General features: G+C 54.0%; 129 protein-coding genes, 1 tRNA gene and 2 pseudogenes (1 of these 132 only partly in view). 101 read left to right on the top strand and 31 right to left on the bottom strand.

All coding sequences use genetic code 11. The annotated features are described in order from the left end of the window. From L0666_RS12280 to L0666_RS12250, 7 genes are all read left to right on the top strand, one after another. Positions 1-380, top strand: the 3' end of a protein-coding gene (locus tag L0666_RS12280; protein WP_235261657.1) for a sirohydrochlorin chelatase. Its footprint begins 832 nt before the window's first position; the window shows 380 of its 1,212 coding nt (coding positions 833-1,212); its start codon lies off the left edge, out of view; its stop codon occupies positions 378-380. 17 nt (positions 381-397) lie between these two features. Then, positions 398-1,039: a precorrin-8X methylmutase gene (locus L0666_RS12275; protein ID WP_235261656.1), complete on the top strand. Its 642-nt coding sequence runs from the start codon at positions 398-400 to the stop codon at positions 1,037-1,039. After that, a complete protein-coding gene (gene cbiE, locus L0666_RS12270; protein WP_235261655.1) occupies positions 1,032-2,237 on the top strand; it encodes a precorrin-6y C5,15-methyltransferase (decarboxylating) subunit CbiE in 1,206 nt (401 codons plus the stop codon). The genes L0666_RS12275 and cbiE overlap by 8 nt, the downstream gene beginning before the upstream one ends. Continuing rightward, on the top strand, positions 2,234-2,935 hold the full coding sequence (cobI, locus tag L0666_RS12265) for a precorrin-2 C(20)-methyltransferase (RefSeq protein ID WP_235261654.1): 702 nt from the start codon (positions 2,234-2,236) through the stop codon (positions 2,933-2,935). The genes cbiE and cobI overlap by 4 nt, the downstream gene beginning before the upstream one ends. Then, positions 2,926-4,764 carry a precorrin-3B C(17)-methyltransferase gene (cobJ, locus tag L0666_RS12260; protein ID WP_235261653.1) on the top strand — a complete coding sequence of 613 codons (1,839 nt, stop codon included), beginning with the start codon at positions 2,926-2,928 and terminating at the stop codon, positions 4,762-4,764. The genes cobI and cobJ overlap by 10 nt, the downstream gene beginning before the upstream one ends. Then, the gene (gene cobM / locus L0666_RS12255) at positions 4,765-5,532 is read left to right on the top strand and encodes a precorrin-4 C(11)-methyltransferase (protein WP_235261652.1); all 768 of its coding nucleotides are present in this window, start codon (positions 4,765-4,767) and stop codon (positions 5,530-5,532) included. It begins immediately after the preceding gene. An 83-nt stretch (positions 5,533-5,615) separates the two neighbouring features. Next, positions 5,616-5,963 (top strand): hypothetical protein, encoded by a 348-nt coding sequence (locus L0666_RS12250; protein ID WP_235261651.1) that lies wholly within the window; start codon positions 5,616-5,618, stop codon positions 5,961-5,963. Here L0666_RS12250 and L0666_RS12245 read toward each other — a convergent pair whose 3' ends face one another. After that, entirely contained in the window at positions 5,964-7,130 is a 1,167-nt protein-coding gene (locus L0666_RS12245; RefSeq protein ID WP_235261650.1) for a MalY/PatB family protein, read from the bottom strand. A 118-nt stretch (positions 7,131-7,248) separates the two neighbouring features. Here L0666_RS12245 and def (L0666_RS12240) point away from each other — a divergent pair, with 118 nt between their 5' ends. From def (L0666_RS12240) to fmt, 4 genes are read left to right on the top strand one after another with little or no spacing between them, the layout of a single operon-like run. Continuing rightward, positions 7,249-7,776: a peptide deformylase gene (gene def / locus L0666_RS12240; RefSeq protein WP_235261649.1), complete on the top strand. Its 528-nt coding sequence runs from the start codon at positions 7,249-7,251 to the stop codon at positions 7,774-7,776. Continuing rightward, positions 7,763-8,257 (top strand): peptide deformylase, encoded by a 495-nt coding sequence (def, locus tag L0666_RS12235; RefSeq protein WP_235261648.1) that lies wholly within the window; start codon positions 7,763-7,765, stop codon positions 8,255-8,257. The genes def (L0666_RS12240) and def (L0666_RS12235) overlap by 14 nt, the downstream gene beginning before the upstream one ends. Next, positions 8,247-8,744 carry a peptide deformylase gene (gene def, locus L0666_RS12230; protein WP_235261647.1) on the top strand — a complete coding sequence of 166 codons (498 nt, stop codon included), beginning with the start codon at positions 8,247-8,249 and terminating at the stop codon, positions 8,742-8,744. The genes def (L0666_RS12235) and def (L0666_RS12230) overlap by 11 nt, the downstream gene beginning before the upstream one ends. A gap of 15 nt (positions 8,745-8,759) precedes the next feature. Continuing rightward, positions 8,760-9,668, top strand: coding sequence for a methionyl-tRNA formyltransferase (gene fmt, locus L0666_RS12225; RefSeq protein ID WP_235261646.1), 909 nt, complete (start codon positions 8,760-8,762; stop codon positions 9,666-9,668). Here the strand turns inward: fmt and rnhA are convergent. From rnhA to ispH, 3 genes are read right to left on the bottom strand one after another with little or no spacing between them, the layout of a single operon-like run. Further along, positions 9,665-10,114 carry a ribonuclease HI gene (gene rnhA, locus L0666_RS12220; protein WP_235261645.1) on the bottom strand — a complete coding sequence of 150 codons (450 nt, stop codon included), beginning with the start codon at positions 10,112-10,114 and terminating at the stop codon, positions 9,665-9,667. The two genes, fmt and rnhA, sit on opposite strands and share 4 nt — an antisense overlap. Next, positions 10,107-10,706 carry a class I SAM-dependent DNA methyltransferase gene (locus L0666_RS12215; RefSeq protein WP_235261644.1) on the bottom strand — a complete coding sequence of 200 codons (600 nt, stop codon included), beginning with the start codon at positions 10,704-10,706 and terminating at the stop codon, positions 10,107-10,109. The genes rnhA and L0666_RS12215 overlap by 8 nt, the downstream gene beginning before the upstream one ends. Beyond that, a complete protein-coding gene (gene ispH, locus L0666_RS12210) occupies positions 10,703-11,653 on the bottom strand; it encodes a 4-hydroxy-3-methylbut-2-enyl diphosphate reductase (protein ID WP_235261643.1) in 951 nt (316 codons plus the stop codon). The genes L0666_RS12215 and ispH overlap by 4 nt, the downstream gene beginning before the upstream one ends. A gap of 229 nt (positions 11,654-11,882) precedes the next feature. Between ispH and L0666_RS12205 the strand changes: the two genes are divergently transcribed. Beyond that, positions 11,883-12,299: a c-type cytochrome gene (locus L0666_RS12205; protein ID WP_418887995.1), complete on the top strand. Its 417-nt coding sequence runs from the start codon at positions 11,883-11,885 to the stop codon at positions 12,297-12,299. A gap of 68 nt (positions 12,300-12,367) precedes the next feature. Here the strand turns inward: L0666_RS12205 and L0666_RS12200 are convergent, their stop codons facing one another. Next, positions 12,368-12,943 (bottom strand): LabA-like NYN domain-containing protein, encoded by a 576-nt coding sequence (locus L0666_RS12200; RefSeq protein WP_235261641.1) that lies wholly within the window; start codon positions 12,941-12,943, stop codon positions 12,368-12,370. A 117-nt stretch (positions 12,944-13,060) separates the two neighbouring features. On the opposite strand from L0666_RS12200, the gene folK reads away from it, so the two are divergent. From folK to recO, 13 genes are all read left to right on the top strand, one after another. Beyond that, complete coding sequence (gene folK / locus L0666_RS12195; RefSeq protein WP_235261640.1) at positions 13,061-13,624, top strand: 2-amino-4-hydroxy-6-hydroxymethyldihydropteridine diphosphokinase; 564 nt, start codon at positions 13,061-13,063, stop codon at positions 13,622-13,624. Positions 13,625-13,706: 82 nt separating this feature from the next. Next, positions 13,707-14,069 carry a DNA-directed RNA polymerase subunit omega gene (gene rpoZ, locus L0666_RS12190; RefSeq protein WP_235261639.1) on the top strand — a complete coding sequence of 121 codons (363 nt, stop codon included), beginning with the start codon at positions 13,707-13,709 and terminating at the stop codon, positions 14,067-14,069. A gap of 15 nt (positions 14,070-14,084) precedes the next feature. After that, entirely contained in the window at positions 14,085-16,223 is a 2,139-nt protein-coding gene (locus L0666_RS12185; RefSeq protein WP_235261638.1) for a RelA/SpoT family protein, read from the top strand. Positions 16,224-16,247: 24 nt separating this feature from the next. After that, positions 16,248-16,904 (top strand): DUF2062 domain-containing protein, encoded by a 657-nt coding sequence (locus tag L0666_RS12180; protein WP_235261637.1) that lies wholly within the window; start codon positions 16,248-16,250, stop codon positions 16,902-16,904. Between the two features lie 39 nt (positions 16,905-16,943). Beyond that, the gene (locus L0666_RS12175; protein WP_235261636.1) at positions 16,944-17,684 is read left to right on the top strand and encodes a pyridoxine 5'-phosphate synthase; all 741 of its coding nucleotides are present in this window, start codon (positions 16,944-16,946) and stop codon (positions 17,682-17,684) included. Positions 17,685-17,757: 73 nt separating this feature from the next. Continuing rightward, on the top strand, positions 17,758-18,210 hold the full coding sequence (locus tag L0666_RS12170) for a hypothetical protein (RefSeq protein WP_235261635.1): 453 nt from the start codon (positions 17,758-17,760) through the stop codon (positions 18,208-18,210). After that, positions 18,207-18,830: a LysE family translocator gene (locus L0666_RS12165; protein ID WP_235261634.1), complete on the top strand. Its 624-nt coding sequence runs from the start codon at positions 18,207-18,209 to the stop codon at positions 18,828-18,830. The genes L0666_RS12170 and L0666_RS12165 overlap by 4 nt, the downstream gene beginning before the upstream one ends. Further along, positions 18,827-19,231 carry a holo-ACP synthase gene (gene acpS, locus L0666_RS12160; RefSeq protein WP_235261633.1) on the top strand — a complete coding sequence of 135 codons (405 nt, stop codon included), beginning with the start codon at positions 18,827-18,829 and terminating at the stop codon, positions 19,229-19,231. Before L0666_RS12165 ends, acpS begins: the two co-directional genes overlap by 4 nt. A gap of 78 nt (positions 19,232-19,309) precedes the next feature. Continuing rightward, on the top strand, positions 19,310-20,128 hold the full coding sequence (gene lepB / locus L0666_RS12155) for a signal peptidase I (protein ID WP_235261632.1): 819 nt from the start codon (positions 19,310-19,312) through the stop codon (positions 20,126-20,128). Further along, entirely contained in the window at positions 20,125-20,814 is a 690-nt protein-coding gene (gene rnc / locus L0666_RS12150; RefSeq protein WP_235261631.1) for a ribonuclease III, read from the top strand. Before lepB ends, rnc begins: the two co-directional genes overlap by 4 nt. Continuing rightward, positions 20,811-21,731, top strand: coding sequence for a GTPase Era (gene era / locus L0666_RS12145; RefSeq protein ID WP_235261630.1), 921 nt, complete (start codon positions 20,811-20,813; stop codon positions 21,729-21,731). The genes rnc and era overlap by 4 nt, the downstream gene beginning before the upstream one ends. Next, on the top strand, positions 21,728-22,060 hold the full coding sequence (locus L0666_RS12140; RefSeq protein WP_235261629.1) for a DUF1491 family protein: 333 nt from the start codon (positions 21,728-21,730) through the stop codon (positions 22,058-22,060). Before era ends, L0666_RS12140 begins: the two co-directional genes overlap by 4 nt. Positions 22,061-22,069: 9 nt before the next feature. Further along, entirely contained in the window at positions 22,070-22,798 is a 729-nt protein-coding gene (gene recO, locus L0666_RS12135; protein ID WP_235261628.1) for a DNA repair protein RecO, read from the top strand. A gap of 19 nt (positions 22,799-22,817) precedes the next feature. On the opposite strand, the pseudogene L0666_RS12130 reads toward recO, so the two are convergent. Beyond that, a pseudogene (locus tag L0666_RS12130) lies at positions 22,818-23,183 on the bottom strand (META domain-containing protein); the annotation flags it as partial. Positions 23,184-23,230: 47 nt separating this feature from the next. Beyond that, positions 23,231-24,901 carry an acyl-CoA dehydrogenase family protein gene (locus tag L0666_RS12125; RefSeq protein ID WP_235261627.1) on the bottom strand — a complete coding sequence of 557 codons (1,671 nt, stop codon included), beginning with the start codon at positions 24,899-24,901 and terminating at the stop codon, positions 23,231-23,233. Between the two features lie 146 nt (positions 24,902-25,047). Here L0666_RS12125 and L0666_RS12120 point away from each other — a divergent pair, with 146 nt between their 5' ends. Then, positions 25,048-25,815: a sulfite exporter TauE/SafE family protein gene (locus L0666_RS12120; protein ID WP_235261626.1), complete on the top strand. Its 768-nt coding sequence runs from the start codon at positions 25,048-25,050 to the stop codon at positions 25,813-25,815. Here L0666_RS12120 and L0666_RS12115 read toward each other — a convergent pair. Together L0666_RS12115 and L0666_RS12110 are read right to left on the bottom strand one after the other, a co-directional pair. Then, on the bottom strand, positions 25,812-26,222 hold the full coding sequence (locus tag L0666_RS12115) for a DUF3859 domain-containing protein (RefSeq protein ID WP_235261625.1): 411 nt from the start codon (positions 26,220-26,222) through the stop codon (positions 25,812-25,814). The two genes, L0666_RS12120 and L0666_RS12115, sit on opposite strands and share 4 nt — an antisense overlap. A gap of 150 nt (positions 26,223-26,372) precedes the next feature. Then, entirely contained in the window at positions 26,373-27,971 is a 1,599-nt protein-coding gene (locus L0666_RS12110; protein ID WP_235261624.1) for a phosphoenolpyruvate carboxykinase, read from the bottom strand. 319 nt (positions 27,972-28,290) lie between these two features. Between L0666_RS12110 and L0666_RS12105 the strand changes: the two genes are divergently transcribed. The 7 genes from L0666_RS12105 to L0666_RS12075 are packed head-to-tail and all read left to right on the top strand — an operon-like array spanning position 28,291 to position 33,728. After that, complete coding sequence (locus L0666_RS12105; RefSeq protein ID WP_235261623.1) at positions 28,291-28,992, top strand: response regulator transcription factor; 702 nt, start codon at positions 28,291-28,293, stop codon at positions 28,990-28,992. Between the two features lie 29 nt (positions 28,993-29,021). Beyond that, positions 29,022-30,758, top strand: coding sequence for a sensor histidine kinase (locus L0666_RS12100; protein WP_235261622.1), 1,737 nt, complete (start codon positions 29,022-29,024; stop codon positions 30,756-30,758). After that, positions 30,759-31,208 (top strand): HPr kinase/phosphorylase, encoded by a 450-nt coding sequence (locus L0666_RS12095; RefSeq protein WP_235261621.1) that lies wholly within the window; start codon positions 30,759-30,761, stop codon positions 31,206-31,208. Between the two features lie 22 nt (positions 31,209-31,230). After that, entirely contained in the window at positions 31,231-32,130 is a 900-nt protein-coding gene (gene rapZ, locus L0666_RS12090; protein WP_235261620.1) for an RNase adapter RapZ, read from the top strand. A gap of 10 nt (positions 32,131-32,140) precedes the next feature. After that, a complete protein-coding gene (locus L0666_RS12085) occupies positions 32,141-32,536 on the top strand; it encodes a PTS sugar transporter subunit IIA (RefSeq protein WP_235261619.1) in 396 nt (131 codons plus the stop codon). A 9-nt stretch (positions 32,537-32,545) separates the two neighbouring features. Next, positions 32,546-32,815, top strand: a complete 270-nt coding sequence (locus L0666_RS12080; RefSeq protein WP_216036191.1) for an HPr family phosphocarrier protein — start codon at positions 32,546-32,548, stop codon at positions 32,813-32,815. Between the two features lie 34 nt (positions 32,816-32,849). Then, complete coding sequence (locus tag L0666_RS12075; RefSeq protein WP_235261618.1) at positions 32,850-33,728, top strand: lysophospholipid acyltransferase family protein; 879 nt, start codon at positions 32,850-32,852, stop codon at positions 33,726-33,728. Here L0666_RS12075 and L0666_RS12070 read toward each other — a convergent pair. After that, positions 33,725-34,600, bottom strand: a complete 876-nt coding sequence (locus L0666_RS12070) for a 3-hydroxybutyryl-CoA dehydrogenase (protein ID WP_235261617.1) — start codon at positions 34,598-34,600, stop codon at positions 33,725-33,727. The genes L0666_RS12075 and L0666_RS12070 overlap by 4 nt on opposite strands. Positions 34,601-34,761: 161 nt before the next feature. Here L0666_RS12070 and L0666_RS12065 point away from each other — a divergent pair, with 161 nt between their 5' ends. Beyond that, positions 34,762-35,547, top strand: a complete 786-nt coding sequence (locus L0666_RS12065) for a DUF6473 family protein (protein ID WP_235261616.1) — start codon at positions 34,762-34,764, stop codon at positions 35,545-35,547. A gap of 66 nt (positions 35,548-35,613) precedes the next feature. Here the strand turns inward: L0666_RS12065 and L0666_RS12060 are convergent, their stop codons facing one another. The 6 genes from L0666_RS12060 to L0666_RS12035 all read right to left on the bottom strand — a co-directional run bounded on the left by L0666_RS12060 (position 35,614) and on the right by L0666_RS12035 (position 39,676). Beyond that, on the bottom strand, positions 35,614-36,540 hold the full coding sequence (locus L0666_RS12060; RefSeq protein WP_235261615.1) for an electron transfer flavoprotein subunit alpha/FixB family protein: 927 nt from the start codon (positions 36,538-36,540) through the stop codon (positions 35,614-35,616). After that, positions 36,540-37,298 carry an electron transfer flavoprotein subunit beta/FixA family protein gene (locus tag L0666_RS12055; protein ID WP_235261614.1) on the bottom strand — a complete coding sequence of 253 codons (759 nt, stop codon included), beginning with the start codon at positions 37,296-37,298 and terminating at the stop codon, positions 36,540-36,542. Before L0666_RS12055 ends, L0666_RS12060 begins: the two co-directional genes overlap by 1 nt. 179 nt (positions 37,299-37,477) lie before the next feature. Next, positions 37,478-38,050 carry a cob(I)yrinic acid a,c-diamide adenosyltransferase gene (locus L0666_RS12050; protein ID WP_235261613.1) on the bottom strand — a complete coding sequence of 191 codons (573 nt, stop codon included), beginning with the start codon at positions 38,048-38,050 and terminating at the stop codon, positions 37,478-37,480. 3 nt (positions 38,051-38,053) lie between these two features. Beyond that, on the bottom strand, positions 38,054-38,254 hold the full coding sequence (locus L0666_RS12045; protein ID WP_235261612.1) for a twin transmembrane helix small protein: 201 nt from the start codon (positions 38,252-38,254) through the stop codon (positions 38,054-38,056). A gap of 58 nt (positions 38,255-38,312) precedes the next feature. After that, positions 38,313-39,140, bottom strand: a complete 828-nt coding sequence (locus L0666_RS12040) for an SDR family NAD(P)-dependent oxidoreductase (protein ID WP_235261611.1) — start codon at positions 39,138-39,140, stop codon at positions 38,313-38,315. A gap of 35 nt (positions 39,141-39,175) precedes the next feature. Beyond that, complete coding sequence (locus L0666_RS12035; protein ID WP_235261610.1) at positions 39,176-39,676, bottom strand: SH3 domain-containing protein; 501 nt, start codon at positions 39,674-39,676, stop codon at positions 39,176-39,178. A gap of 164 nt (positions 39,677-39,840) precedes the next feature. Here L0666_RS12035 and L0666_RS12030 point away from each other — a divergent pair, with 164 nt between their 5' ends. The 9 genes from L0666_RS12030 (at position 39,841) to nusG (ending at position 48,233) form a co-directional block, all read left to right on the top strand. Beyond that, a complete protein-coding gene (locus tag L0666_RS12030; protein ID WP_235261609.1) occupies positions 39,841-42,249 on the top strand; it encodes a DNA topoisomerase IV subunit A in 2,409 nt (802 codons plus the stop codon). Positions 42,250-42,346: 97 nt separating this feature from the next. Further along, positions 42,347-42,994, top strand: a complete 648-nt coding sequence (locus L0666_RS12025; RefSeq protein ID WP_235261608.1) for a hypothetical protein — start codon at positions 42,347-42,349, stop codon at positions 42,992-42,994. Positions 42,995-43,100: 106 nt separating this feature from the next. Then, on the top strand, positions 43,101-44,276 hold the full coding sequence (tuf, locus tag L0666_RS12020; protein WP_235261587.1) for an elongation factor Tu: 1,176 nt from the start codon (positions 43,101-43,103) through the stop codon (positions 44,274-44,276). A gap of 261 nt (positions 44,277-44,537) precedes the next feature. Further along, the gene (locus L0666_RS12015) at positions 44,538-45,209 is read left to right on the top strand and encodes a CatB-related O-acetyltransferase (RefSeq protein WP_235261607.1); all 672 of its coding nucleotides are present in this window, start codon (positions 44,538-44,540) and stop codon (positions 45,207-45,209) included. Continuing rightward, positions 45,209-46,201 (top strand): hypothetical protein, encoded by a 993-nt coding sequence (locus L0666_RS12010; protein ID WP_235261606.1) that lies wholly within the window; start codon positions 45,209-45,211, stop codon positions 46,199-46,201. The genes L0666_RS12015 and L0666_RS12010 overlap by 1 nt, the downstream gene beginning before the upstream one ends. A 50-nt stretch (positions 46,202-46,251) precedes the next feature. Continuing rightward, a tRNA-Trp gene (locus L0666_RS12005) sits at positions 46,252-46,327 on the top strand. Between the two features lie 49 nt (positions 46,328-46,376). Then, the gene (locus L0666_RS12000; protein ID WP_235261605.1) at positions 46,377-47,285 is read left to right on the top strand and encodes a hypothetical protein; all 909 of its coding nucleotides are present in this window, start codon (positions 46,377-46,379) and stop codon (positions 47,283-47,285) included. Positions 47,286-47,356: 71 nt separating this feature from the next. Next, on the top strand, positions 47,357-47,551 hold the full coding sequence (gene secE / locus L0666_RS11995; RefSeq protein ID WP_235261604.1) for a preprotein translocase subunit SecE: 195 nt from the start codon (positions 47,357-47,359) through the stop codon (positions 47,549-47,551). A gap of 148 nt (positions 47,552-47,699) precedes the next feature. Beyond that, on the top strand, positions 47,700-48,233 hold the full coding sequence (nusG, locus tag L0666_RS11990) for a transcription termination/antitermination protein NusG (RefSeq protein ID WP_235261603.1): 534 nt from the start codon (positions 47,700-47,702) through the stop codon (positions 48,231-48,233). Between the two features lie 78 nt (positions 48,234-48,311). On the opposite strand, the gene L0666_RS11985 is transcribed toward nusG, so the two are convergent. Next, a complete protein-coding gene (locus L0666_RS11985) occupies positions 48,312-49,346 on the bottom strand; it encodes a fatty acid desaturase (protein WP_235261602.1) in 1,035 nt (344 codons plus the stop codon). A gap of 310 nt (positions 49,347-49,656) precedes the next feature. Between L0666_RS11985 and rplK the strand changes: the two genes are divergently transcribed. The 7 genes from rplK to L0666_RS11950 all read left to right on the top strand — a co-directional run bounded on the left by rplK (position 49,657) and on the right by L0666_RS11950 (position 54,430). After that, complete coding sequence (gene rplK / locus L0666_RS11980) at positions 49,657-50,082, top strand: 50S ribosomal protein L11 (RefSeq protein WP_235261601.1); 426 nt, start codon at positions 49,657-49,659, stop codon at positions 50,080-50,082. Position 50,083: 1 nt separating this feature from the next. Then, the gene (gene rplA, locus L0666_RS11975) at positions 50,084-50,782 is read left to right on the top strand and encodes a 50S ribosomal protein L1 (protein ID WP_235261600.1); all 699 of its coding nucleotides are present in this window, start codon (positions 50,084-50,086) and stop codon (positions 50,780-50,782) included. Between the two features lie 175 nt (positions 50,783-50,957). Further along, positions 50,958-51,647 (top strand): hypothetical protein, encoded by a 690-nt coding sequence (locus L0666_RS11970; RefSeq protein ID WP_235261599.1) that lies wholly within the window; start codon positions 50,958-50,960, stop codon positions 51,645-51,647. A gap of 284 nt (positions 51,648-51,931) precedes the next feature. After that, a complete protein-coding gene (rplJ, locus tag L0666_RS11965) occupies positions 51,932-52,444 on the top strand; it encodes a 50S ribosomal protein L10 (protein WP_235261598.1) in 513 nt (170 codons plus the stop codon). 70 nt (positions 52,445-52,514) lie between these two features. Beyond that, positions 52,515-52,889, top strand: coding sequence for a 50S ribosomal protein L7/L12 (rplL, locus tag L0666_RS11960; protein WP_235261597.1), 375 nt, complete (start codon positions 52,515-52,517; stop codon positions 52,887-52,889). Positions 52,890-53,364: 475 nt separating this feature from the next. Further along, positions 53,365-54,051 carry a hypothetical protein gene (locus L0666_RS11955; RefSeq protein WP_235261596.1) on the top strand — a complete coding sequence of 229 codons (687 nt, stop codon included), beginning with the start codon at positions 53,365-53,367 and terminating at the stop codon, positions 54,049-54,051. A gap of 7 nt (positions 54,052-54,058) precedes the next feature. Beyond that, positions 54,059-54,430 (top strand): PIN-like domain-containing protein, encoded by a 372-nt coding sequence (locus L0666_RS11950; protein WP_235261595.1) that lies wholly within the window; start codon positions 54,059-54,061, stop codon positions 54,428-54,430. A 16-nt stretch (positions 54,431-54,446) separates the two neighbouring features. Here the strand turns inward: L0666_RS11950 and L0666_RS11945 are convergent, their stop codons facing one another. After that, complete coding sequence (locus L0666_RS11945; RefSeq protein WP_235261594.1) at positions 54,447-54,854, bottom strand: BrnA antitoxin family protein; 408 nt, start codon at positions 54,852-54,854, stop codon at positions 54,447-54,449. Positions 54,855-55,384: 530 nt separating this feature from the next. Here L0666_RS11945 and rpoB point away from each other — a divergent pair. The 14 genes from rpoB (at position 55,385) to L0666_RS11875 (ending at position 73,623) form a co-directional block, all read left to right on the top strand. After that, on the top strand, positions 55,385-59,527 hold the full coding sequence (gene rpoB / locus L0666_RS11940) for a DNA-directed RNA polymerase subunit beta (protein ID WP_235261593.1): 4,143 nt from the start codon (positions 55,385-55,387) through the stop codon (positions 59,525-59,527). Positions 59,528-59,782: 255 nt separating this feature from the next. After that, positions 59,783-64,036, top strand: coding sequence for a DNA-directed RNA polymerase subunit beta' (gene rpoC, locus L0666_RS11935; RefSeq protein WP_235261592.1), 4,254 nt, complete (start codon positions 59,783-59,785; stop codon positions 64,034-64,036). Between the two features lie 168 nt (positions 64,037-64,204). Then, on the top strand, positions 64,205-64,537 hold the full coding sequence (locus L0666_RS11930; protein ID WP_235261591.1) for a hypothetical protein: 333 nt from the start codon (positions 64,205-64,207) through the stop codon (positions 64,535-64,537). Positions 64,538-64,681: 144 nt separating this feature from the next. Further along, positions 64,682-65,164 carry a cupin domain-containing protein gene (locus L0666_RS11925; RefSeq protein WP_235261590.1) on the top strand — a complete coding sequence of 161 codons (483 nt, stop codon included), beginning with the start codon at positions 64,682-64,684 and terminating at the stop codon, positions 65,162-65,164. A 57-nt stretch (positions 65,165-65,221) separates the two neighbouring features. Next, a complete protein-coding gene (locus tag L0666_RS11920) occupies positions 65,222-66,124 on the top strand; it encodes a DMT family transporter (protein WP_235261589.1) in 903 nt (300 codons plus the stop codon). A gap of 258 nt (positions 66,125-66,382) precedes the next feature. After that, positions 66,383-66,754, top strand: coding sequence for a 30S ribosomal protein S12 (gene rpsL, locus L0666_RS11915; RefSeq protein WP_093996487.1), 372 nt, complete (start codon positions 66,383-66,385; stop codon positions 66,752-66,754). Between the two features lie 12 nt (positions 66,755-66,766). Next, positions 66,767-67,237, top strand: coding sequence for a 30S ribosomal protein S7 (gene rpsG, locus L0666_RS11910; protein WP_216035653.1), 471 nt, complete (start codon positions 66,767-66,769; stop codon positions 67,235-67,237). 15 nt (positions 67,238-67,252) lie between these two features. Continuing rightward, positions 67,253-69,370: an elongation factor G gene (fusA, locus tag L0666_RS11905; RefSeq protein ID WP_235261588.1), complete on the top strand. Its 2,118-nt coding sequence runs from the start codon at positions 67,253-67,255 to the stop codon at positions 69,368-69,370. 75 nt (positions 69,371-69,445) lie between these two features. Further along, positions 69,446-70,621 (top strand): elongation factor Tu, encoded by a 1,176-nt coding sequence (gene tuf / locus L0666_RS11900; protein WP_235261587.1) that lies wholly within the window; start codon positions 69,446-69,448, stop codon positions 70,619-70,621. 294 nt (positions 70,622-70,915) lie between these two features. Continuing rightward, positions 70,916-71,368: a hypothetical protein gene (locus tag L0666_RS11895; protein ID WP_235261586.1), complete on the top strand. Its 453-nt coding sequence runs from the start codon at positions 70,916-70,918 to the stop codon at positions 71,366-71,368. Between the two features lie 293 nt (positions 71,369-71,661). Then, positions 71,662-71,973, top strand: a complete 312-nt coding sequence (rpsJ, locus tag L0666_RS11890; protein WP_049833284.1) for a 30S ribosomal protein S10 — start codon at positions 71,662-71,664, stop codon at positions 71,971-71,973. Between the two features lie 12 nt (positions 71,974-71,985). Further along, positions 71,986-72,723 carry a 50S ribosomal protein L3 gene (gene rplC, locus L0666_RS11885; protein ID WP_235261585.1) on the top strand — a complete coding sequence of 246 codons (738 nt, stop codon included), beginning with the start codon at positions 71,986-71,988 and terminating at the stop codon, positions 72,721-72,723. Next, positions 72,713-73,330 carry a 50S ribosomal protein L4 gene (gene rplD / locus L0666_RS11880; RefSeq protein WP_216035201.1) on the top strand — a complete coding sequence of 206 codons (618 nt, stop codon included), beginning with the start codon at positions 72,713-72,715 and terminating at the stop codon, positions 73,328-73,330. The genes rplC and rplD overlap by 11 nt, the downstream gene beginning before the upstream one ends. Then, positions 73,327-73,623 (top strand): 50S ribosomal protein L23, encoded by a 297-nt coding sequence (locus L0666_RS11875; protein WP_235261584.1) that lies wholly within the window; start codon positions 73,327-73,329, stop codon positions 73,621-73,623. The genes rplD and L0666_RS11875 overlap by 4 nt, the downstream gene beginning before the upstream one ends. A 175-nt stretch (positions 73,624-73,798) precedes the next feature. Here the strand turns inward: L0666_RS11875 and L0666_RS11870 are convergent, their stop codons facing one another. From L0666_RS11870 to L0666_RS11860, 3 genes are all read right to left on the bottom strand, one after another. Then, positions 73,799-74,044 carry a hypothetical protein gene (locus L0666_RS11870; RefSeq protein ID WP_235261583.1) on the bottom strand — a complete coding sequence of 82 codons (246 nt, stop codon included), beginning with the start codon at positions 74,042-74,044 and terminating at the stop codon, positions 73,799-73,801. A gap of 217 nt (positions 74,045-74,261) precedes the next feature. Then, on the bottom strand, positions 74,262-74,462 hold the full coding sequence (locus L0666_RS11865; protein ID WP_235261582.1) for a hypothetical protein: 201 nt from the start codon (positions 74,460-74,462) through the stop codon (positions 74,262-74,264). A gap of 194 nt (positions 74,463-74,656) precedes the next feature. Further along, on the bottom strand, positions 74,657-75,130 hold the full coding sequence (locus tag L0666_RS11860; RefSeq protein WP_235261581.1) for a phosphoribosyl-AMP cyclohydrolase: 474 nt from the start codon (positions 75,128-75,130) through the stop codon (positions 74,657-74,659). 416 nt (positions 75,131-75,546) lie between these two features. On the opposite strand from L0666_RS11860, the gene rplB reads away from it, so the two are divergent. The 6 genes from rplB to L0666_RS11830 all read left to right on the top strand — a co-directional run bounded on the left by rplB (position 75,547) and on the right by L0666_RS11830 (position 79,766). Continuing rightward, complete coding sequence (gene rplB, locus L0666_RS11855) at positions 75,547-76,389, top strand: 50S ribosomal protein L2 (RefSeq protein ID WP_235261580.1); 843 nt, start codon at positions 75,547-75,549, stop codon at positions 76,387-76,389. Positions 76,390-76,392: 3 nt separating this feature from the next. Next, on the top strand, positions 76,393-76,671 hold the full coding sequence (rpsS, locus tag L0666_RS11850) for a 30S ribosomal protein S19 (protein WP_216035207.1): 279 nt from the start codon (positions 76,393-76,395) through the stop codon (positions 76,669-76,671). Positions 76,672-76,674: 3 nt separating this feature from the next. Then, positions 76,675-77,061, top strand: coding sequence for a 50S ribosomal protein L22 (gene rplV, locus L0666_RS11845; protein ID WP_216035208.1), 387 nt, complete (start codon positions 76,675-76,677; stop codon positions 77,059-77,061). Beyond that, positions 77,061-77,777, top strand: a complete 717-nt coding sequence (gene rpsC / locus L0666_RS11840) for a 30S ribosomal protein S3 (RefSeq protein WP_216035209.1) — start codon at positions 77,061-77,063, stop codon at positions 77,775-77,777. Before rplV ends, rpsC begins: the two co-directional genes overlap by 1 nt. Before the next feature lie 12 nt (positions 77,778-77,789). Next, a complete protein-coding gene (gene rplP, locus L0666_RS11835; RefSeq protein WP_216035210.1) occupies positions 77,790-78,203 on the top strand; it encodes a 50S ribosomal protein L16 in 414 nt (137 codons plus the stop codon). Between the two features lie 405 nt (positions 78,204-78,608). Continuing rightward, positions 78,609-79,766 (top strand): VPLPA-CTERM sorting domain-containing protein, encoded by a 1,158-nt coding sequence (locus L0666_RS11830; protein ID WP_235261579.1) that lies wholly within the window; start codon positions 78,609-78,611, stop codon positions 79,764-79,766. A gap of 95 nt (positions 79,767-79,861) precedes the next feature. Here the strand turns inward: L0666_RS11830 and L0666_RS11825 are convergent, their stop codons facing one another. Together L0666_RS11825 and L0666_RS11820 are read right to left on the bottom strand one after the other, a co-directional pair. Beyond that, entirely contained in the window at positions 79,862-80,548 is a 687-nt protein-coding gene (locus L0666_RS11825; protein WP_235261578.1) for a hypothetical protein, read from the bottom strand. Positions 80,549-80,623: 75 nt separating this feature from the next. Continuing rightward, on the bottom strand, positions 80,624-81,232 hold the full coding sequence (locus L0666_RS11820; RefSeq protein ID WP_235261577.1) for a 2OG-Fe(II) oxygenase family protein: 609 nt from the start codon (positions 81,230-81,232) through the stop codon (positions 80,624-80,626). Positions 81,233-81,511: 279 nt separating this feature from the next. Here L0666_RS11820 and L0666_RS11815 point away from each other — a divergent pair, with 279 nt between their 5' ends. From L0666_RS11815 to rplQ, 23 genes are all read left to right on the top strand, one after another. Continuing rightward, positions 81,512-81,847 (top strand): hypothetical protein, encoded by a 336-nt coding sequence (locus tag L0666_RS11815; RefSeq protein WP_235261576.1) that lies wholly within the window; start codon positions 81,512-81,514, stop codon positions 81,845-81,847. A 241-nt stretch (positions 81,848-82,088) separates the two neighbouring features. After that, complete coding sequence (rpmC, locus tag L0666_RS11810) at positions 82,089-82,298, top strand: 50S ribosomal protein L29 (RefSeq protein ID WP_235261575.1); 210 nt, start codon at positions 82,089-82,091, stop codon at positions 82,296-82,298. A 3-nt stretch (positions 82,299-82,301) separates the two neighbouring features. Further along, entirely contained in the window at positions 82,302-82,532 is a 231-nt protein-coding gene (rpsQ, locus tag L0666_RS11805; protein ID WP_049833301.1) for a 30S ribosomal protein S17, read from the top strand. An 80-nt stretch (positions 82,533-82,612) separates the two neighbouring features. Further along, entirely contained in the window at positions 82,613-82,981 is a 369-nt protein-coding gene (gene rplN, locus L0666_RS11800; RefSeq protein ID WP_235261574.1) for a 50S ribosomal protein L14, read from the top strand. A 1-nt stretch (position 82,982) separates the two neighbouring features. Beyond that, on the top strand, positions 82,983-83,288 hold the full coding sequence (gene rplX, locus L0666_RS11795) for a 50S ribosomal protein L24 (protein ID WP_235261573.1): 306 nt from the start codon (positions 82,983-82,985) through the stop codon (positions 83,286-83,288). Further along, a complete protein-coding gene (rplE, locus tag L0666_RS11790) occupies positions 83,288-83,851 on the top strand; it encodes a 50S ribosomal protein L5 (protein WP_235261572.1) in 564 nt (187 codons plus the stop codon). Before rplX ends, rplE begins: the two co-directional genes overlap by 1 nt. Before the next feature lie 14 nt (positions 83,852-83,865). Then, positions 83,866-84,171 carry a 30S ribosomal protein S14 gene (rpsN, locus tag L0666_RS11785; RefSeq protein WP_216035219.1) on the top strand — a complete coding sequence of 102 codons (306 nt, stop codon included), beginning with the start codon at positions 83,866-83,868 and terminating at the stop codon, positions 84,169-84,171. A 12-nt stretch (positions 84,172-84,183) separates the two neighbouring features. Beyond that, positions 84,184-84,576 carry a 30S ribosomal protein S8 gene (gene rpsH, locus L0666_RS11780; RefSeq protein WP_235261571.1) on the top strand — a complete coding sequence of 131 codons (393 nt, stop codon included), beginning with the start codon at positions 84,184-84,186 and terminating at the stop codon, positions 84,574-84,576. 10 nt (positions 84,577-84,586) lie between these two features. Beyond that, positions 84,587-85,117 (top strand): 50S ribosomal protein L6, encoded by a 531-nt coding sequence (rplF, locus tag L0666_RS11775; RefSeq protein WP_235261570.1) that lies wholly within the window; start codon positions 84,587-84,589, stop codon positions 85,115-85,117. A 6-nt stretch (positions 85,118-85,123) separates the two neighbouring features. Further along, positions 85,124-85,483 carry a 50S ribosomal protein L18 gene (rplR, locus tag L0666_RS11770; RefSeq protein WP_235261569.1) on the top strand — a complete coding sequence of 120 codons (360 nt, stop codon included), beginning with the start codon at positions 85,124-85,126 and terminating at the stop codon, positions 85,481-85,483. 105 nt (positions 85,484-85,588) lie between these two features. Beyond that, the gene (rpsE, locus tag L0666_RS11765; protein WP_216035223.1) at positions 85,589-86,152 is read left to right on the top strand and encodes a 30S ribosomal protein S5; all 564 of its coding nucleotides are present in this window, start codon (positions 85,589-85,591) and stop codon (positions 86,150-86,152) included. A gap of 3 nt (positions 86,153-86,155) precedes the next feature. Then, positions 86,156-86,344 (top strand): 50S ribosomal protein L30, encoded by a 189-nt coding sequence (rpmD, locus tag L0666_RS11760; protein ID WP_093996463.1) that lies wholly within the window; start codon positions 86,156-86,158, stop codon positions 86,342-86,344. A 156-nt stretch (positions 86,345-86,500) separates the two neighbouring features. Further along, positions 86,501-87,361: a polyphosphate kinase 2 gene (gene ppk2 / locus L0666_RS11755; RefSeq protein ID WP_235262203.1), complete on the top strand. Its 861-nt coding sequence runs from the start codon at positions 86,501-86,503 to the stop codon at positions 87,359-87,361. A gap of 66 nt (positions 87,362-87,427) precedes the next feature. Then, a complete protein-coding gene (locus L0666_RS11750; protein WP_235261568.1) occupies positions 87,428-88,639 on the top strand; it encodes a threonine ammonia-lyase in 1,212 nt (403 codons plus the stop codon). 122 nt (positions 88,640-88,761) lie between these two features. Next, the gene (locus L0666_RS11745; RefSeq protein WP_237693289.1) at positions 88,762-89,031 is read left to right on the top strand and encodes a BrnT family toxin; all 270 of its coding nucleotides are present in this window, start codon (positions 88,762-88,764) and stop codon (positions 89,029-89,031) included. Continuing rightward, entirely contained in the window at positions 89,003-89,278 is a 276-nt protein-coding gene (locus L0666_RS11740; RefSeq protein ID WP_235261566.1) for a BrnA antitoxin family protein, read from the top strand. Before L0666_RS11745 ends, L0666_RS11740 begins: the two co-directional genes overlap by 29 nt. Before the next feature lie 132 nt (positions 89,279-89,410). Beyond that, positions 89,411-89,884 (top strand): 50S ribosomal protein L15, encoded by a 474-nt coding sequence (rplO, locus tag L0666_RS11735; protein ID WP_235261565.1) that lies wholly within the window; start codon positions 89,411-89,413, stop codon positions 89,882-89,884. Positions 89,885-90,018: 134 nt separating this feature from the next. Continuing rightward, positions 90,019-91,377, top strand: coding sequence for a preprotein translocase subunit SecY (gene secY / locus L0666_RS11730; protein WP_216035227.1), 1,359 nt, complete (start codon positions 90,019-90,021; stop codon positions 91,375-91,377). Beyond that, positions 91,377-91,955: an adenylate kinase gene (locus L0666_RS11725; RefSeq protein ID WP_235262202.1), complete on the top strand. Its 579-nt coding sequence runs from the start codon at positions 91,377-91,379 to the stop codon at positions 91,953-91,955. Before secY ends, L0666_RS11725 begins: the two co-directional genes overlap by 1 nt. Before the next feature lie 521 nt (positions 91,956-92,476). Continuing rightward, positions 92,477-92,845: a 30S ribosomal protein S13 gene (rpsM, locus tag L0666_RS11720; RefSeq protein ID WP_216035228.1), complete on the top strand. Its 369-nt coding sequence runs from the start codon at positions 92,477-92,479 to the stop codon at positions 92,843-92,845. Between the two features lie 13 nt (positions 92,846-92,858). Continuing rightward, entirely contained in the window at positions 92,859-93,248 is a 390-nt protein-coding gene (rpsK, locus tag L0666_RS11715) for a 30S ribosomal protein S11 (protein WP_235261564.1), read from the top strand. A 109-nt stretch (positions 93,249-93,357) separates the two neighbouring features. After that, positions 93,358-94,374 carry a DNA-directed RNA polymerase subunit alpha gene (locus L0666_RS11710; RefSeq protein ID WP_235261563.1) on the top strand — a complete coding sequence of 339 codons (1,017 nt, stop codon included), beginning with the start codon at positions 93,358-93,360 and terminating at the stop codon, positions 94,372-94,374. Between the two features lie 117 nt (positions 94,375-94,491). After that, the gene (gene rplQ, locus L0666_RS11705; protein WP_235261562.1) at positions 94,492-94,908 is read left to right on the top strand and encodes a 50S ribosomal protein L17; all 417 of its coding nucleotides are present in this window, start codon (positions 94,492-94,494) and stop codon (positions 94,906-94,908) included. 53 nt (positions 94,909-94,961) lie between these two features. Here rplQ and L0666_RS11700 read toward each other — a convergent pair whose 3' ends face one another. Continuing rightward, entirely contained in the window at positions 94,962-95,687 is a 726-nt protein-coding gene (locus tag L0666_RS11700) for a DUF4336 domain-containing protein (RefSeq protein ID WP_235261561.1), read from the bottom strand. 93 nt (positions 95,688-95,780) lie between these two features. Between L0666_RS11700 and L0666_RS11695 the strand changes: the two genes are divergently transcribed. From L0666_RS11695 to L0666_RS11660, 8 genes and pseudogenes are all read left to right on the top strand, one after another. Further along, positions 95,781-97,088 (top strand): replication-associated recombination protein A, encoded by a 1,308-nt coding sequence (locus L0666_RS11695; protein WP_235261560.1) that lies wholly within the window; start codon positions 95,781-95,783, stop codon positions 97,086-97,088. A gap of 30 nt (positions 97,089-97,118) precedes the next feature. Then, the gene (gene crcB / locus L0666_RS11690; protein WP_235261559.1) at positions 97,119-97,493 is read left to right on the top strand and encodes a fluoride efflux transporter CrcB; all 375 of its coding nucleotides are present in this window, start codon (positions 97,119-97,121) and stop codon (positions 97,491-97,493) included. Further along, a complete protein-coding gene (locus tag L0666_RS11685; RefSeq protein ID WP_235261558.1) occupies positions 97,490-98,533 on the top strand; it encodes an RluA family pseudouridine synthase in 1,044 nt (347 codons plus the stop codon). The genes crcB and L0666_RS11685 overlap by 4 nt, the downstream gene beginning before the upstream one ends. Next, positions 98,530-99,234 carry an ATP12 family chaperone protein gene (locus L0666_RS11680; RefSeq protein ID WP_235261557.1) on the top strand — a complete coding sequence of 235 codons (705 nt, stop codon included), beginning with the start codon at positions 98,530-98,532 and terminating at the stop codon, positions 99,232-99,234. The genes L0666_RS11685 and L0666_RS11680 overlap by 4 nt, the downstream gene beginning before the upstream one ends. A 221-nt stretch (positions 99,235-99,455) precedes the next feature. Beyond that, positions 99,456-100,472, top strand: coding sequence for an amino acid ABC transporter substrate-binding protein (locus L0666_RS11675; RefSeq protein ID WP_235261556.1), 1,017 nt, complete (start codon positions 99,456-99,458; stop codon positions 100,470-100,472). Between the two features lie 148 nt (positions 100,473-100,620). Next, complete coding sequence (locus tag L0666_RS11670) at positions 100,621-101,853, top strand: amino acid ABC transporter permease (RefSeq protein ID WP_235261555.1); 1,233 nt, start codon at positions 100,621-100,623, stop codon at positions 101,851-101,853. A gap of 1,714 nt (positions 101,854-103,567) precedes the next feature. Next, a pseudogene (locus L0666_RS11665) lies at positions 103,568-104,209 on the top strand (amino acid ABC transporter permease); the annotation flags it as partial. Positions 104,210-104,220: 11 nt separating this feature from the next. Further along, positions 104,221-105,012, top strand: coding sequence for an amino acid ABC transporter ATP-binding protein (locus tag L0666_RS11660; protein WP_272492182.1), 792 nt, complete (start codon positions 104,221-104,223; stop codon positions 105,010-105,012). Here the strand turns inward: L0666_RS11660 and L0666_RS11655 are convergent. The 7 genes from L0666_RS11655 to ttcA form a co-directional block, all read right to left on the bottom strand. Then, positions 105,009-105,503: a SixA phosphatase family protein gene (locus tag L0666_RS11655; protein ID WP_235261554.1), complete on the bottom strand. Its 495-nt coding sequence runs from the start codon at positions 105,501-105,503 to the stop codon at positions 105,009-105,011. The two genes, L0666_RS11660 and L0666_RS11655, sit on opposite strands and share 4 nt — an antisense overlap. Next, the gene (locus L0666_RS11650) at positions 105,500-106,111 is read right to left on the bottom strand and encodes a ferredoxin (protein WP_235261553.1); all 612 of its coding nucleotides are present in this window, start codon (positions 106,109-106,111) and stop codon (positions 105,500-105,502) included. The genes L0666_RS11655 and L0666_RS11650 overlap by 4 nt, the downstream gene beginning before the upstream one ends. Continuing rightward, positions 106,108-106,974 carry an acetylglutamate kinase gene (gene argB / locus L0666_RS11645; protein WP_235261552.1) on the bottom strand — a complete coding sequence of 289 codons (867 nt, stop codon included), beginning with the start codon at positions 106,972-106,974 and terminating at the stop codon, positions 106,108-106,110. Before argB ends, L0666_RS11650 begins: the two co-directional genes overlap by 4 nt. 26 nt (positions 106,975-107,000) lie before the next feature. Continuing rightward, positions 107,001-107,651 (bottom strand): ribosome biogenesis GTP-binding protein YihA/YsxC, encoded by a 651-nt coding sequence (gene yihA / locus L0666_RS11640; RefSeq protein ID WP_235261551.1) that lies wholly within the window; start codon positions 107,649-107,651, stop codon positions 107,001-107,003. Further along, positions 107,652-108,395 carry an MOSC domain-containing protein gene (locus tag L0666_RS11635; RefSeq protein WP_235261550.1) on the bottom strand — a complete coding sequence of 248 codons (744 nt, stop codon included), beginning with the start codon at positions 108,393-108,395 and terminating at the stop codon, positions 107,652-107,654. After that, positions 108,395-110,176 (bottom strand): membrane protein insertase YidC, encoded by a 1,782-nt coding sequence (gene yidC / locus L0666_RS11630; RefSeq protein ID WP_235261549.1) that lies wholly within the window; start codon positions 110,174-110,176, stop codon positions 108,395-108,397. The genes L0666_RS11635 and yidC overlap by 1 nt, the downstream gene beginning before the upstream one ends. Positions 110,177-110,326: 150 nt before the next feature. Further along, complete coding sequence (gene ttcA / locus L0666_RS11625) at positions 110,327-111,169, bottom strand: tRNA 2-thiocytidine(32) synthetase TtcA (protein ID WP_235261548.1); 843 nt, start codon at positions 111,167-111,169, stop codon at positions 110,327-110,329. Positions 111,170-111,218: the final 49 nt, after the last annotated feature.

Below are 111,218 nucleotides of genomic sequence, written 5' to 3'. Positions count from 1 at the left end.
ACGGTGAGCATCGTCATATCTCACCAGACCAACGCAATCACCCAGCGTTTGCAGATACCCCTCCGTCAACCTGTGTGCTCTGCAAATATCGCACTCAAGTTCTTGGCTTTGAGGGTGAAGTGGGCGCGGTTCAAGAAAGCCACCACCACCACGTTGAAGGCCAAGGCGCATCGGCCCCTGGTTCGAACGTATCTGACTGCACAATGTGTGACACTTTCTGTACCGGTATGTGTCGCCTAACGGCTGGTCATGACCATCATCATCACCACCACGATCACGGGCATGATCACCACCATGACCACGATCACCATCATCACGCGGCTTACCCGCATGCGGACCACCCTCATGGGCCTGAATCCGCACGTAAAGCCAAGACGTAATCGCCCGAAAGCCTACAATGCGCCCCTATGAGACCAACCCTTCAGCGATCTACGCACAGTCGTTCGCGACCGTGACAAAAGAGGCCCGCTTGGAGCGGTTTCCCGAAGCCTTGCGCCCGCTTATCACGCGTTTGATTCATTCTTGCGGCATGGTTGAAATCGCTGATCGTCTGGCGTTTTCGCCAGATGCGGCCTTTGCAGGGCATCACGCACTTCAAAACGGTGCGCCGATCTTGTGCGACTGTGAAATGGTTGGCGCGGGTATCATTCGCCGGTATCTGCCCGCGAACAATGACGTCATCGTCACGCTGAACGACCCTCGCACCCCAGATCATGCCAAGCAGATCGGCAACACACGTTCTGCAGCGGCTGTGGAATTTTGGGAGCCCCATATAAAGGATGCCGTTGTCGCTATCGGCAATGCACCGACCGCGCTGTTCCACTTGCTTGATCTTATTGACCAAGGGTTCCCCAAACCGGCTGTAATCCTTGGTTTCCCGGTGGGTTTTGTCGGGGCGGCTGAATCGAAAGCTGAACTTGCCGCCAACCCGCGCGATGTTGATTTCGTCGCCCTTCGCGGGCGCAAAGGCGGTTCCGCAATGGCGTCCGCTGCCGTCAACGCCTTGTCTGCAGGTCTGCCGGAGATTTCGAATGCCTAACGCACCTTGGCTTCATATTGTGGGCATCGGCGAAGATGGGATGGACGGATTGACGCCGGCCACTCGCGCCGTCGTTGAGGCTGCTGATGTGATTGTCGGCGGCGAACGCCACCACACGCTTTCGGTTAACCCCAACGCAGAACGCCTTGCTTGGCCTTCGCCCTTTGATGCGATGATTTCCACGTTAGAGACCCTGAAAAACCGTCGTGCCGTCGTTCTGGTGACAGGTGACCCCCTTTGGTTTTCGGTTGGCGCGCGCATCGGCCGTTCGATCCCCGCTGACCAACTTGTCTATCACCCGCAGTTGAGCGCGTTTCAACTTGCCGCTGCCCGCATGGGGTGGTCTTTGGCCGACGTAGAAACACTGACGGTGCATGGTCGCCCCGTTGAGCAAATGATCGCGTTCATTCAACCTGATCAGCGTCTTATAGTCTTGACGACTGGCGCAGAAACTCCCGCACAGATCGCCAAGTTTCTGACGGATCGCGGCTTTGGTGGCTCAAAGATGACGGTTCTTGCCGCGATGGGTGGAGACCGTGAGAAAAGGTTCGATGGTATCGCCGATAGCTGGTCTCACGATGTTCCCGCTTTCAATACGCTGGCCATCGACTGCGTTGCTGCCCCTGATGCTGCGCTTTTGCCCCGCGTCCCGGGCCTTGCAGACGCCTTGTTCCAATCTGACGGGACAATGACCAAACAAGAAGTCCGCGCCGCGACCGTTGCCAAACTCATGCCGATGCGCGGCGCACTTCTTTGGGACATCGGCACAGGCTGTGGGAGCGTCGCCATCGAGTGGATGCGTGCGGCCCGTTACGCCCGCGCGGTCGGCATCGAACCTCGCGCTGATCGGCGTGCACTAGCTGCGCAAAATGCGCTCGCCTTAGGTGCCCCGAAGCTGGAAATTATCGACGGAACAGTTCCGGCTGCGCTCGACGGTCTTGCACCACCTGATGCTGTCTTTATCGGAGGTGGCTTGTCGCATGAGACGTTTGAGGCTGCGTGGGCCGCTCTGCGCCCTCTCGGTCGACTCGTCGCAAATGTAGTGACGTTGGAATCCGAAGCCCTGTTGATAGAACTACGCAAAGCCCATGGCGGCGATCTTGTGAAAATCCAGACACACCGCGCTGACCCGATTGGGAAACTCACCGGATGGCGTCCGGCGATGCCCGTCACACAATGGAGCCTGATCAAGCGATGACCGGAATTCTGTATGGTGTGGGCCTTGGCCCCGGCGCACCTGATTTGATGACGCTGCGCGCGGCCCGCTTGATTGAGGCCGCGAACGTCATTGCCTATCCGACCCTTGCTGGCGCTGACAGTTTTGCGCGCTCGATCGCAGCTGATATGATCTCGAAGGATGCCACAGAAATTGTGATGGATGTTCCTATGACGGTTGATCGCGCCCCTGCGCAGGCCGCCTATGACAAAGGTGCTGCGCAGATTGCCGAGGCTCTGTCAGACGGCAAAGACGTTGTCTGCCTATGCGAAGGCGACCCGTTTTTCTACGGCTCGTTTATGTATATCCACGCACGCCTCAAGGATCGTTTCGAGGTCCGTGTGGTTCCCGGAGTAACGTCTGTGACGGCCTGTGCCGCTTCTTCTGAACAGCCGCTCGTTGCGCGTAATGAACGCCTCACCGTCCTGCCCGGCCCGATGGACGAAGCTGAACTGCGCGACCGAATTGCAGGCGCTGAAGCCGTGGCAATCATGAAAGTTGGACGTCATCTTCCAAAGATCCGCACGGTTATCGAAGACCTCGGGTTGACGGAAAATGCCACATATATCGAACGTGCGACACTACCTGAACAGGTTGTGCGCCCGCTCGCTCAAGCGCCCGAAAAAGCACCTTATTTCTCAATGATCTTACTCACGAAAGGAGCCGACCCGTGGCTCTAACTCCAGTCGTTCTCGCTTTGTCGAAATCCGGTGAACCTACCGCACATGCGATCGCCAAGGCGCTGAATTGCGCTGTCCATGGCCGTGAGGGTCGGGTGGACGTTGCGGATGCTTTCTTCGCCAACGCCCTTGATCACACCCGTGATTTGTTTGCGGCAGGGACCCCGATAGTCGGCGTTTGTGCATCGGGCATTCTGATCCGTGGTGTGGCCTCACAACTCAACGATAAAACCACCGAACCACCAGTCATTTCGGTGTCCGACGATGGTAAGGTGATCGTCCCGCTGCTGGGCGGGCATCGTGGCGCAAACCGTTTGGCTAAACAGATCGCAGAAACCTTAGAGGGAACCGCAGCCGTGACGACCGCTGGGGACGTAGCTTTGGGCGTTGCGCTGGATGAACCGCCGCTGGGCTATCGCCTCCAAAACCCTCAAGATGCGAAATCAGTCATGGCAACACTACTTTCTGGTGGCGGCGTGACATGGCCCGGCGACGCGATCTTTGATGCACAGCTGCCTGATGGAGACGCCGTCGAACTTTGCGTAACGGATGCGCCAAAACAAGGCAGCGACACGCGCCTTGTATATCACCCGCAACACTTCACTCTTGGGTTGGGTTGTGCGCGCAATGCCGACCCAGACGATTTGTGGACCCATATCGAGGGTGTCCTGCAAAGCAACAACATTGCGCAGGGTGCCATCGCCTGCGTTGCATCGATTGACCTGAAGGCCGATGAGCCAGCAATCATTCAAGCGGCCAAGCGTCTTGGTGCGCCGCTCCGCGTCTTCACGGCGGACGAGCTGAACGCCGAAACGCCGCGCCTCGCCAATCCGTCTGATGTGGTCTTGGCCGAGGTTGGAACCAGTGGTGTGTCAGAAGGGGCTGCCCTCGCCGCGGCTGGGCCAGACGCCACGTTGCACGTCGAAAAAACCAAAACCGCTACGACGACCTGTGCAATCGCCAAAGCGCATGAACCTATCACGGATCTAAAAGGCCGGTCTCGTGGGCGGTTGTCTGTTGTCGGCATCGGGCCGGGGCAGGCGGCATGGCGCACGCCGGAAGTGTCTCGCCTTGTTGCGGACGCCGAAGAATTGGTTGGTTACGGATTATATATTGATCTGCTCGGCCCATTGGCTGCCGGCAAGACACGGTCAGACTTCCCTCTTGGCGGCGAAGAAGCGCGTTGTCGATATGCATTGGAGCAGGCAGCACTTGGCAAGAATGTTGCCCTTGTGTGTTCCGGTGACGCAGGCATCTACGCGATGGGTGCTTTGGTGTTTGAACTTCTGGATCGTGCCGAAAACGAGGAAGGCGTCAGCGATGCTGCCCGTTGCGTGGAAGTTGTCTGTTCCCCCGGTGTGTCTGCCCTACAAGGTGCGGCCGCTCGCGCTGGTGCACCCCTTGGTCATGACTTCTGCACGATCAGCTTGTCTGACCTTCTTACGCCGCGCGATGACATCATCCGCCGCTTGAATGCCGCTGCACAGGGTGACTTTGTGATCGCTTTCTATAACCCTGTTTCTAAAACCCGTCGCACCTTATTGGCCGAAGCCCGTGACATCCTGCTGCAACACCGCCCCGCAGATACCCCTGTGATGCTCGCGTCTAACCTTGGCCGCCCAACGGAGCTCGTCCGATATCGTCGTTTGGATGAGCTTGAGGTGGATGAGGTCGACATGCTGACGGTCGTCCTGATCGGGTCCTCCAACTCGCGCCTTGCACAATTGGGCGAGGGGCCGCGAATGTTCACCCCGCGTGGCTATGCCCGCAAGATTGACGGCGACCTTACAGATAAACGCCATGACCCCTACGAACCGGAGACTGCATAAATGACCGTTTACTTCATCGGCGCAGGGCCGGGTGACCCTGAACTTCTGACTCTAAAGGCCGCGCGCTTGATCAAGGCCTGCCCCGTTTGCCTTTACGCGGGCTCACTGGTTCCCGAACAAGTGGTTTCCATCGCGCCCGAGGGGGCGTTGGTTATGGATACAGCTCCCATGCACCTTGATGAAACCCATGCTGAAATCGTCAAAGCACACGTCAAGGGCCAAGACGTTGCGCGTGTGCATTCTGGTGATCCGTCGCTTTATGGAGCCATCGCGGAACAAATTCGTCGCCTAAAGGCTGACGGGATCGACTACGAAATCATCCCTGGCGTTCCTGCCTATACAGCGGCGGCTGCGGCGTTGGGCCAAGAATTGACCGTGCCAGAAGTGGCGCAATCTATCGTCTTGACCCGCATGTCCATGAAATCGACGGGTATGCCCGCGGGGGAAACGCTTGGTAACTTTGGCCGCACTGGAACAACGCTGGCGATCCACCTAGGCATCCGCGCGCTACGTGAAATTGAACGTCAGCTGATCCCTCATTACGGGGCTGATTGTCCTGCCGCTGTGATCTACCGCGTGGGCTGGCCGGATCAATTGATCATCCGTGGAACCTTGTCAGATATTCGCGCCAAAGCACGGGACGCAAAGATCACCCGAACAGCACTGATTCTCTTGGGGCCAGCACTCGCGCAAGATAACGGGTTCCCTGACTCCGCTTTGTACGATGCCGCCAAACCCCATGTGCTAAGGCCCAAAGCAAAAGCATAGCGCGGATGCCGCAGCGCGGCGGAAGGTTAACTTGACGGTAACGATAAATGCGCCATCCTTTGCGCCACTGGATGGAGACTAAAATGCTGGAATCACTGCCTCAATCGATTTGGAATGAGCTTCATGCCGCTCAGTCTAAAGCTGCTGCCAAAAAGACTCGTCTTCGGGTTGAGGTGAATGGAAAAAGCTATCGGATTGAACGGATGACCAACTCAGGTTTTGCGCTTGATTTGGAAGACGCTCCAAAGCTGCGTGGTTTGGTTGATGTTTTTGATGGCGGGCGTCATATCAGCCAATGCCTGATCGTTGCGGCAGCAGAAGACGGCAAACAAATGGTCTATGAGTTCAAGCGCAATACGGCGGCCAGTGATGGCGCGCCGCTTGATTTTGAACGCAAGAAAGACGCGCCAATTGCCCTTTTGGGCCGCTAGTTACTGCAAATCGCCAAACGCTTTGGCCAATCGATCCACAGCCTCTTGCACTTGTGCGCGGGGCGCTGCGAAGTTGAACCGTAAGAAGCTTTCGCCGCCTCCGCCAAAAGTTGGGCCGTGGTTTGCCGCGATTCTTGCATCCCGTTCAACGCGCTGGGTAAAGTCCTCGCGTGACATGCCTGTTCCGCTGAAATCCACCCAAGCGAGGTAGGTCGATTCCAAGGGCATAGATGCTAGCCCCGGGATCGCATTGACGGCGTCATCAAACAGCTTGCGATTGCCATCCAAGTAACTGCGAAGTTCATCTACCCATGCAGCGCCTTCAGGTGAATAAGCGGCTGTTGCCATGAATAGGCCAAAGCTGTTCGGGGAAAGGCCTAGTGCTGCCATCCGGCCCGCAAATTGGGCCCGCAGATCGGGGTCTTCGATGATCACATTGCCCGAATGGGATCCAGCGATGTTGAACGTCTTTGTGGTCGCCGTCATTGTGACCAAGCGGTCCTCGATCCCTTCGATGTGCGCCATCGGGGTATGTTTTGCACCAAAAGTCAGGTCGTGGTGGATCTCATCCGACACCAGCAACAGATCATGACGTTTCGCAAATGAGGCGACTGCCTGCAATTCGCCCTTGGTCCAGACTCGCCCACCTGGGTTATGAGGTGAACACAAGATAACCATACGCTCATTGCCGGTCATTTGCGCATCATAGGCGTCGAAATCGAACTCGTATCGCCCACCGTTGTTCACAAGGGGGCATTCAATAACCTGTCGGCCAGCCGCGTTAATCACCTTAGCGAAGGCGTGATAGACAGGCGTGAACAAGACGACCCCGTCCCCGGGCGCAGTGAATGCATCAACACACATCCCCGTTCCGTTCACCAAACCATGGGTGGTGAAAATCCAAGACGGATCGATGTGCCAGTTATGGCGTGTCTTCATCCACCACTGAATAGCGGCAAGGTATTCGGTATCATCGCCAAAATAGCCGTAAATACCGTGGTCGTGCATGGCCTGAATGGCGTCTTGCACACATTGAGGCGGCTTGAACTCCATATCTGCCACCCACATCGCGATACCGTCGTTGGCATCCACGCCGTAGATTGGCTCCATCCCATCCCATTTGATGCAATGAGTTCCGCGGCGGTTGATAGGGGTGTCAAAATCCATATGAAGTCTCCTGTTTTGGCCAAGCTATCGCCATGTGGCGCAGGTGCAAGCCCTTGTATGGTGGAATGAACCGCTGGAGATGTTGCGCAATTGAAGCCGAAGTCTTACATGGCGTCCCATGACAGTACGCTCCATCTTGATCCACCCCGACCCGCGCCTAAAAGCGACCGCTACGCCCGTTGCTGAATTCAACGGCGATCTGGCCGCTTTGGCCGATGATATGCTTGAGACCATGTATGACGCGCCGGGCATTGGTTTAGCCGCGCCCCAGCTGGGCATAATGAAGCGGATGTTGGTCATGGATTGCGTCAAAGAAGAAAACGCGACGCCAGAACCAATGGTGCTGATCAACCCTACGGTTATCGAAAGCTCGGAAGAAACCAACGTCTACGACGAGGGATGCCTGAGTATTCCTGATCAATACGCCGAGGTGGAACGCCCCGCGATTGTGAAAGTCGAATGGACGGATATTAGCGGCAAGAAAGTTCAGGAAGAGTTTGACGGGCTCTGGGCGACCTGTGTGCAGCACGAAATCGATCATTTGAACGGCAAATTGTTTATCGACTACCTGAAACCGCTCAAGCGTCAGATGATCACCCGCAAGATGCAAAAACTGAAACGCGAGATCGCACGTGGTAACGCGTAACGTCCGTCTTTGGCCGGACGCCGTATTGTCACAGGTCTGTGCGGCCGTTGATGTGCATGATCTTAGTACTGGAGCGTTGATCGATGACCTTTTCGATACGATGTACGCAGCAAATGGACGTGGACTAGCCGCGCCGCAGATTGGCGCGTTGAAACGTGTTTTCGTCGTTGATGTGACGTGGAAAGAAGGCCCACGTGATCCACGAGTCTTTGTTAACCCAGACGTGCTGAGCACGAGCGAAGCCATCATCGATATGGATGAACAGTGCCTTTCGATACCCGACTTGCCCATGCCCGTTAGCCGCCCTGACCGTGTCCAATTGCGCTGGACCAACCGCGACGGCCAGACGGAAACGGCGTGGTTCGACGGAATGCTTGCACGTTGTATCCAGCACGAATTTGATCATCTTAACGGCACGGTGATATTCGATCACCAGACGCCAGATGCTCGTACCGAATTGGAAGCCGCCTATGTCTCATAGACCGTTTGTCCCGTACCCTGCCAAAGTCCTTCGCACGCCAGCAGCCGAAGTTGATGTAGTAACAGACGAAATTCGTGCGATCTGGGTAGAAATGATCGAAGCCATGGATTCCATGCCCGGCGTCGGGCTTGCTGCACCGCAACTGGGTATTCCGCTGCAATTGGCGGTGGTCGATGCCTCCGACAAGCGCGGCCAATCGGTCCGGATGGCGAACCCGAAAGTTCTTCATGCGTCTCAAGAACTGCGTGCCCATGAAGAAGCGTCGCCAAATGTGCCGGGTGCGTCTGCGACGATCAAACGTCCGCGTGCCGTTACCGTCGAATTCATGAACGAACAGGGTGAGGTCGAAACGAAAGATTTCGTGGGTCTCTGGGCCACCAGCGTTCAGCATCAAATCGATCACTTAAACGGTAAGATGTATTTCGATCACCTAAGCCGCACCAAACGCGATATGTTGATAAAGAAAGCCCGCAAGCTGGGCAGCTAACCCAAGGGGATTACGATGCGCATAGTTTTCATGGGAACGCCCGACTTTTCGGTGCCAATCTTGGATGCCTTGGTGGATGCAGGCCATGAGATCGCAGCTGTTTATTCGCAACCTCCCCGCCCCGCAGGGCGCGGCAAAAAAGACCGGCCAAGTCCCGTTCAGTCGCGGGCCGAAGAGTTGGGTTTGGATGTCCGTCATCCTGTATCGCTTAGAAACGAAGACGCGCAGGCAGAGTTTGCCGCGCTGAATGCGGACATCGCCATTGTTGTCGCCTACGGGTTGATCCTGCCACAAGAGGTTCTGGATGCGCCCACTAAGGGCTGCCTTAACATTCACGCGTCTTTATTGCCGCGATGGCGAGGGGCTGCACCAATTCACCGTGCGATAATGGCCGGCGATTCCAAGACAGGTGTTTGTATCATGCAGATGGAAGCGGGGCTGGATACAGGACCGGTTCTGCTGCGTCGCGAAATCGCCATTGCTACGGATGAAACAACGGGCGCTTTACATGATCGGCTGAGCAGCTTGGGGGCAAGTTCCATCGTCGAAGCTCTCGCGACGTTGACGGACCTGACCCCCGATCCTCAGCCTGACGATGGCGTCACATATGCATCCAAGATCGACAAAGCCGAAGCCCGAATTGACTGGACATCCCCCGCAAATGAGATTGTCCGTCAGATCAATGGGCTGTCACCTTTTCCGGGCGCTTGGTCCGAAGCCGCGGGAGAACGTATGAAGCTTCTTCAAGCTAGCATCGCGACAGAGACGCTCGGTGAGGGGGCAATTAGTGCCTCAGAGGGGAGACTGTTTGTTGGGACTGGCTCCGGATCACTCGAAATCTTGCGACTTCAAAAGGCAGGCAAGAAACCCGCCTTGGCCGCCGACCTCCTTAAGGGATGGACGCCGCCTGCCGCATTTGACTAATCTTTGAACGGCGCCATGCCAGCACGTGCCAATTCATCTGCTCGTTCGTTTTCTGGATGGCCTGCGTGGCCCTTCACCCATTCCCATGTCACGTCATGGCGATTGCGGGCTTCGTCCAGGCGTTGCCAAAGATCAATATTCTTGATCTCGCCGCCCTTCTTTTTCCAGCCCTTGGCCTTCCAGCCATAGATCCATTTGGTGATCCCGTCTTTGACGTAGGAACTGTCGGTCACCAGCGTAAGTTTCGATGGGTTCGATAAGGTTTCAAGCGCATTGATCGCTGCCAGCAGTTCCATGCGGTTATTGGTCGTGTGCGCTTCGCCGCCCTTAAGGTCACGTTCTTTCACAACCGTATCGCCATCGCGCGCAATCAATACTGCGCCCCAGCCGCCGGGGCCGGGATTGCCGCTGCACGCGCCGTCTGTGTAAACAAATAGTTCAGGCAATTTTTTGGGCTCTCATGTTTACAAAAGGATCGACCGTTCCAGCCATTCCTGCTTCTTGGCCCTCTTCAAATCCAAGCACCTCAAAACCAGCGTCACGCATAAGGCCATGCAATTCGTCGAGGGTGACAAATGTATAGCGCCGGCCCAAGTGGTCGCGCGTTTCGCCTTCCCCGGTCTTCATTCCGATGAAGAACATGCCCCGCGGTTTGAGCGCCGCCGCGATGCTTGCGAAGTGACGCGGAAGGGCATTTCGGGGGGCGTGGAGTAATGAAAAATTCGCCCAGATGCCGTCGTAATGGTCCACAGCGTTCAGATCGTCGAACACCGCTTGTTTTGCCGTAATGCCGTCCTTTTGTGCAGCGATCCGCACCATTTCGGCGGACGCGTCGACCGCTTCAACAACCAGTCCCGCCGCCGCCATATGGGCCGCCGAACTCGCAGGCCCACAACCAAGGTCCAGTACGCGGCCTCCTTTGGGCACGCCATGAATAAAACGGTCCAGATGCGCACTCGGGTGGCCTCCGCCAAACCGCGCTTCGTAGTCCGCAGCCTTGGCGTTGTAGACATCTAAGGTTTCTTTATCGGCACTCATGCTGTCTCTCGCAGAACGCGTGGCACTTTGAATTCCACGTTCTCGACCGCGGTTTCGACCTGCTCAATGGTTACGTCATAGCGATCCTTAAACGCGTCGATCACCTCGTTGATCAGCACTTCGGGGGCGGATGCGCCGGCGGTGATGCCGATGCTCGTGATTCCGTCCAAGGCGCGCCAGTCAATGTTGGCGGCCCGCATGACGAGTTGCGAATAGGAGCAACCTGCTTTTCGACCAACCTCGACCAGACGTTGCGAATTGGAGGAATTGGGTGCGCCGACAACCAACATCGCGTCAGCTTTTGGGGCCATGGCTTTGACAGCTTCTTGGCGATTGGTTGTTGCGTAACAGATGTCTTCCTTGTGTGGCCCAACGATGGCTGGAAAACGAGTATTCAGAGCGGCGACAATGTCTGTTGTGTCATCGACCGAAAGGGTCGTTTGTGTGACGAAAGCCAGCTGCAGTGGATCGCGTGGTGTGACCTTTGCGACGTCTTCGACCGTCTCAACTAAAAGAACTTCGCCATCTGGCAGTTGCCCCATCGTGCCGACGGTTTCGGGGTGGCCTGCATGTCCGATCATGATCATTTGTAAGCCGTTCTCTGCGTGGCGCTGGGCCTCAATATGGACCTTTGACACCAGCGGGCATGTGGCATCAACAAAGACCATCTCGCGCTTGGCTGCGGCTGCAGGCACTGCCTTGGGAACGCCGTGGGCTGAAAAGATGACAGGACGATCATCGGGGCATTCGTCCAGCTCTTCGACAAAGACCGCGCCCTTGTCGCGCAAATCATCTACCACGAATTTGTTGTGAACGATTTCATGACGGACAAAGACAGGGGCACCCCACTTTTCCAATGCCATCTCGACGATCTTGATGGCACGGTCCACACCTGCACAAAACCCACGTGGCGCGGCTAGGTATAACGTAAGTGGGGCTTTGGTCATGGGAGTCTCCTGCTTGCCACCGTAGTAGGTAAGCATTTAGCGTTGGCACGTCCAGATCAAGCCCGTGCAGAAAGTCTGCAATCCAACGTGTTCGGCTGCTGTAATACTCGAAAAGCCTTGCCTTCCCCTTGGTGGAACCTCGTAGAAACGAAGTGATTATCTGGAGAGAACAATGAGCGCGAAATTTTTTACAGTTTTTACTGCTGCTACTGTAGGCCTTGCCGCAACCATGGCCGAAGCTGAACAGGATACTCTCTCACAAGTGAACCTGTTCGCTTATGAGGATTTAGCCGCCGTGGCCCAAGGGGCTGAACTCTATGCAACCAATTGTGCATCTTGCCATGGAGAGAACCTTGAAGGGCAGGAGAACTGGCGTACTTTAAGCTCAAATGGTCGAAGTCTTGCTCCTCCTCACGACGCCTCTGGTCATACTTGGCACCACCCTGACGTTCAGTTGTTTCAGATTGTTAAATTTGGCACTGCCGTGCTTGTCGGTAATGGTTACGAAAGCGATATGGCTGGGTACGAAGGCATCTTAAGCGATGATGAAATTCGCAATGTAATGGCGTTCATCAAAAGCACGTGGCCCAGCGATATCGTTGAGCGCCACAACGCGATGAATGCTGCGGTTGCCGCGCAGAACTAGTGATATCCAAGGAACTTCTGTGACGTTGGTATAAACGAAAACAGGCGCCCTTGAGGGCGCCTGTTGTTTTAGCTTTCTTCCTCGACCATTTCGGCCTTGGGCTCTTCGCGTGGCTCTCTTGGAGGGCGCCCGATTACGTCACGCAGCTCGTCGAGCTCGATGAAGTTATCGCACTGACGACGGAGCTCATCCGCAATCATAGGCGGTTGGCTGCGGATCGTTGACACAACAGAGACCCGAACGCCTTGGCGTTGCAGGCTTTCAATCAATGGCCGAAAATCACCGTCACCAGAGAAGATCACGACGTGATCTACATGCGGCGCCAGCTCCATCGCATCCACGGCCAATTCAATGTCCATGTTACCTTTGATCTTACGTCGGCCCATGGAATCCGTGAATTCCTTTGCGGGCTTTGTGACCATGGTAAAGCCATTATAGTGTAACCAATCTACCAGCGGTCGAATCGGAGAATATTCATCATTCTCCAAAAGGGCTGTGTAGTAAAACGCACGCAACATTTTGCCGCGCCTCATGAACTCGCTACGTAACAACTTATAATCGATGTCGAACCCGAGGGCCTTCGCAGCCGCGTAAAGGTTCGAACCGTCGATGAAGAGGGCAAGCCTCTCATCACGATAAAACATGACAATTAGTCCTTTCAAATCGCCCGAACTGGTGGGAACTATGTGAGTGGTTTCAAAATTCCAGCAGGGCTACTCTATTTGTAAGGTTTTTATGACGTGTCGCAAGGGGAGCAAAAGATGAATAGCGAGATTGTTCTCATAGCGATGGGTAGTAACGCCACGTCACCTTTCGGAGGCCCGCAAGCGACAGTCCTCGCGGCTGTTGACGCGTTGCGGGATCAATTCGGTGAAGTTCAGGTTAGCAACCTCTATCAAACTCCCGCATTTCCAGTGGGTTCAGGCCCAGATTTCGTCAATGCGGCATGTGCATTGCGGAGCGCCCTTTCTGCCGAAGAAATTCTTAGACGCTTGCATGGCATCGAGGCGGAATTTGATCGAAAGCGTGATAAACGTTGGAGCGCAAGAACACTAGATCTGGATCTGATCGCCTGTGGGAACGCTTTGTTACCTAACCGTGCGGTCTTCCAGAGTTGGTTTGACTTACCTCTATCTCTCCAGATGAACAAGGCTCCGGATGAGTTGATTGTACCGCATCCGCGCATGCAGGATCGCGCTTTTGTACTCGTCCCGCTTGCAGATATTGCGCCGAATTGGGTTCATCCTTTTCTGCAAAAAACCACCACGGATCTGCTGATATCTTTGGGGCCCGCTGCAAGCGCGGAGATCACACCATTGAATTGACGGGAATCGCTTGTCTTATTGCTGTCAAGCCATTAGATAGCCGTTTCTGACCCTACCTATATCGATTTGATTGGAGTGCCCCATGGCCCGCGTGACCGTTGAAGACTGCGTTGACAAGGTTCCGAACCGTTTTGAACTGGTGATGCTTGCTGCACATCGGGCACGTGAAATCTCTGCTGGTGGTGCGCTGACTGTGCCGCGCGACAACGACAAGAACCCTGTTGTGTCCCTGCGCGAGATCGCTGAAGAAACACAGACAGCGGATGATCTGCGCGAGCGCATGATCGAAGCCAACCAGACACAAATCGAAGTCGATGAGCCGGAAGAAGATTCTATGGCTCTTTTGATGGGTGGTGGATCCCCTGAAGCAGACAAGCCTGCCGAAGACGATCTGAGCGAAGAAAAGCTTCTTCGTGCTTTGATGGAAGCTCAGGGCCAGAAATAAGGTGGTGCAGCGCACATGATCTCTGCTGACGATCTGATTGCGCTGATCCGCACCTACAACCCGAAGACTAATGCGGACATGATCGCCGATGCTTTTGCATTCGGCGCCGAGATGCATGACGGCCAGTTCCGTCATTCTGGTGAACCGTATTTCACCCACCCTGTCGCAGTTGCCGCCATCCTGGCTGAACAACAGATGGATGACGCCACGGTCATTACGGCGCTGTTGCACGATACAATCGAAGACACCAAAGCCACCTACGCCGAAGTCGAAAAGCGCTTCAGCAAGGAGATTGCGGACTTGGTCGATGGCGTGACCAAGCTTACCAATCTTCAGCTCAATTCGTCCGAGACCAAACAGGCCGAGAATTTTCGCAAACTGTTCATGGCAACTTCGCGCGATCTGCGCGTCACGTTGGTGAAGCTCGCTGACCGGCTGCACAACATGCGCACCATTAAATCGATGCGCCCGCAGAAACAGGCCCAAAAAGCCCGCGAAACCATGGACATCTATGCGCCACTAGCCGGGCGTATGGGCATGCAATGGATGCGCGAAGAACTTGAGGACCTCGCGTTCCGCGTTCTGAATCCTGAGGGCCGAAATTCTATCATTCGTCGCTTTATCACTTTGCAAAAAGAGACTGGTGATGTCGTCGAAAAAATCCAAGCCGATATGGAGCTTGAGATGGACAAGGCGGGCTTGTCCGTCGACATCTATGGGCGCGCCAAAAAACCTTATTCGATCTGGCGCAAGATGCAGGAAAAAGAACAAGGCTTCAGCCGTCTTTCAGACATTTACGGCTTCCGGGTTATCACCCAGTCAGATGCCGACTGCTACGCGGCCCTCGGTGCGATTCACCAACGTTGGGCGGCTGTTCCCGGTCGCTTTAAGGACTACATCAGCCAGCCAAAGACCAATGGGTATCGATCTTTGCACACCACGGTTTCTGGCCGTGACGGAAAACGCGTCGAAGTGCAGATACGCACAGTAGAAATGCACGAAGTCGCCGAAGCCGGCGTTGCGGCCCACTGGTCCTATCGTGAGGGCGTGCGGGTAGAGAACCGCTTTGCGGTCGACCCAGCGCGCTGGATTGCTCAGTTGAGCGAACGTTTGGACGAAGACCACGATCACGACGAATTCCTCGATATGGTCAAGTTGGAAATGTATCAGGACCAAGTGTTCTGTTTCACGCCCAAGGGCGATGTTATTAAGCTGCCCCGTGGCGCAACCCCAATTGATTTCGCTTATGCGATCCACACCCGTATTGGACATGCCTGCGTCGGGGCAAAGGTGGATGGCATTCGTGTTCCGCTTTGGACTCGCGTCAAAAATGGCCAGTCGGTCGAGGTTATCACTGCTGAAGGGCAAACACCCCAAGCCACATGGACCGATATTGCTGTAACGGGGCGTGCGAAGACCGCGATCCGTAGGGCGCTTCGCGAGGAAGATCGTGAACGGTTTATACGTTTGGGCCGTGAACTCGTCCGTGTCTCATTTGAAAACATTGGCAAAGAAGTTACGAACAAGGCGTTGAAGACCGCCGGAAAGTCCCTTGGATTGTCCAATGTCGACGATCTTCTGGAACGGGTCGGCGCCGCTGAGATCACATCTCGTGAAGTTGTTTCTGCGGTATTCCCTGATCTTGCTAAATCTGTCGGCAATGAAATCGAAGCCCGCCGCGCTGTTATAGGTCTTTCACCGGATCAGTCGCACAGCCGCGCGCAGTGTTGTCAGCCGATCCCGGGCGAACGTATTGTCGGTATTACGTCGCGCGGAGAAGGCGTGGTCGTTCACGCGATTGATTGTGAAGTTCTCGTAAATTACGAAGACCAACCCGAACGCTGGATAGACATTCATTGGCAAGAAGGCACCCATTCGGTCACCAACACGATCACATTGGAACTGACAATAACCAACGATGCGGGCGTTTTGGGGCGTATCTGTTCTGTGATTGGTGAACATGATGCAAATATTTCTGACCTTGTCTTTGTCGATCGAAAACCCGATTATTTTAGGCTGTTGATGGATGTCGATTTACGCGACACCGAACACATGCACATTATTATGAATGCGCTCGAGGTTGATAGTAATGTCGCGTCGGTCGCGCGGCACCGTGACCCCGAACGGGCCGGCAAAGTTCAGCGCAGAAGTTAAGGCCCAAGGGCAGAGGAAACACTGGTGGTTTTCAGACGACGAGACAGGCGCCCACTTTGGCGCGCGACGTTGGAACTACTCTGGCCGCGCGGCGGGTGGGGACGTGCGGCTCAATACGTCAAACACCGCGTGCGTCGACTTCCTGATACCCCTGAAAAGATTTCACGCGGGATTTGGGCTGGCGTTTTCACAACTTTTTCGCCGTTCTACGGGATCCACTTTGTTATTGCGGCGCTGATCGCAATGGCCATGCGCGGCAATATCTTAGCGTCTCTGATGGCCACGTTCTTTGGAAATCCTTTGACCTACATTCCAATTGCTTATGCGTCGCTGAGTACGGGGCATTGGCTTTTGGGGACGCGTATGAAACGCAACATTCTTGATGGACCGCCCGGCCAAGAGTTTTGTGGAATTGGTTGCCAATTTAACAACGCATTCAGTGACTTATGGCACAATTTCACGGCGCTGTTCACGCATCAAAAAATGGACTGGCGCGGCCTGTCCGAGTTCTATGGGGAGGTTTTCTACCCCTATTTCGTGGGCGGAATTATTCCCGGAATTGTAACGGCGACCATCGCATATTACATCTCTGTGCCGGTCATTCGCGCCTACCAAAACCGCCGTCGTAAAAGCCTTCGTGCGAAACTAGCCCAGCTAAAGAATCCTGCTGACGGCGAATAAAATCCGCGCTAGACTTAAGTCCAGCAGGAAGGGTGTCTTATGTCCAAACTACGTCTTGGTGTGAATATTGATCATGTGGCTACAGTGCGGAATGCACGAGGCGGAAGCACTCCGGATCCGGTTCGCGCCGCCATACTCGCTCAAGAATTCGGGGCGGACGGCATCACCGCGCACCTTCGCGAAGATCGTCGCCACATTGCGGATGCGGATATTGATGCGTTGATGGATGCGCTCAACATACCGTTGAATTTCGAAATGGCAGCGACAGACGAAATGCAAAAGATTGCCCTGCGCCATAAGCCGCACGCGGTCTGCATCGTTCCGGAAAAACGCGAGGAACGAACCACGGAAGGCGGGTTGGAAGTCGCGCGGGAAGAAAACCAACTTGCGCATTTTATCGCGCCGCTGCGCGAGGCGGGGTGCCGTGTCTCGATATTTATCGCTGCTGACCAGCGTCAAATCGATGCGGCTCACCGAATTGGTGCCCAAGTCATTGAGCTTCATACTGGCGCTTATTGTGATGCCCACGCAGAGGGCGATTTCATCACCCGTGACGCCGAATTAGAAAAGATGCGGCACATGTCAACATATGCTCATTCGCTTGGTCTTGAGGTTCATGCGGGCCACGGTTTGACCTATGACACCGTACAACCTGTCGCTGCTTTTCCTGAAGTCATGGAGCTCAACATCGGGCATTTCCTGATCGGTGAGGCAATCTTTCGAGGGCTCGGCCCGGCGATGGACGAAATGCGCCGCCTCATGGACGCAGCTCGCACTTAAAGTTGCTGGATCGTCCTACTTGATTGGTGAGGCTGATCCACGCACACTCCGTTTAATTTGAACGGAGTTTGTTATGCGTACAATGTTACCCTTGATCGCCACACTTTTTGCAACACCCGTCGCGGCGCAAACGGCATTTCCCTGCGACTGGCAAGCCCGTGCAGATGCGATTGTAGAACCATGGGAAGACTACAGTCGAACATTTGCGGACGGGAAAGTGCGTGTCGCGTTGTTAGACACGATCGAACCCGCGGCCGCGGCGATGTACCTGTTAATTTTGCACCCTCCGTTTGATGAACTATCTGGCCGGACCTGTACTGTCGTCGGTTTGGATGAGGGCTTAGGATATGCTGGTATGTTCTTCGAAGAGCTAGACGCAGTTTACGATCCCGCCACAGGCCTGACATTCACGATACCCGCAATTATCTATCTCCCTGAACAGAGTTTTCAGAACTTGGCCTTGCTGAGCATTTCCGTCAATCAATCTAGTGGTGATGTCACGGTCACTCAGGAGCTTGCTGAATGAACGACCTGTTGTTCCCTTTGCCGTTGATTTTGTTTGGCTGGGCGGTTGCGGGCGGCAGCCCTGGCCCCGCAACGCTTACGATTTCGGGCACGGCCATGGCGCATGGCCGTGCGATGGGGCTGCGGCTTGCGGCGGGCGTTGTCGTGGGTTCGGCGATCTGGGGTATCGCGGCAGCTCTCGGTTTTTCGGCGATAATGGTCGCGAATGCATGGCTCTTTGAGGCGATCCGCTATGCCGGTGCTGGATATCTTTTGTATCTGGCTGGAAAGTCGTTGCTTTCTGCATGGCATGGCAAGGCCGTCCAAGCGCAGTCTCCGAGCCGCACGGGTGCATTCGGCAAAGGTTTGGCGCTGCACTTAACCAATCCCAAGGCGATTCTGAGCTGGGGGGCGATCTATGCAGTCGTTCTGTCCGCAGATGCTGCGCCAATTTCGGTCGCCATCCTATTTTGCGTTCTGAGCCTTACATCCATGGTTGTCTTTTTGGGCTATGCGGTCCTGTTTTCCTCCGCTCCGATTGCTGCGGCCTACCTGCGCGCGAAACGCGGTTTCGATCTTACGTTCGGCGTGCTATTCGGGGCGGCATCCTTGAAACTACTTACGGCAAAGCTCACTCCATGATCCTTGGAATTGGTTCCGACTTAGCAAACATCGAACGAATTCAGGGGACGCTTGATCGTTTCGGGGACCGTTTCCGCAATCGTGTTTTTACCGAAGTTGAGCAACAAAAAGCCGAACGGCGCAAAGATGTTGCAGGGACATACGCCAAACGATGGGCCGCCAAAGAGGCGTGTTCCAAGGCGCTTGGCACGGGGTTGCAGATGGGCATTTCATGGAAAGACATGGCCGTGTCCAACTTGCGAACCGGCCAGCCTGTGATGGAGGTTACGGGGTGGGCCAAAGAGCGTCTCGAAACTATGACTCCCGAGGGGCATGAGGCGATTATCCATGTGACCCTCACGGATGATCATCCATGGGCACAGGCCTTTGTCGTCATCGAAGCTCGCGCCATAAAGGCCTAGGTTAGCACGGGTTGACTTGGCGGGCCGTCACGCGCACATAACCCCAGATTTTATTGACGTTGAACGTGAGGTTGGGCCGTGTGGGCATCCATTAAAGAAACAGTAAAAACAGTCGTTTACGCGCTGCTTATCGCGGGCGTGTTTCGCACATTCCTGTTTCAACCATTCTGGATTCCATCGGGATCGATGAAAGAAACGCTGCTGATCGGCGATTTCTTGTTCGTCAACAAGATGGCTTACGGGTATTCCTACGCGTCTTGTCCGACGATTATTATCCCTGCCGTCGGCTTGGATATCGATGCCGAAGATTTCTGCGGCGTGTTCAAAGGCGGCAATGAACGCCTGTTTGGGTCAGAACCTGAGCGCGGCGATGTCGTCGTCTTTCGCCACCCTGTTTCTGGTAGAGACTTTATCAAACGATTGATCGGGATGCCGGGCGACACCGTTCAAGTGCAAAACGGCGTCATTACTCTAAATGGCGAAGAAGTAGCGCAAACCGAAGCAGGCCTGTTCACGGAAACGATGGAACGCCAAGGTGGGCAGGGTAACCTTCCACGCTGCTCCAATGGCGCTGTTGGTCTCGGGGCCGATTGCCTAAAGCAGCGGTTCACTGAAACACTGCCGAACGGCACGGAGTACAGCGTCCTGAACATTGGCGACCGTGACCTAGACAACACGGGCATCTTTACGGTGCCAGAAGGTCAGTATTTCTTCATGGGTGACAACCGCGACAACTCCTCTGACAGTCGCGTACCTCAGATTTCTGGCGGTGTTGGGTTTGTTCCATACGAAGATATTGTTGGTCGTGCAGACCGTGTCATGTTCTCCTCATCAGGCCGTTCGCTTTTGGCGTTCTGGACATGGAGAGCCGACCGCTACTTCAAGGCTGTCGAGTGAAACTGTCGGGCGCACTTCGTGAGTTTCAAGACAGGCTTGGCCACAGTTTTGCCAAGCCAGAACACTTGATCCGCGCGGTCACCCATTCGTCAATGTCCTCGCCGCACCGCGACGACAATCAACGTTTCGAATTTCTCGGGGATCGTGTGCTTGGTCTCGTGATGGCCGAAGCACTTCTTGAGGCAGACACGAACGCGCCCGAAGGGCTGCTCGCCCCGCGGTTTAATGCGCTTGTGCGTAAGGAAACCTGTGCGGATGTCGCACGTCAAATTGATCTGGGCGCTGTCTTGAAACTGGGTCGCTCCGAGATGCTGACAGGCGGTCGGCGCAAAGAAGCGCTGCTTGGCGATGCCATGGAGGCCGTCATTGCTGCGGTCTACGTGGATGCAGGGTTTGATGCCGCGCGCGACCGTGTTGTTGCGCTTTGGGGGGATCGGATCACCAACGTCGAAGAAGACGCACGTGATCCGAAAACCGCGTTGCAAGAATGGGCGCAGGCGAAGGGCGACCCACCTCCTTCGTACACGGAAATTACCCGAAGCGGCCCTGATCACGCGCCGGTCTTTACGATTGAAGTCCGCCTCAAGTCAGGCGCATCCGAACAGGCGAAAGCGCCGAACAAACGACAGGCCCAGCAGGCCGCAGCCGCAGCCCTTTTGGCCCGCGTGCAAGGAGAAGATACATGAGCGATGATACCCCACAACGCGCCGGTTTTGTTGCCCTAATTGGCGAGCCAAACGCAGGAAAATCTACACTGCTAAACCGGATGGTTGGCGCGAAAGTGTCGATCGTGACCCACAAGGTCCAGACGACCCGTGCGCGCATTCGCGGTGTGGCTATCGAAGGCACAAGTCAGATCGTTTTTGTTGACACGCCGGGTCTGTTCCAGCCCAAGCGCCGCCTTGACCGCGCGATGGTTGCTGCCGCCTGGGGCGGTGTTGCTGATGCAGACGTTGTCGTGCTGATGATCGAAGCGCACCGTGGCATCACGAAAGGTGTCGAAGCGATTTTGGAACGTCTCGGGGACGTCGGCAAGGGCCGCACCGTTGCCTTGGCGATCAATAAGATCGACCGTGTCGAAGCGCCGGTTTTGCTTGGCCTTACCAAAGATCTGAATGAACGTTTTGATTTCGCCGAAACCTTTATGATTTCTGCCGAAAAAGGGCATGGGGTCGATACTCTGCGCACATGGCTGGCTGAGCGGATGCCCGAAGAGCCGTGGCTTTATCCAGAGGACCAGATCGCTGATTTGCCACTGCGGATGATCGCTGCTGAAATGACCCGTGAAAAGCTGACCCTGCGTTTGCACCAAGAGCTCCCGTATCAGCTGACTGTTGAAACCGAGAACTGGGAAGAGCGCAAAGACGGGTCGTGTAAGATTGATCAGATCGTTTACGTTATGCGTGATGGTCACAAAGGTATCGTTTTGGGCAATCGCGGTGAAACCATTAAAGCGGTCGGCAAGGCGTCCCGTGAAGAACTCGTCGAGTTTTTGGGCCGCAAGGTGCACCTATTCCTGCAGGTGAAGGTCCGTCCGGGCTGGCTTGAAGAATCCGAACGCTACTCGGAAATGGGCCTCGACTTTAAGGACGGCAACGCTTGAGCACCCGTCTGACATCCGACCTTTGGGTGTCTGCCTATTTGACCCGTCTGCGGTTGGTTGAAATCCCCGCATTTGTTGTGCGCAAGGGCGATGCGACTGCGGGCTCGGTTCTGGTGAAGCTCAACACATTGGATGGCAATGCCCGCGCGTTTCAACGTCAATTTGACCTGATGTCGGGTGACCGCGAATGGGTCACCTTAGCCGAGGGCACGGAGCCAGACGTGGACGCCTCGCTCGACAAACAAGCAAGTTTTGATCCTGATCTTTGGGTGATTGAGGTCGAGGACCGTCAGGGCCGCCATTTGCTAGACGACCCCTCCTTGGCCTAAGCTAACGCTATGATTGAATGGCGCGATGAAGGGGCTTTGTTGAAGGTCCGAAAACACGGCGAAAACTCCGCCATCATAGAGGTGTTCACCCAAAATCACGGCAAGGCAGCGGGTATTGTGCGTGGCGGTACAAGTCGAAAGATCGCGCCGCTGCTACAACCCGGGGCGCAGTTAGACGTGACGTGGAAAGCGCGCCTCGAAAATCACCTCGGAAGCTTTACCATTGAACCTGTTCGCAGTCGCGCAGCCCAAGTAATGCAAGATCGTCTGGCGTTGGCGGGATTGAATGCTGTGACCGGTATTCTGGCATTTGTTCTGCCAGAGCGTGAAACCCATCCGCCGCTTTATGATCGCACCATTGCCCTACTTGATCTGCTTGGGCAAAATGAGATTTGGCCGCTTGCCTATTTACAGTGGGAAATCGCCTTGCTCGAGGAAATGGGTTTTGCGTTAGACCTGTCTGCTTGCGCCGTGTCGGGCCTAAACGACGATCTGTTTTATGTCTCTCCGCGCACGGGGCGGGCCGTTTCACGGCTAGCTGCGGGCGAATGGGCCGATCGATTGTTGCCTTTGCCAAAGGTCATGCTGGGCAAAGGGGATGCTGATATCCCAGACATCTTGATCGCGTTGAAAACCACAGGACATTTCCTGCACCATCACCTCGCGAAATCGCTGGGGGATCGCCCTTTACCTGATGCCCGCCAACGCCTGATCGACGTCTTGAAACGCTCGACTTAACGGGCTTAAAAACCATTGATCGCCCATCGACGTTAGACAGGATGAGCGTGCCGCCCTGAACTTCCGCCAAGGTCATGACTTCCAATGCGGCAAAGAAGGCGGATTCGGCAGCAAGATCTTCGCAAGCCATACGCGTCGCGCCGATCCCTTCGAGGGCAAACCAAGGATAGGGCGCAGTCTGCGTTGCGAAATAACGGTTGCAGGGGGCTTGCCCCTCGACGCGCCCTTCTTCGGGAAAGGTGATTGTTGCCCGCGCCGTAAACGGTGCGTCATCTAATTCAGTTAACTGATATTCAGTTTCTGGGTCAGTGAATTTGGACACGCTTTCGTCTCCCTGACAGGCAGCGAAGGCAACAAAGGTTATGATCGGCAAGATTTTATTCATGGGCCGAGAATAGCGGTTGCCAGACCCACCTGTAAGGGGACGGTTTCCTAAAGTATCCGACGTGAAATCACCTGAGCTTGAATCTCACCGGCACCTTCAAAGATGTTCAGGATACGAGCGTCGCAAAGGATGCGGCTAACTTTGTATTCAAGCGCAAAACCGTTGCCGCCGTGGATTTGTAGTGCATTGTCCGCAGCCGCCCACGCGACCCGTGCGCCCAGCAGTTTCGCCATGCCGGCCTCTACGTCACAGCGGCGGCCTTCGTCTTTCTCAAAGGCGCTGAAATAGGTCAGCTGACGGGCGACCATGATCTCAACCGCCATCATGGCAAGTTTGTTGGCCACGCGTGGGAATTCGATCAGGCTTTTGCCGAATTGCTTGCGGTCCTGCGCATACTGCATCGCCACGTCCATTGCCGAACACGCCACGCCAATGGCACGGGCAGCTGTCTGGATGCGGGCGGACTCGAATGTCTCCATCAGCTGCTTAAAGCCTTTGCCCTCTTCGCCTCCCAAAAGGTTCTCACCTTTGACTGCAAAGCCATCAAACGCGAGTTCGTATTCCTTCATGCCGCGATAACCGAGCACTTCGATTTCCCCTCCGGTCATGCCTTCGGTCGGGAACGGGTTCGCGTCATCGCCCGGTGTCTTTTCGGCCAAGAACATGGACAGACCTTTGTAGTCTGTCGTGTTTGGGTCCGTGCGGGCCAGCAGTGTCATGACGTGCGTGCGGCTTGCGTGGGTGATCCAAGTTTTGTTGCCTGTGACGGTGTAGTTATCACCGTCCTTAACCGCGCGTGTGCGCAGCGCCCCTAGGTCGGACCCCGTATTCGGTTCGGTAAACACGGCTGTTGGCAGTTTCTCGGCACTGGCCAAAGCTGGCAACCATTTCTGTTTCTGCTCTTCAGTACCGCCTGCGATAATCAGTTCGGCCGCAATCTCGGAGCGGGTCCCAAGTGATCCAACACCTATGTAACCGCGCGACAATTCTTCGGAAACAACACACATAGAAGCTTTGGACAGCCCAAAGCCGCCGTATTCTTCGGGGATCGTCAGGCCGAATACGCCCATTTCGGCCAATTCGTCGATGACGTCCATCGGGATCAATTCGTCTTTTAGGTGCCATTCGTGGGCGAAGGGTTCGACCTTTTCAACGGCATAACGGCGGAACTGATCGCGGATCATTTCCAGTTCTTCATCAAGGCCTGTTGCCCCGACGGTTACTTCTGCACTGCGTTCCTGCATCAAGGCCACAAGGCGCAAACGTGCTGCTTGTGTGTTGCCGCTTTGGGTTAGGGTCTGAATCTCAGGCGTGGCCAACGTATTCATTTGATCTTGCGTTAGACCGATATCCTGCAGGCGCAAAATCTCGCCTTGGTTCATCGGGATGCCACCGCTGATTTGGGCGAGATATTCACCAAATGCGATCTGATGGATCAATTGTTCAACTTCACCGAACTTGCCGTCCGATTTCAGTTTTTCTGCCCAAACTTGCATTTGCGCCAAGGCTTCGACGTATGTTGCCAGCCATGCCAGCCCGTGGGACGCCGTCTGTTCGGCCTCAACTTTGGGCCCTGAAACACGACCATCAACAACCACGAGGCCTCGAACGCAGTCTTTTGCGGTCTCAAGAAGTGCGCGTAGCGGCGAGATCACGGCGCCGGTTGTCGTCAGTAGGTCAGGCAACAGCGCAGTTTTGTCTTGTGCGTCGAGGGGCATAGTCGACTCCTTTATTGTGCAGGCGCAGAAATAACCCCCTCGCAAGCGCAGCGCAATAATAATTCACAAAAAAGAACTCTTGCGAACGAAAATAACCGAACGGAAATGGAGTGCGGTGGGGGGAATGGCAGTGTATTTGCGTGATTATGGAATATTTACATGGAATCGATGGTATTGGCACGTTGTTGTTCATCTTGGCGGTGGCGACGTTTTCTGGAGTAGTGAAGGGTGTCGTTGGTTTCGCGATGCCTATGATTCTGATTTCGGGTATGACGCTTGTGTTGCCGCCAGAACAGGCATTGGCCGCGCTGATCTTGCCGACACTCCTAACGAACGTTTGGCAGTCGTTGCGCCAAGGCCTGCAAAGCGCCCTTCAAACGATAAGAGAGTTTCGCGTTTTCCTTTTGTGCTTGGTGCTGTTGTTGGTGATGAGCGCCCAGCTTGTCCGTATTCTTGAACCGCAAATGCTCTATGCTTTGATCGGTTTACCTGTCGCGCTGTTTTCGGTCTTGCAGTTGGCAGGCTGGAAACCAAAACTCTCCGCGCGATCGACGCGACTGGATGCAGTCATTGGTAGTTTTGCAGGTTTTGTCGGCGGTATTTCGGGCGTTTGGGGGCCGCCGACGGTTTCTTATTTGACGGCGGTAAACACCCCGAAGCAGGACCAGATGCGCGCCCAAGGCGTTATCTATGGTATTGGTGCGATCGCGCTGGCCGGAGCGCACCTTCAGACGGGTGTGCTGAGGAGTGAGAACCTGCCTTTGACGCTCACGATCCTACCGTTTGCCTTCGCAGGGCTATGGATAGGGTTTCGGCTACAAGACCAGATTCCGCAGGAAAAGTTTCGGATGCTAACCCTTGTTGTTTTGGCGGTCGCGGGCCTGAACCTGATCCGCCGTGCGGTCCTCGGTTAACTCAGCAATTCCGTGTAGCCGCAGATAGCCGCCAAGTCCGGAAGGGTCTCGGGCGGTACAACAGTGAACGTTGTCTGATAAAACGTCACGCCGTTGGATTTCGCCGTCATCGTCCAATCCCCAAGAACCAATTCGTAAGGATAGTCGAATTGGTAGAACGTGATACCGGGGGTCAGCTCGCCGCCTATCGAAGTACCAAAGCTTTGTTTTGTAAGGCCGTTACCGATTAGCGGGGGGTGTGTGACTGTCATGACGACGTTGTCTTGGCCCAGTGCGCCTTGAAGGCCCGCGCGTACCCCGAACCCGACACCGATCACGGCTGGGACCAGCCGGCCCTCGCTAACAAAAGGAGGGGCGTCTTCTACCACAAGGGTGCTTCCCGCAGCCGTATTTGGGGCGTCTCGCATTACGCCGCCCTCCATCGCGCACAGGACGCCGGCTTCATAAAATCCCAGAAGGGGTGAGACGGTATCGGTACTTTGCGCAGTAACGACAACGCCCCCGCAAATTGCGAGGGCGCTGCTAAGATATAAGGTTCGCATCATCATGCGAAGATATTAGCCGATTGCTGCGGCTTTGACATCCTCATCAATGAACGGAACATATTGTTCGAAGTTTCCGGAGAACATGTCGACCAATTTGTTTGCTTGGGCATCGTAGTCCGCGCCATTCGCCCAAGTGTCACGTGGGCTCAGCAACACATCGTCAACACCGTCACAGGCAAGCGGTACATCAAAGCCAAAGTTCGCGTCCTTGCGGAACTGCCCTTCGACCAATGAACCGTTCAGTGCAGCTGTCAGCAACGCGCGTGTCGCCTTGATCGGCATCCGGCTACCGGTGCCATACGCGCCACCGGTCCAGCCCGTATTCACCAACCAGCAAGTTGCACCATGTTCCGCGATCTTCTTTTGCAAAAGCTTGCCGTAAACTTCTGGGCGGCGCGGCATGAAGGGCGCACCAAAGCAGGTGGAAAACGTTGGCTCTGGTTCCGTCACACCGCGTTCAGTGCCCGCAACCTTGGACGTAAAGCCCGAAAGGAAGTGATACATTGCTTGTGCCGGTGTCAGCCGTGCGATCGGAGGCAAAACACCAAATGCATCACATGTCAGCATGATGATATTCTTCGGGTGACCGCCCAGTGCGCTTTCGGACGCATTGGAGATATAGTTCAGCGGGTAAGCACAACGCATGTTGGCCGTCAGGCTGTCATCTTCAAAATCCAATTCAAGCGTTTCGGGATCGAAGACCATGTTTTCGATAACCGTGCCAGGCATCTGCGTTGTGGCATAGATTTCTGGTTCGGCTTCTGGGTTCAGACCGATCGTTTTCGCGTAGCAACCGCCCTCGAAGTTAAAAATGCCGCGATCCGACCAGCCGTGCTCGTCGTCACCGATCAGTGTTCGGTTCGGGTCAGCGGACAAAGTTGTTTTGCCTGTACCAGAAAGGCCGAAGAACACAGCGCTATCGACTGGGTTGTCTTTGGCGTGGTTGGCTGAGCAGTGCATCGGCATGATGTCTTTTTCAGGCAGCAGGTAGTTGAGCAGCGTGAAGACAGATTTCTTGTTCTCGCCCGCGTACTCAGTCCCTGCGATCAAGATCATCTTGCGATCGAAGTTCATGGTAATGACTGTTTCGCTGCGGCAGCCGTGGCGTTCTGGATCAGCCAAGAAGCTTGGGCAGTTGATCACTGTCCAGTCCGGAGAGAAGCCTTCAACTTCGGAAGCTTCAGGGCGCCGCATCATGTGACGTATGAACAATCCGTGCCACGCCAGTTCAGTGACGAAGCGAACGTCCAGACGGTGCGCAGGGTCGGCGCCGCCGAACAAGTCCTGAACGAAGTAGTCTTTACCGCCCATATGCGCGACCATGTCCTCGTAGAGCCGATCAAATGCTTCCGGCGCTTGTGCTGCGTTGTTGTCCCACCAGATTGTGTTTTCAGTGGTGGCGCTGCGAACGACGTGTTTGTCCTTTGGCGAACGACCGGTGAACTTGCCAGTGGTCACAAGGAACGTGCCGCCCTTGCCAAGCTGACCTTCGTCGCGCTTCAGCGCTTCGGCGATAAGGTCATCTTCGGAATAGTTATAATAGACCTGTCCCAGCCCGCTGATGCCCTGATCCTGCAGTTTCATCGAAGGGTTGGCCGTGCCGTGGTCCATTGTATTTCTCCTAATATTCAGAGGCCGACGCGGCCTCGATGAATCGGACTTAACATGGGATTTTACTGCGTGAATAGTCGCCTTTGACGCAGTTAGCGCAATCATATTCCAGTTAGCGCCACCAAGGCGGTTCGTCGCTCGGAGAATGTCCGCGTTCAGGCCAGAAGTGAGACATTTTAGCCATTGGTTACTGTTTTTCAGGGTACAAGAGGGTGTCGATTGCCGCTTTTTCCTAGTTTCGGATTGATTCGCTGACCCTAAGTAGGGCAAAACTAAGAAAAAACAGGCAATAATAATTGAGCAGTAGAGGGGCATTAACATGTCACGAATCGCACTTGTCGATGACGACCGGAATATTTTGACTTCCGTACAGATTACACTTGAGGCCGAGGGCTTCGAGGTTGAGACGTATGCAGATGGCCAGCAAGCGCTGGACGCTTTTAACAAGCGCCTTCCTGACATGGCAGTTTTGGATATCAAAATGCCGCGCATGGATGGCATGGATTTGCTTCAGCGAATCCGCCAGAAAACCACCATGCCTGTGATCTTTCTGACATCCAAAGACGATGAGATTGATGAAGTTCTCGGCCTACGTATGGGCGCCGACGACTACGTAAAGAAACCGTTCAGCCAACGTCTTTTGGTGGAACGCATTCGTGCTTTGTTGCGTCGTCAAGATGCGATGTCCGGCGAACCTGTAGAAGAGACCGAGGAAACCAAGGTTCTCGTGCGCGGGGACCTTTCGATGGATCCATTGCGCCACGCCGTTAAATGGAAAGGCAATGACGTGTCTCTGACAGTCACCGAGTTCCTTTTGTTGCAGGCATTGGCACAGCGCCCAGGTTTCGTGAAATCTCGGGATCAGTTGATGGACGTCGCCTATGATGACCAAGTTTACGTAGATGACCGCACGATCGACAGCCACATCAAGCGTTTGCGCAAAAAGATGCGCACGGCTGATGACGAATTCTCAGCGATCGAAACTCTTTATGGTATCGGTTACCGATACAACGAAGAGTAATATTGCCGTTCCTTAAGTAGGGATCTTCCATGACGGTTGCCCCAAAGATTGACGTCCGAGACTTGAAATCCGTGCGCAACGCTGCGCGCGGGGGCGGCGGCGTCGTGCTTGGGGAGGACTTTGTTGCACCGCGCTCTGGCGATGCAATGACACAGCGGCGCAAACGCCGCGGGGTGTTTCACCTTCGAAAGTCGCCAATTGCGCGTAAGATCATAACGTTTAACCTTTTGGGGTTGATCGTCATGGTTGCGGGGGTCCTCTACCTCAATCCGGCGCGCGACAACCTGACGTATCAACGTGGCAGCGCGTTGGTAAGCGAAGTTGAACTCATTGCTGATGTGTTCGAGGCACAGCTGCCCATCAATGCTCCCGTCAACCTCATGAGCGGTGACGGCATGGATGCGCAGATCACTCTCGAAAACTTGGACCTTCGGGGCGGTGTCGATGTTTACCTTTTGGATCGAAGTGGCACGCTTGTTCAAAGGTGGTCCGCCCCTACGACAGAAGGCGCCCCAGTTCCCGGACTGGAACGTGATGGTCGCAGCGTTTTCATTACAAGGCTTCTCAATGGTGCATTCGAAAAAATCTCAGGGCTGTTTGGGGGGCGCAACAACGACGTAGCTTTGGATTTGACCGAAGAGTTGCAGGGCGATGTACAAGTAACCCTCAATTCAGGGACGTGGTTGGAAACCCTAACCGACGGCCAGGGGCGGTCTTTCTTTAAAGTCCTGACACCAGTTGTTCAGCAAGGCGGTGCGCCGGTTGGCGTGATTGCCCTTGTTTCGTCTCCCGGCGAGTTAGACGAACTGGTCGCGCGCGACCGTGAGCAGCTTCTTCAGATGTTTCTCATTGGGGTCATCGTCTCTATCATCTTGAGCCTCGTACTTGCGTCTACGATTGCACATCCTCTGTCGGATTTGGCGAAAGCGGCTGAACTGGGCAGAGATAGGAACGCCCGCAAAAAGTCGCCTCATAGCATTCAAATTCCTGATCTAACGGGACGCCCAGATGAAATCGGGCGTTTGTCCGGCGCGCTGCGCGGCATGGTGTCTGCTTTGTTTGAACGGATTGAAGGTAACGAACAATTTGCAGCCGACGTGGCACATGAAATCAAGAACCCGCTTGCGTCGCTGCGTTCAGCGGTCGGGACTTTGCGAAAAGTTACGCGTCAAGATCATCGCGATCGAATGCTCGAGGTGATCGAGCACGACGTTCAGCGTTTGGACCGTTTGGTCAGTGATATTTCCAATGCGTCGCGTTTGGATTCCGAACTCGTGAAGGAAGAGGAAGAAGCCTTTAACCTCATCAAAATGTTGGGGCACTTGACCGAATTCCTAGGCACTCAAGCGAAAGAAAAAGGTGTCGATTTCATGTCGGACCTCCCAGAAGGCGAGATTGAGATTTTGGGTCTAGAGGGTCGATTGGCTCAGGTGTTCGTTAACCTGATTTCCAACGCAATTTCGTTTTGTGAAGATGGTGACGCGATCCGCGTCTGGGTCCGTAAACGCGAGAATCGCGTGCTGGTCGTTGTGGAAGACACAGGGCCAGGTATTCCTGATGGCGCATTACAAAAAGTGTTCCAGCGTTTCTATTCAGAACGCCCCGAACAACAGTTTGGTGACAACTCTGGACTTGGCCTTGCGATCTCTAAACAAATTGTCGAAGCGCACGGCGGCGTAATCTGGGCGGAGAACATCCGCCCCACGGATGCAGACATCGGATCCGATCCTTTGGGCGCGCGCTTTGTCGTTGGCCTGCCGGTCTAAATGTTGTCGGTCGCGCCCAAAGATGGGCCTGACGGTCGATTGCAGCTTCACGCCAGTACTGTTGTAATAAACGGCCACGCGGTTGCGCTAACCGGCCCGTCCGGCTCTGGAAAGTCGGGGCATGCGCTGGCGTTGATGTCACGTGGCGCAGTACTTTTGGCCGATGACATCACTTGGATTGAGGACGCGCCGCACGGGTTAGTCGCGCATTGCCCGCCAACTCTTAAGGGGCGAATAGAGGCACGTGGAGTCGGCATCCTATCTGTCGATCACATCGAGAAAGCGCCGTTGCGTCTGGTCGTCGACCTTGGAGCGGTTGAGGTCGAGCGCGTCCCGCCGTGGCGAAAGGTTATGTTGCTTAACCAGCCCGTCGCGATCCTTCACAACCCCGAGACCGGCCATTTCGTTGACGCAATTATGCAGTATATGAAACATGAACGATCGGATTGATCTGGATAGGTAGGGACTGAAGATGGCAAACGATTCCCCTCAGCCGCAAAAGCTAATCGTCGTAAGCGGGCCGTCCGGTGCTGGGCGTTCCACGGCAATCAATGTGCTTGAAGACCTCGGCTTTGAGGCAATTGATAACGTCCCCCTGACATTGATCCCGCGACTGACGGATGGTGAACTGCAGTCCCCTTTAGCAATTGGGATCGATGTCCGGAATCGAGACTTCTCGAACGCAGGCGTCGCTGAGATGTTGAAGAACCTTCAGCTGAGGGACGATATCGACGCGCAACTTCTTTACCTCGAAGCAGACGAAGATACGCTTGTTCGTCGTTATTCCGAAACCCGACGACGTCACCCGCTCGCCCCTGATGAGCCCGCAATCCAAGGCATCCGAAAAGAGGCTGACCTTCTTGCGCCTTTGCGCGAACAGGCTGAAATCTTGTTGGATACATCCGAGCTGTCACCCCATGACCTCAAGGCGCGTCTTACGGATTGGTTTGGCGAGGACGGCGGCAGCTTGTTCGGCGTGAGCCTGCAATCGTTTTCTTATAAACGTGGGGCGCCGAAGGGCGTCGACATGACATTCGACTGCCGGTTTCTCAAAAATCCTTATTGGGAACCCGCCTTGCGAACATTCACAGGTTTGGACGCGGCAGTCGGGGACTACATTCAAACAGACCCGCGCGCGGCGGAGTTCATGGATAAAGTTTTGGACCTGCTGTTAATGCTGCTTCCAGCATTCCGAGAGGAAGGGAAATCGCACGTTAGCGTTGGTTTTGGCTGTACCGGTGGGCAACATCGGTCCGTTTATGTAACAGAACAATTGGTCTTGGCCCTTGCGAACAACGATTGGCGGGTGTCTAAACGTCACCGAGAATTGGATCGGGCGGCGTCGACTCGCCCAGCATCTAGCGGATCGTAAGGATACAAGAGTGATCGGAATCGTGATTGTGGCCCATGGTGGACTGGCGGCGGAATATCTTTCCGCGGTTGAGCATGTGGTCGGCAAACAGTCTGGCGTCTATGCCATCACTATTGGGCCCGAAGATGACCGCGCAGTTAAGCAAGAAGAGATCTGCAAAGCTGCTGATGCGTCCGATATGGGCGATGGCGTAGTCGTCGTCACAGATATGTTTGGCGGGTCCCCGTCCAACCTGTCGCTGAGGGCCTGTAGCCCGTCCAACCGCCGCATTCTGTATGGTGCGAATCTTCCAATGCTTGTGAAACTCGCAAAATCCCGCAAGAAATCTGTTAACGATGCTGTGTCTGCCGCACTTGATGCAGGCCGCAAATATATCGACAGCCACATTGTCGAACTGGACACCTAGGGGCAGGTTATGGTTTCGCGCGTACTGAACATTACCAACATTAAGGGCCTCCATGCTCGTGCATCTGCGAAATTTGTAGATGTGGCCGAACAATTTGACGCTACGGCAGAGGTCTCAAAGGACGGGCTTTCAGCTGATGGTGATAGCATCATGGGTCTTTTGATGTTGGCAGCTTCTAAGGGAACCTCTATTGAGGTCGAAACCAACGGCCCCCAGGCTGAACAGCTCATGGATGCGCTGGATGCTCTGGTGGCTGACAAATTCGGAGAAGGCAACTAACGCCTCATTCCGCGAGTGGCTAGGAAGCAAACGCTTGACTGACAAAGCGACAAGAACACGAAGCCAGACGGCGGATGAAGATGCACCTCGCGTCTATGACAACCGTTCTTTGACGTATTCGGAAACTTTTGACAGCAATACCAAGCGCTGGTTCATCATGGGGATGGAATGGCTGACCGGTAAGATGAAGGTCATCCGTCGCGTGCGCCGGTTTGAAAAAATGGGCGCCCATAAGGGCCAAGAATTCTGGCCGGCCACAATGAAGGCTATGGGGATCGAGATTAAGACCCCACAAGAACAGTTCGATAATATCCCCGAGACCGGGCCGGTCGTGTTTGTTGCAAACCACCCGCACGGGATGGTTGACGGTATGATCCTTGCTGACATTATCGGGCGACGCCGTAACGATTATCGCATTTTGACACGGTCCCTTCTTACGGGGATCGATGAAAGTGCGGCCAGCTATATGATCCCTGTGCCTTTCCTTCATGAAGATGATGCGCAGAAGAAAATGATCGAAATGCGCGCCAAAGCCATGGAGCACCTTGGCAATGATGGCCTTATCGCGCTGTTCCCATCAGGCGTCGTAGCGACGTCCAAGACGATGTGGGGCCCTGTCGTTGAGGAAGAGTGGAACGTCTTCACCGCAAAAATGATTAAACGATCCGGCGCCACTGTTGTGCCGTGCTACTTCCCTGGATTTAACTCGCGCTGGTATCAGATTGCCAACAAGATAAGCGGTACGCTACGCCAAGGCTTGCTTATCCACGAGATAGCACATGCGTTTGATAAACCCCAAAAACCAGTGATCGGCGCCCCGATTCCACCTGAAGAGGTCGCCGAACGCAGCAAAGATCCACGAGCATTTATGGCGTGGCTCCGCGAACATACGCTGTCTCTAAAGGAAACTTAACGGGTCGGAACGGGCGTCTCGCCGCGGTAATCATAAAAGCCGCGCTTGGTCTTGCGACCCAACCACCCAGCCTCAACGTATTTTGTTAGCAGCGGACAAGGTCGATACTTCGTGTCGGCCAAACCGTCGTGCAGCACGTTCATGATCGCGAGGCATGTGTCCAACCCGATAAAGTCAGCCAGCTCTAGCGGACCCATAGGATGGTTCGCACCGAGTTTGAGCGATGTATCAATGGATTCCACGTTTCCGACACCTTCATATAAGGCGTAGACGGCCTCATTGATCATCGGCATCAGGATGCGGTTTACGATGAACGCGGGAAAGTCTTCAGCGGTTGCTGACGTCTTGCCCAAACGGTCCACGACCCCCTTACAGGCGTCAAATGTCGGCGCATCCGTTGCGATACCACGGATCAATTCGACCAACTGCATGATCGGTACGGGGTTCATGAAGTGGAAACCCATGAATTTCTCTGGTCGGTCCGTGCGCGAAGCAAGGCGCGTAATCGAGATTGAAGATGTGTTCGACGTCAAGATCGTGTCAGGCGTCAGGTGCGGTAGCAGGTCTTCGAAAATGGCTTGCTTGATGGTCTCACGTTCGGTCGCAGCCTCGATCACCAAGTCAGTCGGGCCAAGGTCGGTGAGGGTCAGCGTGGTGCCGATTCTGCGCAGGCCTTCGGACTTTTCGTCCTCTGTTATCAAACCCTTGGAAACCTGACGGTCCATATTTTTGCCAATACCAACCAACGCCGCCTTCAAGGCGTCATCGTTGATGTCTGTCATCAGAACATCGTAACCGGCCAAGGCGCAAACATGCGCGATACCGCTGCCCATTTGGCCCGCTCCAACAACGCCGATCCGTTCAATGCTCATGATTTCGATCCTTTTGATTGGGGGCACCATAGGGGGCTGGGCGGTCACGCTCAATCCCTCGCGGTGTCGGCAAGTTTAGGCAAATTCGGTGTTTAAGGCTTTGGCAATAGAATCGGCAGAATGTTGTCCGTGGTGAGTGAAAATTTAGAAGGGTGGGACCCATGAAATCCGATATAAAACCAAGGGGCGCATTGCGCCTAGCGCCGTGTCACTACGGCTTGTCAAAACTACCGTTTCGCGGACCGATGCGACCAACCGACGGGCGTTTCGTTGCCTTCTTAGGCGGGTCGGAAACCTTTGCGAAGTATATTCGCACGCCTTACCCAGATAAGGTCGAGACCGAGATTGGCGAGGTCTGTATAAACCTTGGCTTTCAATCCGCGGGGCCAGATGTCTTTCTGAATGACACGGCGGTCCAATCATTATGTCATGACGCAGTCGCGACAATCATTCAGGTTCTGAATGCCGCAAATATAAGTAACTCGTTTTACAAGGTGCACCCGCGCCGAAACGATCGTTTTGTTGGTCCGACCGACAAGCTGAAGCTGCTGTTCCCCGAGGTCGATTTCACCGAGATCGCTTTTACGGGTCACTTAATAGCACGCCTTCGCGCCGAAGATGAAAAGCGTTTTGAACTGGTGAAAGAGCACCTTCAGCGGACGTGGATTCGCCGCATGAAGACCCTTATCGGGCGCTCTAGCGGGGCCGTTGTGCTGCTATGGCTTCATCAAAAGGATACCGAAGGCTCTCTTGTAACGAAGAAGATGGTTGCAGCGCTGCGCGATTACATTTCTCAGATCGTTGTGGTCACCGTCGAGGACGATGGACACGATGGAAAGTGCTACGCTCCGCTCGACGCTCTTAGTGCCAAGGAAGCGATGGGGCCGAAAACTCACGCAGCGGTCGCCAAGGCATTGCGTGGACCGCTGATGGGTTGCTTGAGTTGAACGAGAAAGGCCCGCCACTAACGGGCGGGCCTTTCTGCAATTTAATGGGGTTTGAGCCTCGTCGGCTTAACCCAACTTTTCAGTCAGCTCAGGAACGGCATCAAACAGGTCAGCGACCAGTCCGAAGTCGGCAACCTGAAAGATTGGCGCTTCTTCGTCTTTGTTGATCGCGACGATAACCTTGGAGTCCTTCATACCAGCAAGGTGCTGGATCGCACCGGAAATGCCGACAGCAACATAAAGGTCCGGTGCAACAACTTTGCCTGTTTGACCAACTTGCCAATCGTTCGGGGCATAACCGGAATCAACCGCAGCACGGGACGCGCCAACGGCGGCACCCAGTTTGTCAGCCAGACCTTCGATCAGTTTGAAGTCGTCCTCGGACCCAACGCCACGACCACCGGATACAACAACACCAGCAGATGTAAGCTCTGGGCGGTCAGACTCGGCAACCTTGTCTTCAACCCACTCGGACAAACCGGTGCCACCTGGAACGGCAACTGCTTCAACAGCGGCGGACCCAGAAGCTTCGGCAGCGTCAAACGTAGACGTCCGGAAAGTGATCACTTTTTTCGCGTCAGAGGATTTGATCGTCTGGATCGCGTTACCCGCATAGATCGGACGCTCGAAAGTGTCGCCGTCAACAACACCGGACGCATCTGAAATCACCATAACGTCCAACATCGCAGCCACACGTGGCATGACGTTCTTGGCGTCTGTCGTCGCAGGAGCAACGATGTGATCGTAATCGCCAGCCAGTGAAACGATGAGGTCCGCAGTAGATTCCGCAAGGCGGTGTGCCAACGCATCATCCTCAGCCAGCAAAACCTTTGCGGCGCCCAAAGTGGCTGCCTCGTCCGCAGCTGCTTTGGCTGTTGCGCCTGCGCACAGGATCGTCACGTCGCCGAGCATCTTTGCAGCGGTCATTGCTTTTGCAGTCGCGTCCATATTCAACGCGCCATCGGTTACTTCAGCAAATAGAAGAACAGCCATTACACAGCCCCCGCTTCTTTGAGTTTTTCGATCAGTTCGTCGACAGAGCCGACGATAATACCAGCGGCACGGGACTCAGGTTCGACTGTCTTAACGACTTCCAAACGCGGTGCAGTGTCGACGCCGTAGTCCGCAGGTGTCTTTTCATCCAAAGGCTTCTTTTTCGCCTTCATGATGTTTGGCAAAGACGCGTAACGAGGTTCGTTCAAACGAAGGTCGACAGTCACGATGGCAGGCATCTTGATCTTGATCGTCTGCAAGCCGCCGTCGACTTCACGAGTGACTGTCGCAGTTTCGCCATCGACATCCAGCTCGGATGCGAATGTGCCCTGCGCCCATCCTGTCAGCGCAGCCAACATTTGGCCGGTCGCGTTCATGTCGTTATCGATCGCCTGCTTACCAGCAAGCACGAGGCCCGGCTGTTCTTCGTCGATGATGCCCTTAAGGATCTTCGCAACAGCAAGTGGTTCGATATCGTTGTGAACGTCTTCGGATGCCACAACTAGAATCGCGCGGTCAGCACCCATCGCCAGCGCTGTGCGCAACGTTTCTTGGGACTGTTTCACGCCGATGGAAACGGCGATGATTTCTTCGGCTTTGCCAGCTTCTTTCAGGCGGATTGCTTCTTCGACAGCAATCTCATCGAAAGGGTTCATGGACATTTTGACATTGGCGAGATCAACACCGCTACCATCCGCTTTTACACGAACTTTCACGTTGTAATCGATCACGCGTTTGACGGGTACGAGGACCTTCATCGGCGACTTCTCCAAAAGTGAGCGCTTTCACGCTTCGGTTCAATTCTTTGTCCCCAATACCTTAGTCGTCAGCATGGGAATAGGTCAGAATCGACGCAGGTCGTATTCCTGACGTCGCGTTTGTGAAAAAACGCCTAATTTTTTCACACTGTCAAGAATGTTAGCGCCGCAACTCGAAATTAGCGGTTGGCACCCGGAACCCACAGCACATCGTCTTTGCCGCCGTTGTTGGCGATACGAGACGCCGCAAAAAACCAATCCGAAAGCCGATTCAGGTATTTTACAGCAGCAGGATTTACCGTCTCTATAGCGGACAATTCTACGGCAAGTCGTTCAGCGCGTCGCGACACGGTGCGGCATTGGTGCAAATGTGCGGCCAATGCTGACCCGCCGGGTAAGATGAAGCTTCGCAACGGTTCCAATACTGCCGTCATGGCGTCGATTTCTGTTTCCAGCCGCGCGACTTGGGCGTCAGCCATCCGAAGCGGCGGGTATTCCGCGTCCGCGTCACTCTTCATGTCGGGACGACACAGGTCTGCCCCGAGATCGAAGAGATCGTTCTGAATCATCGCCAGCTGCGCATCCAATTCGCCGTCTGAATGAAGGCGCGCCAACCCAACGATTGAATTGGTTTCATCGACGGTTCCGTAGGCATTCACCCGCGCGGAGTTCTTGGCGACGCGGTTGCCGTTGCCCAAAGCTGTTTCACCTGAATCACCCGTTTTGGTGTAGATCTTGTTTAGTACGACCATCGGTTAGCTCCCTTTGCTTTTGAAGTAGGCGAAGGCCACGATAAGGACCACGGCAACGAACTGCGCCGCAATACGAAGTTGCATGATTTTGTTGGATCGCTTGCCGTCGCTACCAGCCTGAAACGTAGACAGCCCCCACGCAAGGATCACAGCCACAACAAGGCAGGCCGCTATAATAACGTAAAAGAACGGATCGTTGACCATGGTCTTACTCCTTTTAGGTGCCGAAGACAGCTAACATGTGCGCGGCGAAAGGGAAGGGTCAGCCTTTGCGAAGAATCCAGTCGAGCGCGCGCGTCGGCAGTATTCGCCTGAAAAACCCCATCAAATAGGTCGGGGTTGTGACGTAATATCGCGGTTTTGGATTGGGGTGCGTGACGGCGGTAAGCAGTTTGGCTGTCACGGCAGATGCCGGAAGCTCGAATTTATCAGGTCCGCTATCCTCATAAAGGCGCTTGCGAAGGGTGGATTCGTACTGCGCACGTCGGGGTGAGTTTTCCCAATCGATCCACTTTTCGAAATGCGGAATGGACTTCTTGCGAATGTCAGATGTCACCGGTCCCGTGTTCATCGTCACGATCTTGATGTCGGTGTCCGCCATCTCAAGGCGCAGCGTGTCGGTCAGGCCTTCAAGCGCAAATTTTGTCGCGTTATAGGCAGACCGCCATCGCATCGCGACGAGCCCCAGCACAGAGGAGTGGTTGACGATCCGTCCATGTCCTTGGGCGCGCATGACTGGAATGACCCGAGTGGTCAGATCGTGGACACCGAAAACATTGGTCTCAAAGTTGGCCCGCAGCGCGTCTCGCGGCAAATCTTCGGCTGCACCAGGGGTTCCGAACCCGCCGTTGTTGAACAACGCATCCAACGTTCCGCCCGTTGCTGCCAAAACTTCAGCTAGGCCGGATTCCAAAGTTGCGGAGTCGTTGTAATCTAACAGGGGGCTTTCAAACCCTTCCGCGATCAAGCGGGCACAATCGGCCTGTTGGCGGCAGGACGCAAAGACACGCCAACCCGCGTCGCGCATCCCGTGCGCCGCGTCATACCCAATGCCAGATGAGCAACCGGTGATAAGAATAGATTTTGTCATGCTGACGTCATGCATTGTGCGGACGCCAGCGGCAATTAGATTTTTGGCTCGGTCAGCAGGCGTGCTGCCATCCAACCCTCGATGCCTAGACCAACCGTCGCTACGTTGGCCCATCCGTCTGCGTTCACTTCTAGAACTTCCAGCTCGGTGCCGGGGTTCAATGTTGTGATGACGTCAAAGTCAGTCCCAGGCCCCATACGCATATTCACGCGTGATCCCATAACTTCCCGGATGTCGAGTTTTGGTTCAAAAACGGGCGCCGCAGCAAGAACCACTGTTGGTTGATCGTCCTCAGTAGCGTCCAAAGCAGTGGCGGCAGCAACGGCTTCGTTAACTTCGATAGATGAAGAAATGTTCGAGGTAGACACAGCCAGCAATGTCGGGCTGTTTGAACGGGTAACGATCTCAGGACCTTGGTCCTCTTGGATCACAGTCGCCGCAGTTTCGATTTCGACCGGTAAAAATTCTGATCCGCCAGACATTTCGTAATAGGCCCAGCCCATAAACCCGAACGTCAGCCATACATAGCTTTTCATAAAAGAACCCCCCAGAGATTCATGAGTACCATTCACTGAAGGCACGTTAACAAATTCGTGATGGATTCGTCATGGGCTTATTTGGGAATATTGCGGGGAAAAATTCCGCAACCGCGTCTTATTTCACCGTTGTCGCGCATATGCGGCTTAGGTACACACGATCTATGAGCGATGACACGATTGACCCCAAGATGAACCCGACCGAAACCCTGCGCCGCGCGCTGGGTGAGAGGTATCTAACTTACGCGCTGTCGACAATTATGCACCGCGCGCTGCCAGATGCACGGGATGGGCTAAAGCCCGTTCACCGCAGAATTCTTTATGCCATGTCACGACTGAAGCTTTCGCCGAAGGGCGGTTTTCTGAAGTCAGCCAAGATCAGCGGCGACACGATGGGGGATTTCCACCCTCACGGTGATGCTGCGATTTACGACGCGATGGCGCGTCTCGCGCAGGACTTTAACGTGCGCTATCCGCTGGTTGATGGCCAAGGTAACTTTGGTAACATCGATGGCGATAACCCTGCGGCCGCGCGATATACAGAAGCACGGATGACAGCTGCCGCAGAGGCGATGCTTGAGGGGCTTGGCGAAAATGTTGTCGATTTTCGCCCTAACTACGATGGCCGCCTTGAAGAACCTTCCGTTCTGCCTGCAACCTTCCCGAACCTCTTGGCGAATGGCTCAAGCGGGATTGCCGTAGGGATGGCAACGAACATCCCGCCCCATAACCTCGAAGAACTGATCGGCGCGTGTTTACATCTGATCAAAGCGCCAAATGCACGGGATGAAACGCTGCTCGAATACATTCCGGGCCCGGATTTTCCGACGGGCGGCGTAATCGTCGAACCAAAAGAAAACATCGCCGAGGCTTACCGCACCGGTAAAGGCGGCTTTCGTCTGCGGTGTAAGTATGAGGTTGAGGACCTGGGTCGTGGGCAGTGGCAGGTCATCGTCACCGAGATTCCCTATCAGGTGCAAAAATCCAAGCTGATCGAAAAGCTGGCCGAGGTTATCCAGACCAAAAAGATTCCGATTCTAGCAGATGTGCGTGATGAATCCGCCGATGACATTCGCATCGTTCTGGAACCGAAATCCAAGAACGTCGATGTGGAAGTCCTGATGGGCATGCTCTACCGTAACTCTGATCTGGAAACGCGGTTTAGCCTCAACATGAACGTGCTGATCGACGGTCTGACGCCTAAGGTCTGTAGCCTCAAAGAAGTACTGCGCGCCTTCCTTGATCACCGTCGCGATGTGTTGATCCGCCGTTCTCGGTACCGTGTCGCCAAGATCGACAACCGCCTTGAGGTTCTGTCCGGCCTGATCACCGCCTTCCTAAATCTGGACCGCGTGATCGACATCATTCGTTATGATGACGACCCAAAGGCGGCACTGATGTATGAGGATTGGAGCACAGCGCACCAATCTGCTATCCCGCGCGCCATGACCGAGGCTGATTATAAGTCACCACTTGCGGGTGTTGATGTGTCTAGCCTGTCACTGCTTGTAGACGAAGATGCGATCGCCCCGACATGGGCAGAAGACAGCGAACGCAAAGTTCCGTCGTCATATGCTGGTCGTGAAAACGGCTTGTCTGACGTGCAAGCTGAAGCCATCCTTAACATGCGTTTGCGTAGCTTGCGCCGCCTTGAGGAAGAAGCTCTCGTAAAAGAACGGGACGAGTTGATGCTCGAACGCGCTGGGCTAGAGGACTTGCTGGACAGCGAAGACCTGCAGTGGAAATCCATCGCAGAACAATTGCGCGAAACTCGCAAATTGTTCGGGTCCGGCGTGGAAGGCGGGGCACGCCGCACGACTTTTGCCGAAGCCGGCGAAGTCGAGGACGTTCCACTTGAGGCGATGATCGACAAAGAACCGATCACAGTTGTCTGTTCCAAGATGGGTTGGATTCGCGCAATGACAGGTCACATCGATCTGTCCCGCGAGTTGAAATTCAAAGACGGCGACGAGGGCCGTTTCATCTTCCACGCCCAAACCACCGACCGCTTGCTGGTGTTTGGCAGCAACGGGCGGTTCTACACCCTCGGCGCTTCCACTCTTCCGGGGGGGCGCGGCATGGGCGAACCGTTGCGTTTGATGGTGGATCTGCCGAATGAGGCTGAAATCACGGCGCTGTTCATTCACCAGCCGGGTAATAAACTTCTCGTGGCGTCTTCCGCAGGTGATGGTTTCGTCGTGCCTGAAAATGACGTGATCGCACAGACGCGTGCAGGCAAACAGGTCTTGAACGTCAAAGGCGACGTGCGGGCTAAAGTCTGTTCAACGGTAAATGGTGATCACGTTGCTTGCGTCGGTGAAAACCGCAAGGTTCTGTTGTTCCCTCTCGAAGAATTGCCTGAAATGGGCCGCGGCAAGGGTGTCCGTCTTCAGAAATACAAAGACGGCGGATTGTCAGACGCGACAACGTTCACTCTCGAGGATGGTCTCAGCTGGCTTGACCCAGCGGGACGTACCCGCACCGAAACCGAACTGGCCGAGTGGACCGCAAAACGCGCGGGCACGGGCCGTATGGCGCCGCGCGGCTTCCCAAGGGACAACACGTTTACATAAGCGGTCTATCGCTGGGGCAAACTTGGCTATCATCTGCAATTGATTGCGAGATCGCGGTCCTTGCGATAGGCATAAGCTATTAACCAAAGGGAATGGCATGCGGATTTTTGTGGCTTTGATGGGGCTGATCGTTTTGACAGCCTGTGGTGGTATTCGTGACGACCTGACTGAAACTCCCGATCCAATCGGCACCTTTCGCCTTGGCCACAACATCGCAGTCGTAAATGAACCTGTGCTTGGCCCGTTTTCGCGCACGATCACGGACGATGAATGGCAAGCGGCTATGGTTGCTGCCGTTGATGATCGTTTCGGAGAGGCGCGCTATTTCGGCGATAAGTACTTCCATATTGGCGTTGCCGTAGAAGCCTATGTATTGGCTTACCCCGGAGTGCCGCTTGTCTATTCTCCAAAATCCGTCCTGATCTTCTCCGTGAACTTCTTTGAGGATTCCACCCAGACAAAGCTTAATGACGAAGCCATTCAGATCACGGTATTTGAACCGTGCTGCACGGTTCCTTTGCTGGGGTCCGGTTTTACGCGGGACGCTGAGGCTCAGATGGAAGGCTTGTCATTCAATGCAGCCCGCGCAATCGAACGCACCATGCGCGAAAATGCGGATTGGTTCGGTGGCGTTCCTGAGGTTCTGGAAGAGGACGCGACGATCATCCAGGGCAACGTGCTTGAGGACAATCCGGAGCTCATCGTGCCTGAGCAGGAACCACCCGCAGACTTGGTTGTGAATTAGGCCGCTTTGTAACTCACACTTGATTTCCCAGTCATTCCGAATTACATCGCCCGCGATGTTGAACAGGGCACGCTTATGTGCCCCCGAATGACAAGGCGCCTAGATCATGGCTAAGGAAAAGTTTGAACGTAATAAACCGCACGTTAACATCGGCACAATCGGCCACGTTGACCACGGCAAGACGACACTGACAGCGGCGATCACCAAGTATTTCGGTGACTTCCAAGCGTACGACCAGATTGACGGCGCGCCAGAAGAAAAAGCACGTGGTATCACGATTTCCACAGCGCACGTTGAGTACGAAACAGAGAACCGCCACTACGCGCACGTTGACTGCCCAGGTCACGCTGACTACGTGAAAAACATGATCACTGGTGCTGCTCAGATGGACGGCGCGATCTTGGTTGTGAACGCAGCTGACGGCCCAATGCCACAGACACGCGAGCACATCCTGCTTGGCCGTCAGGTTGGTATTCCTGAGATGGTTGTCTACATGAACAAAGTTGACCAGGTTGACGACGAAGAGCTTCTTGAGCTCGTCGAAATGGAAATCCGTGAACTGTTGTCTTCTTACGACTACAACGGCGACGACATTCCAGTGATCCCGGGCTCTGCTCTGGCTGCTATGGAAGACCGTGACCCAGAAATCGGCGAAAACTCCATCCGCGCTTTGATGGCTGCTGTTGACGAGTTCATCCCGACACCTGCACGTGCTGTTGACCAGCCGTTCCTGATGCCAGTTGAGGACGTGTTCTCGATCTCTGGCCGTGGTACAGTTGTAACAGGCCGTGTTGAGCGTGGCGTGATCAACGTTGGCGACGAAATCGAAATCGTTGGTATCCGCGACACATCCAAAACAACCTGTACTGGTGTTGAAATGTTCCGCAAGCTGCTTGACCGCGGTGAAGCTGGTGACAACATCGGCGCATTGCTGCGCGGCGTTGACCGTGAAGGCGTTGAGCGTGGTCAGGTTCTGTGTAAGCCAGGTTCCGTGAACCCACACACAAAGTTCGAAGCTGAGGTCTACATCTTGACCAAAGACGAAGGCGGCCGTCACACGCCATTCTTCGCGAACTACCGTCCACAGTTCTACTTCCGCACAACTGACGTAACAGGCACTGTTGTTCTTCCTGAGGGCACAGAAATGGTTATGCCAGGCGACAACCTGAAGTTCTCCGCTGAGCTCATCGCACCAATCGCGATGGAAGAAGGCCTGCGCTTTGCGATCCGCGAAGGCGGCCGCACAGTCGGTTCCGGCGTTGTATCCAAAATCCTCGACTAAGGGGCGGCTCGGGCCTCGGCCCGAACGCACCTCAGCGGGTACCCACGCAGTGCCTTTCTGTAAGAAAGTTCACGAGAGTGGATGACCGCGAACGGTTGAACGAATAAAGAAGGCCCCCGCAGAAATGCGGGGGCCTTTTTGTGTGGGGGCTTTGATTTATCGCGACCTGTCGCTATCCTTTGGTCGAGCGACAGGAGGCAGCGATGACAATTCACCTTTGATCCATGTTCCTATTTCAACATTGAACAAAGGAGGCCCATCATGGCCCCACTTCCTCCACGCCCGTTTCCATCTCCTGATACGCTTTATCCTGTCATCCTGCCCGACGGTACGCTGCACAAAGGTACCGTCTTTTTAAGTGCGGCCATTACCAACCCGAACATACAGGTCGGCGATTACACATATGCCAGCGCCCACGTGCCTCCGCAGGATTGGGCCTTTCATCTGGCACCCTACCTCTATCCGCAAAGCCCCGAGGTGTTGCGCATCGGTAAGTTTTGTCAGATCGCGGATGGTGTGACGTTCATCACTTCCTCGGCCAATCATCGTTACGACGGGTTCAGCAGTTTTCCGTTTGCAGTCTTCCTTGATATGGATCGCAAACGCCCATCGATGCCTGACGCAGGGCCGGATACATCTATCGGAGACGACGTTTGGATCGGGCAGGGGGCGACGATATTGCCCGGTGCCGATATTGGGTCAGGTTGTATCATCGGCGCGAAGTCGGTCGTGTCGGGACACATCCCACCCTACACGATTGTTGCGGGAAACCCCGCCAAACCGCTCCGTCGGCGCTTTGATGATGCGACTTGTGCAAAGCTTCTGGAAATCGCTTGGTGGGACTGGCCAATTGATGTCATTGTCCAAAACGAAGCCGCCATTTGCGGCGGTGATCTAAAGGTGCTTCTTCATGCGCAACGGACTGACTTGTAATGCTTAAGATGTTTCTACCTTGGTATTTACGCTGGCTGTTTAAATTGCCGTGGGTTGTCTACATCGCGCTCGCGATATGGGTCGGAAGCCTCGCTTACAGTGAATATGAAAATCACCTTTTCGCCAGATTGGAAGCGGAAAACCAAGGTTCTGACAACGTGCCGGCTGCGACACGGCTGTCAGATTGGACCCCGCAAGACGTGACGTCTTATGGCGAGGTTCATATCGAAGGACTTTATTTTTCCGATCTCCCTATCGGTCAAATTGATGTGGGCGGGTCAGAGCGCTTGTTTGTCCTGCTTGCCGACGACGAAGGGCAGGGAGTTGCGGCTGTGCTGGTCGTCGAGCCCGACTCGCTTCAACAGTTGGAACGCTACTTGGCCGCCCAAACGACGGGTGAAAACATTTCCGTCGCAATCAATGGGCAGCTAAGCCGTAACCAAGTTTGGGCAGCTGATGTCGATGCGGGGCTTGCGCGTATGGGCGTACCGCGATCGACGGGTGTCCTTGTAATCGAGCCGTTCATGGGGAACCGGCGAGGTTACATCTTTGAGCGTGCAGATGAAACGATGGCCGTGGCGGTAGCGCTCGCGGGAATTGCTGCATTTCTTGCCTTGATCGGAGGCTTGCGGATGTTTCTTGGTAAGGCGGACGCTGCGAAACGCAATGCCGCGCAAGCGAAGAACCGTGAACGGGCCGCAGCGCAAGCACAACAACCGAGCCAGAAGGCATCACCGGTATCACAACCTACCGAAGTATCGCCATGGGGGACCTTCAAGCCCCAAGGCACCACAGCTATTGCGGCTACAACGCAGCGCCCTAGTCCAAGGCCGTCAAAGCCGGATGACGTGGATATCGCCGTCGAACTGCCCTTCGAAAGCGTGTTTCCGGGCGGCGGATCTGGCTTTCGCTTCAAGACAACGGATGAGATTATTCGGCAGTCTTTTGGCACACTCAGCACATTGACTGGCGCAAAGCATGACAATGAGTGACGTTTGCTGTTGCCAAGTGCGGAAGGCCTCGCTATTTCAACGCTCGGCTTAGGGGTTTAGCTCAGTTGGTAGAGCGACGGTCTCCAAAACCGTAGGTCGTGGGTTCGAGACCCTCAGCCCCTGCCAAGCCACCGCCGATTTCGCGCGCTAAAGATGCGTTAAACGGGAGAAAACCTTGCACACTTTACCGCAAACGATCTCGTTTCATATTGGCGCGCATAAAACCGCCTCGTCCCACCTCCAGAATGTCCTGTATAAGAATCGCGGTCTTTTGGCGGACGAAGGCATCCGATTGTTCGGCCCGCGATATTTACGCATGCGGGGGCGAAATCTTGCGGCGATGTTCGACACATCGTGGTCAGAAAGCCCGACACCACGCCGGACACCGAAACAACAACTGCAGTTTTTGACCAAGACCCGAAAACACCTTTTGCTGAGCGAAGAGAACTTTGTCGGCAATCTCGCCGATAGTCGGGGACGGGTTGTTAGGCCGCTCTATCCTGCAGCGGCCCAACGTCTCACTGAGGTGGTCGAGAAGTGGTCGCCAATTCCTGTAGACCTGTTTCTAGCTGTGCGTGATCCTGCTGCATATCTCGCGTCTGCCTATTCACAGGCGATGTTCGGAGGGGTCCATGTGCGCCCACGACAATATCGGTTGCGCAATGATTGGCGTGAGATCGATTGGGCAGAATATGTAGAACGGTTGCGCAGCGTTACGAGAGTTGGCCAGATCTATATTTGGCGTCAGGAAGACTATGAGCAGGTCTTACCGCAGGTGCTTTGCCGCATGTTGCGGTGGGACGATAGCAGTCGGATTGAACCAATCCACAATCGCGTGCATCAGGGGCTGTCTGTGACCGCAGTCCAAAAGACGATTGAGGCCGCAAGCGAAGGGCAAGTCGGTAACTTGGCGCGCGATGCACGTCGTGCTTATCCCGTGGGTGATCACCACAAGCAGTTCCAGCTGTATAATGCGTCGATCCTACGCCGCGCGGCCGAAGTTTATGCCACCCAAATGGCACGGATCGAACAATTAGACGGTGTGACAGTGTTGCATCCGCCGGCGGACCCTCTGAAGGGTTGAAACGACTGGCAAAGACGGTTACCTGCCTATCCAGCTAAGAAATTGGCGTTTCCGCCTTAAAAGGACAGACCATGGCCCGAACCAATCCAGTTCAATTTATTCAGCAGACCCGTGCCGAAATCGGCAAAGTTGTGTGGCCCAGCCGCCGCGAAGTGGTGTTGACCACTGTGATGGTGTTGATCATGGCTGCCGTTATGGCGTTGTTCTTTACGCTGGTTGACCTGATCATCCGGTCTGGCCTCGAAGGCGTGCTCAACGCTTTCTAGGGCGCAAATCGTTGCTGCCCCTTGAAGTGTCGCGCTCTGCGCGGTAGAGAATCCCCAAGTTTAGATGGCGTGCAACGGATGAGTTGCACGCCGCTTTTATTTCCGGGACTCTTCAGCGGTCTCGTTCGGATCAAAAAGGACAGATAAAATGGCACAGCGTTGGTATTCGGTTTCCGTGTTGTCGAACTTCGAAAAGAAGATTGCGGAAACGATCCGCACGACAGCCGAAGAGCAAGGTTTGGACGATCAGATCACAGAAGTTCTGGTGCCAACTGAAGAAGTCATCGAGGTTCGCCGCGGTAAGAAAGTCACCGCTGAGCGCCGCTTCATGCCTGGTTACGTTCTGGTTCACATGGAAATGTCCGATGAGGGCTACCACCTGATCAACTCCATCAACCGCGTTACTGGTTTCTTGGGCCCACAGGGTCGTCCGATGCCGATGCGGGATGCCGAAGTCCAGCAGATCCTCGGTCGTGTTGAAGAAGGTCAGGAAGCGCCACGTACGCTTATCAACTTCGAGATCGGCGAGAAGATCAAAGTCAACGACGGTCCGTTCGAAGACTTCGACGGTATGGTCGAAGAGGTCGATGACGAGAACCAGCGTCTTAAGGTTACAGTGTCCATCTTTGGCCGCGAAACACCGGTCGAGTTGGAATTCACGCAGGTTACGAAGCAGGGCTAAATCTGCGAAACCTTAATTGTCGAATGAAAAACGCCGCCCCAATTGGGGCGGCGTTTTGCGTTAACCGTTAAGTTATTCCTAGCGTTCTAGGGTACGCACTTGTGAAAACGAAATGAGTTGCTTTGTTTTCTCGTCCCACAGTTTCAGGCGGGCATTGCGAAAACTTTCGCCAATGGTCATGCGGTTGCCCTCTGCGAGTTCTTTGTGGTCGCGCAGCACTTCGGGCAAGCGGTAGAACGGAATACGTGCGTAGATGTGATGCACGTGGTGGATACCGATGTTGGCGCTCAACCATTGTAGCACGGACGGCATCACGTAGTGGGAGCTTCCTTGCAGGGCGGCGTCATGAACTTGCCAGTCTTCTTCGACGTCCCAGTGGGTATCTTCAAACTGGTGCTGTACGTAAAACAGCCACATGCCTGCCGTCGCTGCCAACAGCGTCGAAGGCAGGAACACAAGAAGGATCGGAGCCAAGCCACCGAAATACAGGATGATGCCGAGCGCCACGATGGACGCCGCATTGGTCGCCATTGCGCTGATCCAGTATTTAACGCTGTTCATCAAACCAAATGGCAGGCGGTTCTGCAGCAGGAAAAGGTAGCCCGGAGCCAAGCCAAACAAAACGACGGGGTTCCGGTACATACGGTACTGCAGCTTTCCCATTGGGGACAACGCAGCGTATTCAGCGACTGTCATTGTGTAGACGTCGCCAATCCCACGGCGATCAAGGTTGCCAGATGCGCCGTGGTGTATGGAATGGGTCCGGCGCCAAACGTCATAAGGCGTCAACGTCAACACACCCAACACGCGGCCAGTCCAGTCACTTAGGCTTCGGCTGTTAAAAAACGCACCGTGTCCGCAATCGTGCTGGATGCAAAATAGGCGCAACAAGAACGCCCCGTTTATCATCGAAATCGCAAAGGCTGCCCAGTAACTATAAGATAGGCTCCACCATGCGAGGGCCCAAAGGGCAATGAAAGGACCAATCGTGACCGCGAGCTCGAACCAGCTGCGCAAGGCGTTGGGCGTGCGGTAGAGTGCGAGGGTTCTAACCCATTCCTGACCGGAGCGGGGGGGCGTTGCGGGGCTAAGCCCCTCTGAATTCTTGTCCATATGCCTGCTTATGTTGTTTTCTGCCTAGTGCCATACAGAAAGAGCACGGGTTTGGAGATAGCTAAATGGGAATTTTGTCACTTTAGTTACCTCTACGGCGGTCAGAGGGCGTTTTGCCGCAGCATTTGCGGGTCTGACACCGCACTTGTCGACATCTCTCTTGCAAGAATCTCTAACCCCCGCTAATGGAGCAGCTTGTCGGATATCCGACATCCCATGTGGGAGGCGAGTCGCACGCGTGCGACAGACCAGACCACATCCACAAAGGTTACTGGAACGCGTCCCGTAACCGGACAAAAGGAGAAGCCTCATGGCTAAAAAAGTCGCTGGCACTATGAAGCTGCAAGTTGCAGCTGGCCAAGCCAACCCATCCCCACCTGTTGGCCCTGCATTGGGTCAACGCGGCATCAACATCATGGAATTCTGTAAAGCGTTCAACGCTAAGACAGCTGACCTTGAGCCAGGTGCCCCATGCCCAACGGTAATCACATATTACCAAGACAAATCCTTCTCTATGGATATCAAGACGCCACCAGCGTCCTATTTCCTCAAGAAGGCTGCCAAAGTGAAATCCGGCGCGAAAACTCCGTCCCGTGAAACTGTTGGTACTGTCACAACCAAGCAAGTTCGTGAAATTGCAGAGGCCAAAATGAAGGACCTCAACGCAAACGACATCGAAGGCGCAATGAAAATCATTCTGGGCTCCGCTCGGTCAATGGGCATCGAGGTTAAGTAAGATGGCAAAACTCGGAAAACGCACAACCGCCGCCCGCGAAGCATTCGCAGGCAAAGAGCTCGTCACTGTATCCGAAGCTGTTGCTTTGGTTAAAGACAACGCAAAAGCGAAATTCGATGAAACTATCGAAATCGCAGTTGTTCTTGGTGTTGACCCACGTCACGCAGACCAGATGGTTCGCGGCAAAGTTGCTCTGCCAAACGGCACAGGCAAAACTATGCGCGTTGCTGTCTTCGCTCGTGGTGACAAAGCTGACGAAGCTAAGGCTGCAGGCGCTGACATCGTTGGCGCAGAAGACCTGATGGAAACAGTTCAGTCCGGCAAGATCGAATTCGATCGCTGCATCGCGACACCTGACATGATGCCAATCGTTGGTCGTCTTGGTAAGGTTCTGGGCCCACGCAACCTGATGCCAAACCCAAAAGTTGGCACAGTGACAATGGACGTCAAAGACGCTGTTGAAGCTGCTAAGGGCGGCGAAGTTCAGTTCAAAGTCGAAAAAGCCGGTGTGGTTCACGCCGGTGTTGGCAAAGCGTCCTTCACTGCTGCAAAGCTCGAAGAGAACGTTCTGGCCTTCGTTGATGCGGTCCAGAAGGCAAAGCCATCTGGCACCAAAGGCACATACATGAAGAAGATCTCTTTGACTTCGACAATGGGCCCAGGTGTTACACTGAACGTCGACAACGCGACTGGGAACTAATCCCAAGACCTGCAAGGTCTATTGCACTATAAGAAAGGCGCCTCGCATGGGGCGCCTTTTTCTTTGGGCGAACCTACCCAAGTTTTGCCATGTCATCGTGATAGGGAAAGATTGAATTTTTAGTCGTTCGACCACGGCTTGAGAGAATGGATCACGAAATGCCGAGGTGAAGAAGGTGACAGAACAGAGCCAAGAAACCGCCTGTCGACGTATGGCATATTGGCTTTTGGTCGTGCTGTTGGCCTTTGACGTTTTGCTTATTGTACTGTCGGTCATTTGGCGGAACCCCGATCAACTGGCGGGCAAATCTGCCTTCGCGCTTGGCCCACCTTGGAGTATCCCAAGTATCTATATCTATTTGAAATGGGTCGTTGCGAGCCTTGTGTTGGCGATCGCGGCAAGAAAACATGGCGAAAAATGGTTAGGTTTGGCAGCCCTCGTATTCCTAATTTTGTTAATAGACGATTCCGGTGAGATTCACGAAAGCATAGGACGGGCCATTGGGCCGCTTCTACCTTTCGAAAATGCGTACTACCTTCGGGCTCAAGACTATGCATCGCTAATCGGGATGGCGTTGCTGGCCTTTCTGGTTTTTGGGACGCTCGCCCTCAGCCATCAATCGTCACCGCCCAAAGCACGGATCTGGCCACGCCGTCTGGTATACTTGATCCTAAGTTTGGCCTTTTTTGGTGTCGTAATGGACCTGCTCCACGGGATTGTGCGCCAATCAGGACGTGGAGGGAGTTGGAACTTGTTGGAAGTCGTCGCGATTCTTGAAGATGGTGGGGAAATGATGGTTGCGTCAGTTCTTTTGGTTGTGGCGGTATTTATGTCTCGTCTCCCCAAGGAAATTGTGCAGACGTAATCTTTGAAGCCTCTTCACAAACGGGCTCAACCTCTCTAAACGCACTCCTGCACATATGCCTTGATTCGTCGGGGCGTGCATTCGTCCGAGACGGTGGGTGGTCCTAGACCATAAATCCTGCCTGAGGCGGGAAAGACCGAGATTTACTGGCGCTCTCTATGAGTTCCACTCCTGATCGGCTCAACCCCGTTAAATTCGAGGACTTCTACGTTTGGCCCGCAAGGGTCAAGCAAACTTGAGCCGGGGCCGGAATTCTTCCCAAGCCCCATATTTGGAGTGAAACTGTGGATAGAGCACAAAAAGAACAATTGGTCGAAGATCTCGGCCAAATCTTTGAAAGCTCTGGCGTCGTTGTGGTATCCCACTACGAAGGCCTGACAGTTGCTGAGATGCAAGACCTGCGTGCCCGTGCACGTGAAGTCGACGCATCTGTACGCGTTGCCAAAAACAAGCTCGCCAAAATTGCCCTTGAAGGTAAGCCATGCGCAAGCATCGCGGATCACCTGACAGGCATGACCGTTCTTACTTATTCTGAGGATCCTGTGGCTGCGGCCAAGGTTGCTCAGACGTTTGCCAAAGAAAACGACAAGCTCGTTATCCTTGGCGGCGCTATGGGTGAGACGGCACTTGACGTCGCTGGTGTTAAAGCAGTGTCCGAAATGCCATCCCGTGAGGAGCTTATTGCTTCCATCGTGGGCTGCATCGGTGCACCTGCCTCCAACATCGCCGGCGCAATTGGCGCGCCTGCTTCCAACATCGCGAGCGTTCTCTCAACGATCGAAGAGAAAGCTGCCTGAAGCAACTTGAATGGCTGACGTAGGGAATACCCCCTGTCGTTGGAACACAAACTTAGAAATGGAAAAGCAAATGGCTGATCTGAAAAAACTTGCTGAAGAGATCGTCGGTCTGACACTTCTCGAAGCACAAGAACTGAAAACCATCCTCAAAGACGAGTATGGCATCGAACCAGCTGCCGGTGGCGCAGTAATGGTTGCTGGCGGCGGCGACGCTGGCGGCGCAGCAGCAGAAGAGAAGACTGAATTTGACGTCGTTCTCAAGAACGCAGGCGCGTCCAAAATCAACGTGATCAAAGAAGTTCGCGGCATCACTGGTCTTGGCTTGAAAGAAGCTAAAGACCTCGTAGAAGCTGGCGGCAAGATCAAAGAAGGCGTTGATAAAGCTGAAGCAGAAGACATCAAAGGCAAGCTGGAAGCAGCTGGCGCCGAAGTCGAAGTGGCCTAAGCCCTTCTCTTCGGAGCATACCTTTTTGGTATACGGAAACGGCGGTCCTTCGGGGCCGCCGTTTTTTGTTTGGGTTGCCCCCCATTTGTCGGCCGCCGCAACAAGGCCGGAGACAAAGCCTAGCCGCCGACCCATTGCTAACCCGCCCCGTTTTGCTAGAAGCAAACCTTCGGTTTGACGGTGCAGCGATTTTGCCGCCCGTGCTCTGTCTTAAAATCAAAGAGAATCGTGGCAACCATAAACTGCGAGACTGAAACGACTGGTGTTTCCGTTCGGGGCAGCGATGGCGCGGCTTATTAAGGGCGTGGTTCTTCGGACTTCAAGCGAGCCGTTCAAAAAAATATGGTTTCCTGAAATTCGCCATGTATTTTTTTTGTGTGAGTTCGTACAACACTGGTGACCAATTCGAATTTCTTCGATGCGGAACTCGCGTAAGAATTTCCTTAAAGAGGAAAAGCGCTCTATCGGAGGTCCCTTGCCATTAGACTTTGAAATTCTAGGCCGAGGCATTTACACGCCGCGGCAAGCTGCCAGACTGATTGGCGGTTCGCCCCAAGACGTGAGGCGCTGGACGCGAGGAAGTGGGCCATCTGAACCATTGTGGAATGCATACTATCAGGAAATAGATGACACAGCCGAACTTAGTTTTGCGGATCTGGTAGAACTACGTGTTGTGAGGGCTTTGCGTCGGGCGGGAATTACAATGCAGGCTATCCGCTATGCGATTGCCTTTGCTCAAGAGACGTTTGATATTGAAAAACCGCTTTCATCGAAGAAATTTCAAACGGACGGCTCGCAGATATTGATGCAAGCAATCGAGAATGACGGTGAGTTAGTCAGTCTGTCAAAAAGGTACCCTGGGCAAAAAGTTTTCGCCAAGGTAGTTTTGCCTTCATTGAAAAACCTAGAATATGATCGCGGCCATGTTGCGCGCTGGCGGCCGGCTCGCACAGATACTATTGTTATTGACCCAAAACGGCAGTTTGGAACACCTATTTTGGATGAATATGGTGTTTCAACCGAAACCCTATACTCTGAATTTCAGTCATTTGAGAACTTTTCCTATCTTTCGGAAATTTACGAGGTACCGAAAGCACTAATTAAAGACGCAATCAATTATGAGAGGCAATTAGATCAGGCCAGTGGTAAAAGTTCTGTTTGATCATAACATGCCGCCTGCAATCGCAAGAGCTTTAAACGAAGTGATTGCTAGATCAGGCCATGAAGCGTTCGCGCTGAAAGACAAGTTCCCTGTAAATATCGGGGATGTCGAGTATTTTTCTGAACTGGCAAAAGAAGAAGACTGGGTAGTAATAAGTAAAGACCTGAGGAACGCTAAACGGCCTCCTGAAAAAGCAGCGATCTTGCGATCTGGGGTTGTTGCGTTTTACCTTGCCAAAACGGTCCAGAAGCAAAAGATAAACGAGCAAGCGGCAACTATTCTGTGGCAGTGGGACAAGATCGTGCTCCAGCGTCAAAATAATGCAAATGGTATGTTTATTTTGCCGATCGGCAAGGGCACTAAATTTACCTCGGCCTGAATCTCGAGCTCCCCCTTCACTCCTCCAACATCACCTGCGTATCGCCCCACTTCGGTTGCATCCGGGCTTTTTCCAGCACCGCGTCGGGGCGCAAAATGTAATCCATCGTGTCCGGCCCTTCGATCAGCTTCGCCAGCCGGAAATGCATGAACGCCCGCAGCACGCGGTTCATGCGGGGTTGATACCCGGGGCCGAGGCCTTTGAAGAACCGCACCACGTCATCATCCAGTGAAATCGTCACCTTCTTGCGTTTGGGGTCTCGTTTGTCCTGATCCTCCCAAATCTTGTCCCAGTCGCGGGGCAGGGCGCGGGTTTCGTGCAGGAACCCCATCAGCTCGTAGTCCATCATCTTCATGGCATCGACGCCCAGCCCCCAATGTTTGAGGTCTGTTTTTGTCATCTGTTTTGGGTTCGCTTCACGCATGGTGCTCTCCTGTCTTGAGGGTGCCATCGTGACGTCAGCGGGTTAATCAGCCCCAAAACAGGCGTTCCGGCTCATAACCATATCGTAACCATACCGGACCCATACTGGTCCCATATGCGCTTTTTCTTGACCTTGGGTGCTCTTTGTCCCAAGATTAGGAGAAGGAAATCGGCGCACGATGTCTGGCGCACGATGGCGTTCGGCCTCTTGTCATTTCCTTAATCACAACCTATTTAGCAGGTTCACGCGGCTTCGATTGATTCGGGGCCGCTCTTTCTGTCTTGAAGCATGGAGCCACTTCACCCCCTAAAAACCGTTTGTTTTCAGGGGCCGGCAAAGCGTTTTGAGCAGGCCTACCTTGGTAAGCCTCCTGAAGTTTCGGGGTGTTTTCCAAGGCAGGATATGGGGTCGAGAGCTGCGCAATGGGTCGCGTGGCGAGAATGGACCCCTTTTTTGTCGTCTCGTATGGTCGCCCGTGCAGTCGCCCAACTGTTCGTGCGCCGGTGAGAATTTGAAAGGTGTCCAACCAAATGGCGCAAACGTTCCTCGGTCAGAAACGTCTCCGTAAATACTACGGAAAAATCCGCGAAGTCCTCGACATGCCGAACCTCATTGAGGTTCAGAAATCATCCTATGATCTGTTCCTGCGCTCAGGCGACAGTGACACGCCGCTTGACGGCGAAGGCATCAAAGGTGTTTTTCAGTCGGTCTTCCCAATTAAAGACTTTAACGAAACTTCCGTTCTCGAATTCGTAAAGTACGAGCTCGAAAAGCCGAAGTATGACGTTGAAGAGTGCCAGCAGCGCGACATGACATATGCCGCACCGCTTAAGGTTACTCTCCGTCTGATCGTGTTTGATGTGGATGAAGACACTGGCGCGAAGTCGGTTAAGGACATCAAGGAACAAGACGTTTTCATGGGCGACATGCCTTTGATGACGCCAAACGGCACGTTCGTTGTGAACGGTACTGAGCGTGTAATCGTTTCCCAGATGCACCGCTCACCTGGCGTTTTCTTTGACCACGACAAGGGTAAAACACACAGCTCGGGTAAGCTGTTGTTCGCATGTCGTATCATTCCTTACCGTGGCTCTTGGTTGGATTTCGAATTCGACGCCAAAGACCTCGTGTTCTGCCGCATCGACCGTCGCCGCAAATTGCCGGTAACGACGCTTCTGTACGCGCTTGGTCTCGACCAAGAGGCGATCATGAACGCCTACTACGATACGGTTGACTATACATTCGACAAGAAGGCGAAAGCTTGGAAAACCAAGTTCTTCCCAGAGCGCGTGCGCGGTACGCGCCCGACGTTCGATCTTGTCGATGCGAAGACTGGTGAAGTGATTGCTGAAGCCGGTAAGAAAGTCACTCCACGTGCCGTTAAGGCTCTGATTGACGCCGGTGAGGTCACTGAGCTGCTCGTTCCTTATGAGCAGATCGTCGGCAAATTCGCAGCCGAAGACATCATCAACGAAGAAACCGGTGCGATTTACGTCGAAGCCGGTGACGAGTTGACGCTAGAGTACGACAAAGCAGACGAATTGATCGGCGGTACGCTGAAAGAACTCGTTGATGCTGGCGTTAAAACGATCCCAGTTCTGGACATCGATAACGTCAATGTTGGCCCATACATGCGTAACACAATGGCGGCAGACAAAAACATGGGTCGCGAAACTGCGCTTATGGACATCTACCGCGTTATGCGCCCGGGCGAGCCGCCCACCGTTGATGCCGCTTCCACATTGTTTGACAGCCTGTTCTTCGACTCTGAGCGTTACGACCTGTCCGCAGTTGGTCGCGTTAAGATGAACATGCGTCTTGCCTTGGATGCCGAAGACACAATGCGCACATTGCGCAAAGAAGACATCGTTTCCTGCATCAAAGCGCTGGTTGAACTGCGCGACGGCAAGGGCGACGTGGACGACATTGACCACCTTGGTAACCGTCGTGTGCGTTCCGTTGGCGAGCTGATGGAAAACCAGTACCGTGTTGGTCTGCTTCGCATGGAGCGCGCCATCAAGGAGCGTATGTCCAGCGTCGAAATCGACACAGTGATGCCTCAGGACCTGATCAACGCGAAGCCAGCTGCTGCTGCGGTTCGTGAATTCTTCGGTTCCTCGCAGCTGTCTCAGTTCATGGACCAAACCAACCCGTTGTCCGAAGTCACGCACAAGCGCCGCTTGTCCGCGCTTGGGCCAGGTGGTCTGACACGTGAACGTGCAGGCTTTGAGGTTCGTGACGTTCACCCAACGCACTACGGTCGTATGTGTCCGATTGAGACACCGGAAGGCCCGAACATTGGTCTGATCAACTCGCTCGCAACATTTGCCCGCGTCAACAAGTATGGCTTCATCGAAACACCATACCGCGTTGTCACAGATGGCAAGGTAACGGACGAAGTTCACTACATGTCCGCGACCGAAGAAATGCGTCACACAGTGGCGCAGGCCAACGCGAACCTGAACGAAGACATGTCTTTCGTGAACGACCTCGTGTCCACACGTCAGAACGGTGAATACACACTCGCTCAGAACTCATCTGTTGATCTGATCGACGTTTCACCAAAGCAGTTGGTCTCCGTTGCGGCCTCCTTGATCCCGTTCCTTGAAAACGATGACGCCAACCGTGCCTTGATGGGTTCGAACATGATGCGTCAGGCGGTTCCGCTGCTTCAGGCAGAAGCTCCGCTTGTTGGTACCGGTATCGAAGAAGTGGTCGCACGGGATTCCGGCGCTGCGATCATGGCGAAACGCGGCGGTATCATCGACCAAGTTGATGCGACACGTATCGTTGTTCGCGCTACATCCGACCTTGAGGTTGGTGATCCAGGCGTTGACATCTACCGCATGCGCAAGTTCCAGCGTTCCAACCAGAACACATGTATCAACCAGCGCCCATTGGTGAAGGTTGGTGACACGGTTCTTAAGGGCGAAGTTATTGCTGACGGTCCATCCACGGACATCGGTGAATTGGCTCTCGGTAAAAACGTGGTCGTCGCGTTTATGCCTTGGAACGGCTACAACTACGAAGACTCCATTCTGATCTCCGAGCGTATCGTGCGTGACGACGTCTTCACTTCGATCCACATCGAAGAGTTCGAAGTCGCTGCACGTGACACCAAGCTTGGGCCAGAGGAAATCACACGCGATATTCCAAACGTCGGTGAGGAAGCCCTGCGCAACCTCGACGAAGCAGGTATCGTTTACATCGGCGCCGAAGTTGAGCCGGGTGACATCCTCGTTGGTAAGATCACACCGAAGGGCGAAAGCCCGATGACGCCGGAAGAAAAGCTTCTCCGCGCCATCTTTGGTGAGAAAGCATCTGACGTTCGTGACACATCCCTGCGCGTTAAGCCGGGTGATTTTGGTACGGTCGTTGAGGTTCGTGTGTTCAACCGCCACGGCGTTGAAAAAGACGAACGTGCGCTTCAGATCGAACGTGAAGAAGTCGAACGTCTTGCACGTGACCGCGACGATGAGATGACGATCCTTGATCGTAACATCTACGCGCGTCTGCGTTCTATGATCGAAGGCAAGACTGTTGCGAAGGGCCCGAAAGGCATCAAAACCGGCGCAACAATCGACGGCGCGATGCTCGAAGAGCTTCCACGCAGCCACTGGTGGCAGCTGGCTCTGAAAGAAGAAGACGACGCACAGATCGTAGAAGCCCTGAACGAACAGTACGAAGCGCAGAAGAAACTGCTCGACGCACGGTTCGAAGATAAGGTCGAAAAAGTGCGCCGCGGCGATGATCTGCCACCGGGCGTGATGAAGATGGTTAAAGTCTTCGTTGCGGTGAAGCGTAAGCTTCAGCCGGGCGATAAGATGGCGGGTCGTCACGGGAACAAAGGTGTTATTTCCAAGGTAGTCCCAATGGAAGACATGCCGTTCTTGCAAGACGGCACACCTGTCGACTTCTGTCTGAACCCACTCGGCGTTCCATCACGTATGAACGTTGGTCAGATTCTGGAAACTCACATGGGTTGGGCCGCTCGCGGTCTGGGCCTTGAGATTGACGAAGCGCTCGGTGAATACCGTCGCAACGGTGATCTGACACCTGTGAAAGAAGCGATGAAGATTGCTTACGGTGAAGATGTTTATTCTGAGGGCGTGGCTGACATGACCGACGATGAACTGATCGAAGCCGCGGGCAACGTCACACGTGGTGTTCCAATCGCAACGCCAGTCTTTGACGGCGCGAAAGAAGCTGACGTCAACGATGCGCTGACACGCGCAGGGTTCGATACATCTGGTCAATCGGTGCTGTTTGACGGCCGCACGGGTGAACAATTCTCCCGTAAGGTTACAGTAGGCGTTAAGTACCTGCTGAAACTGCACCACCTTGTCGATGACAAGATCCACGCACGTTCCACAGGACCATACTCCTTGGTCACGCAACAGCCGCTGGGTGGTAAAGCCCAGTTCGGTGGTCAGCGTTTCGGGGAAATGGAAGTCTGGGCACTCGAAGCATATGGCGCGGCATACACGCTGCAAGAGATGCTGACTGTGAAATCCGATGACGTGGCTGGCCGGACGAAAGTCTACGAAAGCATCGTTAAGGGCGAAGACAACTTTGAAGCTGGCGTGCCAGAATCGTTCAACGTTCTCGTGAAAGAAGTCCGAGGCCTTGGCCTTAATATGGAACTCTTGGATGCTGCGGAGGATGATGAATAAGTCCGATGAATATGGAGAACGATATTGGCATACGGTGATACACTATTTTTGCTCGCCATCGTCGTTCTCCCCTTCATCGGGGCGTGGTTCGCTTGGAAAGTATGGAAGACTCGAAAATCTCAATCACCAAAGATAGCTGGTTTTCTTCTTGCTCTCACAATCCTCGCGCTCGCAGCTCACATCGCATTCATAATTTTCTTGATCAACGGCCTCAGCGAAATGCCTTTTTGATCACTGCTCTTGAAGGAGCCTGATATGAACCAGGAACTGACAAACAACCCGTTTAACCCGCTCACACCGGCGAAAACGTTCGACGAAATCAAGGTCTCTTTGGCCTCTCCAGAACGGATCCTCTCGTGGTCCTTTGGTGAGATCAAGAAGCCAGAAACCATCAACTACCGTACGTTCAAACCTGAACGCGACGGTCTGTTCTGCGCACGTATCTTTGGGCCAATCAAAGACTACGAATGTCTGTGCGGCAAATATAAGCGCATGAAGTATCGCGGCGTTGTCTGCGAGAAATGCGGTGTTGAAGTTACGCTGCAAAAAGTACGCCGTGAGCGTATGGGCCACATCGAACTGGCTGCGCCTGTTGCGCACATCTGGTTCCTGAAGTCCCTGCCATCCCGCATTGGCTTGATGCTGGACATGACGCTGCGCGATCTGGAACGCATCCTGTATTTCGAAAACTACGTTGTTATCGAGCCGGGCCTTACAGACCTGACATACGGTGCCTTGATGACAGAGGAAGAATTCCTTGACGCACAAGACGCTTACGGCATGGACGCGTTCACAGCCAACATCGGTGCTGAAGCGATCCGCGAAATGCTGGCTGCAATCGACCTCGAAGGCGAAGCAGAAATGCTGCGCGAAGAGCTGAAAGTTGCGACTGGCGAATTGAAGCCCAAAAAGATCATCAAACGTTTGAAGATCGTTGAAAGCTTCATCGAGTCCGGCAACCGTCCTGAATGGATGATCCTGACCGTTGTGCCTGTGATCCCGCCAGAGCTGCGCCCACTGGTGCCGCTGGATGGTGGCCGCTTTGCGACGTCCGATTTGAACGACCTTTACCGTCGTGTGATCAACCGGAACAACCGTCTCAAGCGTCTGATCGAACTGCGCGCACCTGACATCATTGTTCGTAACGAAAAGCGGATGTTGCAGGAATCTGTCGACGCATTGTTCGACAACGGCCGTCGTGGCCGCGTGATCACTGGCGCCAACAAGCGTCCGTTGAAATCGCTGTCCGACATGCTGAAAGGTAAACAGGGTCGTTTCCGTCAAAACCTTTTGGGTAAGCGCGTCGACTTCTCCGGCCGTTCGGTGATTGTGACCGGTCCGGAATTAAAACTGCATCAATGTGGTCTTCCCAAGAAGATGGCGTTGGAGCTGTTCAAACCGTTCATCTACTCCCGCCTCGAAGCTAAGGGCCTGTCTTCCACAGTGAAGCAAGCTAAGAAGCTCGTTGAAAAAGAACGTCCTGAAGTTTGGGACATCTTGGACGAAGTGATCCGTGAACACCCTGTCATGCTGAACCGTGCCCCTACATTGCACCGTCTTGGTATTCAGGCGTTCGAACCGGTTCTGATCGAAGGTAAAGCCATCCAGCTGCACCCGCTTGTATGTTCCGCGTTCAACGCTGACTTCGACGGTGACCAAATGGCTGTGCACGTTCCGCTGTCCCTTGAGGCACAGCTGGAAGCGCGCGTTCTGATGATGTCCACGAACAACGTTCTGTCGCCTGCGAACGGCGCGCCGATCATTGTTCCGTCACAGGATATGATTTTGGGTCTGTACTACACGACCATTGAGCGCGAAGGCATGGTTGGTGAAGGCATGGTCTTCGGCGACATCGAAGAAGTCGAGCACGCTTTGGCGGCGGGTGAAGTTCACCTGCACGCAAAGATTCAAGCCCGCATTCCGCAGATCGACGCGGAAGGCAATGAGGTCATGCAGCGTTTCGAAACAACGCCTGGCCGCGTCCGTCTTGGCGCACTTCTGCCGTTGAACAACAAAGCTCCGTTTGAGTTGGTGAACCGTCTTCTGCGTAAGAAGGAAGTTCAGCAGGTTATCGATACGGTCTACCGTTACTGTGGTCAGAAAGAATCTGTCATCTTCTGTGACCAGATCATGACCATGGGCTTCAAAGAAGCGTTCAAGGCAGGTATCTCGTTCGGTAAGGATGACATGGTTATCCCTGATACCAAGTGGGAACTGGTCAACGACACACGCGATCAAGTTAAAGACTTTGAACAGCAGTACATGGACGGCCTGATTACTCAGGGCGAGAAGTACAACAAAGTTGTCGATGCTTGGTCAAAGTCGAACGACAAAGTGACCGAAGCGATGATGTCCACAATCTCGACCACTGGTCGTGCAGAAGACGGTTCCGAGAATGAACCAAACTCTGTTTACATGATGGCTCACTCCGGTGCGCGTGGTTCCGTTACTCAGATGAAACAGCTGGGCGGTATGCGTGGTCTGATGGCCAAGCCGAACGGTGAAATCATCGAAACGCCGATCATCTCGAACTTTAAAGAAGGCCTGACCGTTCTCGAGTACTTCAACTCGACACACGGTGCTCGTAAGGGTCTGTCCGATACCGCGCTTAAGACAGCGAACTCCGGATACCTGACACGTCGTTTGGTTGACGTTGCACAGGATTGTATCGTTCGCGAAGTTGATTGTGGCACTGAGACTGCGATTACCGCAGAAGCAGCTGTCAACGATGGTGAGGTCGTTGCGTCCTTGTCCGAACGGGTCTTGGGCCGTGTGTCCGCTGACGATGTTCTGGTTCCGGGTACGGAAGACGTAATCGTCAAAGCCGGTGAGCTGATCGACGAACGTTCTGCTGATGCGATCGAGACCGCTGGCGTTTCCAAGATGCGCATCCGCAGCCCACTGACATGTGAGGCCGAAGATGGCGTTTGTGCAATGTGTTACGGTCGTGACCTTGCACGCGGTACACGCGTCAACATCGGCGAAGCTGTCGGCATTATTGCTGCGCAGTCCATCGGTGAGCCTGGTACACAGCTGACAATGCGTACATTCCACATTGGTGGTGTTGCGCAGGGTGGCCAACAGTCCTTCCTCGAAGCATCCGCCGACGGTAAGGTCGAGTTCCGCAATGCAACGCTTCTCGCAAACGAGTTTGGTGAGCAGGTTGTTATGGGCCGGAACATGGTTCTCGCGATCATGGACGAAAACGGTGAAGAGCTTGCCAACCACAAGGTCGGCTACGGTTCCAAAGTCTTCGTCAAAGACGGCGCGAAAATCGCACGCGGCGACAAGATGTTCGAATGGGACCCCTTCACACTGCCAATCATCGCAGAGAAGGCCGGTACGGTTAAGTTTGTTGACCTCATCAATGGTATCGCAATCCGCGAAGACACCGATGAAGCAACAGGCATGACGCAGAAGATCGTGACTGATTGGCGTTCTGCGCCAAAAGGCAACGAGCTGAAGCCGGAAATCCTGATCGTTGGTGCCGACGGCGAACCTGTTCGCAACGAAGCAGGCAACCCTGTGACCTACCCTATGTCTGTCGACGCGGTTCTCTCGATCGAAGATCAGCAAGAGATCAAAGCTGGTGACGTTGTGGCGCGTATTCCGCGTGAAGGTGCCAAGACCAAGGATATTACCGGTGGTCTGCCACGGGTTGCGGAACTCTTTGAGGCACGTCGCCCTAAAGACCACGCGATCATTGCAGAAAACGACGGTTATGTTCGCTTTGGTAAGGACTACAAAAACAAGCGTCGTATCGCGATTGAGTCCGCTGAAGATCCGGATATCAAGGTCGAGTACATGGTGCCGAAGGGCAAACACATCCCAGTGCAAGAAGGCGACTTCGTGCAAAAGGGCGATTACATCATGGACGGCAACCCTGCGCCGCATGACATTCTCGCCATTATGGGTGTCGAAGCCTTGGCTGATTACATGATCGACGAAGTCCAAGACGTTTACCGCCTACAGGGTGTTAAGATTAACGATAAGCACATCGAAGTTATCGTTCGTCAGATGCTCCAGAAGTGGGAGATCTCTGACAGTGGTGAAACGACACTGCTTAAAGGTGAAAACGTAGACAAGGCCGAGTTTGACGAAGCAAACGCTAAGGCGATTGCCCGTGGTGGTCGTCCTGCACAGGGTGAGCCGATCCTTCTTGGGATCACTAAGGCGTCCTTGCAGACACGTTCCTTCATCTCTGCGGCATCTTTCCAGGAGACCACGCGGGTTCTTACGGAAGCATCCGTACAGGGTAAGCGCGACAAACTGGTCGGCCTCAAAGAGAACGTCATCGTTGGTCGCCTGATCCCTGCCGGTACAGGTGGCGCAACACAGCGCGTCACACGTATCGCCGGAGAGCGTGACAACGTGGTCATTCAGGCACGCCGTGAAGAGGCTGAACAAGCCGCTGCATTGGCGGCGCCAGCTGCAACATCTGACGATGTTGTAGGTGGGGACGCGTTTGACACGATCGTCGTAGACACACCTGAAAGCCGCGACGAATAAGATCGTCTCAGCATGAATTGAAAAAGGCCGCCGGACTTTCCGGCGGCCTTTTTTGTATGCGATCCGGTGGTTGACCTTACGGCACCATAAAGTTTCCGACGGAGCGTTGGCTTCAAAGCGTATCACCTGTGCATCCCAAAATGAGGCGGTGCGATACAGGAAAAAAATATGACACGCACGACAGGTTCAATCATCACTCTCGCGCTTGCCGCGGGCATCATCGCAGCTCCGTTTGCGGCCACAGCGCAAAACCAAGATCGCCCCCAACGCGGGCCTGACATCGCTGCAATGGCGTCTGATCTCGGTGTTACAGAGGCCGCACTGCAAACATGCATGCCGCGCCCGGAACCAGGCTCCCAACGATCACAACAAGTGCGTCCAGCGGCACCAGATGCCGCAGCCATCGCGTCCTGCCTTCACGACGCCGGCGCAAGCCTGACGCAGGCACAAGTTGACACTGTTCTTCAAAGCCACGCGCCAGAACGCCCACAGCGCGGCTAAATCATAGGTCACGATACTCACGGAACTGACCTAAGGGGGGTAACCCCGAATAAGGTGGTGCGGCTTGCCCGCGCCACCTTTTTTCTATCGTATGCACATCACCAATTCAGTTACGATCTATCTCCAAAATCAAGAGGCCATACCATGTCAGATACTCGAAACCTGATCACGAGAGGCGAGATCGAGGAGATCCCCGCCGAGCGGAAGATCCACTTCCTCAATGAGAATGCTCAGGTGACGAACAGGTCGTTGGGTGATCTGGCGGGCATTACGGGTTTTGGCTTTCATATCCTCGAGGTCGAACCGGGCCGTGATACTACCGAATTTCATTTCCACCACATTGAAGACGAGTGTGTCTTCATCTTATCAGGACAGGGCCGCGCGCGATGTGGGGACGAGACGTATATGGTTTCGGATGGGGATTTCATCGGTTACCGCCGCGGAGGTGAGGCCCACACGATCACAAATACAGGCAACACTACAATGCGTTGTATTGTGGTGGGGCAGAGACAGGAAAGCGACGTCGTTGATTTTCCTGATCAGAAAAAGCGTATGTTTCGGGGCCCCGATCTTGCCTGGAAGGTCGTTGATTACGCAGACTTAAAAGATCGTCCCAAGAAGATTTAGTATCACTTGCCGCTTAAAGGGATGGACCGAAGGGACGCGGAGTGCCACACCATTCCCATGACCCTTTCAGACAATACGCGTGCAGCTATCATGATGTCGGCTTCTATGGCCGCTTTCACACTCAATGATGCGCTTATGAAGCTCGCCGCGCCTGATATGCCTTTCTTTGAGCAGATATTCTTGCGCGGGGTCTTAATCACTGTCGGATTGTTTGTTCTAGCCGCCATGTGGGGGCAATTACATTACCAGCTTAGCCCGAAAGACCGTGCATTGACCGCCTTGCGGACATTGGCAGAGGTTGTCAGCACTGTTTTTTTTCTGACAGCCCTTTTGCGGATGCCTATCGCCAACCTCGCCGCGATCCTACAGGCGCTTCCATTGACGGTGACGCTTGCCGCAGCCTTGTTTTTCCGAGAACCGGTGGGGTGGCGGCGCATGCTCGCAATCGCTGTCGGGTTAATAGGGGTCACGATCATTATTCGCCCCGGCATGGAGGGGTTTACCGTCTATTCCCTGTATGGTGTCGCGGCGGTGATTGGCGTGACTGTCCGTGATCTAACGTCTCGCAGGCTGTCCAAATCTGTCCCCTCTAGCCGCGTTGCATTGGTTGCCGCAATTGGGGTGACAGTGATGGCGGCGATCGGGTCCGCAGCAACGGGTGAGCAATGGGTTATGCCGGACTTTCGTACATGGAAACTGATTGTTGGTGCGGCGCTGTGCTTGATGATCGGTTATACGGCTTCGGTTGCCGCGATGCGCATTGGTGAGATCGGATTTGTCGCACCATTTCGGTATACGTCTTTGATCGTTGCGCTGCTGCTGGGGCTGATTGTCTTCAAGGAGTGGCCAGATGGATGGACGTTGCTTGGCGCGGGTATCGTGGTCGCGATGGGTCTTTTCACCCTATACAGAGAGCGAAAGACATTGCCAGCGACACCAACGGGTCTTCGCATCCGCTAGGCGCTGTTGACAGTAAAAACGAGTCAACCTATAGAGCGCTCACTTGGCTGAGGGTTTTCCCGTGTCAGGCATCATAATCGTCGTGGTCAAGATCCGGCCTACTATTGGTCCGATCCTCTGTAACCCAACCGCTCCGTTGCTCCGGTAAGGCAACGCCAGCGGGTTTTTTGCGCTTTTTGGACGCAAGAGGCGCTTGAGAATTTAAACCGGCGGACCACAGGGTTCGCTACACATGTGTAGGAAGTAGGACAAAACCTAATGCCAACGATTCAGCAGTTGATCCGGAAACCCCGGCAGCCAAAACGTCGAGTGTCGAAATCACTCCACCTAGAAGGCAACCCGCAAAAGCGCGGCGTTTGCACACGGGTTTATACAACTACCCCGAAAAAACCGAACTCCGCGATGCGTAAGGTTGCCAAAGTGCGCCTGACAAACGGGTTCGAAGTTATTTCGTACATCGGTGGTGAAAGCCACAACCTTCAGGAGCACTCTGTGGTTCTGATCCGCGGCGGTCGTGTAAAAGACCTTCCCGGCGTTCGCTACCACATCCTGCGCGGCGTACTCGATACGCAAGGCGTTAAGGATCGTAAGCAGCGCCGTTCGAAGTATGGCGCCAAGAAGCCGAAGTAAGGGAAACAGAATATGTCACGTCGTCACGCCGCTGAAAAGCGCCAGATCCTTCCCGATGCAAAGTTCGGTGATAAGGTTCTCTCTAAGTTCATGAACAACCTCATGATCGACGGTAAAAAATCCGTCGCTGAGCGTATCGTTTACAACGCGTTTGATCGTGTTGAAGACAAGTTGAAGAAAGCTCCTGTGGAAGTGTTCCACGAAGCTCTCGACAACATCAAACCAAACCTCGAAGTTCGCTCCCGCCGTGTTGGTGGTGCTACTTACCAGGTTCCAGTCGAAGTTCGCCCTGAGCGCCGTGAGGCATTGGCAATTCGCTGGTTGATCGCTGCTGCCAAAGGCCGCAACGAGAAAACTATGGAAGAGCGCCTCGCAGGCGAGCTTGTGGATGCGGTGCAAGGCCGCGGCACAGCCGTTAAGAAACGCGAAGACACCCACAAAATGGCCGATGCTAACAAAGCATTCAGCCACTACCGCTGGTAATAGGAAGCAACCAATATGGCACGCGACTATCCACTCGACCGCTACCGTAACTTTGGTATCATCGCGCACATCGATGCGGGTAAAACCACATGTTCCGAGCGTATCCTGTTTTACACAGGCAAATCCCACAACATCGGCGAAGTCCACGACGGCGCTGCGACAATGGACTGGATGGAGCAGGAGCAGGAACGGGGTATTACGATTACTTCCGCTGCGACAACGACATTCTGGGAACGCACAGAAGACGGCGCTACGCCAGATTCTGAAAAGCACCGCATGAACATCATCGACACACCAGGCCACGTTGACTTCACAATTGAAGTTGAGCGTTCCTTGGCTGTTCTCGATGGTGCTGTAACCGTTCTCGACGGTAACGCCGGTGTTGAACCACAGACTGAAACAGTTTGGCGTCAGGCTGACCGTTATAAAGTTCCACGTATCGTGTTCGTTAACAAAATGGACAAGATCGGTGCGGACTTCTTTAACTGCGTTCACATGATCGAAGACCGTACAGGCGCGACTGCAATTCCAGTCGGTATCCCAATTGGTGCCGAAACTGAGCTCGAAGGTCTGATCGACCTCGTGACCATGGAAGAGTGGCTGTGGCAGGGCGAAGACCTTGGTGCATCTTGGATCAAAGCTCCGATCCGCGACGATTTGAAGGCGCAAGCTGACGAATGGCGTGGCAAGATGGTCGAAGCGGCCGTCGAAATGGACGACGAAGCAATGATGGAATACCTGGAAGGCAACGAGCCTGACGTTCCAACACTGCGCAAGTTGCTCCGTAAGGGCTGCCTTGAGTTGAAATTCGTTCCAGTTCTCGGTGGTTCTGCGTTCAAGAACAAAGGCGTTCAGCCTCTGCTCAACGCGGTTATCGACTATCTCCCATCCCCACTGGATGTTGTCGACTACATGGGCTTTGCACCAGGCGACGAAACGGAAGAACGTAACATCGCACGTCGTGCGGATGACGACATGCCGTTCTCTGGCCTCGCGTTCAAAATCATGAACGACCCTTACATGGGTACATTGACGTTCACACGCATCTACTCCGGCAAGCTGGAGAAGGGCGACACGTTGATGAACACAACTAAGGGCCGCAAAGAACGCATCGGCCGTATGGTTATGATGCACTCCAACAAGCAAGACGAAATCACCGAAGCATTTGCAGGTGACATCATCGCGCTTGCGGGTCTGAAAGACACTACAACTGGTGACACGCTGTCCGACGATAAAGAACAAGTGGTTCTGGAAACGATGACGTTCCCGGATCCAGTTATCGAGATCGCTGTTGAGCCAAAGACAAAAGCCGACCAAGAGAAAATGTCTCTCGGCCTGCAGCGTCTGGCTGCCGAAGATCCATCCTTCCGCGTGGAAACTGACCTCGAATCCGGTCAGACCATCATGAAAGGCATGGGCGAACTTCACCTCGACATCTTGATTGACCGCCTTAAGCGCGAATTCAAAGTCGAAGCGAACATCGGTGCACCACAAGTTGCTTACCGCGAGACCATTGGTCACGAAGTCGAGCACACTTACACGCACAAGAAACAATCTGGTGGTTCCGGTCAGTACGGCGAAGTGAAAATGCTCATTTCTCCAACCGAAGCTGGCGAAGGTTACTCCTTCGAATCCAAGATCGTTGGTGGTGCTGTTCCGAAGGAATACATCCCAGGCGTCGAAAAAGGCATCCTGTCCGTTATGGACAACGGACCTTTGGCTGGCTTCCCTGTGATCGACTTCAAGGTTCAGCTGCTTGACGGTAAGTTCCACGACGTTGACTCGTCCATCATGGCATTCGAAATCGCTGCTCGTATGTGTATGCGTGAAGGTATGCGCAAAGCGGGCGCGAAACTTCTCGAGCCAATCATGAAGGTCGAAGTTGTAACACCTGAAGAATACACAGGTGGTATCATTGGTGACCTGACATCACGTCGCGGTCAGGTTCAGGGTCAAGACACTCGCGGTAACGCGATTGCAATCGACGCCTATGTGCCATTGGCCAACATGTTCGGCTACATCAACACGTTGCGCTCCATGTCCTCTGGTCGTGCGAACTTCACTATGCAGTTCGGTCACTACGATCCGGTTCCAAGCAACATCTCTGACGAGATTCAGGCAAAATTCGCATAAGTCCGGTGGGCCTTCGGGCCCACCGCACCCCCACAATACGATGCACTGCATCGGTTACATACCAAGGAGGCCATCATGGCTAAGGAAAAGTTTGAACGTAATAAACCGCACGTTAACATCGGCACAATCGGCCACGTTGACCACGGCAAGACGACACTGACAGCGGCGATCACCAAGTATTTCGGTGACTTCCAAGCGTACGACCAGATTGACGGCGCGCCAGAAGAAAAAGCACGTGGTATCACGATTTCCACAGCGCACGTTGAGTACGAAACAGAGAACCGCCACTACGCGCACGTTGACTGCCCAGGTCACGCTGACTACGTGAAAAACATGATCACTGGTGCTGCTCAGATGGACGGCGCGATCTTGGTTGTGAACGCAGCTGACGGCCCAATGCCACAGACACGCGAGCACATCCTGCTTGGCCGTCAGGTTGGTATTCCTGAGATGGTTGTCTACATGAACAAAGTTGACCAGGTTGACGACGAAGAGCTTCTTGAGCTCGTCGAAATGGAAATCCGTGAACTGTTGTCTTCTTACGACTACAACGGCGACGACATTCCAGTGATCCCGGGCTCTGCTCTGGCTGCTATGGAAGACCGTGACCCAGAAATCGGCGAAAACTCCATCCGCGCTTTGATGGCTGCTGTTGACGAGTTCATCCCGACACCTGCACGTGCTGTTGACCAGCCGTTCCTGATGCCAGTTGAGGACGTGTTCTCGATCTCTGGCCGTGGTACAGTTGTAACAGGCCGTGTTGAGCGTGGCGTGATCAACGTTGGCGACGAAATCGAAATCGTTGGTATCCGCGACACATCCAAAACAACCTGTACTGGTGTTGAAATGTTCCGCAAGCTGCTTGACCGCGGTGAAGCTGGTGACAACATCGGCGCATTGCTGCGCGGCGTTGACCGTGAAGGCGTTGAGCGTGGTCAGGTTCTGTGTAAGCCAGGTTCCGTGAACCCACACACAAAGTTCGAAGCTGAGGTCTACATCTTGACCAAAGACGAAGGCGGCCGTCACACGCCATTCTTCGCGAACTACCGTCCACAGTTCTACTTCCGCACAACTGACGTAACAGGCACTGTTGTTCTTCCTGAGGGCACAGAAATGGTTATGCCAGGCGACAACCTGAAGTTCTCCGCTGAGCTCATCGCACCAATCGCGATGGAAGAAGGCCTGCGCTTTGCGATCCGCGAAGGCGGCCGCACAGTCGGTTCCGGCGTTGTATCCAAAATCCTCGACTAAGGGGCGGCTCGGGCCTCGGCCCGAACGCACCTCAGCGGGTACCCACGCAGTGCCTTTCTGTAAGAAAGTTCACGAGAGTGGATGACCGCGAACGGTTGAACGAATAAAGAAGGCCCCCGCAGAAATGCGGGGGCCTTTTTGTGTTGCTGAATGTCCGCTTCGAGCCCATTTTACCGGATGCTGCGCTCGTCGCGAACGTCGGCTTTGACCGTCTCGACTTGCGCGTCCGGGGATTGCCAATGTGCTTCCGTGGCAGCAAGGTGCAGCCAATATTCATTCCTGAGCGGTTTTCTGATGACTAGAGCAACAAGACGAATAGCTTTCTCCCTCGGCATGATGTCTTCGGTTGCATCCGCCCAGTCAAATCCGGCAATCAACGTTTTTTTCGGCTTTGATTTCGTCTTGCACCCAATCGCTATCAAATGGGCGTGCCAGGGATCGCGCGAGCAAGATTTGACTACTTTTGAGACGCTTATTGCTGCGTTCCCAGAAGATGCAAGGAGCGCCGAATTGCGAGCTCATATCGACGCTTTGCAGCAAATTTCGACGGGTTACGAAAGCTTAACACAAGTCTTAGGTAGCGAGGTTACGAACCAACAAGCGGAACAATTGTGCGCTGCTGCGCGACCTCTAAGCGTTGCTTGGGTAACTCCTGAGCAGTTAGTCAATGATGATGAAGATGGGGTTCCTACTGAACAAAGAGCAGCGTGGGCCGAGTTCTGGAAAGTTGTTGAGAGCTTTCAGTGATTTCTCGGTCGCCCACAACAAGCCGACATTGAAATCAAATAACTCAACGGCAGCTCTGTCCCGCAAAGCGGGTGTACAATAGCTTTAAGTAAATCGCGTCGTTCGCGACAACCCTCTTGACCCATGCTTCGACTCCCCCTAAACGCGCCATATCCAATTGGGTGCGCCGCGGCGTGCCCGTTTTTGTTGGACCATAAGTATCGAACAATTCGATACGCTAAGACGCGACGAGGGGTGCCGATGAGCGGCATTCGTCCAATCCGTTAACATCCCAAAGACAAGGGATATGCATCATGGCAGCTAGCCAGAATATTCGCATCCGTCTGAAGGCTTTTGATTACCGTGTGCTGGACGCATCCACACAGGAAATCGTAAATACAGCCAAGCGCACAGGCGCATCGGTTCGCGGTCCAATTCCGCTTCCGAACAAGATCGAAAAGTTCACAGTTCTTCGTGGACCGCACATCGACAAAAAATCTCGTGATCAATTCGAAATCCGCACGCACAAGCGTCTGCTGGATATCGTCGACCCAACACCACAGACTGTGGACGCGCTGATGAAGCTCGACCTCGCTGCTGGCGTTGACGTCGAGATCAAAGTTTAAGGAGCGCTGCATATGTTACGTTCCGGTGTAATCGCGAAAAAGGTTGGTATGACCCGCCTTTTCCAAGAAGACGGTCGTCAGATTCCTGTAACCGTTCTTCAACTCGAAAACCTGCAGGTTGTGGCACAACGCACCACTGAAAAGGACGGCTATTCTGCTGTTCAGCTCGGTGCTGGTACTGCCAAAGCCAAACGCACATCCGCTCCTATGCGTGGTCACTTCGCCAAAGCTGGCGTTGAACCAAAGCGCAAAGTTGCTGAATTCCGCGTTGCAGAAGAAAACCTGATCCCAGTTGGTGAACAGATCATCGCTTCTCACTACTTCGAAGGCCAATTCGTAGACGTATCTGGTACGTCCATCGGTAAAGGTTTCGCTGGTGCGATGAAGCGTTGGAACTTTGGCGGTCTGCGTGCGACACACGGTGTGTCCATCTCTCACCGTTCCCACGGTTCCACAGGTCAGTGTCAGGATCCTGGTAAGGTTTTCAAAGGCAAGAAAATGGCCGGTCACATGGGTGCCGCCAAGATCACGACTCAGAACCTCGTTGTTGTCAAAACTGACGACGACCGTGGTCTGATCATGGTCAAGGGCGCCGTTCCTGGCTCCAAAGGTGGTTGGGTCACTGTCAAGGATGCGGTTAAGAAACCACAGTCCGAGCAGGTTGTTTTCCCAGCGGCGCTCGCGTCCGCAGTGAAAGAAGCCCCAGCCGCAGAAGCCCCAGCAGAGGGAGATTCCTCCGATGAAAGCTGAAGCAATCAAACTTGACGGCAAAGCCGCTGGTTCCGTCGACTTGAACGACGAAATCTTTGGTCTTGAGCCACGTGTGGACATCCTTCACCGTGTGGTCCGTTGGCAGCGCAACAATGCGCAGGCTGGCACACACAAGGTGAAAACACGGTCCGAAGTTAAGTACTCCACTAAGAAGATCTATCGTCAGAAAGGTACTGGCGGCGCGCGTCACGGTGCACGTTCTGCGCCTATCTTCCGCGGTGGTGGTATCTACAAAGGTCCAACACCACGCAGCCACGGCCACGAGCTGACCAAGAAGTTCCGCAAATTGGGTCTTCGTCACGCACTGTCTGCAAAAGCAGCAGCAGGTGAATTGGTTATCGTGGACACAGTTGACATGAAGGACGCGAAAACTTCTGCATTGGCTAAACAGGTCGGCGCATTGGGTTGGAAGCGTACACTCGTGATCGACGCAGCCGTGAACGAAAACTTCGCCGTTGCCGCGCGCAACATCACTTCCATTGACGTGCTCCCATCTATGGGCGCGAACGTCTACGACATCCTGAAGTCCGATACACTCGTGTTGACGAAAGCAGGCGTCGAAGCTCTGGAGGCTCGTTTGTCATGAACGCTAAGGCAGAACACTACGATGTGATCCGCAAGCCGATCATCACTGAGAAAGCAACAATGGCGTCTGAAAACAACGCCGTCGTTTTCGAAGTGGCAATCGACAGCAACAAGCCAATGATCAAAGAAGCTGTTGAAGCTCTCTTTGGTGTGAAGGTTAAAGCGGTCAACACGACGATCACTAAAGGTAAAGTAAAGCGTTTCCGTGGCCAGCTTGGTACACGTAAAGACGTCAAGAAAGCCTATGTGACGCTCGAAGAAGGCAACACAATCGACGTATCCACTGGTCTTTAATTAGATCTGACCCGTAAGGGTTAGGATTTACGATTGAGAATTAACAAGGCCCCTTGCTGAAAAGCGAGGGGCCTTGTTCCGTTGGGGCTGGCCTGATCCGCCGCATCAAACCAGATAAGGCCCGCCGTATTGCTACGACGGGCCAACTGAGAGTGGTTTGCGTTTAGGCGTGATCCTAACTGGGGGAAAGGGTGTCACACCACGCGGCACTGAGTAGGGACGTGCTTTGGATAGACATCAACCCGAAGAGGCCATGGGTCGATGGAACAGAAGCACCCGTCGCATGTAACTGCATAGGATTGGGGGACGGGGGCGGAGCCGCATATCGGGGAGTGAAGCCGACATGTAGATTGGCACTGGGTTTTAGAACGGTCATCAGAACCTGCGGCGATGTCTCCGCATTCTCTGAGTGTTTGTTCATGCCTTCTCCTCCTGAGCTTCTGTTCGATCTATGTTTCGCATGAAGCGGCGGGTTGGTCCTGCGTGCAATGGGATAGCTGGGCGCGCTTAAGGGTGGGCGGCTATACGATGGGGTAGGTGCCGTGGGGCTGTTGTGTGGGAGCTTAAGACACAAAAAAACTCAGCGCCTAAAAGGTGAGCGCTGAGTTTCAAATCGGAGTGGTGGCTATCGGGGAATGTTAGGCTGACTGACCGGTATTGAATGTGAATTCCAGGTTGGAAAATAGCCGATCAACAATATCAGTGTCTTGATTGAAGCGCCGACCGCTAACCGTATTGGACAACGCTTTGGCGTTGTTGGTGCGGCGGTGCCGAATAAGGTGCGACAGTGCAGTAACTCGGCCAGCGCGTGCTTTCATTAACAGTGGTTGATCCATCATCTTCGTCTCCCGTCTAAATCATAATCTAAAACAGTTATGACAGGTGGTAGCGCGGGGGTGGTGCGCTACACAGGGTAGTTAACGAAGCGTTGGAGTATGGGAACTATCCAAAGGGGTAGGGCGGTGACACGCGACCCCTGCGGCGCGCGTCACTACAAAAAGAAAGCTTTTGTGTTTCTGATCTGTGAGGCGGCTTAGCCAGCGTAAGGCAGAGATGAATGATGCAACACAACCTTCACGTTGCCGCCGGCGTCTTTCTTGTAGCCGAACGTCTTGTCCGCCTGCGTAACGTTTCCGTCCTTGTCGGTGAAAAACGCCCAGCCCATCCACATGCCGACGTCACCATCAACGAAACTTGCGGCTTCCTCATACCGGACATCGTGCCATTCACGTATCGCGAAGCCGGCATCGTCGGGGTAGGTGTCGTCATGCCCCACAAAGTAGGACAACGCGCCTTCCTTAGTGGTCCGGAATGTCTGGGCCCCGCCACTGAGCGTGGGTTTGAACAACACAGGGCCAAGGTCATAGCCATAGGCTGCATCCAAAACATCCCCCGCCAACACGCGCGCGGCATCGATGCCTCCGTCTTCAAAGGCTTTGGAAATGGCGACCAATGCATCGCCCCAAGCGGTGCGTGCAGCGATAAGGTCGTCTTGCGTCATAGGCATGGCGTATCCCCTGATTTCCAAGTTGAGATTTAAGCTTTACGCGTCTTAAGCATAGGGGTGGCGTACTGCAAGTCTTGAGGGGCTAGCCAGCGGCACGAAGAGACGGGAAGCAGGTCTATGTGATCTTCTAGGGAAGCAACACAATTTGAAATGAGCGCTGGTCAATAAGGGGACGTTTACGGCTGAAAATGAAAGAAGCGCCTGTGGAAACGTAAGGACCTTTCTTTGTGTAAGCGAAATAACGTTGGTATTGCTTGACCCATCGCCCCATCCCCCCTATCAGACCCCATCGGCACAGCCCCAGATTCGTCTGGGGCTTTGTTGTTGTTCGCGAGAACATATCATCGGGCACCTACGGGGGCCTATAAACATCAGGGCTTCGCAAGAGGTCCGCCAAGCAAACGGAAGTAGCAAACATGGCACTTAAGTCGTATAAGCCGACGACGCCTGGCCAACGTGGGTTGGTGCTGATTGACCGTTCGGAGCTTTGGAAAGGTCGCCCAGTTAAGTCCCTCACAGAGGGTCTGACGAAATCGGGCGGACGGAACAACACCGGACGGATCACATCACGTCGTCGTGGTGGTGGGGCAAAACGCCTTTACCGCATCGTAGATTTCAAACGTAACAAGCTCGACATGGAAGCTGTTGTTGCTCGGATCGAATATGACCCGAACCGCACCGCGTTCATCGCGCTCGTTCAGTACACAGATGGCGAGCAAGCCTACATCATCGCACCACAGCGTTTGGCTGTTGGCGATAAGGTTATTGCTTCTGCTAAGGCAGACATCAAGCCGGGCAACGCAATGCCGTTCTCTGGCATGCCAATCGGTACAATCATTCACAACATCGAAATGAAGCCAGGCAAAGGCGGTCAGATCGCCCGTGCAGCTGGTACTTACGCACAGTTCGTAGGTCGTGACGGTGGTTACGCTCAGATCCGTCTGAGCTCTGGTGAATTGCGCCTCGTGCGTCAGGAATGCATGGCCACCGTTGGTGCCGTGTCCAACCCTGACAACTCCAACCAGAACATGGGTAAAGCCGGCCGTATGCGCCACTATGGCAAACGTCCATCCGTTCGTGGTGTCGTAATGAACCCTGTCGATCACCCACACGGTGGTGGTGAAGGTCGCACGTCTGGTGGTCGTCACCCGGTTACTCCTTGGGGTAAGCCGACGAAGGGTGCCAAGACACGTAACAAGAAAAAAGCGTCCAACCGTCTTATCGTTCGGTCCCGGCACGCCAAGAAAAAGGGGCGTTAATATATGTCTCGTTCTGTATGGAAAGGTCCATTCGTTGACAGCTACGTGCTTAAGAAAGCCGCAGCCGCCAAAGATTCCGGCCGCAATGACGTTATCAAAATCTGGTCCCGTCGTTCTACAATCTTGCCTCAGTTCGTTGGTTTGACATTTGGTGTCTACAATGGCCGGAAGCACATCCCTGTATCTATCACCGAAGACATGATCGGTCAGAAGTTTGGTGAATATTCACCAACTCGCACCTATTACGGTCACGCGGCTGATAAAAAAGCGAAGCGGAAATAAGTCATGAGCAAGGATAAGAATCCCCGCCGCGTGGCAGACGACGAAGCAATGGCAAAACTGCGCATGCTGAAGACGTCCCCGCAAAAACTGAACCTTCTGGCCGGCATGATCCGCGGCAAATCGGTAGACAAGGCCCTCACGGACCTGACGTTCTCCAAAAAGCGGATCGCTCTGGATGTGAAGAAATGCCTTCAGTCCGCGATTGCCAATGCTGAGAACAACCACAACCTCGACGTTGATGAACTCATCGTTGCTGAGGCTTATGTGGGCAAGAACTTGACGATGAAACGCGGTCGCCCTCGTGCCCGTGGTCGCTTCGGCAAGATCATGAAGCCGTTCGCAGAGCTGACAATCAAAGTGCGCCAAGTTCAAGCTGAGGAGCAAGCATAATGGGTAACAAAGTAAATCCTATCGGCATGCGTCTTCAGGTGAACCGTACTTGGGACAGCCGCTGGTACGCTGACACCAAAGACTACGGTGACCTTCTTCTTGAAGACTTGAAGATCAAAGCCTTCATCAAAGAAGACTGCAAGCAAGCCGGTGTTAGCCGCGTTATCATCGAACGTCCGCACAAGAAGTGCCGCGTAACTGTTCACACTGCGCGCCCGGGCGTCATCATCGGCAAGAAAGGTGCAGACATCGAAACTCTGCGTCAGAAACTTGCTTCCATGACTGACTCCGAGCTGCACCTCAACATCGTTGAAGTACGCAAGCCTGAGCTTGATGCTCAGCTTGTTGGTGAGAGCATTGCACAGCAGCTTGAGCGTCGTGTTTCTTTCCGTCGCGCTATGAAGCGTGCGGTACAGAACGCAATGCGTATGGGTGCCCTTGGTATTCGTGTGAACCTTGCTGGCCGTCTTGGCGGTGCAGAGATCGCGCGTACTGAATGGTATCGTGAGGGCCGCGTGCCACTCCACACCCTTCGTGCTGACATCGATTACGCACACGTCGAAGCAATGACCGCTTATGGTATCATCGGGATCAAGACTTGGATCTTCAAAGGTGAGATCATGGAGCACGATCCAGCTGCGCGTGACCGTAAACTTCAAGAGCTTCAGGATGGCCCCGCACCACGCGGCGCACGTCCTGGTGGCCGTGATCGCTGAAAGGATTAAACAATGCTTCAGCCAAAACGCACTAAATTCCGCAAGATGCACAAAGGCCGCATCAAGGGCGAAGCCAAAGGTGGCTCTGACCTGAACTTCGGCACATTTGGCCTCAAGGCGACTACACCGGAACGTGTGACAGCACGTCAGATCGAGGCAGCACGCCGCGCGATGACACGTCACATGAAACGTCAAGGTCGTGTTTGGATCCGCATCTTCCCAGATGTACCTGTCACCTCTAAGCCTGTCGAAGTTCGTATGGGTAAAGGTAAAGGTTCCGTTGATTATTGGGCATGTAAGGTCAAACCTGGCCGTGTCATGTTTGAAATCGATGGCGTGGACGAAAGCGTCGCTCGTGAGGCCCTGCGCCTTGCTGCGATGAAACTGCCTGTGAAAACACGCACAGTGGTTCGCGAAGACTGGTAAGCCCAATCTTCCCTGCTGGGATTTGAAACGAACGAAAAGCCCCCGTCGAGTATTCGGCGGGGGCTTTTCGTTCATCTGAACGTCGGCCCTTCGCCGATGTGTCACTCTGCGCCGAATTCCGGCTGTATTAATTGGCCTCGGTTCAGAAAGGCGGCTGTTCTTGCCTGCCCAAAATTACCCCAACTACATCGCCCAATTAGGTTGTTACTTTGCCGATCAGTTACTCTTCGGTGATATGCGTTCAATCCCCAGTTGATTTCGATCAAATCCGTCAAAGTCTAATAATGCTATTTTTGAATGTGTGTTGGCGTGCGCCGAATCTTAGCCAATTCACATCGTAACAAGTCATTGATCCTGCGAGTCGGTGAAGCAGCATTCAAGACGCAAATTGATCAGGGAGGACCCATGAGAAAAATTCTTTTGACGACGGCAATTGCCGGAATGTCGACGGCCATACCGGCCTCGTCCGCAACGCTCGACAGCTGGAACCTAGATAATGTGACAGTTGGAGCAACCAATGGCACACCAAGCGCAAGTGTAGTTGACAACGGAAGTGGCGCTAGCAGTGGGCAAATCGCCTATGCGCCACCCGAGGCAATTGCTCCCGGAATTCAGGTCGTCCAAGAAACCTATACTCAGGGTGGCCCAAACGGGCTAACGCTCGACGGATGCGTTATGACGTCAAATCCGGGTAACACGTGTACTGGTGCATTCCAGAGCGGGAAGCGGATCAAGACGCAAATGACAGGCACAGATCCGATAGACTTGGTATTTGACGTAACAGAAGGCGCGGAATCGAACTATCAAGTGTTTTACCGACTTATTAACCAGACCACCCAATCACTTGCTGGCTTCGCTCTTGAATTGGGGTTTGGTGTTGGAAACGATTTCGTAGAAGCGACGGCCGCGGATGGCATTTCATTTTCGACGGCGTTTCGGGCACAACCAGCTGATGCTGCTGCATCGTCCACAACCCAATTCCCGTTCGGGCTATTTGGGGATGCCAGTACCAATGATAACTTTGAATTAGACGGATTTTTTGCGGCCGAACGAGCAAGCCTAGCGCTTGATCAAGGACTGACAAACATCGCAAGTACTGATTTTGTTGGTCCGTACACCGACCTCTTTCCGTCATGGCTGTCTCAGGCAGACGTTCCAACCGGTGCGTTCTGGGACAATGACAACGATCCGCTTACGGATGCGCTGCTCATGGCATGGATGAATGGCGACGGGCAATGGGAAGTCCGTCGCGATGTTGAAGACTTTGCCAATGGCATTGCGAACAGCCTAACCAGTCCCTTGTTTTTTGACACGTTTGACGACGTTGTTGCACAGCTTGGGCTAGGAACAAGTCTGTTCGAAGACGACATTGAAGACCTTGCAAACCTAAATGTGAATTTTGCCATCAACTTGGCGGATTACGTCCCAACTGGGTCGTTCACACTTCGCACAACGGCAATGCCAGCGGCAAACATTTCGCCTGTGCCGCTGCCAGCAGGAGCAGTCCTCTTGCTGAGCGGTTTTGCTGCCTTCGGTTTCGCTGGTCGACGCAAGGCGGCTTAGCTGCAAAACAAAGTGTAGCATTTCGAGGCCGTCTATTCAGGGCGGCCTCTGTCGTTGCTATCTAGCCACCAAATCTGCGACTATTTATCGTTCCTTTACCCGCCCCAAATCCGCGCCATCCCCCCATCAAACGCAGCCCAGGTCATCGTTGCACTATTTCCAGCATGCCCCTCGTAATAGGACCGCCCGTTGGGGAGCGGAAGGCCCGCCCATATCTGTGCAAGGTTATGCATAAATTGGCGTTGGCCAAGATCGCCACGCTGGAAACTCGAAAGCCCTGCGTCTTCTAACAAAACCACAGCCAGCGCATCTTGGACCCCCGCAGTAAACTGCGTCTCCGGCCCGAAACCGCGCTCAGCGGCTACGCGGCGTAGGGTCGATGGTATGAATTGATACCGCCCAATGGCATGAGGTTGGCCGGGGGTCGCCCTGATCCATTGGTAAATCTCGCCAAGGGTCATTTGGGTCGGCGGTTTCGTCGGCCGAATGCGCGCGCCGTGCTGAACTGCATTGTAGCCCGCCGCACCAGCTTCGGCGCTGGCAATGAGACTAAGTAATCTATCGACGGGCGTTGTGCCTGTTGCGGTGATTGCCGGCGCCTCAGGGCGCGCGGCGCGTTCGGGCAGCGGGGCAAAGAAGCCAATTTGCGGGTCAGGAGAAAAAAGGCTGGCGCGTATGACTTTGGTGTCTTGTGACGGGCCGCTGGGGAACAGGGATTGCAATTCTGCCCGCACGCCTCCCGCACAACACAACATCGCCACAGCCAACCAAATCCGAACCATCGTAAGCACCCCTTCTGAGATCAGGGTGCTTATGCGGGCTAATCGTTGACGACAGGTTTCATCCCGTCCGCCAATCTATTCCCATTTGTAATTAAAACTTACGGAAATCCGGTCGTCTTCGGACATGTTCATCGGGACTTCGTGGCGCAACCAGCTTTCCCAGAGCAAAACATCCCCTACGGCGGGCCTAACGTAGACGAACTGCTTCAACTCTTCGCGGCAGTCTTTCTTACGGGAGGGCGCGGCCATCATCATCTGGGAACGCGGGTCCTCTAACTTCAGCGCAGAGGCACCCTCGGGCATCTTCACATAGGTCGTGCCGGAAATGACGGAATGCGGGTGGATGTGGGACGTATGGATGCCGCCCTCTGGCAGAATGTTGATCCAGATATCTTCCAAGACCAGCTTGCGATCATCTAATTCAAATTCAAGGTCCGCGGCAAAGGCTGCGACGTGCTGATCCAGAGCTGTTACGATATCGGCAAAGATCGGGAACCGCCACGGCAAATCCGTCAGGGACGCGTAGGAGGTGTAGCCAGGGAAATCATTGGCCTCACACCAATCCTGCCCAGCTTCATCATCCTCGGCGATGGAATAGCAGGAAGTTTCAAGTTCATCCGCATCAATCGGGCCGAGTTTGGCTTGATAGAGGCGAGTAGCGAAAAGGGAGCGGATGTTTGTCATTGCAAGTCCTATCTTGGAGGCCTGATGGCTTTCTGCGTGTATATCAACGGTCTTAACAATGACAACTTAGCGCTGGGAAATGAGTGCCACCTTCGATGTCGAGCTCTTGGTAGGGAGCTATCCGTCCAAGTGCACGATCTTGAACGGAATAATCGGTTTTTAACAAATTCGCCTTTGGCCACGAGTCCCTAACTCACAACCTAAGCGGTCTTAAATTTGGTGTAAATGCAACTTTATGGTATGGTGGAGGGACTTCATTATATTAGAGGAGTTACTATTATGGACCCGAGAGAAAGACCGGAGAAAAGGCGTTATGTTGTTCTAGTTTTTGTAGATGTGAACCCAGACTATTACGAATTGGGCGAAAAGAAGCGTGCTGATTTGACCGCACCCCACATCAAAGAGCTAACCGAACATTTGAAATATGTCTCTCTAGTTTCGCTAAGAGGAACTGGGCTAGCGGAAGACACCATGATCGAGGTACTTGAATCTGACAGTCTTATTGAGATTGAAAAGATGATGGACACCTACAAGGCCGGTCGTAAAGCCGCCTATGGTCGTATTAAGAACGTTATTGTCACCGAAAAATGTATGGTCCGAGAGATGACCGGCTAGAATGGCCTAACAGACAAAGACAAACATCACAGAAAGCCTGTTGACTTAAAGTGGCAAGATTCAGGCTTTCTGCACCTGCGTTAAAAGTGAGATGGAGCACTTGCCACACGTCCCCATCCCCCCTATACGGCCAGCTTCTAACCCACTCCATCGGAGAATCGGGTCACGTGGCGTGTGCGCTCCTTAAGGATTTCACACAAAATCACGGCCTGCCGATGATGTTGACATAAGGAGTCGTCCGATGGACGCGAACGAACTGCGGGGGAAAACCCCTGATCAGCTCCGTGAAGAGCTGGCAAACCTGAAAAAAGAATCCTTCAACCTGCGTTTTCAGCAGGCGACAGGTTCCATGGAAAACACAGCACGTATGCGCACAGTTAAGCGTGACGCGGCCCGTGTGTTGACCATTCTGAACGAAAAAGCGGCTGATGCCGCCAAGACGGAGGCTTAATAGATGCCTAAGCGTATCCTGACTGGTGTTGTCACAAGCAACCAGAACGAACAGACCGTAACTGTATCCGTAGAGCGTCGCTTTACGCACCCAGTTCTTAAGAAGACAATTCGTAAGTCCAAAAAATACCGGGCGCACGATGAGGCCAACACATTCAACGTAGGCGACCAAGTTCGCATTCAGGAATGTGCGCCAAAGTCCAAAACGAAACGCTGGGAAGTGATCACGGCTTAAGCCGCGATCGTTTCCTTTAATCGAAACCCTAGGGGCCCGGTCAGAATCGGGGTGAACCCTATAGGTCGGGAGTAATCTAAATGATCCAGATGCAGACCAACCTTGAAGTAGCTGACAACAGCGGCGCTCGCCGTGTTCAGTGTATCAAGGTACTCGGCGGTTCCCACCGTCGTTACGCATCGGTCGGCGATATCATCGTCGTATCGGTAAAAGAGGCCATTCCACGTGGTCGCGTAAAGAAAGGTGACGTCCGTAAGGCTGTCGTCGTTCGTACACGTAAGCAGGTTCGTCGCGAAGACGGCACTGCAATCGGTTTTGACAGCAATGCCGCTGTCATCCTCAACAATGCAAACGAGCCTGTTGGCACCCGTATCTTTGGGCCAGTGGTTCGTGAATTGCGCGCGAAGAACTTCATGAAGATCATCTCGCTCGCTCCGGAGGTGCTGTAAGATGGCTGCTAAACTCCGCAAAGGTGACACTGTCATCGTGCTGGCCGGCAAAGACAAAGGCAAAACAGGCGAGATTTCGTCCGTTGACCCAAAGTCCGGCAAAGCCGTTGTTGATGGCGTGAACATCGCGATCCGCCACGTAAAGCAATCCCAGACAACGCAAGGTGGTCGCACACCTAAAGCGATGCCAATCGAACTCTCCAATCTCGCGGTTGTAGACAAGAACGGCAAAGCAACGCGCGTCGGGTTCAAAATGGACGGCGACAAAAAAGTTCGCTTCGCCAAGACAACAGGGGATGTGATCTAATGCTCGATACTGCAAACTACACACCTCGTCTTAAGGCGCTTTACAATGACAGCATCCGTGCTGCCATGATGGAAGAGTTCGGCTACAAGAACGCAATGCAGACACCACGTTTGGACAAAATTGTTCTGAACATTGGCTGCGGTTCCGAAGCTGTGAACGACACCAAGAAAGCAAAATCTGCTCAGGCCGATTTGACTGCAATCGCTGGTCAGCAAGCTGTCATCACGAAAGCAAAGAAATCCATCGCTGGTTTCCGCGTTCGTGAAGATATGCCGCTGGGTGCGAAGGTTACTCTTCGTGGCGACCGCATGTTTGAATTCCTTGACCGCCTTACAACGATCGCCATGCCACGTATTCGTGACTTCCGCGGCATCTCTGGTAAGTCGTTCGATGGCCGTGGCAACTACGCCATGGGCATGAAGGAACACATCGTCTTCCCTGAAATCAACTTCGACAAAGTCGACGTTGCTTGGGGTTTGGATATCGTCGTTTGCACAACAGCAGACAACGATGCAGAAGCAAAAGCGCTGTTGAAGCATTTCAACATGCCGTTCAACAGCTAAGGGGAAGATTAAAGATGGCTAAGAAATCCATGATCGCCCGCGAAGTGAAGCGTGAAAAGCTCGTCAAAAAGTACGCAGCTAAGCGCGCCGAACTCAAAGCAATCGCAAACGATGACAGCAAGCCAATGGAAGAGCGTTTCAACGCGCGTCTTAAGCTTGCAAAACTGCCACGCAACTCTGCGCCAGTTCGTTTGCACAACCGTTGCCAGCTTACAGGTCGTCCGCACGCGTACTACCGTAAGCTTAAGATCAGCCGGATCGCTCTTCGGGACCTTGGTTCCAATGGCGAAATTCCCGGTATGGTCAAGTCTAGCTGGTAAGGAGCAACTATTATGAACGATCCTATCGGTGATATGCTGACACGCATCCGTAATGGCCAAATGCGCGGTAAGTCCATGGTGGCAACACCTGCTTCCAAACTGCGCGGCTGGGTACTCGATGTGCTGGCAGACGAAGGCTACATTCGTGGCTACGAAGCAACCACAGGCGTCAACGGCCACCCGGCTTTCGACATCAGCCTGAAATACTACGAGGGCACTCCTGTCATTCGCGAAGTGAAGCGGGTTTCGACACCTGGCCGCCGCGTATACATGGGCGCAAATGACATCCCACAGGTCCGTCAGGGCTTGGGTGTGTCGATTGTCTCCACCCCTAAGGGTGTGATGTCGGATGCAAACGCACGTGCGGCCAATGTTGGCGGCGAAGTGCTCTGCACCGTATTCTAAGGAGAGCAAGATGTCTCGTATTGGTAAAAAACCAGTCGGCCTACCCAGCGGCGTAACAGCCTCTGTGTCTGGCCAAACTGTTGAAGTGAAAGGCCCTAAGGGCACACGTTCTTTCACTGCAACTGACGACGTAACGCTTGCTGTTGAAGAAAACGCAGTGACTGTCACTCCACGTGGCAAGTCCAAACGCGCTAAGCAGCAGTGGGGGATGTCTCGTACGCAGGTTCAAAACCTTGTAACTGGCGTAACTGACGGCTTCAAAAAAGAGCTTGAAATCAACGGTGTTGGTTATCGTGCAGCTATGCAGGGCAATATCCTGAAGCTGAACCTCGGTTACTCCCACGACGTGGATTTCGTAGTTCCTGCTGGCGTTACTGTGACAGCACCTAAACCGACAATCGTGATCGTCGAAGGCTCTGACCAACAGCAAGTTGGTCAGGTTGCTGCCGAAATTCGCGAATGGCGCAAGCCAGAGCCTTACAAAGGCAAAGGCATCAAATATGTGGACGAGTATATCTTCCGCAAAGAAGGCAAGAGGTAAGGACAGATGGCAAACTCCAAACGTCAATTGTTCATCAAACGCCGCCTGCGCGTTCGGAACAAACTTCGCAAGGTCAATGCTGGACGTCCTCGTCTCAGCGTTCACCGCTCCAACAAGAACATCAGTGTTCAGCTGATCGACGACGTGAACGGCGTAACTGTCGCTTCTGCTTCTTCTCTCGAGAAGGATCTGGGCGTAGTTGGCAAAAACAACGTCGAAGCAGCGACCAAAGTTGGCGCAGCAATCGCAGAACGTGCGAAAAAGGCCGGTGTAACCGAAGCCTATTTCGACCGTGGCGGTTTCCTCTTTCACGGCAAGGTCAAGGCTCTGGCCGAAGCTGCGCGTGAAGGCGGTTTGAAAATCTAAGACTTGTGAAGGGCTCCCTGTGGGGGCCCTTCCGATGATCCAGGGCATTTGTCACTAGGATCGACATCCACGGCGCAACGCGCCACCCAAATTTAGGAGGGCCACATGGCTCGAGATAACCAGCGCGGCGGTAACCGTCGTGAAGAAACACCAGAATTCGCAGATCGCCTTGTCGCGATCAACCGTGTGTCCAAAACCGTTAAGGGTGGTAAGCGCTTTGGTTTTGCCGCACTCGTCGTTGTTGGCGACCAAAAAGGCCGCGTAGGCTTTGGTAAGGGTAAAGCTAAGGAAGTTCCTGAAGCGATCCGCAAAGCCACTGAACAAGCTAAGCGCCAAATGATCCGCGTTCAGCTTAAAGAAGGCCGCACGTTGCACCACGACATGAACGGTCGTCACGGCGCAGGCAAAGTCGTCATGCGTACAGCACCGCAAGGTACTGGTATCATCGCAGGTGGTCCAATGCGTGCTGTATTCGAGATGCTCGGCGTACAAGACGTTGTTGCGAAATCTATCGGTTCCCAGAACCCATATAACATGATCCGCGCTACGATTGACGGTCTCAAGAAAGAGGCTTCGCCTCGTTCTGTTGCTCAGCGTCGCGGCAAAAAAGTTGCTGACATCCTGCCTAAGCGCGACGAAGCGCCAGCAGCTGAAGCTGAGGAGGCCTAAACCATGGCTAAAACAATCGTTGTAAAACAGATCGGTTCCCCGATCCGCCGCGCTGCAGACCAAAAGCAAACGCTGATCGGTCTGGGCCTGAACAAAATGCACAAGACACGCGAACTGGAAGACACACCTTCCGTCCGCGGTATGGTCGCTAAGATCCCTCACATGGTCGAGATCATCGAAGAAAAAGGCTAAGCCCTTTTCCATCGTCTAAAAGAATTAAACGCCCTGCATTCAATTGCGGGGCGTTTTGCGTTGGGGCGTCGCGTTATCTGAGAGAGGGATTTGATCCATGTCAGAGACGGTGAATTGATCGTGTGCCACTACACTTGGGAAACTGAGGGACATGACATGACAGAAAACGCAGACACAAATAAACTGATCGGCTTTGAAAAAGGCAAATACCCCTACGAAGATCGCATGAAGCGCGGCGAATACGAAAAGCAAAAGGCGGACCTTCAGGCTGAGCTCTTGAAGGTTCAGCACTGGGCCGCTGAAACCGAACAGCGTTTCGTGATGCTCTTTGAGGGGCGCGACGCTGCCGGCAAAGGGGGCGCGATCAAACGTTTCACCGAGCACCTCAATCCTCGTAGTGCACGTGTAGTCGCCTTGAACAAACCCACAGACGAAGAACGCGGCCAATGGTTCTTTCAACGCTACGTGAAGCACCTTCCAAGCTCGGGCGAGATCGTTCTTTATGACCGTTCTTGGTACAACCGTGCCGGTGTTGAACGAGTGATGGGGTTCTGCGAACCGTCCGAGTATCTGGAATTCATGCGCCAGACCCCGGAATTCGAGCGGATGCTGACCCGCTCGGGTATTAAGCTCTACAAGTACTGGTTCTCGGTCACACAAGACGAGCAGGCCAAGCGCTTTAAGTCCCGTGAGACCGATCCCCTTAAACGTTGGAAGCTAAGCCCGATTGACAAGGCGAGCCTCGATAAATGGGAAGACTACACTGAAGCGAAAGAAGCGATGTTCTTTTACACCGACACCGCTGATGCGCCTTGGACCGTTGTTAAATCTGACGACAAGAAACGTGCGCGGCTCGCTTGCATGCGACATTTCCTGTCGACCTTGGACTACCCTGAAAAGGACCATGAGCTTGTCGGCAGCCCCGACAATCTAATCGTCGGACAAGCAAGCCATGTGCTGCACCAATCCGACCATATCCTTTCTAGTTCGTTGCACCCGAACCAGCGACGCGCCTAACACGCGTTGACAACGGCGCGCGTCTGGAACGAAAGTCCGACAGACTTTTCGCAAAGGACGCGCACCGTGACCCTGACCCCTGATCTTATTCGCCAGACCCGCGATGTCATCTCGTCTGCGACCATTCGCACACCGCTGGTCCCTGCGACCCGTCTGTCGTTGCACATGGGCATCGATCTGCAGCTCAAGCTTGAAAACCTGCAACACACCAACGCATTCAAGGCCCGAGGGGCGCTGGCAAAACTGCTGACGCTGACCGACGCGCAAAAGCAGGCTGGTGTGATCGCATGTAGTGCGGGCAACCACGCCCAAGGGGTTGCTTATCACGCCACCCGCCTTGGCATCGCCAGCACGATTGTCATGCCCGAGGGTACTCCGTTCAACAAAGTCAAACGCACCGAAGAATTCGGCGCGACCGTGATCCTGCACGGCAATGGGTTTGATGAAAGTGTGCAGTTTACATGGGACTTGGCGGACAAGGATGGGCTGACGTTTATTCATCCATTCGATGACCCAGTCGTGGCCGCAGGGCAGGGGACGGTTGCGCTGGAAATGTTGGAACAAGATCCTGATCTGGATGTGATCGTTGTGCCGATTGGCGGCGGGGGGTTAATCGCGGGCATGGCCGTCGCGGCGAAATCAGTGAAGCCCGAGATTGAAGTCGTCGGCGCGCAAGCTGTGTTGTTTGATGCCGTGAAGGCGGCCTATGATGGTGGGGAGACCCATTTTGACGGCGCCACCCTCGCCGAAGGAATCGCGGTGAAGGCGCCTTCTGCGGCGAACATCGAAATCATCAAACAGACCGTGGCCCGCGTGGATAGCGCGAGCGAGGCTGACATCGAGGATGCGGTGTTTGATCTGTTGTCGAATGAAAAGCTCGTGGCCGAGGGGGCCGCGGGGGCAGGGCTGGCCGTCATCAAGAACAACCTTGAGGCCTATAAGGGTAAAAAGGTCGGGTTGGTTATCTGCGGCGGCAATATCGACTCGCGGTTGCTTTCAACCTTGATCCTACGTGGGTTGGTCCGCGACGGACGCATCACCCGCCTGACATTCGAGATCGGTGACACACCAGGCCAACTCGCCACCATCAGCCGCATCATCGGCGACGCAGGCGCCAACGTGGTCGAAGTCATCCACCAACGCATGATGCAATCGGTGTCGCTGAAACAGGCGGAGTTGGACGTGGTGATCGAAGCGCGTGACATGGGACATGTGGAGGCGATTGTCGGTGCGTTGCGAGGGCAGGGGTTCAGGGTGCGGACGGATAGTGGGGTGTAGACTGATTTATTGACAGCTCGTATTTCATTATGTATATACAAGAGAGGTGCCGTAAGAGCGCAAACTATGGAGAGTAAAGATGAAAGCAAAAACTATTTTAACTACCATATGTGAGACTTTTGATGTTCGAGTGGAACGAAGCGAAGCGAGTGCAGAATCTCGCAAAACACGGCGCCGACTTTCTTGATGCTGCATTGATCTTTGAAGGGCCAATCCTGACCCGAATTGATGATCGTAAAGACTATGGAGAGGAGCGAAGGATCGCTCTCGGCATGACGGATGAGACTGTCTATGTCGTAACTTACACGATGCGTGGTGAGGCCACCCGCATCATCTCAGCATGGCCAGGAGGCCGTAAAGAGTATGAGCAATACAAAACGCGCATCCCTTGACGAATTGCGGGCCATGAAGGACCGAGGCGAAATTGCCTCTCCAACTGAGTCCGCTGAGGCCGTTGATTTGCCCGATGACTTTTGGGCAAACGCAGAAATCGAAACGCCAAAAGCAAAGATCGCCATTAGTATGCGGGTCGACCCTGATGTGCTTGAATACTTCAAGGGCCAAGGTAATGGGCATCTAACGCGGATGCACGCTGTGCTGCGCGCTTACGTCGATGCGCACAAGAAGCTGCACAGCTAAGGCACCAAACGCTTGCCACCCCCAATCCCATGTCCTATACGCCGCCAGTGGCCATCTTTCCGGCCATAGAATCAAACACGCCGCGTGCCTGTCCCGTCGCTGGGTCAGGTCTTCCGGCAAGGAGACAGCGACATGGTTAAACTAAACGAACTTCACGACAATCCAGGCGCCACAAAACCACGCAAACGCGTTGGCCGTGGTCCAGGTTCCGGCACCGGTAAAATGGGTGGCCGTGGTATCAAGGGTCAAAAATCCCGTTCGGGTGTGGCTATTGGCGGCTATGAGGGCGGTCAAATGCCATTGTATCAACGCCTGCCAAAGCGCGGCTTCTCTAAGCCGAACCGCAAGAAATTTGCAGTTGTGAACCTTGGTCTGATCCAAAAGTTCATCGACGAGAAAAAATTGGATGGCAAAGCGATCACAGAAGATTCACTGGTTGAATCCGGTCTGATCCGTCGCAAGCTGGACGGTATTCGCGTTCTCGCAAAGGGCGAAATCACAACAAAAGTCAGCATCGAAGTGACAGGCGCATCCAAAGGTGCGGTTGAAGCAGTCGAAAAAGCTGGCGGTAAACTCACTGTCACAGCTGCGGCAGCGACAGAATAACACCTTGTGAGGGGCGCTTTCGCCCACTACATCGTTAATCGACTTAAACGCCGCCGCTTGGGTCACCCTTGCTGGCGGCGTTTTCATAACATTATCGCCCTTTTCGGGCCTGCGAACAGATAGGCAGCACATCCATGGCATCAGCAGCAGAGCAAATGGCCGCGAACACCAGCTGGAGCGCCTTTGGCCAAGCCAAAGAATTGCGTCAGCGGATCATGTTCACGCTCGGTCTTCTCATCGTTTACCGCGTGGGGACGTATATCCCAGTGCCGGGGATCGATGCTGATCAGTTGCGCGCCTTTATGGACGAAGCCGCAAGCGGTATCGGTGGCATCCTGTCGATGTTCACTGGTGGTGCGTTGGGTCGCATGGGCATCTTTGCCCTCGGCATCATGCCTTATATTTCTGCGTCGATTATCGTGCAGTTGTTGGGTGCGATGTGGGAACCCTTGAAGAACCTCAAAAAAGAGGGCGAACAGGGCCGCAAAAAGCTGAACCAATACACGCGTTACGGCACCGTGGTGCTGGCAACGTTCCAAGCATACGGCATGGCATCTGGTCTTGAGGCGGGAAACCTCGTCACCGATCCGGGCCTGTATTTTAAGATTGCCTGCGTAATCACGCTTGTTGGTGGCACCATGTTCCTGATGTGGCTGGGTGAACAGATCACTGCACGCGGCATCGGTAACGGTATCTCTTTGATCATCTTCGTAGGCATCATTGCCGAAGTCCCAGCAGCCCTTGCTGGCTTCCTTGCCCAAGGTCAGGAGACAAATAACTGGGGTCTGGTGCTCGGCGTCTTTGTGATGGTCATCGCGATTTTTGCCTTTGTGGTATTCATGGAGCGCTCCTTGCGCAAAATCCACATCCAGTACCCGCGCCGTCAGGTTGGTATGAAGGTCTATGATGGTGGGTCCAGCCACCTGCCGATCAAAGTTAACCCAGCTGGTGTTATTCCTGCGATCTTCGCATCTGCGCTGCTGTTGCTACCGACTACTCTTTCGACATTTTCTGGTGGTGATGGCGCAGGACCGATTATGTCCACGATCTTGGCTTACTTTGGTCCAGGCCAACCGCTGTACTTGATCTTCTTTACGGCGATGATCGTATTCTTTACGTTCTTCTACACGCGTGAAGTTGCGTTCAAGACTGACGAAGTTGCTGACAACCTGAAGAACCAGAACGGCTTTGTTCCTGGTATCCGCCCAGGCAAACGTACTCAGGAATATCTCGATTACGTGGTGACACGCATCTTGGTCCTCGGTTCTGCGTACCTTGCCTTGGTCTGCCTGCTGCCGGAAATTCTGCGCAGCCAGTTGTCCATCCCGTTCTACTTTGGCGGCACATCTGTGTTGATTATCGTGAGCGTTGGCATGGACACGATCCAGCAAATCCAATCCCACCTCTTGGCCCACCAATATGAGGGCCTGATTGAGAAATCGCAGTTGCGCGGTAAGCGCGGCGGCAAAAAAAGGAGCCCGCAGCGCAAATGATCAATATTATTCTTCTTGGACCACCCGGAGCGGGTAAAGGCACACAAGCACAAAAGCTCGTGGATGAACGTAACATGGTGCAACTGAGCACAGGCGACATGCTGCGCGAAGCCAAGACCTCGGGGACCGAGATGGGTAAAATGGTTGCTGCAGTCATGGATCGTGGCGATCTGGTTACGGATGAGATTGTCATCGGTTTGATCCGCGAAAAACTCGAAGCGGGCGGCGATCACGGCGGGTTTATCTTTGACGGTTTCCCACGGACATTGGCTCAGGCTGATGCGCTTGGTGAATTGCTCCAGGAAACAGGTCAGACGCTCGACCACGCGATCGAGCTGGCTGTAAACGATGAAATCCTTGTTGAACGTATCCTTGGTCGCGCTGCTGACGCTGTTGCTGCTGGCGGCACTGCCCGCGCGGACGACAACGAGGAAAGCCTGAAAATTCGTTTGATGGCCTATTACAAACAGACATCCCCGCTGATCGGCTACTACCACGCCAAAGGCGACCTGAGCAGCGTTGATGGTCTGGGTACGATGGACGAAGTTGCGGCAGAGATTGCTGGCGTATTGGCATAAGTGAGACCAGATGGGCTTAAAGACCAATCAAAAGCTTCTTTCTTTATTGGATTGGGTGGTAGTTGGGCTTGTTCTGGGCGGGATATTTTATAATCCCTTCAGAAATCTCGTTGGGCTAAACTGTCTAGAATACTTTGACGAGTCTCGTGCAGCGGGAGTTCAGATTGACCTTTCAGGATATGGGGCGAGCCATCTTTGCACTCGAATTCTCGAGGCGCGTACCGAAGCTTGGTGGGTCACGTCAATCTTAGTCACACTTCTGGGCCTAGCTTACCTCATCAGCGTGCGGACTTCAAAGTAAACCCCATGCTTATGGCTGGCTTTCATCGGCCAATTTCCAAAACGGCTTGACGCACAACCCTAACCCTCCTAAACAGCGCCGTTCCCTCAGGGAACTTGCCTGAGTCGCTCTTAGGCGTAACACCTCGATATGACTTAGGCCCGACGGTTTATCGCCTCGGGCTTACGTTGTGAAAAAAGGGTCCGGAACTACGGACCCGCAACGAAAAGGAATAGCACACGTGGCACGTATTGCCGGCGTAAACATCCCGACTGCAAAGCGGGTTCCAATCGCCCTCACATATATCACCGGTATCGGTAACACTTCTGCAGAAGCTATCTGCGAAGCTGTTGGCATCGACCTCACACGTCGCGTCAACGAACTGTCCGACGCTGAAGTTCTGAAAATCCGCGAGCACATCGACGCGACTTACACAGTCGAAGGCGACCTGCGCCGCGAAGTTCAGATGAACATCAAACGCATGATGGACCTTGGTTCTTACAAAGGCCTGCGTCACCGTCGTAATCTGCCCGTTCGCGGTCAGCGTACATCCACTAACGCACGTACTCGCAAAGGCCCTGCAAAGGCCATTGCTGGTAAGAAGAAATAAGGGGACCTGACGAATGGCACGCGAACCTAAACGCACCAAAAAGAAGGTCTCTAAGAACATCGCCGCTGGCGTTGCTCACGTGAACTCTTCTTTCAACAACACAAAAATCTTGATTTCCGACGTACAGGGCAATGCGATCTCTTGGTCCTCTGCTGGTACAATGGGCTTTAAGGGCTCCCGTAAATCCACACCTTACGCTGCTCAGATGGCTGCGGAAGATGCTGGCAAGAAAGCACAAGACCACGGTGTTAAGACACTCGAAGTCGAAGTGCAGGGGCCTGGCTCCGGTCGTGAATCTGCGCTGCGCGCACTTGCTGCCGCTGGTTTCAACATCACATCTATTCGTGACGTGACACCAATGGCGCACAACGGCTGCCGCCCACCAAAGCGCCGCCGCGTCTAAGCTATCCAAACGCCTTGGGGTCTGCAGTTTTTCTGCGGCCCCAATCCGTCATTTCAACCTCGGGCGTTTGCCTTTTTGGACATGAAGGCAAACAAGTATGGAGGGACTTATGATCCACAAGAACTGGGCTGAGTTGATCAAACCAACTCAATTGGAAGTTAAACCGGGCAACGACCCGCTGCGTCAGGCAACTGTTGTTGCTGAACCGCTTGAGCGTGGCTTTGGCCTGACACTCGGCAACGCATTGCGTCGCATTTTGATGTCTTCGCTTCAGGGCGCGGCTATCACGGCTGTTCAGATTGACAACGTTCTGCACGAATTTTCCAGCATCGCTGGTGTTCGCGAAGACGTAACTGACGTTGTTCTGAACCTCAAAGGCGTCGCCATCCGTATGGAAGTCGAAGGTCCTAAGCGTTTGCAGATCCAGGCCAAAGGCCCTGGCGTTGTAACAGCTGGTGACATTTCGGAATCCGCTGGCATCGAAATCCTGAACAAAGATCACGTCCTGTGTCACCTCGACGACGGCGCTGACCTTTACATGGAACTGACAGTTAACACTGGCAAAGGCTACGTGTCCGCTGACAAGAACAAACCAGAAGATGCGCCTATCGGCATGATGGCCATCGACGCGATCTATTCACCTGTCAAGAAAGTCTCTTATGACGTTCAGCCGACACGTGAAGGTCAGGTTCTGGACTATGACAAGTTGACGATGAAAGTCGAAACAGACGGTTCCATCACGCCGGACGACGCTGTGGCATTCGCTGCACGTATCTTGCAGGACCAACTGTCTATCTTCGTGAACTTCGACGAGCCTGAGTCGGCACAAGCTGCGAACGACGACGATGGCCTCGAATTCAACCCGCTTCTGTTGAAGAAGGTTGATGAGCTTGAGCTTTCTGTTCGTTCCGCGAACTGTCTCAAGAACGACAACATCGTTTACATCGGCGATCTGATCCAGAAAACCGAAGCAGAAATGCTGCGCACACCTAACTTCGGCCGCAAATCTTTGAACGAGATCAAAGAAGTGCTGTCAGGCATGGGCCTGCACCTCGGCATGGACGTTGAGGACTGGCCACCGGACAACATCGAAGATCTTGCGAAGAAATTCGAAGACTCTTTCTAAGATACTCGGGTGGGCGCATAGCCCACCCATTTCTACCCTGGGTAATTCTGCCCCAATAACGGAGCCGGTGACACGCATCACCAATGGCCCACCCTAATACAAAATGGAGACTATCACATGCGTCACGCACGAGGTTACCGCCGCCTGAACCGTACCCACGAACACCGTAAGGCTTTGTGGGCTAACATGGCTGGCTCGCTCATCGAACATGAGCAAATCAAAACAACTTTGCCAAAAGCAAAAGAACTGCGCCCAATCATCGAAAAGATGATCACATTGGCGAAACGTGGCGACTTGCACGCCCGTCGTCAGGCGAATGCGCAGCTTAAGCAGGACCAGTACGTAGCGAAATTGTTCGACGTTCTTGGCCCACGCTACAAAGACCGCCAAGGTGGTTACGTTCGCGTTCTGAAAGCCGGCTTCCGTTTCGGCGACATGGCACCAATGGCGATCATCGAATTCGTTGACCGCGATGTTGATGCCAAAGGCGCAGCTGACAAAGCTCGCGTTGCTGCTGAAGAGGCCGCAGAATAAGTCGTTCCACGATTTACTGATTTTGGGGCCTCGCGGAAACGCGGGGCCCTTTCCTATTTCAGGACCTTGCGAAAGGCGCGCCGAAGTTCAGCGACGCCATTTTTTCGGTACCACCGACCGTGTGCAATAATCACCCGTCTAGGCGCCCACGCGATCATGTGCTCGACGGACCTGCGAAGGTGGTCACGCCCTTTTCGGAATGTATTTGCCATATCAATCGGCATTTTTCCATCGGGGTCCGTGTTTCCAGCGAGCCTCAATAGGGGCCACATCCAGACTGACACTTGGGTCTTCTCAAAATTCTCAATCAAGTCTGTAAGGATTAGAGTGCGCGACGCTTTGTGGAAAAACACGACCTCTTGATGCGTGGTGCTCCCTTGAACGTGATGCCACTCAATTTCATCCGCCCATGGCGGAACAACATTTGGTCCGAACGTATTATCAATTCTAAGGGGTACGTTACGGCTTCGCGCGCGATCCTCAACCCCAGGAGCGCCCCACGTGATCGCGTCGGGAAACGCATCCGACCATGTTCCAACCGAAGCGTAATGGATCCAGTTTGGCGCGATCAGGTGCTTCACCTCTCCCAAGGCATTTACATTTCTGAGGACTTCATCCGACATGTGTATCGGCGAATGAATCCAAAGGCCGCCGTCCCTTAAGCGTACAACCGTCATGCGTGTCGGGAAGGGTATCCCATAAAACTTGATGTGCGGGCCGTCGAAAATCCAGATGTTAGTGTCGATTAGTTTTGCTTGATCAACGGGGTTGTACGTCAAAATCAACTCCTCAAGTTACATGCTGTCGATTTGAGCCATTCCCAACGCAAGAGGCTGCTTCCCTCTCGAGCACGGTCATCTTACTGTCCCAACATGGCTGACTTATTCGACTCTGGGGCCGCGACGCCCGATACCGCACCTCGCCCGTTGGCGGACCGCTTGCGCCCGCGCAACCTTGGCGAAGTCATCGGCCAAGAGCAAGTCCTTGGACCTGAGGCGCCACTTGGAGTCATGCTCGCCTCCGGCTCGCTCTCGTCGTTGATTTTTTGGGGTCCACCGGGAGTAGGGAAGACGACGATCGCGCGCCTTCTGGCGGACGAGACCGACCTGCATTTCATCCAGATCAGCGCGATTTTCACGGGCGTTCCAGAATTGCGAAAGGTGTTTGAGGCCGCGAAGATGCGCCGCCAGAATGGCAAAGGCACTTTGTTGTTTGTCGACGAGATCCACCGTTTCAACAAAGCTCAACAGGATGGTTTCCTGCCTTACATGGAAGACGGGACCATTCTATTGGTTGGGGCGACGACTGAGAACCCAAGTTTTGAGCTGAATGCAGCGGTCTTATCGCGGTCTCAGGTGTTGGTTCTTGAACGCCTCGATCTTGCCGATCTCGAGCGCCTTGCTCAGCGGGCGGAACGGGAACTAGATCGCAAACTGCCGCTGGACGGTCATGCGCGTGAAAACCTTTTGGAAATGGCCGACGGTGACGGGCGGTCCCTGTTGAACCTGATTGAACAGGTCGTTGCTTGGAAGGTGGATGGAAAGCTCGACACGGATGCATTGACGACGCGGTTGATGAAACGAGCGACGCGCTATGACAAGTCTGGCGATGAGCATTACAATTTGATTTCTGCGTTGCATAAATCCGTGCGTGGTTCTGACCCTGACGCTGCACTTTACTGGTTTGCGCGCATGCTAAAGGGCGGCGAGGACCCGCGCTTTCTGGCGCGGCGCATAACGCGCATGGCTGTCGAGGACATAGGATTGGCCGATCCACAGGCACAACATGTGTGCCTGCAAGCATGGCAAACTTATGAGAGGCTCGGTTCCCCTGAAGGGGAGCTCGCGCTGGCCCAGGCGCTGACCTACCTTGCGCTCGCGCCGAAATCGAACGCGGTTTATGTGGCCTATAAGGCGGCGATGAACGCGGCGACCCAAACAGGCAGTGAACCCCCGCCCAAACATATCTTGAATGCGCCGACATCCCTGATGAAAGATATCGGGTATGGGGAAGGTTACGCATATGACCACGACGCCGAGGACGCGTTTAGTGGGGCTAATTACTTCCCGGATACGATGAAACGCGGGGTCTACTACACGCCCGTTGATCGCGGTTTCGAACGGGAGTTGAAGAAACGCGTCGACTACTTCGCCAAGCTGCGCGACAAGCGCAACGGTTGACTCTACGCGTCATCGGCATATGACGCGCCCATGATACCAACTGTCTTTCATGTTGCTTTGGGCGGCGCCATAGGCGCTGCAGCACGCTATGGCGTGGGCGTGGCGTTGTTCCGTCCGACCGGCGGGTTCCCTTTCGGTGTCTTGGCTGTGAATATCATCGGCTCGTTTCTGATGGGGCTGCTCGTGGTTTATCTCGGGCAGAAAATGCTAACACACCTGAACCCGTTGTTAATGACGGGTGTTCTTGGCGGCTTCACGACGTTCTCGGCGTTTTCGCTTGAGGCATACACACTGTTCGAGAGGGGCGAGGCGGGGCTTGCGGCCCTTTATGTTGCCCTCTCGGTCATCCTATCCATCGCCGCGTTGGTGCTGGGAGTTTTCATCATGCGAGGAGTGCTGGCATGAGCCGCGTTCAAACACTTACCATTGGTCCAGACGAAGGTGATCAGCGACTTGATCGCTGGATGAAGCGCCGCTTTTCCCACCTGCAACAAGGTGGCATCGAAAAGATGTGCCGGAAGGGTGAAATCCGCGTTGATGGCGGCCGAGTGAAATCGAATACCCGTGTCGAGGTCGGCCAAAAGGTGCGAATCCCGCCATTGCCTGATCCAAATCAGGTCGAAGATCGCCCTCGCGATATGAAGAAAGCGGATATCGAACTTATCCAAGGCTGCGTGATCTACAAAGACGATCACGTGATCGCATTGAACAAACCTGCTGGCTTGCCGACCCAAGGCGGCAGCAAACAGACACGCCACGTTGATGGTTTCGCGGAAGCTTTGAAATTCGGGTACGATGAAAAGCCCCGTTTGGTACATCGCTTGGACAAAGACACGTCGGGTGTTTTGATTCTTGCGCGAACCCGGATGGCCGCAAAATCCCTGACCGAAGCATTTCGCCACCGCAATACTGAGAAGATCTATTGGGCGCTGGTCGCCGGTGTTCCGATCCCGAAATTGGGTTCAATCAAGTACGGCCTCGTTAAGCAGGGTGGCCATGGTGCAAAGGGCGACAACGAACGCATGAAGTGCGTGCACCCGCGCGACGTCGACAAAGTGCCAGGTGCGAAGCGTGCGCATACGGACTACACCGTGCTGACGTCCCTAGCGGATCGCACGGCATGGGTCGCACTGACGCCCGTGACGGGTCGTACACACCAGCTGCGCGCCCATATGGCTGAGATAGGTCACCCGATTATTGGGGACGGCAAATACGGAACCGCAAACGTGCAGGATAACCCCGGCGATGGTTGGGGTGCTGGTATGGGCGAAGAGATTGGGCGCAAGTTGCATCTACATGCACGGTCTTTGCGAATCGAACACCCTGCGACTGGGAAAGAGCTTTGGATCAAAGCATCCCTACCGCCACATATGGAAAATTCTTGGAAGTTTTTCGGCTGGGCCGAAAACCATGCGCCAGACAACCCGTTCGAGGGTCTCCTATGAGCGAATGGGCTGCGAAACGTTTTTGGACGGACGTATCAGTCGTTGAAGACGGGGATGGATTCGGGATTCGGCTCGACGGGCGCTCGGTTAAGACACCTGCGAAATCCGCGTTGATCGTGCCCAGTCGTGAAATGGCCGAGGCGGTCGCAGCGGAATGGGACGTGGTCGACGAAAAGATTGATCCAGAAGTTATGCCTTTCACCAGATCGGCCAATGCCGCGATTGATAAAGTGTCTGTTCAGTTTGATGCCGTGGCCGAAATGCTAGCTGCCTACGGCGGAAGTGATCTGCTCTGTTATCGCGCTGATACGCCGACGGAATTGGTTGATCGGCAACGCGCTGGTTGGGACCCATTGTTAGCATGGGCCGAGGACACATTTGGCGCACGGTTGGTTCCAACGGAAGGGATCATGCCGATCGAGCAAGATTCGCAAGCGATTTCAGCGGTCCGTGCGCCCTTGTTTGCAGCAACCGCGTTCGAACTGACGGCGTTGCACGATTTAATTGCTTTATCTGGCTCTCTGGTTTTGGGGCTAGCTGTGACGCAACGTCAATTGAGCGCTCAAGCGGCTTGGGATTTGTCCCGAGTGGATGAAAATTGGCAAATTGAGCAGTGGGGTGAAGACGAAGACGCCCGCCAAGCTGTTGAAATAAAAAGAAGTGCCTTTTTTCACGCCGAAAAATTCTATCGAATGGCTTAAATCAGAGCTGTTTAGCGCATTTACTGTGCAAGGTGCTTCTTACAGGGCGATTTGACGGATTGAATTGCCTATTTCAAGTCATCGACCTCTTGACGTCATCCCGTTATTCGACAAACTCTAGCGGGTGACGCAAGGCTTCCTTGCGTGTATCGCCCCTGACCGCTTGGTCAGACAAAAATAATCCCTGTGGCTCACGCAGGGAAACTCAGGAAGGTAATTTAATGAAAAAATCAGTATTCCTCGGCGCGATGACCGTTGCTGGTCTTGCTGCTGGTGCAGCTGCTGCAGGTACGCTTGACGATGTCAAAGCACGCGGCACGCTTAACTGTGGTGTTACAACTGGTCTTGTTGGCTTCGCGGCACCTGACGCCAATGGCGTTTGGGATGGCTTCGATGTTGGCGTATGCCGCGCGGTTGCTGCTGCTGTTCTTGGCGACCCAATGGCTGTCGAGTTCGTTCCAACAACTGGTCAAACACGTTTCACAGCGCTTGCGTCTGGCGAAATCGACCTGCTGGCACGTAACACAACTTGGACATTCTCCCGCGACGTCGACCTTAAGTTCGAATTCGTAGGCGTGAACTACTATGACGGCCAAGGCTTCATGGTTCCACGTGAATTGGGCGTTTCTTCCGCTCAAGATCTCGATGGCGCGACTGTTTGCATTCAGACAGGCACAACAACAGAGCTGAACTTGGCGGACTACTTCCGTTCCAACGACATCTCCTATGAGCCAGTGCCAATCGAAACAAACGCTGAAGCACAGCAGCAGTACCTTGCTGGCGCTTGTGACGTTTACACAACTGACGCATCCGGCCTTGCTGCGACACGTGCGACATTCGAAAACCCAGGCGATCACGTTCTGCTGCCAGAAATCGTATCCAAAGAGCCACTCGGCCCACTGGTACGTCACGGCGACAACGAATGGGCTGACGTTGCACGTTGGACATTGAACGCACTGATCACAGCTGAAGAGCTGGGTGTGACATCTGCAAACATCGAAGAGCTGTCCGCAGGCACTAACAACCCAGAGATCAACCGTCTCTTGGGCACTGAAGGTGAACTGGGCGCGATGCTCGGCCTCGAAGCTGACTGGGCGAAAAACGCTCTGATGGCTGGCGGCAACTACGGTGAGCTGTTCGAAGCGAACATCGGTGAAAGCACACCAATCGGTCTGGCACGTGGCTTGAACGCCATGTGGACAGAAGGTGGTCTGATCTACTCCCCACCATTCCGCTAAGTTCTAAAGTATTGGGCGCGATCTTCGGATCGCGCCCTTTCACTTCCAATACGACATACAAAAAAATTAAAGCTAAGACACAAGTGGTGGGATCAACCGACCCGTAGATGTCTTACATTTTGCCCAACAGGGGCGAGGGAGTTTGCGGATGACGACGCTCACTGATCCGCCGAAAGGTAACTTTCGGCTAAGCCAGCTTATTTACGACACGCGGTACCGGTCGATCACCATTCAAGTAATTGCGATGATCCTTGTTCTGCTTGGCATTTTCTGGCTCGTGAATAACACCATTCAGAACCTCTCTGCTTTGGGTAAAGATTTTGACTTTGGGTTCCTGTCGCAACCTGCCGGTTATGACATCAACCAGCGATTGATTGAGTACACCTCGCAATCCAGCCATGGCCGCGCCGCGATTGTCGGCATTCTTAATACGCTTCTCATTGCGTTCTTGGGCTGCATTCTTGCAACCATCCTAGGTGTCGTTGTTGGGGTTCTGCGCCTTTCAAAGAACTGGATCGTAAGCCGCATGATGGCGGTCTATGTTGAAGGCTTCCGTAACGTGCCGCTTTTGCTTTGGATCATCGCGATTTTTGCTTTGATGACAGAAGGCATGTCGCAGCCGCGTGATTTCAAAGTTGGCGGTGACGCCAGCATGATCTTGGGCGACAGCGTTGCCGTAACAAACCGTGGTGTCTATGTGCCGGGGGTTGTTCTTGAGAACGGGCTGTTTGGCCTCGCTGTCCTCAACTGGCTGCTCATTCTAGCGGTCTTAATTGCCAGCATCGTTTGCATTCGCCTCCTTAGCCGCCGCGCCGATCACATACAGGAATCGACAGGTGTCCGACCGACAACTTGGTATCAACAGCTTGCGCTGTTGGTTATTCCAGTTGGATTGGTTCTATTCTTTATGGGCGCGCAACTTCAGTTTCCTTACCTTAAAGGGTTCAACTTTACAGATGGAGTTCACCTACGAAACTCTCTGATCGCCCTCTGGTTGGCATTGTCTCTTTATACTGGTGCATTCATCGCAGAGATTGTCCGTTCCGGTATCCTTGCGATTTCCAAGGGTCAGTCAGAAGCAGCTGCCGCTTTGGGCTTGCGCCCTAGCCGCACTATGAACCTCGTGATCCTGCCACAGGCTATGCGGGTTATCATTCCACCACTGATTTCACAGTTCTTGAACCTGACCAAAAACTCGTCACTGGCGATTGCGGTTGGTTATATGGATGTCCGGTCAACATTGGGCGGCATCACGATCAACCAAACAGGCCGGGAGCTTGAAGGTATTCTACTTATGGCGGCCTTCTATCTTGTCCTTAGCCTTGTGATTTCAGGCGTGATGAACGTCTACAACAACCGCACTCAGTTGCAGGAGCGTTGATATGAGCAATTCAGAAATCAGCTTTGTCCGTACCGAAATGCTACCTGAGAAGGCGCCTCCTGCGAAGGAAACAGGTGCAATCAAGTGGATCCGTCAGAACCTGTTCTCAGGTTGGCTGAACATCCTTTTGACGGTTCTGTCGCTGTACGTGATCTACGCCGTACTGTCATTGGTTCTTCCATGGGCGTTTGGCGGTGTTTGGAATGCCGGTTCTTTGACCGAGTGTCGCGAAGTGCTATTTTCCTTTTACAAGGGTAGCCATGATGGCGCGTGTTGGGCTGTTATCGAAGACCGATGGTTGCAGATATTGTTCGGCTTCTATCCGCCAGAACTCTACTGGCGTCCGATCCTCGCGTTTGTATTACTGTTCGTCGCCCTCGCGCCAATTTTGTTTGCAGATAAGGTGCCGGGTCAGTTGATGTGGTTCTCCCTTGCTTATCCATTCCTCGCGGCGTGGTTGGTTTGGGGCGGTTCTTTCTGGTTGCCGATCTTTGCAGCCTTTGGATTTGTTGCCGCCGTCATCGCTTATAAAATCCTGATCAAGTTCGCGGGTCCAATCGTTGCAAACCTTGGGGCACTGGCCGCTGCTTTGATTTGGTGGGGCATGTTGATGTCCCCGATCAGCGATGGACTGCATAAAATGGTCGGCTCGAGCCGGTTTGAGAACACCGTAGCGACACTGAACGCGCGAACTGACGCACTCCCGGCTGAAGTTGCTGCTGAAGACGCTTTACTTGAGGCAAAACAGGCCGAGATCGCAGAAGCTGTCGAAGTGAAGAATGAAATCCTGATCGAAATGACCGGTATTCGGATCGAAGAGTTCGGGATTGAGGAACAGTTTGAAGCCAAAGAGGTTGCCCTTCAACGTATCGTTGGCGCGTCTGAAAGCATTTCGGACCTCTCCGATATTCTTGCAGATTGGGGTGGGGCACCTGTTGCTGCATCCGGCGCATCAGAAGGCGACATCGCGAAAGCGGAAGCCGCTGCCGAAACAGCAGAAGATTTGGTAGGCGACATTGAATCATTGCTGACGGGCGCACTGTCCGATCTGGCAGATGACACGGTGGATGCTTCAGAGCTTATGGTCTCTTCCGCGTCACAAGCCGACCCGTCGATCGCAGAAGATGTCAGCTCAATGGTAAGCAAAGCTGGCTTGGAAGACCCAATTGCAGCTCTTATCGTTCGTGCAGGGAACGTTTCTACTGAAACTCCAGAAGCCGAACTGATGGCTCTTCAAGCAGATGTTGAAACCGCAGCTTCTGCTCTTGGTGCCAACATTGAGGCACTTCAGACGGTTCATGACAAAGTAATTGCAACTAATGCAGAAAGTCTCGTGGACCCTCAGGCGCGCTTGTTGGATCAAACGTCACTTCTGACTGCGTTGCGGGATGATCAAACTGTCATCTCCCAAAGCAAATTCCGTCTGGAAACTGAGCTTTCGGAAGGTAACAGCTTTCTGAACTCATTGGGCACGCTCGAGGCACGCGAGGCATCACTGCCTGGCCTGCGTAGCAGAGTCGCTGATCTGAAAGCAGAATTGCCACGTAACATGCGCAACCTGATTGCAGTTAACCAGCTTCCTGAAGGAACATCCTCCGCCGATGAGCGGCTGCTGTCTGAGTACTTGAGTGCAAGAAGCGACGTTCTAGGCGTCTCTGCATCTGTCAACGATACATATGGCGAATTGGGTCGTGTTGGCTTGTTGCCAATCGACAGCCGTAATATCGGTGGGTTTATGCTGGCACTGATCATCGGGATCGCGGGCATTGTCTTGTCCTTGCCGCTCGGCATTCTGTTGGCACTTGGTCGCCAGTCACACCTGTTCATTGTCAACAAGATCTGCGTTGTCTTCATCGAGGTCATCCGCGGAGTACCGTTGATCGTGTGGCTATTCACAGCATCCTTGTTGTTGAACTACTTCTTGCCACCAGGCACGAACTTCGACCTCGTCTTGCGCGTGATCATCATGGTGACGTTGTTTGCAGCGGCCTACATCGCGGAAGTTATCCGCGGTGGCCTCGCGGCGCTGCCGACAGGACAGTATGAAGGCGCGGACAGTCTTGGTCTGAGTTATTGGCAGTCGATGCAACTTATCATTCTGCCACAAGCGATGAAGATCTCCATTCCGGGTATCGTGAACACCTTTATCGGTCTGTTCAAAGACACCACTCTGGTTCTCTTTATTGGCTTGTTTGACCCGATTGGCCTTGCTGGCGCCATCCGTGCGGATACCGCTTGGAACGGCATCTATTGGGAACTCTTCATCTTTATCGGTCTGCTGTTCTTTATCTTCTGCTTCAGCATGGGCCGCTATTCCCTACACCTCGAGAAAAAGCTTCAACGTGAGCACCGTTAAGGAGACCTTCAATGTCTGACACAACAACAGAACGCGCGATCAATCGCGATGCCATGACGGTCTCTGACGAGGTCGCTATCCAGATCACTGATATGAACAAGTGGTATGGTACATTCCACGTCCTGCGGGACATCAACCTGACCGTCAACCAAGGTGAGCGGATCGTTATTGCGGGGCCTTCTGGGTCCGGCAAATCGACGCTGATCCGGTGCATCAACCGTCTGGAAGAGCATCAGGCGGGGACGATCATGGTGGACGGAACCGAGTTGTCCTCCGACCTAAAGAACATCGATAAGATCCGTTCCGAAGTTGGCATGTGCTTTCAGCACTTCAACCTGTTCCCACACCTGACCATTTTGGAAAACTGTACGCTGGCGCAAATCTGGGTCCGTAAGACACCTAAGAAGGAAGCTGAAGAGATCGCGATGCACTTCCTTGAGAAGGTGAAGATCCCTGAGCAAGCCGACAAATACCCAGGTATGTTGTCTGGTGGTCAGCAGCAGCGTGTGGCGATTGCTCGTTCGCTATGCATGAAACCACGCATCATGTTGTTCGATGAACCTACATCGGCGCTTGACCCTGAGATGATCAAAGAAGTTCTCGACACAATGATCGAGCTGGCCGAGGAAGGCATGACAATGCTCTGCGTGACCCACGAGATGGGCTTTGCTCGTCAGGTCGCCAACCGTGTTATCTTTATGGATGCCGGTCAGATCGTTGAGCAAAACGAGCCTGAAGAGTTCTTCAACAACCCGCAGTCAGACCGTACAAAATTGTTCCTCAGCCAGATCTTGGGGCACTAATCTGTCAGGTCCCGCGGGACGACGAAATCAACAGGATGGGCCGAGCGGGGAACCGCGTCGGCCCATTTTTCTATTGGCAGGTCACACACCAAGGTTGCTCCTGTCGGATAGTCGAAGAACCGGCGGTGGTCAGGCTGAGCACTAAGAATACTCTCAGCGAACTCTGCAATTCCGGGATTGTGAGCAAGCACCAGAACAGTGTCTCCAGTGGCTTGTTTCAACGTCTTTAGCAGCATGCTTGGCGACGCGAGGTATAGTTCTGGCCTGAACGTCACAGGCGTGTCTAATCCCAAGCCACGAAACGTTTCAGCTGTGCGGGTAGCGGAAGAACACAGCACTTCATCGGGTAGATATCCACTCTCGGACAACCAAACTCCTAGTGCCGTCGCGCTCTTTCGCCCGCGTTCGTTCAAAGGGCGTTCGATGTCACTCAGCAGGGGATCATTCCAACCGGACTTCGCGTGACGCATAAGGATGAGTCGTTTGGTCATGACGGGTGAAATGCCTCCATGTGGAATGCAGTTTGTGCGGGGTCGCGCGGGTAGGATTGACTGATCGGGCAACTCATACGAACACGGCAGGCCGCGCGGCATATTGCGTCCGTGTCCATGTGCGCCTTACAACTCGACACGTCATAGGTGTCTGGGCCTAGTGCCGAAACTGGGCATGCCGTTAGGCAAGGGCGCGCGGTGCAGGTGTCACAGGGTGATACAGAAGGCTCGGGGAGCGTGATCCGATCTGCAAATCGCAAAGCCCCACGATATGACACCAGCAGCCCAGCGTCCTTGTGTACGAGCAGCCCAACAGGGCTCTGCCATGCTTCCCCACTGTTCATGGCCCACGCGATAAAGGGGTGAAATGGCGGACCACCAAACGGGAACATAGCTTCGGCATTCAGATGATCTGCGATTTTTGAAATGGCCACCTTAGACCAAGCATCCAGCGGATCATCGCCAGAAAACTCGGGCTGTGCGGTGACGTAGTCCCAAAACCCGTCAGCAGGGCCGAGCAGGATCGTCGTTTGTCCGTCTTCATGAAAGCCCCCCAACGGGGAAAGCCGCAGCGGTGCGACGGCCGCTGCGATCTCGTCTAGCGTCACTTCGCCGCCCGAATGATGGAACCGGCGCCGTGCTCAGTGAACAGCTCCAGTAGGCAGGCATTCGGCGCCCTACCATCAAGGATCACGGCGGCACGAACGCCACCTTCTAAGGCATCAAGACAAGTTTGCGTTTTCGGGATCATACCACCAGCAATCACGCCAGAGGCGGTCATTTCGATCACCTGCTCCACAGTCAAATCCGTAAGAACTGTCTTAGTTTCATCCATCACACCCGGAACGTCCGTCAGTAGCAGTAGGCGGTCCGCCGTCAAGGCGGCAGCGATTGCGCCAGCCGCAGTGTCTCCGTTGATATTCATGGTTTCGCCATTGCGGCCCGCACCGAGCGGCGCAATTACAGGGATGGTATTGGCATCAAACAGGGTCGTCAGAACGCCGGTGTCTATCTCGGCGGGTGTTCCCACAAGACCAAGCTCAGGTGCATCCTGATCGCAGATGATCAAGTTTGCATCCTTGCCAGACAGACCAACAGCACGCCCGCCTTGGCGGTTGATTGCGCCAACGATCCACTTGTTTACACGGCCAGACAGGACCATCTCAACGACTTCGACAGTCGCTTTATCGGTCACCCGTTTGCCGTTTACGAATTCTGACTTGATTTCGAGCTTCTCGAGCATTTCGTTGATCATCGGCCCGCCACCATGGACGATCACGGGGTTCACACCAACCTGCTGCATCAAGACGACATCGCGGGCGAAATCTTCCATTGCCTCTTCAGATGACATCGCATTGCCACCAAGTTTGATGACGACAATGGCGTCATTGTAGCGCTGCAAATACGGCAGTGCTGCACTAAGTGTGGACGCAGTGGCGATCCAATCGCGGTTCATATCTTGCTTTCTCATGTTCTTCCTAGGGGCCTGTATTGGCGTCAGTCTATCCCTGAGATGATTGCGCGCAACTTTTCAATTCCTTCGCCCTTTTCTGAGGATGTCAGAACCATCTCTGGAAAGGCGGATGGGAATTTCTGCAGTTTCTCTCGAACTTGTACTAGAACCTTTTCAAGTTCGCCCTTCTTAAGCTTATCCGTTTTGGTCATCACACATTGGAACGTGACCGCCGCACTGGCGAGCAACGCCATGATCTCTTCGTCAACAGGTTTCACCCCGTGGCGGGCATCGACCAGCACAAAAGCGCGGCGCAACGTAACGCGGCCACGCAGGTAATTCTTCAGCAAGCGCTGCCATTTTTCGACGACAGGAATAGGCGCATTTGCATACCCATACCCCGGAAGGTCGACGAGATAGTAGCTTTCGCCAACGGTAAAGTAGTTGATTTCTTGCGTCCGCCCTGGCGTGTTGGAAGCCCGAGCAAGGCCCTTACGGCCAGTCAATGCGTTGATCAGGCTTGACTTGCCAACGTTGGAACGTCCTGCAAAGCAGACCTCTGGGCGATCAGGGTCAGGCAGGCCGTCCATTGCGACAACGCCTTTTACAAATTCGGTCTCACCGGCAAAAAGAATACGTCCCGCTTCACGTGTCGCGTCATCGGGTTCTTCCGCTTCTGGAAATGGTAGTTGCATTCAAAGCACCTCTGCTTGGTCGCCAAGCGCGACGTGGCCGGATTTCGTCACAACAGCATAGACGCCAAAGTCTTGGTGTCCAAAGCTGGATTTCAGTGTCCCGAGAGTGTCGGCGTCGCGCTCGCCAGTCACAGGGTTTGCGGCAGTGTGCATGCACCGCTTAATAGGATCGCGAATCTCAAGCTCTGCGTTGCCGATCCGGATGGTCTTGCCGACCCAGCTCAATTCATCCCAAGCCTTTGCACCATCGAGCCAAATGTTTCCGCGCCAACGTTCCAGCTCAATTGGTCCACCATGCGCTGTCTCGAATGAGGTGTGGCTCGCTCGGTTCATGATCGAAACAGTGGGATAGTTTGTATCCGTCATGCCGCGGTTTGAGAGACTGACAAGGGCCTGGGGCTGTTGCCGGCCTTCGGGATAAAGTGGGGCCGCCCAAGCAAGGAACGCATCGCTCTCGGTTTCGGGATCAAAGGTCAGTTCGCCCATCTCAGCATGGCGCAATGTCATCTTTTGCGCCGCATCGTCAAACGTTGCCCAAAGCGCCGCAAGCGTAGGCGTCATCGAGCCGATCATGAAGTTCCGGCACATGACCCATTCGGTTCCATCAAACTTGGATTTTTCATGGGTAACGGCCCAATGGCGATCCCACGGCAAACACTTACCTTCTGTCAAAGCAACGGCCGCGAGTGCTTCGCGGCCGTGACTTTTGATCGGGTGTCGCCAGAGTTCCGCGACAGTGCACATTACTTCGGATCCGCGTTGGTTCGACCCATAATGTTGCCGAAGATGTCAGGTTTGAAACCTTGGCTCCGCATGATCGCGTACTGCTGGATGAACGTGATCGTGTTGTTGGCAATCCAGTAAAGAACAAGACCGCTGGCAAAGCTGCCCAACATGAACATGAAGACCCATGGCATCCACGCAAAGATCATTTTCTGCGTCGCATCTGTGGGGGCTGGATTCAGCTTTTGCTGTAGCCACATGGAGATACCAAGGACGATTGGCATGATCCCGATAAAGACGAGTGACAGGAACGAATCCGGCGACGGTGCGTCCCATGGGAACAAGCCAAACAAGTTGAAGATGCTGGATGTGTCAGGTGCGCTAAGATCTTTGACCCAGCCGATCCACGGTGCGTGACGCAGTTCGATAGTAACGAAAATAACTTTGTACAGGGAGAAGAAGATCGGAATTTGCATCAGGATGGGCAAGCAACCAGATGCGGGATTTACTTTGTTCTCTTTGTAGAGAGCCATCATACCTTTTTGCATTTTCTCGCGGTCATCGCCGGCGTCTTCTTTCAGCTTGGCCATTTGCGGCTGAAGTTCACGCATTTTGGCCATAGACACATAGGATTTATATGCCAGCGGCAGCAACAGCGCCTTGATCATGAAAGTCAGTGCAATGATCGACCAACCCATGTTGCCAATGAACCCGTTCAACCAATGCAGCACAGCAAAAATTGGCTTAGTCAGGAAGAAGAACCAACCCCAGTCAATACTGTCTAGGAAGCGATCGATCCCAAGGTCGTTTTGATACCCACGAATGACTTCCCACTCTTGAGCGCCAGCAAAGAACTGCGATTGTGCGGCGACAGTAGCGCCTGCTGCAACGGTGACCATCGGATAGATCGTTTCGATCTGATAGATGTCATTTCCAGATTTCGCGGTAGACCGGAAATCTTGACCCGGTGTCGGGATAAGAGCCGTCATCCAGTATTGGTCTGAAAAGCCGATCCAGCCATTTTCCTCAACCTCAATACGGCCCTCTTCGGTCGTCAGGTCTGGCATATCGTCGTAATTGATTTCTTCCATCGAATCGTCGGACATCCGAACGACGCCTTCGTGTTGGATAAAGAAACCGATTTGTTCTGGCTCTCCGTGACGTGCTACGATCCCGTATGGACGCAAAGCCACTTCAGAACCGCTGAAGTTTTCAACGTCTTGAGTGATTGTGAACAAGAAGTTTTCATCGACAGAGTATGTCTTGCGGAAGACAAGGCCAGCGCCGTTGTCCCAAGCCAATGTGACATCTGAACCCGGGGACAACGAATCGCCGGATTCGATTGCCCATTCGGTCGTCGCGCTTGGCACCTGATCAGCAGTTGCACCAACCGAAGCAACCCAGCCATGCAATGCGTAGTACGGATCTTCTTCACCGATAGGAGAAAGGAGGCGCACCAACTCGGAACCGTCGTCCAAAGTCTCGTCGTAGTTTTTCAACGACAGATCATCGATACGACCACCAATGAGAGAAAGTGAGCCTGTCAGGCTTGGGCTGTCGATGGTCACGCGCGCAGCATTTGCGAGTGTGTCGGCAAGACTGCTTTCCTCAATGGGTGCAGCGACTTGCGCGGTATCCGTGGCCGCGTCGACGCCTAGCATTTCGCCTTCGGCAGTTGTGACAACCTCTGTTGGTGTCGCAGGATCAACTGCCTCCGGTGGCGGGAATAAAACAAACCACACCAAGATCACGAGTAAGCTAAGTGCTGTCGCGAGGATAAGATTCTTGTTCTGGTCGTCCATTGAAACCGCCTGAAACTGCCATTGAAATATCTGGCAGTTTCAATAGGTCGAACGCCCAAAGGTCAAGCGGTTTTGCCTTATTTTCTTTAATAAATGCTGGGAAAGATGCAGCGGTCGTCTTCACCGCACGCCGTGTTTTCGATGCCCTGATCAATCCTCGCTTGGTTTGATTTCTAATCCTTTGAAGTCAAACAGCTTTGGATCCAGAAGATGGGAGGGTCGCGCATTCATCAGAGATTTGAACATAATGTTGCGGCGTCCGGGGAAGTTCGTTTCCCATTGGTCCAGCATGGCCTTCACTTGCTGTCGTTGAAGCCCGTCCTGAGAGCCACACAGATCGCAAGGAATGATCGGGTAATCCATTGCCGTTGCGAATTTTTCGCAGTCTACTTCAGCGACGTGGGCAAGTGGGCGATAAAGAAACAAATCGCCTTCTTCGTTCACCAGTTTGGGCGGCATCGTCGCCAGTCGTGACCCGTGAAACATGTTCATCATGAATGTCTCAAGGATATCATCGCGATGATGGCCGAGAACAACAGCCGAACAGCCTTCTTCGCGGGCGATGCGATACAGGTTTCCGCGTCTCAAACGAGAACACAAAGCGCAGAATGTGCGGCCTGCGGGGATCTTATCCATGACAATGGAATAGGTGTCTTGGTATTCAATACGATTAGGCACGCCCATCTTTTCTAGGAAGGCAGGAAGCACCGTCGCTGGAAAATTCGGCTGGCCTTGGTCGAGATTGCACGCCAACAAGTCAACAGGCAGCAAACCGCGCCATTGCAATTCATGGAGCACGGCAAGCAACGTGTAGCTGTCCTTACCGCCTGACAAACAGACGAGCCATTTCGGACGCGGCCCCTCTTGAACCATTCCGTACGTCTCAATCGCTTCGCGTGTGTTTTGCACGATCCGCTTTCGGAGCTTCTTGAACTCGGTCGTTTTCGGAGCGCCATAAAACAGCGGGTGAATGTCATCAGGATCATCAAGCATGATGTTGAATTACAGGCGCAAGGTTCGACCTACAAGTGGGCGATATGCT

It is taken from the genome of Octadecabacter algicola (assembly GCF_021532625.1).
Classification (GTDB): Bacteria; Pseudomonadota; Alphaproteobacteria; order Rhodobacterales; family Rhodobacteraceae; genus Octadecabacter; species Octadecabacter algicola.
Note: the sequence above shows the minus strand (reverse complement) of the source record. Positions and strands in the feature narration are given on the sequence as shown.

Excerpts from the sequence above, each read along its gene's own strand:
- L0666_RS12275 (WP_235261656.1), top strand. The coding sequence starts at position 398 with ATGCGCCCCTATGAGACCAACCCTTCAGCGATCTACGCACAGTCGTTC.
- cbiE (WP_235261655.1), top strand. The coding sequence starts at position 1,032 with ATGCCTAACGCACCTTGGCTTCATATTGTGGGCATCGGCGAAGATGGG.
- cobI (WP_235261654.1), top strand. The coding sequence starts at position 2,234 with ATGACCGGAATTCTGTATGGTGTGGGCCTTGGCCCCGGCGCACCTGAT.
- cobM (WP_235261652.1), top strand. The coding sequence starts at position 4,765 with ATGACCGTTTACTTCATCGGCGCAGGGCCGGGTGACCCTGAACTTCTG.
- L0666_RS12250 (WP_235261651.1), top strand. The coding sequence starts at position 5,616 with ATGCTGGAATCACTGCCTCAATCGATTTGGAATGAGCTTCATGCCGCT.
- L0666_RS12245 (WP_235261650.1), bottom strand. The coding sequence starts at position 7,130 with ATGGATTTTGACACCCCTATCAACCGCCGCGGAACTCATTGCATCAAA.
- def (WP_235261649.1), top strand. The coding sequence starts at position 7,249 with ATGACAGTACGCTCCATCTTGATCCACCCCGACCCGCGCCTAAAAGCG.
- def (WP_235261647.1), top strand. The coding sequence starts at position 8,247 with ATGTCTCATAGACCGTTTGTCCCGTACCCTGCCAAAGTCCTTCGCACG.
- fmt (WP_235261646.1), top strand. The coding sequence starts at position 8,760 with ATGCGCATAGTTTTCATGGGAACGCCCGACTTTTCGGTGCCAATCTTG.
- L0666_RS12215 (WP_235261644.1), bottom strand. The coding sequence starts at position 10,706 with ATGAGTGCCGATAAAGAAACCTTAGATGTCTACAACGCCAAGGCTGCG.
- ispH (WP_235261643.1), bottom strand. The coding sequence starts at position 11,653 with ATGACCAAAGCCCCACTTACGTTATACCTAGCCGCGCCACGTGGGTTT.
- L0666_RS12205 (WP_418887995.1), top strand. The coding sequence starts at position 11,883 with ATGGCCGAAGCTGAACAGGATACTCTCTCACAAGTGAACCTGTTCGCT.
- L0666_RS12200 (WP_235261641.1), bottom strand. The coding sequence starts at position 12,943 with ATGTTTTATCGTGATGAGAGGCTTGCCCTCTTCATCGACGGTTCGAAC.
- folK (WP_235261640.1), top strand. The coding sequence starts at position 13,061 with ATGAATAGCGAGATTGTTCTCATAGCGATGGGTAGTAACGCCACGTCA.
- rpoZ (WP_235261639.1), top strand. The coding sequence starts at position 13,707 with ATGGCCCGCGTGACCGTTGAAGACTGCGTTGACAAGGTTCCGAACCGT.
- L0666_RS12185 (WP_235261638.1), top strand. The coding sequence starts at position 14,085 with ATGATCTCTGCTGACGATCTGATTGCGCTGATCCGCACCTACAACCCG.
- L0666_RS12175 (WP_235261636.1), top strand. The coding sequence starts at position 16,944 with ATGTCCAAACTACGTCTTGGTGTGAATATTGATCATGTGGCTACAGTG.
- L0666_RS12170 (WP_235261635.1), top strand. The coding sequence starts at position 17,758 with ATGCGTACAATGTTACCCTTGATCGCCACACTTTTTGCAACACCCGTC.
- L0666_RS12165 (WP_235261634.1), top strand. The coding sequence starts at position 18,207 with ATGAACGACCTGTTGTTCCCTTTGCCGTTGATTTTGTTTGGCTGGGCG.
- acpS (WP_235261633.1), top strand. The coding sequence starts at position 18,827 with ATGATCCTTGGAATTGGTTCCGACTTAGCAAACATCGAACGAATTCAG.
- era (WP_235261630.1), top strand. The coding sequence starts at position 20,811 with ATGAGCGATGATACCCCACAACGCGCCGGTTTTGTTGCCCTAATTGGC.
- recO (WP_235261628.1), top strand. The coding sequence starts at position 22,070 with ATGATTGAATGGCGCGATGAAGGGGCTTTGTTGAAGGTCCGAAAACAC.
- L0666_RS12125 (WP_235261627.1), bottom strand. The coding sequence starts at position 24,901 with ATGCCCCTCGACGCACAAGACAAAACTGCGCTGTTGCCTGACCTACTG.
- L0666_RS12120 (WP_235261626.1), top strand. The coding sequence starts at position 25,048 with ATGGAATATTTACATGGAATCGATGGTATTGGCACGTTGTTGTTCATC.
- L0666_RS12115 (WP_235261625.1), bottom strand. The coding sequence starts at position 26,222 with ATGCGAGACGCCCCAAATACGGCTGCGGGAAGCACCCTTGTGGTAGAA.
- L0666_RS12110 (WP_235261624.1), bottom strand. The coding sequence starts at position 27,971 with ATGGACCACGGCACGGCCAACCCTTCGATGAAACTGCAGGATCAGGGC.
- L0666_RS12105 (WP_235261623.1), top strand. The coding sequence starts at position 28,291 with ATGTCACGAATCGCACTTGTCGATGACGACCGGAATATTTTGACTTCC.
- L0666_RS12100 (WP_235261622.1), top strand. The coding sequence starts at position 29,022 with ATGACGGTTGCCCCAAAGATTGACGTCCGAGACTTGAAATCCGTGCGC.
- L0666_RS12095 (WP_235261621.1), top strand. The coding sequence starts at position 30,759 with ATGTTGTCGGTCGCGCCCAAAGATGGGCCTGACGGTCGATTGCAGCTT.
- rapZ (WP_235261620.1), top strand. The coding sequence starts at position 31,231 with ATGGCAAACGATTCCCCTCAGCCGCAAAAGCTAATCGTCGTAAGCGGG.
- L0666_RS12080 (WP_216036191.1), top strand. The coding sequence starts at position 32,546 with ATGGTTTCGCGCGTACTGAACATTACCAACATTAAGGGCCTCCATGCT.
- L0666_RS12070 (WP_235261617.1), bottom strand. The coding sequence starts at position 34,600 with ATGAGCATTGAACGGATCGGCGTTGTTGGAGCGGGCCAAATGGGCAGC.
- L0666_RS12065 (WP_235261616.1), top strand. The coding sequence starts at position 34,762 with ATGAAATCCGATATAAAACCAAGGGGCGCATTGCGCCTAGCGCCGTGT.
- L0666_RS12060 (WP_235261615.1), bottom strand. The coding sequence starts at position 36,540 with ATGGCTGTTCTTCTATTTGCTGAAGTAACCGATGGCGCGTTGAATATG.
- L0666_RS12055 (WP_235261614.1), bottom strand. The coding sequence starts at position 37,298 with ATGAAGGTCCTCGTACCCGTCAAACGCGTGATCGATTACAACGTGAAA.
- L0666_RS12050 (WP_235261613.1), bottom strand. The coding sequence starts at position 38,050 with ATGGTCGTACTAAACAAGATCTACACCAAAACGGGTGATTCAGGTGAA.
- L0666_RS12045 (WP_235261612.1), bottom strand. The coding sequence starts at position 38,254 with ATGGTCAACGATCCGTTCTTTTACGTTATTATAGCGGCCTGCCTTGTT.
- L0666_RS12040 (WP_235261611.1), bottom strand. The coding sequence starts at position 39,140 with ATGACAAAATCTATTCTTATCACCGGTTGCTCATCTGGCATTGGGTAT.
- L0666_RS12035 (WP_235261610.1), bottom strand. The coding sequence starts at position 39,676 with ATGAAAAGCTATGTATGGCTGACGTTCGGGTTTATGGGCTGGGCCTAT.
- L0666_RS12030 (WP_235261609.1), top strand. The coding sequence starts at position 39,841 with ATGAGCGATGACACGATTGACCCCAAGATGAACCCGACCGAAACCCTG.
- L0666_RS12025 (WP_235261608.1), top strand. The coding sequence starts at position 42,347 with ATGCGGATTTTTGTGGCTTTGATGGGGCTGATCGTTTTGACAGCCTGT.
- tuf (WP_235261587.1), top strand. The coding sequence starts at position 43,101 with ATGGCTAAGGAAAAGTTTGAACGTAATAAACCGCACGTTAACATCGGC.
- L0666_RS12015 (WP_235261607.1), top strand. The coding sequence starts at position 44,538 with ATGGCCCCACTTCCTCCACGCCCGTTTCCATCTCCTGATACGCTTTAT.
- L0666_RS12010 (WP_235261606.1), top strand. The coding sequence starts at position 45,209 with ATGCTTAAGATGTTTCTACCTTGGTATTTACGCTGGCTGTTTAAATTG.
- secE (WP_235261604.1), top strand. The coding sequence starts at position 47,357 with ATGGCCCGAACCAATCCAGTTCAATTTATTCAGCAGACCCGTGCCGAA.
- nusG (WP_235261603.1), top strand. The coding sequence starts at position 47,700 with ATGGCACAGCGTTGGTATTCGGTTTCCGTGTTGTCGAACTTCGAAAAG.
- L0666_RS11985 (WP_235261602.1), bottom strand. The coding sequence starts at position 49,346 with ATGGACAAGAATTCAGAGGGGCTTAGCCCCGCAACGCCCCCCCGCTCC.
- rplK (WP_235261601.1), top strand. The coding sequence starts at position 49,657 with ATGGCTAAAAAAGTCGCTGGCACTATGAAGCTGCAAGTTGCAGCTGGC.
- rplA (WP_235261600.1), top strand. The coding sequence starts at position 50,084 with ATGGCAAAACTCGGAAAACGCACAACCGCCGCCCGCGAAGCATTCGCA.
- rplL (WP_235261597.1), top strand. The coding sequence starts at position 52,515 with ATGGCTGATCTGAAAAAACTTGCTGAAGAGATCGTCGGTCTGACACTT.
- L0666_RS11950 (WP_235261595.1), top strand. The coding sequence starts at position 54,059 with ATGCCGCCTGCAATCGCAAGAGCTTTAAACGAAGTGATTGCTAGATCA.
- L0666_RS11945 (WP_235261594.1), bottom strand. The coding sequence starts at position 54,854 with ATGCGTGAAGCGAACCCAAAACAGATGACAAAAACAGACCTCAAACAT.
- rpoB (WP_235261593.1), top strand. The coding sequence starts at position 55,385 with ATGGCGCAAACGTTCCTCGGTCAGAAACGTCTCCGTAAATACTACGGA.
- rpoC (WP_235261592.1), top strand. The coding sequence starts at position 59,783 with ATGAACCAGGAACTGACAAACAACCCGTTTAACCCGCTCACACCGGCG.
- L0666_RS11930 (WP_235261591.1), top strand. The coding sequence starts at position 64,205 with ATGACACGCACGACAGGTTCAATCATCACTCTCGCGCTTGCCGCGGGC.
- L0666_RS11925 (WP_235261590.1), top strand. The coding sequence starts at position 64,682 with ATGTCAGATACTCGAAACCTGATCACGAGAGGCGAGATCGAGGAGATC.
- L0666_RS11920 (WP_235261589.1), top strand. The coding sequence starts at position 65,222 with ATGACCCTTTCAGACAATACGCGTGCAGCTATCATGATGTCGGCTTCT.
- rpsL (WP_093996487.1), top strand. The coding sequence starts at position 66,383 with ATGCCAACGATTCAGCAGTTGATCCGGAAACCCCGGCAGCCAAAACGT.
- rpsG (WP_216035653.1), top strand. The coding sequence starts at position 66,767 with ATGTCACGTCGTCACGCCGCTGAAAAGCGCCAGATCCTTCCCGATGCA.
- fusA (WP_235261588.1), top strand. The coding sequence starts at position 67,253 with ATGGCACGCGACTATCCACTCGACCGCTACCGTAACTTTGGTATCATC.
- tuf (WP_235261587.1), top strand. The coding sequence starts at position 69,446 with ATGGCTAAGGAAAAGTTTGAACGTAATAAACCGCACGTTAACATCGGC.
- L0666_RS11895 (WP_235261586.1), top strand. The coding sequence starts at position 70,916 with ATGACTAGAGCAACAAGACGAATAGCTTTCTCCCTCGGCATGATGTCT.
- rpsJ (WP_049833284.1), top strand. The coding sequence starts at position 71,662 with ATGGCAGCTAGCCAGAATATTCGCATCCGTCTGAAGGCTTTTGATTAC.
- rplC (WP_235261585.1), top strand. The coding sequence starts at position 71,986 with ATGTTACGTTCCGGTGTAATCGCGAAAAAGGTTGGTATGACCCGCCTT.
- rplD (WP_216035201.1), top strand. The coding sequence starts at position 72,713 with ATGAAAGCTGAAGCAATCAAACTTGACGGCAAAGCCGCTGGTTCCGTC.
- L0666_RS11875 (WP_235261584.1), top strand. The coding sequence starts at position 73,327 with ATGAACGCTAAGGCAGAACACTACGATGTGATCCGCAAGCCGATCATC.
- L0666_RS11870 (WP_235261583.1), bottom strand. The coding sequence starts at position 74,044 with ATGAACAAACACTCAGAGAATGCGGAGACATCGCCGCAGGTTCTGATG.
- L0666_RS11865 (WP_235261582.1), bottom strand. The coding sequence starts at position 74,462 with ATGATGGATCAACCACTGTTAATGAAAGCACGCGCTGGCCGAGTTACT.
- L0666_RS11860 (WP_235261581.1), bottom strand. The coding sequence starts at position 75,130 with ATGCCTATGACGCAAGACGACCTTATCGCTGCACGCACCGCTTGGGGC.
- rplB (WP_235261580.1), top strand. The coding sequence starts at position 75,547 with ATGGCACTTAAGTCGTATAAGCCGACGACGCCTGGCCAACGTGGGTTG.
- rpsS (WP_216035207.1), top strand. The coding sequence starts at position 76,393 with ATGTCTCGTTCTGTATGGAAAGGTCCATTCGTTGACAGCTACGTGCTT.
- rplV (WP_216035208.1), top strand. The coding sequence starts at position 76,675 with ATGAGCAAGGATAAGAATCCCCGCCGCGTGGCAGACGACGAAGCAATG.
- rpsC (WP_216035209.1), top strand. The coding sequence starts at position 77,061 with ATGGGTAACAAAGTAAATCCTATCGGCATGCGTCTTCAGGTGAACCGT.
- rplP (WP_216035210.1), top strand. The coding sequence starts at position 77,790 with ATGCTTCAGCCAAAACGCACTAAATTCCGCAAGATGCACAAAGGCCGC.
- L0666_RS11830 (WP_235261579.1), top strand. The coding sequence starts at position 78,609 with ATGAGAAAAATTCTTTTGACGACGGCAATTGCCGGAATGTCGACGGCC.
- L0666_RS11825 (WP_235261578.1), bottom strand. The coding sequence starts at position 80,548 with ATGGTTCGGATTTGGTTGGCTGTGGCGATGTTGTGTTGTGCGGGAGGC.
- L0666_RS11820 (WP_235261577.1), bottom strand. The coding sequence starts at position 81,232 with ATGACAAACATCCGCTCCCTTTTCGCTACTCGCCTCTATCAAGCCAAA.
- L0666_RS11815 (WP_235261576.1), top strand. The coding sequence starts at position 81,512 with ATGGACCCGAGAGAAAGACCGGAGAAAAGGCGTTATGTTGTTCTAGTT.
- rpmC (WP_235261575.1), top strand. The coding sequence starts at position 82,089 with ATGGACGCGAACGAACTGCGGGGGAAAACCCCTGATCAGCTCCGTGAA.
- rpsQ (WP_049833301.1), top strand. The coding sequence starts at position 82,302 with ATGCCTAAGCGTATCCTGACTGGTGTTGTCACAAGCAACCAGAACGAA.
- rplN (WP_235261574.1), top strand. The coding sequence starts at position 82,613 with ATGATCCAGATGCAGACCAACCTTGAAGTAGCTGACAACAGCGGCGCT.
- rplX (WP_235261573.1), top strand. The coding sequence starts at position 82,983 with ATGGCTGCTAAACTCCGCAAAGGTGACACTGTCATCGTGCTGGCCGGC.
- rplE (WP_235261572.1), top strand. The coding sequence starts at position 83,288 with ATGCTCGATACTGCAAACTACACACCTCGTCTTAAGGCGCTTTACAAT.
- rpsN (WP_216035219.1), top strand. The coding sequence starts at position 83,866 with ATGGCTAAGAAATCCATGATCGCCCGCGAAGTGAAGCGTGAAAAGCTC.
- rpsH (WP_235261571.1), top strand. The coding sequence starts at position 84,184 with ATGAACGATCCTATCGGTGATATGCTGACACGCATCCGTAATGGCCAA.
- rplF (WP_235261570.1), top strand. The coding sequence starts at position 84,587 with ATGTCTCGTATTGGTAAAAAACCAGTCGGCCTACCCAGCGGCGTAACA.
- rplR (WP_235261569.1), top strand. The coding sequence starts at position 85,124 with ATGGCAAACTCCAAACGTCAATTGTTCATCAAACGCCGCCTGCGCGTT.
- rpsE (WP_216035223.1), top strand. The coding sequence starts at position 85,589 with ATGGCTCGAGATAACCAGCGCGGCGGTAACCGTCGTGAAGAAACACCA.
- rpmD (WP_093996463.1), top strand. The coding sequence starts at position 86,156 with ATGGCTAAAACAATCGTTGTAAAACAGATCGGTTCCCCGATCCGCCGC.
- ppk2 (WP_235262203.1), top strand. The coding sequence starts at position 86,501 with ATGACAGAAAACGCAGACACAAATAAACTGATCGGCTTTGAAAAAGGC.
- L0666_RS11745 (WP_237693289.1), top strand. The coding sequence starts at position 88,762 with ATGTTCGAGTGGAACGAAGCGAAGCGAGTGCAGAATCTCGCAAAACAC.
- L0666_RS11740 (WP_235261566.1), top strand. The coding sequence starts at position 89,003 with ATGAGCAATACAAAACGCGCATCCCTTGACGAATTGCGGGCCATGAAG.
- rplO (WP_235261565.1), top strand. The coding sequence starts at position 89,411 with ATGGTTAAACTAAACGAACTTCACGACAATCCAGGCGCCACAAAACCA.
- secY (WP_216035227.1), top strand. The coding sequence starts at position 90,019 with ATGGCATCAGCAGCAGAGCAAATGGCCGCGAACACCAGCTGGAGCGCC.
- rpsK (WP_235261564.1), top strand. The coding sequence starts at position 92,859 with ATGGCACGCGAACCTAAACGCACCAAAAAGAAGGTCTCTAAGAACATC.
- L0666_RS11710 (WP_235261563.1), top strand. The coding sequence starts at position 93,358 with ATGATCCACAAGAACTGGGCTGAGTTGATCAAACCAACTCAATTGGAA.
- rplQ (WP_235261562.1), top strand. The coding sequence starts at position 94,492 with ATGCGTCACGCACGAGGTTACCGCCGCCTGAACCGTACCCACGAACAC.
- L0666_RS11695 (WP_235261560.1), top strand. The coding sequence starts at position 95,781 with ATGGCTGACTTATTCGACTCTGGGGCCGCGACGCCCGATACCGCACCT.
- crcB (WP_235261559.1), top strand. The coding sequence starts at position 97,119 with ATGATACCAACTGTCTTTCATGTTGCTTTGGGCGGCGCCATAGGCGCT.
- L0666_RS11685 (WP_235261558.1), top strand. The coding sequence starts at position 97,490 with ATGAGCCGCGTTCAAACACTTACCATTGGTCCAGACGAAGGTGATCAG.
- L0666_RS11680 (WP_235261557.1), top strand. The coding sequence starts at position 98,530 with ATGAGCGAATGGGCTGCGAAACGTTTTTGGACGGACGTATCAGTCGTT.
- L0666_RS11675 (WP_235261556.1), top strand. The coding sequence starts at position 99,456 with ATGAAAAAATCAGTATTCCTCGGCGCGATGACCGTTGCTGGTCTTGCT.
- L0666_RS11670 (WP_235261555.1), top strand. The coding sequence starts at position 100,621 with ATGACGACGCTCACTGATCCGCCGAAAGGTAACTTTCGGCTAAGCCAG.
- L0666_RS11660 (WP_272492182.1), top strand. The coding sequence starts at position 104,221 with ATGTCTGACACAACAACAGAACGCGCGATCAATCGCGATGCCATGACG.
- L0666_RS11655 (WP_235261554.1), bottom strand. The coding sequence starts at position 105,503 with ATGACCAAACGACTCATCCTTATGCGTCACGCGAAGTCCGGTTGGAAT.
- argB (WP_235261552.1), bottom strand. The coding sequence starts at position 106,974 with ATGAGAAAGCAAGATATGAACCGCGATTGGATCGCCACTGCGTCCACA.
- yihA (WP_235261551.1), bottom strand. The coding sequence starts at position 107,651 with ATGCAACTACCATTTCCAGAAGCGGAAGAACCCGATGACGCGACACGT.
- L0666_RS11635 (WP_235261550.1), bottom strand. The coding sequence starts at position 108,395 with ATGTGCACTGTCGCGGAACTCTGGCGACACCCGATCAAAAGTCACGGC.
- yidC (WP_235261549.1), bottom strand. The coding sequence starts at position 110,176 with ATGGACGACCAGAACAAGAATCTTATCCTCGCGACAGCACTTAGCTTA.
- ttcA (WP_235261548.1), bottom strand. The coding sequence starts at position 111,169 with ATGCTTGATGATCCTGATGACATTCACCCGCTGTTTTATGGCGCTCCG.